Annotated in this window: 67 protein-coding genes and 1 pseudogene (1 of these 68 cut by a window edge); 43 read left to right on the top strand and 25 right to left on the bottom strand. The window is 43.8% G+C overall.

Translation table 11 applies throughout. The annotated features are described in order from the left end of the window. The first annotated feature begins 182 nt into the window (after nucleotides 1-182). Nucleotides 183-728 carry a gamma carbonic anhydrase family protein gene (locus tag EXT47_RS18190; protein WP_039493095.1) on the top strand — a complete coding sequence of 182 codons (546 nt, stop codon included), beginning with the start codon at nucleotides 183-185 and terminating at the stop codon, nucleotides 726-728. Here the strand turns inward: EXT47_RS18190 and EXT47_RS18185 are convergent. Beyond that, the gene (locus tag EXT47_RS18185) at nucleotides 714-947 is read right to left on the bottom strand and encodes a DUF1488 family protein (protein ID WP_010604187.1); all 234 of its coding nucleotides are present in this window, start codon (nucleotides 945-947) and stop codon (nucleotides 714-716) included. The two genes, EXT47_RS18190 and EXT47_RS18185, sit on opposite strands and share 15 nt — an antisense overlap. Before the next feature lie 2 nt (nucleotides 948-949). After that, nucleotides 950-1,762 carry a shikimate dehydrogenase gene (aroE, locus tag EXT47_RS18180; protein ID WP_130127238.1) on the bottom strand — a complete coding sequence of 271 codons (813 nt, stop codon included), beginning with the start codon at nucleotides 1,760-1,762 and terminating at the stop codon, nucleotides 950-952. 29 nt (nucleotides 1,763-1,791) lie between these two features. Between aroE and EXT47_RS18175 the strand changes: the two genes are divergently transcribed. After that, entirely contained in the window at nucleotides 1,792-2,247 is a 456-nt protein-coding gene (locus tag EXT47_RS18175; RefSeq protein ID WP_130127237.1) for a group II truncated hemoglobin, read from the top strand. A gap of 99 nt (nucleotides 2,248-2,346) precedes the next feature. Further along, on the top strand, nucleotides 2,347-3,954 hold the full coding sequence (locus tag EXT47_RS18170) for a methyl-accepting chemotaxis protein (protein WP_039493102.1): 1,608 nt from the start codon (nucleotides 2,347-2,349) through the stop codon (nucleotides 3,952-3,954). Between the two features lie 46 nt (nucleotides 3,955-4,000). Here EXT47_RS18170 and hemF read toward each other — a convergent pair whose 3' ends face one another. The 6 genes from hemF to EXT47_RS18140 form a co-directional block, all read right to left on the bottom strand. Then, nucleotides 4,001-4,912, bottom strand: a complete 912-nt coding sequence (hemF, locus tag EXT47_RS18165) for an oxygen-dependent coproporphyrinogen oxidase (RefSeq protein WP_010604183.1) — start codon at nucleotides 4,910-4,912, stop codon at nucleotides 4,001-4,003. A gap of 8 nt (nucleotides 4,913-4,920) precedes the next feature. Next, nucleotides 4,921-5,499 (bottom strand): L-threonylcarbamoyladenylate synthase, encoded by a 579-nt coding sequence (locus EXT47_RS18160; RefSeq protein ID WP_130127240.1) that lies wholly within the window; start codon nucleotides 5,497-5,499, stop codon nucleotides 4,921-4,923. After that, nucleotides 5,496-6,062, bottom strand: a complete 567-nt coding sequence (locus tag EXT47_RS18155; RefSeq protein WP_130127236.1) for a type I DNA topoisomerase — start codon at nucleotides 6,060-6,062, stop codon at nucleotides 5,496-5,498. Before EXT47_RS18155 ends, EXT47_RS18160 begins: the two co-directional genes overlap by 4 nt. A 197-nt stretch (nucleotides 6,063-6,259) precedes the next feature. Then, the gene (locus EXT47_RS18150; protein ID WP_010376797.1) at nucleotides 6,260-6,733 is read right to left on the bottom strand and encodes a DUF494 family protein; all 474 of its coding nucleotides are present in this window, start codon (nucleotides 6,731-6,733) and stop codon (nucleotides 6,260-6,262) included. 4 nt (nucleotides 6,734-6,737) lie between these two features. Continuing rightward, a complete protein-coding gene (dprA, locus tag EXT47_RS18145; protein ID WP_130127235.1) occupies nucleotides 6,738-7,820 on the bottom strand; it encodes a DNA-processing protein DprA in 1,083 nt (360 codons plus the stop codon). A gap of 47 nt (nucleotides 7,821-7,867) precedes the next feature. After that, on the bottom strand, nucleotides 7,868-9,007 hold the full coding sequence (locus EXT47_RS18140) for a LysM peptidoglycan-binding domain-containing protein (protein WP_130127234.1): 1,140 nt from the start codon (nucleotides 9,005-9,007) through the stop codon (nucleotides 7,868-7,870). A gap of 127 nt (nucleotides 9,008-9,134) precedes the next feature. Between EXT47_RS18140 and def the strand changes: the two genes are divergently transcribed. From def to trkA, 4 genes are read left to right on the top strand one after another with little or no spacing between them, the layout of a single operon-like run. Beyond that, entirely contained in the window at nucleotides 9,135-9,647 is a 513-nt protein-coding gene (def, locus tag EXT47_RS18135) for a peptide deformylase (protein ID WP_130127233.1), read from the top strand. A gap of 33 nt (nucleotides 9,648-9,680) precedes the next feature. Beyond that, nucleotides 9,681-10,628: a methionyl-tRNA formyltransferase gene (fmt, locus tag EXT47_RS18130; protein WP_130127232.1), complete on the top strand. Its 948-nt coding sequence runs from the start codon at nucleotides 9,681-9,683 to the stop codon at nucleotides 10,626-10,628. After that, on the top strand, nucleotides 10,625-11,908 hold the full coding sequence (gene rsmB, locus EXT47_RS18125) for a 16S rRNA (cytosine(967)-C(5))-methyltransferase RsmB (RefSeq protein WP_130127231.1): 1,284 nt from the start codon (nucleotides 10,625-10,627) through the stop codon (nucleotides 11,906-11,908). The genes fmt and rsmB overlap by 4 nt, the downstream gene beginning before the upstream one ends. A gap of 22 nt (nucleotides 11,909-11,930) precedes the next feature. Then, on the top strand, nucleotides 11,931-13,307 hold the full coding sequence (trkA, locus tag EXT47_RS18120) for a Trk system potassium transporter TrkA (protein ID WP_017218519.1): 1,377 nt from the start codon (nucleotides 11,931-11,933) through the stop codon (nucleotides 13,305-13,307). Between the two features lie 6 nt (nucleotides 13,308-13,313). Here trkA and EXT47_RS18115 read toward each other — a convergent pair whose 3' ends face one another. The 6 genes from EXT47_RS18115 to EXT47_RS18090 form a co-directional block, all read right to left on the bottom strand. After that, nucleotides 13,314-13,997, bottom strand: a complete 684-nt coding sequence (locus tag EXT47_RS18115; RefSeq protein WP_039493118.1) for a flagellar brake protein — start codon at nucleotides 13,995-13,997, stop codon at nucleotides 13,314-13,316. Nucleotides 13,998-14,125: 128 nt separating this feature from the next. Further along, nucleotides 14,126-14,659, bottom strand: a complete 534-nt coding sequence (locus EXT47_RS18110; protein ID WP_239360173.1) for a hypothetical protein — start codon at nucleotides 14,657-14,659, stop codon at nucleotides 14,126-14,128. Between the two features lie 158 nt (nucleotides 14,660-14,817). Further along, entirely contained in the window at nucleotides 14,818-16,269 is a 1,452-nt protein-coding gene (locus tag EXT47_RS18105; protein ID WP_010376815.1) for a TrkH family potassium uptake protein, read from the bottom strand. 63 nt (nucleotides 16,270-16,332) lie between these two features. Then, nucleotides 16,333-16,950, bottom strand: a complete 618-nt coding sequence (locus tag EXT47_RS18100; RefSeq protein WP_130127230.1) for a YigZ family protein — start codon at nucleotides 16,948-16,950, stop codon at nucleotides 16,333-16,335. A 67-nt stretch (nucleotides 16,951-17,017) separates the two neighbouring features. Next, nucleotides 17,018-18,340, bottom strand: coding sequence for a Xaa-Pro dipeptidase (gene pepQ / locus EXT47_RS18095; protein ID WP_130127229.1), 1,323 nt, complete (start codon nucleotides 18,338-18,340; stop codon nucleotides 17,018-17,020). 94 nt (nucleotides 18,341-18,434) lie between these two features. Then, on the bottom strand, nucleotides 18,435-20,324 hold the full coding sequence (locus tag EXT47_RS18090; protein WP_130127228.1) for a transglycosylase SLT domain-containing protein: 1,890 nt from the start codon (nucleotides 20,322-20,324) through the stop codon (nucleotides 18,435-18,437). Nucleotides 20,325-20,604: 280 nt separating this feature from the next. Between EXT47_RS18090 and fadB the strand changes: the two genes are divergently transcribed. The 3 genes from fadB to tusA all read left to right on the top strand — a co-directional run bounded on the left by fadB (nucleotide 20,605) and on the right by tusA (nucleotide 24,399). After that, nucleotides 20,605-22,767, top strand: coding sequence for a fatty acid oxidation complex subunit alpha FadB (gene fadB, locus EXT47_RS18085; protein ID WP_069021929.1), 2,163 nt, complete (start codon nucleotides 20,605-20,607; stop codon nucleotides 22,765-22,767). A gap of 1 nt (nucleotide 22,768) precedes the next feature. After that, a complete protein-coding gene (gene fadA, locus EXT47_RS18080) occupies nucleotides 22,769-23,938 on the top strand; it encodes an acetyl-CoA C-acyltransferase FadA (protein ID WP_010604167.1) in 1,170 nt (389 codons plus the stop codon). 221 nt (nucleotides 23,939-24,159) lie between these two features. After that, on the top strand, nucleotides 24,160-24,399 hold the full coding sequence (gene tusA / locus EXT47_RS18075; protein WP_010604166.1) for a sulfurtransferase TusA: 240 nt from the start codon (nucleotides 24,160-24,162) through the stop codon (nucleotides 24,397-24,399). A gap of 33 nt (nucleotides 24,400-24,432) precedes the next feature. On the opposite strand, the gene EXT47_RS18070 is transcribed toward tusA, so the two are convergent. The 7 genes from EXT47_RS18070 to dnaA all read right to left on the bottom strand — a co-directional run bounded on the left by EXT47_RS18070 (nucleotide 24,433) and on the right by dnaA (nucleotide 34,136). Beyond that, nucleotides 24,433-24,879 (bottom strand): hypothetical protein, encoded by a 447-nt coding sequence (locus tag EXT47_RS18070; protein ID WP_010376831.1) that lies wholly within the window; start codon nucleotides 24,877-24,879, stop codon nucleotides 24,433-24,435. Nucleotides 24,880-24,950: 71 nt separating this feature from the next. Continuing rightward, nucleotides 24,951-27,020 (bottom strand): glycine--tRNA ligase subunit beta, encoded by a 2,070-nt coding sequence (gene glyS, locus EXT47_RS18065; RefSeq protein WP_039493135.1) that lies wholly within the window; start codon nucleotides 27,018-27,020, stop codon nucleotides 24,951-24,953. Then, on the bottom strand, nucleotides 27,020-27,922 hold the full coding sequence (gene glyQ / locus EXT47_RS18060; protein WP_010376835.1) for a glycine--tRNA ligase subunit alpha: 903 nt from the start codon (nucleotides 27,920-27,922) through the stop codon (nucleotides 27,020-27,022). The genes glyS and glyQ overlap by 1 nt, the downstream gene beginning before the upstream one ends. A 176-nt stretch (nucleotides 27,923-28,098) precedes the next feature. After that, the gene (gene gyrB / locus EXT47_RS18055; protein ID WP_039493137.1) at nucleotides 28,099-30,516 is read right to left on the bottom strand and encodes a DNA topoisomerase (ATP-hydrolyzing) subunit B; all 2,418 of its coding nucleotides are present in this window, start codon (nucleotides 30,514-30,516) and stop codon (nucleotides 28,099-28,101) included. A gap of 12 nt (nucleotides 30,517-30,528) precedes the next feature. Beyond that, nucleotides 30,529-31,617 (bottom strand): DNA replication/repair protein RecF, encoded by a 1,089-nt coding sequence (recF, locus tag EXT47_RS18050; RefSeq protein WP_039493139.1) that lies wholly within the window; start codon nucleotides 31,615-31,617, stop codon nucleotides 30,529-30,531. Nucleotides 31,618-31,621: 4 nt separating this feature from the next. Then, entirely contained in the window at nucleotides 31,622-32,725 is a 1,104-nt protein-coding gene (gene dnaN / locus EXT47_RS18045) for a DNA polymerase III subunit beta (protein ID WP_017218529.1), read from the bottom strand. Nucleotides 32,726-32,735: 10 nt separating this feature from the next. Continuing rightward, the gene (gene dnaA, locus EXT47_RS18040) at nucleotides 32,736-34,136 is read right to left on the bottom strand and encodes a chromosomal replication initiator protein DnaA (protein ID WP_039493141.1); all 1,401 of its coding nucleotides are present in this window, start codon (nucleotides 34,134-34,136) and stop codon (nucleotides 32,736-32,738) included. A 608-nt stretch (nucleotides 34,137-34,744) separates the two neighbouring features. Here dnaA and rpmH point away from each other — a divergent pair. The 7 genes from rpmH to EXT47_RS18005 all read left to right on the top strand — a co-directional run bounded on the left by rpmH (nucleotide 34,745) and on the right by EXT47_RS18005 (nucleotide 39,488). Next, nucleotides 34,745-34,879, top strand: coding sequence for a 50S ribosomal protein L34 (gene rpmH, locus EXT47_RS18035; protein ID WP_010376846.1), 135 nt, complete (start codon nucleotides 34,745-34,747; stop codon nucleotides 34,877-34,879). 6 nt (nucleotides 34,880-34,885) lie between these two features. Continuing rightward, the gene (rnpA, locus tag EXT47_RS18030) at nucleotides 34,886-35,320 is read left to right on the top strand and encodes a ribonuclease P protein component (protein WP_010376847.1); all 435 of its coding nucleotides are present in this window, start codon (nucleotides 34,886-34,888) and stop codon (nucleotides 35,318-35,320) included. A gap of 173 nt (nucleotides 35,321-35,493) precedes the next feature. Continuing rightward, the gene (gene yidD / locus EXT47_RS18025; protein ID WP_010604158.1) at nucleotides 35,494-35,796 is read left to right on the top strand and encodes a membrane protein insertion efficiency factor YidD; all 303 of its coding nucleotides are present in this window, start codon (nucleotides 35,494-35,496) and stop codon (nucleotides 35,794-35,796) included. Between the two features lie 8 nt (nucleotides 35,797-35,804). Next, nucleotides 35,805-37,439: a membrane protein insertase YidC gene (gene yidC, locus EXT47_RS18020; RefSeq protein WP_039493144.1), complete on the top strand. Its 1,635-nt coding sequence runs from the start codon at nucleotides 35,805-35,807 to the stop codon at nucleotides 37,437-37,439. 164 nt (nucleotides 37,440-37,603) lie between these two features. After that, nucleotides 37,604-38,275 carry a cytochrome c biogenesis protein CcdA gene (locus tag EXT47_RS18015; protein WP_039493146.1) on the top strand — a complete coding sequence of 224 codons (672 nt, stop codon included), beginning with the start codon at nucleotides 37,604-37,606 and terminating at the stop codon, nucleotides 38,273-38,275. 17 nt (nucleotides 38,276-38,292) lie between these two features. After that, nucleotides 38,293-38,751: a TlpA disulfide reductase family protein gene (locus EXT47_RS18010; protein WP_130127227.1), complete on the top strand. Its 459-nt coding sequence runs from the start codon at nucleotides 38,293-38,295 to the stop codon at nucleotides 38,749-38,751. Then, the gene (locus tag EXT47_RS18005) at nucleotides 38,751-39,488 is read left to right on the top strand and encodes a hypothetical protein (protein WP_130127226.1); all 738 of its coding nucleotides are present in this window, start codon (nucleotides 38,751-38,753) and stop codon (nucleotides 39,486-39,488) included. Before EXT47_RS18010 ends, EXT47_RS18005 begins: the two co-directional genes overlap by 1 nt. Nucleotides 39,489-39,491: 3 nt before the next feature. Here EXT47_RS18005 and EXT47_RS18000 read toward each other — a convergent pair whose 3' ends face one another. Further along, nucleotides 39,492-41,672 (bottom strand): winged helix-turn-helix domain-containing protein, encoded by a 2,181-nt coding sequence (locus tag EXT47_RS18000; RefSeq protein WP_240701629.1) that lies wholly within the window; start codon nucleotides 41,670-41,672, stop codon nucleotides 39,492-39,494. A 211-nt stretch (nucleotides 41,673-41,883) separates the two neighbouring features. Here EXT47_RS18000 and mnmE point away from each other — a divergent pair, with 211 nt between their 5' ends. After that, nucleotides 41,884-43,248 (top strand): tRNA uridine-5-carboxymethylaminomethyl(34) synthesis GTPase MnmE, encoded by a 1,365-nt coding sequence (mnmE, locus tag EXT47_RS17995; protein ID WP_130127224.1) that lies wholly within the window; start codon nucleotides 41,884-41,886, stop codon nucleotides 43,246-43,248. Nucleotides 43,249-43,298: 50 nt separating this feature from the next. On the opposite strand, the gene EXT47_RS17990 is transcribed toward mnmE, so the two are convergent. Together EXT47_RS17990 and EXT47_RS17985 are read right to left on the bottom strand one after the other, a co-directional pair. Continuing rightward, nucleotides 43,299-46,886, bottom strand: coding sequence for a hypothetical protein (locus EXT47_RS17990; RefSeq protein WP_130127223.1), 3,588 nt, complete (start codon nucleotides 46,884-46,886; stop codon nucleotides 43,299-43,301). A 127-nt stretch (nucleotides 46,887-47,013) separates the two neighbouring features. Continuing rightward, entirely contained in the window at nucleotides 47,014-47,319 is a 306-nt protein-coding gene (locus EXT47_RS17985) for a hypothetical protein (protein WP_039493155.1), read from the bottom strand. Nucleotides 47,320-47,558: 239 nt separating this feature from the next. On the opposite strand from EXT47_RS17985, the gene EXT47_RS17980 reads away from it, so the two are divergent. The 19 genes and pseudogenes from EXT47_RS17980 to EXT47_RS17890 all read left to right on the top strand — a co-directional run bounded on the left by EXT47_RS17980 (nucleotide 47,559) and on the right by EXT47_RS17890 (nucleotide 67,247). Further along, nucleotides 47,559-47,714 carry an isocitrate lyase/phosphoenolpyruvate mutase family protein gene (locus EXT47_RS17980; protein ID WP_084204195.1) on the top strand — a complete coding sequence of 52 codons (156 nt, stop codon included), beginning with the start codon at nucleotides 47,559-47,561 and terminating at the stop codon, nucleotides 47,712-47,714. Between the two features lie 211 nt (nucleotides 47,715-47,925). Further along, a pseudogene (locus EXT47_RS17975) lies at nucleotides 47,926-48,555 on the top strand (isocitrate lyase/phosphoenolpyruvate mutase family protein); the annotation flags it as partial. A 409-nt stretch (nucleotides 48,556-48,964) separates the two neighbouring features. Next, nucleotides 48,965-49,402, top strand: a complete 438-nt coding sequence (gene mioC, locus EXT47_RS17970; RefSeq protein ID WP_010604148.1) for an FMN-binding protein MioC — start codon at nucleotides 48,965-48,967, stop codon at nucleotides 49,400-49,402. 422 nt (nucleotides 49,403-49,824) lie between these two features. Further along, the gene (gene mnmG / locus EXT47_RS17965; protein ID WP_010604147.1) at nucleotides 49,825-51,714 is read left to right on the top strand and encodes a tRNA uridine-5-carboxymethylaminomethyl(34) synthesis enzyme MnmG; all 1,890 of its coding nucleotides are present in this window, start codon (nucleotides 49,825-49,827) and stop codon (nucleotides 51,712-51,714) included. Between the two features lie 15 nt (nucleotides 51,715-51,729). Next, a complete protein-coding gene (gene rsmG / locus EXT47_RS17960; RefSeq protein ID WP_010376874.1) occupies nucleotides 51,730-52,350 on the top strand; it encodes a 16S rRNA (guanine(527)-N(7))-methyltransferase RsmG in 621 nt (206 codons plus the stop codon). Between the two features lie 14 nt (nucleotides 52,351-52,364). Further along, nucleotides 52,365-53,150 carry a ParA family protein gene (locus tag EXT47_RS17955; RefSeq protein WP_010376876.1) on the top strand — a complete coding sequence of 262 codons (786 nt, stop codon included), beginning with the start codon at nucleotides 52,365-52,367 and terminating at the stop codon, nucleotides 53,148-53,150. 15 nt (nucleotides 53,151-53,165) lie between these two features. Continuing rightward, nucleotides 53,166-54,104: a ParB/RepB/Spo0J family partition protein gene (locus tag EXT47_RS17950; RefSeq protein WP_017218543.1), complete on the top strand. Its 939-nt coding sequence runs from the start codon at nucleotides 53,166-53,168 to the stop codon at nucleotides 54,102-54,104. A gap of 289 nt (nucleotides 54,105-54,393) precedes the next feature. Further along, a complete protein-coding gene (locus EXT47_RS17945) occupies nucleotides 54,394-54,774 on the top strand; it encodes an ATP synthase subunit I (RefSeq protein ID WP_010604145.1) in 381 nt (126 codons plus the stop codon). Nucleotides 54,775-54,789: 15 nt separating this feature from the next. Then, nucleotides 54,790-55,647 (top strand): F0F1 ATP synthase subunit A, encoded by an 858-nt coding sequence (atpB, locus tag EXT47_RS17940; protein ID WP_069021955.1) that lies wholly within the window; start codon nucleotides 54,790-54,792, stop codon nucleotides 55,645-55,647. Between the two features lie 78 nt (nucleotides 55,648-55,725). After that, entirely contained in the window at nucleotides 55,726-55,959 is a 234-nt protein-coding gene (gene atpE, locus EXT47_RS17935) for a F0F1 ATP synthase subunit C (protein ID WP_010376881.1), read from the top strand. 49 nt (nucleotides 55,960-56,008) lie between these two features. Further along, nucleotides 56,009-56,479, top strand: coding sequence for a F0F1 ATP synthase subunit B (gene atpF, locus EXT47_RS17930; protein ID WP_010376882.1), 471 nt, complete (start codon nucleotides 56,009-56,011; stop codon nucleotides 56,477-56,479). Nucleotides 56,480-56,495: 16 nt separating this feature from the next. Continuing rightward, nucleotides 56,496-57,029, top strand: a complete 534-nt coding sequence (gene atpH, locus EXT47_RS17925) for a F0F1 ATP synthase subunit delta (protein WP_010604141.1) — start codon at nucleotides 56,496-56,498, stop codon at nucleotides 57,027-57,029. A 14-nt stretch (nucleotides 57,030-57,043) separates the two neighbouring features. Next, the gene (atpA, locus tag EXT47_RS17920; RefSeq protein ID WP_010376884.1) at nucleotides 57,044-58,585 is read left to right on the top strand and encodes a F0F1 ATP synthase subunit alpha; all 1,542 of its coding nucleotides are present in this window, start codon (nucleotides 57,044-57,046) and stop codon (nucleotides 58,583-58,585) included. 52 nt (nucleotides 58,586-58,637) lie between these two features. Next, nucleotides 58,638-59,498: a F0F1 ATP synthase subunit gamma gene (gene atpG / locus EXT47_RS17915; RefSeq protein WP_010604140.1), complete on the top strand. Its 861-nt coding sequence runs from the start codon at nucleotides 58,638-58,640 to the stop codon at nucleotides 59,496-59,498. Between the two features lie 32 nt (nucleotides 59,499-59,530). Continuing rightward, complete coding sequence (gene atpD / locus EXT47_RS17910; RefSeq protein WP_017218546.1) at nucleotides 59,531-60,916, top strand: F0F1 ATP synthase subunit beta; 1,386 nt, start codon at nucleotides 59,531-59,533, stop codon at nucleotides 60,914-60,916. A 13-nt stretch (nucleotides 60,917-60,929) separates the two neighbouring features. Further along, nucleotides 60,930-61,346, top strand: a complete 417-nt coding sequence (locus EXT47_RS17905; protein WP_010376888.1) for a F0F1 ATP synthase subunit epsilon — start codon at nucleotides 60,930-60,932, stop codon at nucleotides 61,344-61,346. Nucleotides 61,347-61,839: 493 nt separating this feature from the next. Then, the gene (locus tag EXT47_RS17900; protein WP_039493158.1) at nucleotides 61,840-62,901 is read left to right on the top strand and encodes an efflux RND transporter periplasmic adaptor subunit; all 1,062 of its coding nucleotides are present in this window, start codon (nucleotides 61,840-61,842) and stop codon (nucleotides 62,899-62,901) included. Further along, nucleotides 62,898-65,987: an efflux RND transporter permease subunit gene (locus EXT47_RS17895; protein ID WP_130127222.1), complete on the top strand. Its 3,090-nt coding sequence runs from the start codon at nucleotides 62,898-62,900 to the stop codon at nucleotides 65,985-65,987. The genes EXT47_RS17900 and EXT47_RS17895 overlap by 4 nt, the downstream gene beginning before the upstream one ends. A gap of 1,053 nt (nucleotides 65,988-67,040) precedes the next feature. Further along, a complete protein-coding gene (locus tag EXT47_RS17890) occupies nucleotides 67,041-67,247 on the top strand; it encodes a hypothetical protein (RefSeq protein WP_017218550.1) in 207 nt (68 codons plus the stop codon). Nucleotides 67,248-67,409: 162 nt separating this feature from the next. Here the strand turns inward: EXT47_RS17890 and EXT47_RS17885 are convergent, their stop codons facing one another. Next, a complete protein-coding gene (locus tag EXT47_RS17885) occupies nucleotides 67,410-69,551 on the bottom strand; it encodes a winged helix-turn-helix domain-containing protein (protein ID WP_130127221.1) in 2,142 nt (713 codons plus the stop codon). Between the two features lie 162 nt (nucleotides 69,552-69,713). Here EXT47_RS17885 and EXT47_RS17880 point away from each other — a divergent pair, with 162 nt between their 5' ends. The 6 genes in view from EXT47_RS17880 to EXT47_RS17855 are tightly spaced (at most 48 nt apart) and all read left to right on the top strand, a layout consistent with a single transcriptional unit that may run on beyond the window. Further along, nucleotides 69,714-72,137, top strand: a complete 2,424-nt coding sequence (locus EXT47_RS17880) for a penicillin acylase family protein (RefSeq protein ID WP_130127220.1) — start codon at nucleotides 69,714-69,716, stop codon at nucleotides 72,135-72,137. Nucleotides 72,138-72,140: 3 nt separating this feature from the next. Further along, nucleotides 72,141-77,912 (top strand): non-ribosomal peptide synthetase, encoded by a 5,772-nt coding sequence (locus tag EXT47_RS17875; RefSeq protein WP_130127219.1) that lies wholly within the window; start codon nucleotides 72,141-72,143, stop codon nucleotides 77,910-77,912. Nucleotides 77,913-77,914: 2 nt separating this feature from the next. After that, nucleotides 77,915-81,292, top strand: coding sequence for a non-ribosomal peptide synthetase (locus EXT47_RS17870; RefSeq protein WP_130127218.1), 3,378 nt, complete (start codon nucleotides 77,915-77,917; stop codon nucleotides 81,290-81,292). Beyond that, the gene (locus EXT47_RS17865; RefSeq protein ID WP_130127217.1) at nucleotides 81,289-88,587 is read left to right on the top strand and encodes a non-ribosomal peptide synthetase; all 7,299 of its coding nucleotides are present in this window, start codon (nucleotides 81,289-81,291) and stop codon (nucleotides 88,585-88,587) included. The genes EXT47_RS17870 and EXT47_RS17865 overlap by 4 nt, the downstream gene beginning before the upstream one ends. A gap of 19 nt (nucleotides 88,588-88,606) precedes the next feature. Further along, a complete protein-coding gene (locus EXT47_RS17860; RefSeq protein WP_017218556.1) occupies nucleotides 88,607-89,617 on the top strand; it encodes a TauD/TfdA family dioxygenase in 1,011 nt (336 codons plus the stop codon). Nucleotides 89,618-89,665: 48 nt separating this feature from the next. Further along, on the top strand, nucleotides 89,666-90,783 hold the 5' portion of the coding sequence (locus tag EXT47_RS17855) for a cyclic peptide export ABC transporter (RefSeq protein WP_039493173.1). Its footprint extends 502 nt past the window's final position; the window shows 1,118 of its 1,620 coding nt (coding positions 1-1,118); the start codon lies at nucleotides 89,666-89,668; its stop codon lies beyond the right edge, outside the window.

Genomic DNA, 90,783 nt, shown 5'->3' with positions numbered 1-90,783 from the left:
CATTATAGGGCGATCCGATTTTAGTGCAACCCTTTTTTTAAAGAAAATTGCGAAAAAACGTTTGTTCGAGCAAAAATGAAGCGAAACGCTTGTTTTTGACACTTTTTCTTATCTTTTTGCAGTTTTTTCGTACTAGAGTTTTACAATTCAACACTCTACACTAGTGACACAAGACACGAGAGATGAGTAATCTAGACATGCTTAGAAGTTATAAAGGTAAATCCCCGCGCTTGGCACAAGGCGTTTATATTGATGAATCATCCGTTTTGGTCGGTGATATTGAAATTGGCGAAGACAGCAGCGTTTGGCCATTGGTTGCAGCCAGAGGCGATGTGAACTACATCAAGATAGGGAAACGAACCAATGTTCAAGACGGCAGCGTACTGCATTTAACAAGAAAGAGCGCTTCAGTACCTGACGGTTACCCGCTTATTATTGGTGATGATGTGACTGTTGGTCATAAAGTCATGTTGCATGGTTGCAAACTTGGTAATCGTATTCTCGTGGGTATGGGTGCAATTATTATGGACAACGTCACCGTAGGTGATGACGTTATTATTGGTGGTGGTGCACTTGTCCCGCCTAATAAAAATCTTGAGTCCGGTTTTTTATATGTCGGTAGTCCGGTAAAACAAGCCAGACCCCTCACCGAACAAGAGCTACAATTTTTAAAAGTGTCCGCCCAAAATTACGTGGAACTGAAAGATGAATATTTAGAGGAAAGCTAAGCTTATCTCTCCCGCCTCATTAAACGCTTCATCTTCTATTAATTGCTCAGCCTGCATTTCATAATCGAATTGGTGCTGAGCAAAGTGCGCTATTGCGGCTTCCTGCTCAAGCTTAGTTGCAATTTTACAGCGGATCAGCTGACCACTGGCCATCGCCGTAAACGTTAATTCTCCCTGCTGATAACTGATGTCATCATTAAACAGTATTGCTTGGTTCATATTTACCCTCTAATAAGTCTAAATGTTTCGGACGTATCAGGTCTCACCCCTCGCCATTGGTAAAACGCTTCAGCGGCCTGCTCAACTAACATACCTATGCCATCAATCAATTGCGTTTGTTGATTATGTTGCGCCACCCAGTCTAAGAAACTTGTTTGCTGGTCGCTGTAGAACATATCGTAGGCAACTAAGCAGGATGTAATAACAGTAGGGCTAACATCTGGCACCTCCCCTGTGATGCTCGATGAGGTGGAGTTAATCACAATATCGAAACCAATGTCGGGGGTATTGTTTAAGCCACACCCTGTAACCTCTCCATACGAGGCAAATTGCTCTGCTAGTTGCAATGCCTTTGACTCAGTACGGTTGGTCACGACGATCCGTTTTGCTCCGGCCAGGAGGAGCGGATAGATACAGCCTTTGGCGGCGCCACCTGCACCAATCAATAGTACGTTAGCCCCCTCAAGTTTAGTTTGGTGTTTCATGAGATCTCGCACCAGACCTGCACCATCAGTATTATCGCCTGTAATACTGCCATCTTGCTGTTTGATTAGGGTATTGACAGCACCAGCGAGCTTAGCTCGTTCGGTGAGGGTATCCGCAAAGGCAAATGCCAGCTCTTTAAAAGGTAAAGTCACATTCGCACCACAACCACCTTGGGCAAAAAATGTCGATGCAGTTTGAATAAAGGCATCTTCTGGTGCCAAAATAGCCTCGTATTCTAATTGCTGCTGGCATTGCTGTGCGAATTGCGCATGGATTGCTGGCGATTTAGAATGTTTTATCGGATTACCGAATACCGCGTATTTGTCCATCGTTATAAGAGCGCCTTGAAAGAGTCATTATGAAGCAGTTAATTAAACGTATCTTTAATAAAGATGCAACCGTAGAACAAACAAATAGTGCCCCCACGCCAGAAAAAACACCTTATGAAATCATTGGTGGAGAACAAGGCGCCCGCGATCTTGCCAACCGCTTTTACGATATTATGGCAACCGACCCCTATGCAAAGCCGCTTTACGATATGCATCCACAACCATTAGATAGGATCAGACAGGTATTTTTTGAATTTCTTTCTGGTTGGTTAGGCGGGCCCGATTTATTTGCAGAGAAATATGGTCACCCACGCCTAAGAATGCGCCATATGCCCTTCCCTATCGACCAAGATTTACGGGACCAATGGATGCACTGCATGAATACAGCATTAGACTTAGAGGTAGGAAACCCATTATTAAGAGAAGGATTAAGGCAGTCCCTCGCTCAGCTTGCGACACATATGATTAATCAAGAACAAAACTAAAGTATTAGTTAATTAAAATTACACGGCTATTTTGCGCTAGGTCAAATCCCGCTCTTGAGTAGAGATGCATAATCACTGTTCTAATTGTGTACAGGTGCGATGCGTGTGAAATCTATTCAACATAAAATTTATGCGTTACTGGCAGTGACGGGCGTGCTCGTCTTGATTGCCAGTATCCTTAGTAGCAGCAGTCAACAAAAGACGCTCGCTGAAGAAACCGTCGAAAGTAATATTAAGCTACTGGCAGATAATTACTTTGACTCTATCAATACTATGATGCTGACCGGCACCATGGCAAACCGTGAAATTCTGAGTGATAAAATTCGCAATCATCCAAATATCGAAGATGCGCATATTATTCGCTCCGAGCAAGTTAATAAGCTTTACGGTTCAGGTAATGCAAATCAAGCACCTAACTCTGAGGCTGAATTTGATGCGTTGAACGGGAAAGAAACCTTAGTTATTGAACAACGCGACGGTAGTCGCATCATGACTTATTTAAAGCCGATGGTGGCCAAAGAAAGCTATAAAGGAACAAATTGCTTGGGTTGTCATCAGGCAAAGGAAGGCGATGTGCTCGGTGTTGTGCGGATCAGTTACTCTTTGGATGATATTGATAATACGGTACACACTAATACATGGTTTAGCACTGCGCTTCTCTCTGCTATCTTTATTACCACCTTTGTGATTTTAGGCGTACTTTTTAGGAAGCTCTTTATAGTACGACTAAAAACGCTAGGCCGGACCATGCGCCTCGCAACGACGAACAAAGACTTATCATTACGAATAGACGACCAAGTCGATGACGAGCTTGGACGTTTGGCGATTAACTTCAATAAAATGATGGATAGCTTTAAAGACAATATTGCGCAGTTATCCAACTCTTCAAAAATACTTATTCACTCAGCAGAATCTATATATGCTTCAGCGGAAACTACCGAGCAGGCCATTCAAGAGCAAAAACAAGGGACGGACTCTGTTGCAGCCGCAATTAACGAGCTTGAAAGCTCTTCAAGTGAAGTAAAAAATACCACCCACTTTGCATCAGAAAAGTCTGATAGCAGCAATCACCTCGCAGAGGAAAGCATGGCTGTTGCTAATCATACTGAGCAAAGTATCAACCAATTAGCACAAGATGTAAGGCAAGCTGCAGAACAAGTTTCTCAGCTTCAAGCACAAACACTAGAAGTGGGTAAAGTACTCGAAGTGATCAGTAGTATCGCGGAGCAAACCAACCTCTTAGCGCTCAATGCAGCAATAGAGGCCGCGCGCGCCGGGGAAGCAGGAAGAGGGTTTGCGGTTGTTGCGGACGAAGTCAGAACACTTGCGACACGAACACATGACTCAACCGATGAAATCAAACGTACTATCGATAAGCTACAGTCCGAGGCACAGCAAACCGTAGCAGCAATGAGTGCTTCTTGCGAAGAAGCAGATGACCGCGCACATCAGGTCAAGAAAGTGGCACAAGCGCTCAAAGACATCTCGACACAGATGCACGAAATTAATGCCTTAAACCTGCAAATTGCCGATGCCACTGAACAGCAAAACTTGGCCGCTGAAGAAATCAATCGTAGCGTAGTGGCGATTAGCGATAATGCTGAGCGCTCGCTAGTTGATGCCCATGGCTCAAAACAGATCAGTGAAGAGTTGCTCACCCTTGCGCGCGATTTAGATGAGCAAGTGCGCGGATTTAAATTAAACTAAGTGAACCGCTAAAAGTAAAAAAGGAGCCGAGGCTCCTTTTACTCTATTACATCGCCAACCAATTCTTTGGCGTAAGATAATTATACAGCTCAGCTTCTTTCGATCCTGGCTCTGGCTGGAAGTCATACTCCCAACGTGCCAATGGTGGCATCGACATTAAAATAGACTCGGTACGTCCACCTGTTTGTAGACCAAACAATGTGCCTCGATCCCATACCAGATTAAATTCAACGTAACGGCCTCGGCGATATAGCTGGAATTGACGCTCTTGTTCGCTATACGGTGTATCTTTGCGTTTTTCAATAATAGGCAGATAAGCATCAAGGAAGCCATTACCAACAGCTTGCATAAATGCAAAGCTCTTTTCAAAGCCCCATTGGTTTAAGTCATCAAAGAATAGACCACCCACACCTCGAGTCTCATCTCGATGTTTTAAGTAGAAATATTCATCACACCACTTTTTGTAGTCACCGTATACCGCGTCACCAAATGGTGCGCACAAATCCTTTGCAACTTGGTGCCAGTGCTTCACATCATCAAGAACTGGATAAAATGGGGTTAAATCAAAACCACCACCAAACCACCAAATCGGCTCTTCACCTTCTTTTTCAGCAATAAAAAAACGCACATTGGCGTGGCTAGTTGGAATATTGGGATTCTTCGGGTGGATCACTAAAGATACCCCGCAGGCATGGAAGCTTCTGCCTGCTAACTCTGGACGGTGTGCCGTCGCTGAGGCTGGCATGGAAGCGCCAAAAACATGTGAATAGTTTACCCCGCCTTGCTCAATAACATCGCCATTACGGATCACGCGAGTGCGACCGCCACCACCTTCAGCACGCTCCCAGGCATCTTCAACAAACTGAGCGTTACCATCGGCAGCCTCTAAGCCTTGGCAGATATTATCTTGTAGTTGTAATAAAAAGGCTTTTACGGTCTCTAGGTTTATTTTACTCATGGTACTTTTTATCCTCGGATCACTTGGCCAGTCATTGCATTTTTAATGACGCTTGGGGTCGTATTACCGCCTAACTCACCTTCAACATAATAGCCAACTTGCGAGCCAAACTGGCTACGAGCTTCCGACAACGAAACAACTGGAGTTTGACCCGTTACATTGGCACTGGTAGATACAATCGGCTTACCAAAGCGTTGACATAACTGCTTTACAATGGGGTGGCTAGTAACACGAATAGCGATAGTGTCGTGTCCCCCAGTTAACCAATGCGGCGTACTGGCTTTCGCTGGCAATAACCAAGTAATGGCGCCAGGCCATGACGAAAAAATATCAGCGCGCTTATCCATCGGGATTTTATTGTCATCCACGTAGGACAAACATTGACCATAATTGTCGGCGATTAAGATTAACCCTTTTTCTATGGGTCGAGATTTGATTGTTAGTAACTTAGTGACCGCATCTTGGTTATCAGGATCACAACCTAAACCATAAATGGCTTCCGTTGGATAACAGATCACTTCGCCAGCTTGAAGTGCCGACTCAGGCGTTGTTATTGTCGCAGCATCCGCTTTATTGTCATTACTCACGGTATTTCCACTATCTTTTGACATGATTTCTGTGGGCATTGTAGCACAGCTTTACCCGCTCGGGTTTTCTCCACCAGCACGGGCCAATGACACTCAGGGCAAGCCTGCTCTACAGGCTTGGCGTTCAAGGTATACTTACAACTTGGATAAGTGTCACAACTATAAAAGTGTTTACCAAACTTATTTTTACGCTGAATTAGGTTGCCTTTTTGGCATTTTGGACACGCTGGTAACGCCGCTGTGGGTGGCGCATCTTCATGACCAATATAGTGGCAATCAGGATACCCAGTACAGCCAATAAACATGCCATAGCGGCCATTTTTTATCACTAAATCTTTGCCGCACTCAGGACAAGCCACATCTTCTAGTACTTTAATTACATGACTATCATGATGTGCGAGTGGGCGAATATAAGCACAAGTAGGGTAGCTAGCGCAGCCAATAAATGGACCATTTTTACTGTTTTTGATTATCAGCTCAGAGCCACATTCTGGGCATACTTCATACTCTTTTTCTAATGCATGTTTGTCTGCATTAAATAATGCATGGTCTATTTTACTCATCGCTTTACCACCGCCCCCTTGTGCAAGTATGCGCCTAATATAATAGCCTCGTTTTTAGGGTCAAGGAAATGATGGAAATTCCCCCTTGCAAGTATTTGATATCAGTGTTTTCAACTAAGCAGGAACATTATTTGAAAGGCGGTAAGCTGAGGTCAGAACCTCAACTTACCGAAGGAAACTTGTCATGCTAGGGCGAGTTAATGAACTACAGATGCAGGCTCGGTAAAAATCAGATCTTCCATCTGCGCATAAGCATGTTCTTTACCCGGCACATTAAATAGCACCATTAGTATCACCCATTTTAAATCATCTAGGCTGATATAGGTTTTATCCAACGCGAATAAACGATCCATCACCATTTCTCTGGTGGTACTGTCAATCACTCCGACTTGTTCCACAAACATTAAAAAACCACGGCTCTCAACGTCTAGCATATTGCATTCGCTATCGGTGTAGATCCGTGTCGCATGATCCGGTTTAGCATTTAAATAGGGGTTTTCGTCACTGTGTTGTAAATCTGCAAGTTGCTCAAGCCAATCAAGCGCTTTATATATTTCGCCTTGATTAAAGCCGGCGCGAAGGAGTTCATCGGTGAGTTCATTTTGTTCGACAAAGATTTCTGCCTCACTGTGAATATAGTTCTCAAATAAATACATTAAAATATCAAACATCTTCTTAACCCCTCGCGAGTTTTATGTAGCCGTCGAGTACACGCTCTACTTTATCTTCGAGTTCTAGGTCCAATAGTCTGGCAATCACCTGCTCTACTGGCCACTGGGTCCTTTGCGTTAAAGTGTCGACTGACGTCACCTCAAAGCCAAGGTTTTCTAATACGGGACATTGCTCCTCTTTTTGCTCCCCTATTTCTATACTATATAGACTGTTTTCACAAAAAAAGCTCACTTCTTCCAAAATATCCTCAATATTTTCGGTGAGTTTTGCCCCTTGCTTAATCAAGTAATGACAACCGCTACTTAATCGATTTTTAATTGAGCCTGGGATCGCAAACACTTCTTTGTTTTGCTCCAGTGCATAGCGTGCAGTAATCAGCGAGCCACTTTTTACTTCGGCTTCAACCAACAAAACACCCAAAGATAAACCTGAGATTATGCGATTACGCCGCGGAAAGTGATTACTATTTGCTTGAGTGTTTGGTAAGAACTCACTCACCACCAAACCATGCTGTACGATGTCTTCATAAAGTCGTTGATGGCGTTTGGGGTAAACAACATCAACACCAGTCCCTAGCACAGCAATGGTTCCTCCTTGAACATCAAGTGCTCCTTGGTGCGCTGCGCCATCAATCCCTCTTGCCATACCCGACGTCACCACCAATCCAGAGCGACTTAAGCCCTGTGCAAATTCATGTGCAAGCCCAAGCCCAGTTCTTGTTGAACTGCGACTACCGACAACCGCAATTTGTGGTTGTTTTAATAACGCAATATTCCCTCTGCAAAATAGCACTAAGGGAGGATTACAGATCTCTTTTAGTTGCTCGGGGTATTCAGGAGAAAACAAAGATACAACATCAATTTGCTGACGTTGACAGTAAGCCAGTATGTGCTCGATACGAGACCAATCTGTACTCGCTAAGTTAGCAGCAACATTTTCTTGCAGCCCAAGTTGACAAAGCTCATCTTGGTTTAATGTGAATAATTGCGCAAGGGGGACTTGATTAAGTAATGCGGTGATGGTTTTGATACCCAGCCCTTGGCACAGGGCTAATGCCAAAGCTTGAGCTAGTTTAGCTTGTTTCATACTCTCTCCTTGAGTTTACTGACTCACTCAAGGAGAAATTCTACCACTTAATTACTGGCAGTTTCCTTGAATGCTTGTACATGATCACCAACGCGGATCGGCTCCGAAGTTTCAACAACCATAGCGTAGCTTAAGTCTTCATACACTTTAAAGACCATCAGCTCACCGACTTTTTCCTTTGGCATATGCCATACTACGCTGTCGTCATCGTTTTCCTCACCAAACCAAGACCCCATTTCGGTGATCAGTTTGTCGAGTCGTGATGCATCTTCAATATAGCGCGGACCGTGTTGGCTTTCTATAACTGTAGGCGATTGCCTTACGATATCAAGGACATGTCCCTCTTTTAGCTGCGCTTTACTCCCCACATCCAACACCACTACACTCATGGTGCTAAACTCTCTGAGCTTATTATCGCTCGCAATAATACGGCCCAAAGTTTGTTGCTCAGGGCGAGACATAGAAAACTGTGCCGGAAAACTTTGCCCCGTAGATATGGGTAGTACAATATCCCCGGCCCTAACTTCTTGTTTGGCAACTTCTAACTGTAGCTTTGCTGGACGCCCCGCCACGATATCTCCCTGCTCAACCACATGGCCAGAACCAACTAACACGGCTTCCAAGCCAAGCAGTTGTTGGCTGTCTAAGGTACGGTAGCTTTCACCACGACGATAGATGGCATAGTGCCCGCCTTTTACTAAATCAGCTTTAATGTACAAAAGATGACCCGGAGTCGCATTTTTAATATTACGGTTAGCCCCGAGAACAATTGGACTATCAGAAAATTCCGACTCAGAAAGCGCTTGCTCGAACCGCAAAAAAGGTTCCATGATAGGAAGTGGTAAGGTAGGAATGGCAGCCGCTTTTTGGTTAACAATACGCGTATGCGGCGACAGTTTCTTCACACCTTTGTCTAACACCAACATAGGATTACCATTTTCATCGTAGAGTAGCTTAAGACTATCTCCTGGATAAATCAGATCTGGGTTTTGAATACTAGGGTTCCACTGCCACAATTGCTTCCACTTCCATGGAGAACGTAAGTACATTTTTGAAATATCCCACAAGGTATCGCCTTTTTTCACCACATAACGCTGCGGCGCATCTGCTTTTACAGACAAAGTGTCCGCCTTCACAGAGAAAACTGAGCAGCCAGCGAGTATTAATGCAGCAATCGGATATTTCATGATGGCTTCCTTGTGGTTATTTTTGGTTATTATCCACCAAAACCTGTTAAAGGGGAACTTGAATGGCTAAAATAAGACCATACACTAGCTTACAACAGCTTACACGATAAATTGATTTAGGGTAATCATGGCCATATTAGAAGTTTTAAAGTTCCCAGATGAGCGTTTACGCACTGTTGCACAGCCTGTAGCAGAGGTGAATGACGAGGTACGTCAAATAGTTAAAGACATGCTGGAAACGATGTACGATGAAAATGGTATCGGCCTTGCGGCTACGCAAGTGGATATTCATCAGCGAATCGTCGTTATTGACGTTTCTGAAGAGCGCGACGAACCGCGCGTATTAATCAATCCAGAAATAACCAAACGCGATGGTTCTACTGTGAGTGAAGAAGGCTGCTTGTCAGTGCCATATTCATACGCAAAAGTAGATCGCGCTGAAACCGTCACGGTAAAGGCAACAAACGAACATGGTGAAACGTATGAATTAGACGCAGATGGTTTGCTTGCCGTTTGTATTCAACACGAATTAGACCACTTAGTTGGTAAGCTATTTATCGATTACCTATCGCCACTAAAGCGTGATCGTATTCGTAAGAAGCTTGAAAAAGAAGCTAAGTTCGCTGCGAAGCAAGCTTAACCAATCTCCAACTAACTGACTTTAGGGTATTTCGTGAGTAATCCTTTGCGTATCGTTTTCGCAGGCACGCCTGACTTTGCAGCGCGCCACCTTGACGCACTTATTCAATCACAACATGACGTCGTGGCAGTGTACTGCCCACCCGACCGCCCTGCAGGACGCGGGAAAAAGCTCAAAGCATGTGAAGTAAAAGTGCTAGCACAAGAACACAACCTGCCAGTGCTACAACCGCAATCATTAAAAACACCGGAAGCACAGGCAGAACTAGCTGCGCTTGATGCCGATGTCATGATTGTTGTCGCCTACGGAGTATTATTACCAAAAGCCATTTTAGATACTCCTCGACTTGGTTGCCTGAATGTTCATGGCTCAATTTTACCGCGATGGCGAGGCGCTGCGCCTATTCAGCGTGCTATTTGGGCTGGCGACAATGAAACTGGCGTGACCATCATGCAAATGGACGAGGGCCTAGATACCGGTGGTATGTTGCACATCGCCCGCTGCCCTATTACAGCAACTGATACCAGTGCAGATCTCTACAACAAGCTTGCTGAACTTGGGCCTGATGCGCTTATTGATACGCTAGCACGCTTATCTGCGGGCGAGATCACGCCAGAAAAGCAAGACGATACGCTAGCGAATTATGCTAAGAAACTAAGCAAAGAAGAAGCCGAGATTGACTGGCAGATGGAAGCTGCGCAAATTGAACGTAACATCCGCGCATTTAATCCATGGCCGGTTTGCTTTACCAATATGGCAGGTAACAGCGTCAAGATTTGGCAGGCGAAGGTAGTTGACGAACAAGGTGATGCAGGACATGTGCTACGTGCGGACAAGCACGGTATCGTAATTGCCTGTGGCACACAGGCATTGGAAATTCACACCTTGCAACCACAAGGTAAAAAGCCCATGTCTGCACAAGACTTTTTGAATGGTCGAGCCGACTGGGTAGCAATTGGTGCTAAGGTTGGTGACGCGTGAGTAATGTACGCGCACTCGCTGCCCAAACCCTATTTCAAGTCGTCGATAAAGGCGCGTCGTTAAGTGCTCAATTACCACTTGCCACCAGCCAGTTAGACGGTAAAGACAAAGCCTTGCTACAGCAAATTTGCTACGGCGTATTAAGATATTTGCCTTCGCTTGAACACTATTGCCAGCAGTTACTTGAGCAACCGCTTAAAGGTAAACGCCGTGTTTTCCAGTTTTTGTTGTATGTGGGTATTTACCAACTACAACATATGCGCGTACCAGCTCATGCTGCAGTAGCCGAAACGGTAAACGCACTTACGCCACTAAGAGCGCCTGGCATGAAAGGCTTAGTTAATGCAATTTTACGCAGCTTCCAACGTCATCAGGTCGAACTAGAAACCAGTGCTGCCGAAATCCCTGCTTGTTTATACAACCACCCGGGCTGGTTTATCAATCAACTAAAAGCGGCTTACCCAACTCAATGGCAAGCTATTTTAGAAGCGAACCAACAACAAGCACCAATGTGGCTGCGTGTTAACCAATCGCAATTCTCTACTGCCGATTATGCAGCTCTGCTAGACCAAGAAGGGGTAGCCTATCAGCTTCATAGTGAATACCCTGACGGGATCTTGCTTGATAGCCCGATTGACGTTTATGCGCTACCACAATTTGCCGCTGGCGCTTGCTCAGTACAGGACGCCGCCGCCCAAAAAGCCGCGAGATTATTAGCACCACAAGCCGGTGAAAATATCCTTGATGCTTGTGCCGCTCCAGGCGGTAAGACTTGCCATATCTTGGAGTTAGCTGACGCCAAAGTGACTGCAATTGACGCTGATGGTGATCGCTTGCAACGTGTAGAGCAAAACCTTGAACGGATCAGATTGTCGGCCAAATGTCTTGAGGGCGATGCAAGTGACCCTGAAACATGGTGGGATGGTGAGCAATATGATCGCATCTTATTGGATGTACCTTGCTCTGCAACTGGCGTTATTAGAAGACACCCGGACATCAAATGGCTAAGACGCGCTTCTGATATTGATAACTTGGTGACGTTACAGGCACAAATTATTGATAAAATCTGGCCATTGCTTAAGCCCGGTGGCACACTAGTTTATGCTACCTGCTCGGTACTACCACAAGAGAACCAGCAACAGATCGCACGCTTTCTTTCTGTGACCCCTGATGCGACGCTTGTACCTTTGCATGATGCAGACACACAAACACAACCAGGCTTGCAGCTATTACCCGGATTGAGTGATGGGTTTTACTACGCAAAGTTGACAAAACAATAATAGAAAATCGACCGTAACCAATATGAAAATCATCATCTTAGGCGCCGGCCAAGTCGGCGGGACACTGGCAGAAAACCTCGTCGGTGAAGAAAATGAAATTACCGTTGTCGACATCGATGGCGAGCGCTTAAGAGAGCTGCAAGACAAATACGATCTACAGGGGGTCACTGGCCACAGTGCTCACCCTGAGATCTTACGTCAAGCAGGTGCTGAAGACGCCGACATGATAATCGCCGTAACCAGCTCAGATGAAGTCAATATGATTGCGTGTCAGGTTGCATATAGTATTTTCAATACGCCGACCAAAATTGCGCGGATCCGCTCTGAGCAATACTTAAAGTACAAAGAAAAGCTGTTTCACAATGACGACTTACCGGTCGATCATTACATCGCACCGGAGCAGCTAGTAACGCAATATATCCGCAGGCTAATAGATTACCCAGGCGCTTTGCAGGTGCTGCAATTTGCTGAGGGCATGCTGTCACTCGTGGCGGTTAAGGCTTATTACGGCGGTTTACTCGTTGGCTATGCACTTTCTGCATTAAAAGAGCATATTCCAAACGTCGATACCCGTGTTGCCGCTATTTATCGTCAAGGCAAAGCCATCAAGCCACTCGGCACCACCGTAATTGAAGCCGATGATGAAGTCTTCTTTATCGCCGCAACCAAGCATATTCGAGCGGTCATGAACGAGCTACAAAAGCTCGAACGCTCTTACAAGAAAATTATGATTGCCGGTGGCGGTAACATAGGTGCGGGATTGGCCAGCTCATTAGACAAAAACCACAGCGTCAAACTTATTGAGCGCAATCAAGCTCGTGCCACGCAGTTGTCTGAAACGCTCGATAATACGGTGGTTTTTTGTGGCGATGCCTCAGACCAAGAGCTGTTATCAGAAGAACATATAGAGCAAGTAGACGTGTTCATCGCAGTGACGAACGACGACGAAGCCAACATTATGGCTGCGATGCTTGCAAAGCGTATGGGCGTACAAAAGACCATGGCGCTTATTCAACGTGGTGCCTACGTTGACCTCGTGCAAGGTGGCGACATTGATATTGCTATCTCACCACAGCAAGCGACTATCTCAGCGCTACTCACCCATGTTCGCCGTGGTGATATCGTTAACGTGTATTCATTGCGTAAAGGTGCAGCAGAAGCCATTGAAGCCGTCGCACATGGTGATGAGAACACCTCTAAGGTTGTCGGTCGTGCAATTCGAGATATTAAATTGCCACCGGGCGCGACTATCGGTGCCATTGTCCGTGATGAAGATGTACTAATCGCACATGACGATACCATTATTCTCTCAGGCGACCATGTGATTATGTTCCTGATCGATAAAAAGCAAATCGGTGTTGTGGAAAAACTCTTCCAAGTAAGCGCTTTATTCGTTTAAAGCGCCCTAGGTATCTTGTTGATCTTGAAAAATAGACAAATCGATTAGGTAATCTTTTAATACACTACGGATTATGTCCGGAGCTGAGGTTAAGTGAATACCTAAAGAGACGATTTTATCATGACTCTTTATGCGCCGAATATCGCCCTCTAGCGTGATCTGATTCCCTTCTTTTCCTTCAATGAACACCTCACATTTCAGCCCCTCTTCCATATGCTCGGCATCAATCGACGTTAAGTCTAGCTGTAAACCAGCAAGTGAAATGTCTTTTATCACCCCAACATCTTTACTGCCATGGCAGTGAAATTTTGCGGGAATTAAGGTTGGCACACGGTTTTGCGAGCGGAGTTTGTAGGTTTGTACTTTTTCGGGTAAATAAAGAAAAATAAGCCGCGCGGGATGGACTGAAACCGCTTTTATTTGCGATTTGAATGCAATGACTTGGCCATCGCCATTCTCGAGCAAAGCTCGGACGATAACCGAAGTCCCTTCCATCACAAAGTCCAGCGCCGCGCCTAATCGCTTAGGGTTGGGATGGTTAAGAATTAAAAATGCCCCTTGGAGCATACCGACGTATTCTGTTTTTACTCTTTTGCTATTTGCCGGTAAACAAATTTCTAAGTCAACAATACTTCCAGCGCTGATAGCGGTGAGCAAAGTATCCTGCCCAACCTCCTGAGTTTTTAACATGGATCCAACCCTTCCTGAGTTTACTCTACTACTTTTTTATTGTAGCAGTTTTAGCGGAAGGCTATTTAAAACTGAATTCAGATTAATTACAACTCTTCGACTACCAACAATACCTAAAAAGGGGTCAATCACTTTACTAAAAAATGGCTTTTTAGCATTAATGCGCCATCTCTTAGGGTCATCATTCTGCTTTGTACTTCAAGTGAGCTTTGTGGCAATGCAAGCTCTTCTGCTTCAATAAATAACATCATAGGTTCGCTATTGCGCTTAGCAACAAATAATATACCCGAGACATCACGCTTGAATAAACAGCCCACTCCCTCAGTCTCAAAATCATCGATAATTGCTGGTATCTGGCGCTTTTGCCAGAGCTCATTTTCTGAGATCACTTGAACAACGAAACGCGCACCGCTCTCACAGCCAACTTGATGAAATAAGTCATAGCTCTGGGCACGACCTAATGTAAGCTGATTAAGCTGCAAGTAACCGACTTCATCGATTAAGCTATTCAACTGTATTACGCTTCGTTCTATAAGCTGCATACCTAAGCCCTGCTCATGGCTAGCAGCAAATCCCTTTATCACTTTAAATCCTTTATCTGAAAAGCGTGTGGCAAGCAATATCGTCGCCTCCAAGTTAAATCGTTGTAAAAATATTGACACTTGAAAACCCCGAAAATCCGAGTTTTTGAAATTTTTATTAACTTTTTCTTTGCGAAGTTCAAAGATAAGATGACAACTTGTCACTAGAGTGGCAGAAACGAGGTAATGACACAGTCAGTTGTAGACTCTCAGCAAAGGAGCCCACAACTTAAGCACAGTTACCCACGCCAGAAGGTAGGAGTAAATAAGACTAACAGCGTGAAGATCTCTAAGCGACCAAAGACCATTGCAAGCGTAAGGATCCACTTTGCGGTATCACTAATATCACCATAATGCGCCGCAACGTCTCCCAACCCAGGCCCCAAGTTGTTTAGACAAGCCGCAGTTGCTGAAAACGCAGTAATGTTATCGAGTCCCGTCCCGAGCAATGCAATCATAATAATCACAAATACCAGAGCATAGGCCGAAAAGAACCCCCACACAGCCTCAACCACTTTATCTGGTAGTGCCTTTCGACCCAATTTTATCGAATATATAGCACGCGGATGCACTAAACGATTAAGCTCACGGATCCCCTGTAAATAGAGCAAGAAGACACGTACAACCTTCATACCACCACCCGTAGAGCCAGCACAGCCTCCAATGAAGCTGGAGAAAATCAAGAGAATAGGTAAAAACAGCGGCCAGGTTGAGAAGCTATCGGTCGCAAAGCCCGCGGTAGTACTAATTGACACAGCCTGAAACATCGCTTGATCTAAGGTCTCATCACCCGTTTCATAGACATTGTTTGACGACAATACCGCAAAACAAATCACCACCAACGCTAACTGGATAAACAGAAAGACTTTAAACTCAGGATCTCGCAAATAGGCTTTAATATTGCGACTCGATACCGCAGCATAATGTAGCGAGAAGTTAATGGCAGCAATCAACAAGAAGACGACACAAATAACATTAATAAATGGATTATCGAAGTAACCCATAGAAGCATCATAGGTTGAGAAGCCGCCGATGGCTATCGTGGCAAACGCATGACAGATAGCATCAAACCAATTCATTCCTGCTATCCAATAAGCCAGCGTACAAGCCGCCGTTAGAGACACATAGATATACCAAAGGTGCTTGGCGGTATCGGCAATACGCGGTGTCATTTTTGAGTCTTTAACTGGACCTGGTGTTTCAGCACGATATAACTGCATGCCACCAACTCCAAGCATAGGAAGAACGGCTACGGCCAATACAATGATCCCCATACCACCAAGCCACTGCAACTGCTGGCGATAGAATAATACCGCTTTAGGTAAATGCTCTATGCCCGTCAAGACCGTAGCCCCTGTCGTTGTCAGCCCAGAAAAAGCTTCAAACACGGCATCTGCTAGAGATAGATTCGGTTTATCTAAGAAAATAAGCGGCAATGATGCAAACGACCCCAGTACCAGCCAGAATAAGACAACGATTAAGAAGCCCTCTCTGGCTTTAAGATCGCCGTTTTCCTTGCGGTTTGGGTAGTACGCAAACAAACCCATTAGCACACTAAAAATGAAAGCTAAAACAAAAGGTACACCACCACCATCTTTGTATATCAAAGATACAATGGCTGGTGGCACCATAGTGATACTAAATAGAGCGACTAACTGCCCGAGTATTTTTATTATGGTACGAAATTGCATTTTGTACGCTGCGCTTTTTGTTATTTAACCAGAGGTTAATGAGTGAATGTAAAGAAGTAGAGCCTACTCCTTGAGTTGCTTAAATAATACAACACCATTGGTTAATTCATAAATAGCATCAATGATTTGTTGTGTTTCACGACTATCTACTGCTATTTGCCAGGTAATATTAGCAGTGTATTCTTTATCTAAATTTAGCACTGTAAACTGACTTTGTAATAGCTGCTCTATCACACCTTGAAGATGGTAATCACTGTGGCCCACAATAATAGAAGCCGGTACCTTTTTAGTCGTGCTTAGCTGTGCTAGCGCGTTATTAAGCGTACCACCATAGGCTCTGACCAATCCCCCGGTGCCGAGCTTAATACCACCGAAATAACGCGTCGTCACCGCAGTGATCTCACCAATCCCTGATCCCATCAGCACATTTAGCATTGGCTTACCAGCCGTCCCGTTAGGCTCGCCATCATCAGAAAACCCTAAAACATGGCTACCACCTGGGGGGCCGGCAATATGGGCCCAACAATTGTGTCTTGCATCAGGATACGCATCATTAATCTGTTTAATAAACGCTTTAGCATCTTCGATGGTTGGCGTGTGGGCCAAATGCACGATAAACGTGCTCTTCTTAATTTCCTCATGATGACTCAATGATCCACTCGGAATGAAATATTCAGACATAATGTTCCAAACTAAAAGGGAGCCAATCGGCCCCCAAATATACTTACTTTTAGCGCTAGAAGTCAGCTTACTCGAGACCGAAATCTCGCGTCATATTTTCTAGTCTATCTTCATGCACAATGATGTTATCTTCAATACGGATACCACCGTAAGGCTTCAGTGCATCAACCTTATCCCAATTGATATACTGTTTGTTTTCTGTTTGCGCCAAGTCTTCCAACAATGAATCGATGAAGTATAACCCAGGCTCAATAGTGAACACCTGATTAGCCTCTATCTTACGAGTACAACGCAAGAACGGGTGACCTTCAGGTGGTGCTTGGTGCGTACCGGCTTCATCAGCCATGAATCCGCCCATATCGTGTACCTGTAGACCAATATGGTGACCGAGACCATGAGGGAAGAAAGTGGAAGAAATCCCCTTCTCGACGATGGCCTGAGCATCGAGTTTAACAATACCAAAGTCACTCAGCACTTGCGCCACGCGATTATGACAATCGATATGCAGCTCACCGTATAGTTTGCCCGGTTGCAATGCTTTGCCCAACTCAACTTGGTGATCGTTCATGACTTTCACCAACTCGGCAAACTCGCCTTGTTTAGCAAAATCATAAGTACGGGTAATATCTGACGCATAACCATTAAAGTTTGCACCAGCATCAATCAAAAATGATAAGTGCTTACTCGGCGCTTTACGCTCAAAATGGGTATAGTGCAAAATCGCACAATTTTCATTCAAGGCGACAATATTGCCATATGGCGTATCGTTTTCCATATGCTGAGTTGCATTAAGATAAGCTTGTTGAATTTCAAATTCGGAGCCACCAGCAAAGAAGGCATCGCGCGCCGCCATGTGGCCAAGCACACCAAGACGGCTTGCTTCACGTAAACATGCAATTTCATACTGAGTTTTATATGCACGATGATAATGCAAGAAGTTCATCACCGGCTCTGGATTCACTTGAGTAAAGCCAAGCGCTTGTGCAACCTCTAAATATTCACCGATATAGGCATAGTTTGCTTTGTCGTATGGCAGTAACTGTTCAACCTGATCTGGCTTAACCAGCAGTTGAATATCAAAATACTCTGCCCAAAAATCTCTCGGCTCGTCAGGCACTTTATGCCAAAAATCAACCGGACGATAAAAAATGAGTTTCGGCTTGTCACTGCCATTGACCACAATCCAGCAATGCGGATTATCGATAACAGGCAACCAAGCTTTAAATTGCGGGTTAACTTTAAACGGATAGTACATATCATCAAGGAATTGACGCTTTGCTTGCCCCGAATGGATCACAAGTCCATCCAGTCCTTCTCTTTCTACTATCGTTCTTGTACGCTGTTGCAACGTGGCAATATGCTCTGCGTATAAATTTGCTAACTTATCCATGGTGTACCCATTTTCAAAAATTCACATACTATCGAGTCTATCATAGCTGCTACCTAAAAACGACGAACTGAGTCTAAGCACCAGCCATGTGCGGTTATTTCACAATTTTCATATCCAAGATACTTGCCAATATGTTGCCATCACGACCAAGACGGGTGTGGTAAACCTGTCGATATGCCATCACATTTTTCACGTAGTCACGTGTTTCTCGGTACGGGATCAGCTCAATCCAAAGTTCAGCAGGCATGGCCTCTGACGGCAGCCAACGCTTAATTCTATGATAACCCGCGTTGTACGATGCTGTCGCCAAAATCTCATTTCCAGCATTTTTACGCTTCAAATACTCTAAATAACTGGTCCCCAAACGAATGTTTGTGGCCGGATGATAGAGGCGGTTTTTTGCCACGCGCTTGCGGTTATTAACGTATTTGGCGGTGCTTGGCAGCAGCTGCATTAAACCGTGAGCATCCGCACTCGAGCGTGCATCCGGTGCGAAAGAGCTTTCCCGGCGAGCAATCGCAATGCTCCATGCGATATCGACTCGATTACGCTCACTATATTTAGTGAACAGATCTTTAAATGCCATCGGAAAACGTAAATCAACGTAATCCCAAGCTTTGATCTGTGCAAGAGTAAAAATAGTGCTGTCGTACCAATCAAACTCAGCAGCCAATATGGATGCAGCAAGCTTTTCCTCTTTGCTTGAGGTATTAGTAAGGTAGTTCCACTCTCGGCGTGCTTGAGTATACCTTCCCAGTTCGTATAAAGCCTTCGCTCGCTTAAAACCAGGCGCATGAGATACTCGTTCTACAATGCTGGGGTCAACATTTAACGGCTCTTCATTTAGTGAGACTGGTAATCCTAAGCGCGCAGCGGCCAAAAAGCCGTAGTAATCACGCTCTTGTGCTAATTGCTGCCAAATCTCGTTAGCCTTAGCCAACTCGCCACGCTTCGCGAGGCTATATGCTAGCCAGTATTGTTGACCATTGCTAAGCTGCTCGTGACCCACGAATAAGGCCGAGATCCCTTCCCAATCTTGCTCTTTCAGCATGTTACTCATCAGCCACTGGAGTAGCTTTTTGTCCTGCAGCGATTTAGGCACTTTATTTAGCCAAAACCGTGCGTCTTCATGGCCTTTAGACGCAAGTGCCAGAGCAAAACGATAAGCAACGCTATCCTTTTGCTGCTGGGTAAAGGTAAACATATCCTGCATCTTCTGCCAGGCACGCAGCGCTAAATCAGGCTCACGCCAAACTAGGCGTCTTACACCATATACCGCAATTTCGGCTTCTTTTTCAGTGCGTTTACTAAACCGATAAAGCCCGGCAGCCGCACTCGGATCTTGGCGAACCTTTTTATAAAGCTCGGCAAGATACGCCTCATTTTTTGGTAACAGCTTCTCAAGATAATCTAGCAGTGACGTTTGACCGGATTGCGCAGCACTGGAAATACGCTGCCAGACACGCTCAGGCGTTCTATACCCCGCCTTTTGCCATTGGCTAAAAAGGCTATCACAGGCTTTAGGCTGAGACTTTCCCACCGTCCAAATATCGGCTACCTGATCAAGAATGGCTTTTTTTGGCGCACCTAAGTCCGACTGATACGCCAAATACGTACACTTGAGTTCAGTATCGCTGGTCTCACGATAAAATTCGATGAATCGTGCTTTCTTTTTATGACGCTTTAAATAATCGAGCCAAGCAGAGCGTACAGGCCATTCTAATGGGGTGTGTTCGTATACCGTTAAAAAGTGCTGAATTTCTTGCTGGTACTTGAGCTTAGGATGACGTTCATAAAACGCCTTTTCAACGTACGGCTTAAGTGGGTGATCGAGCTGCGCTGTTGCAGCTTTAAAATTACTATAATTACCAGACCAAGCGACACGCTCAGCCTCTTTAAATTCGTCGTGAGTGCTATCGGCTGCACAGAGCCAGCTCACCATACATAAGCTGCCTGCAGCTAAGCGGGGTAACCAATATGTCATGCAAACCCTTTTTTATCTGCCAAAAGAATACACACCTAAATTGAAATACAGCCAAATTATGCTTATCTAAAGATGGCGCTGAAGACCAAAACTCGGCTTGTCACTTGCGAGCATGCTCATAAATGACACTAAATGCGAGGTACGTTAAGCCACCATAGCAAACCGACTCAGGTATTTCAGTAAATGTGCGGTAAATTTTTCATTGCAATTTGCCGCCAAAGGATCCACACTGATTGAAATTACAACTCATCGTACCAGTGTAAAGCACGGGAGAACATGTATGTTAATCAAACGCGAGTCCTTTGTAGTTGATTTTTGCAAAGGCAATATCGCTGAGTTTAAGTTTTGCCTACCAGGCTCAGTAAACAAACTATCTCAGCAAGTACTAAAGGAAAGCCACGAAGCGCTTATCGAATTGAGCCAGCGCGACGACATCGACGGCTTAATTTTTACCAGCGACAAAGACCACTTTATTGTTGGCGCTGATATTTTTGAATTCCTTCCGACTTTCCAACGCCCAGAAGAAGAACTTGTTGGTTGGATTAAAACCGCAACCGATGTCTTCGACGCAATAGAAGATTTACCTTTCCCTACACTATCGGCAGTAAATGGCCTTGCGCTTGGCGGTGGTTGCGAGTGGTTACTCGCCACGGATTACCGTATTGCAACTGACAACGCAAAAATTGGCCTACCAGAAGTTAAGCTTGGCATTATGCCGGGCTTTGGTGGTACCGTAAGACTTCCTCGCTTAATCGGCGCTGACAACGCAATGACGTGGATCACCACAGGCCAAGAAAACCGAGCGAATGACGCACTAAAAGTGGGTGCGGTTGACGGTGTAGTAGCTGCTGACAAACTTATGGCTGCCGCTATTCGTACCTTGGAGCAAGCCATTGCAGGTAAATTGGATTGGCGCGCGAAACGCCAAATCAAGCTTGACCCATTGAAGATGAATCGTGTTGAACAAGGTATGAGCTTTGGTATGGCCGAAGGCTTAGTCATGGCAAAAACCAAAGGTCATTACCCTGCACCGATGATGGCGGTACAAACGCTTAAAGCAGCAGCTAACCTTAGCCGCAGCGAAGCGATGGCACTCGAAAACCAAAACTTTGCTAAGCTTGCCAAAACGGCAGAAGCCGCAGCACAGACCGGTATTTTCTTAGCGGATCAATACATCAAAACGGTTGCCAAGAAACAAGCAAAACAAAGTAAAACCGAGATCAAACAAGCTGCGGTACTTGGTGCTGGTATTATGGGTGGCGGTATCGCTTACCAATCAGCCTACAAAGGTACGCCAATTGTCATGAAAGACATCCAGCAAGGTGCCTTAGACCTTGGTATGGGTGAGGCTGCAAAACTACTTGGTAAAAAAGTACAGCGCGGCCACATGTCGATGGACAAGATGATTGCCACTTTAGGTAAAATCAAAGCAACGCTCAACGATCACGATCTACAAGGCTCAGACATCATCGTAGAAGCCGTTGTTGAAAACCCTAAAATCAAGAAAACGGTATTGGCGAGTTTAGAGTCGCAATTACCAGAAGGTACCATCCTGACTTCAAATACATCGACTATTCGTATTGATGAGTTAGCCACCGCACTTGAGAAGCCAGAAAACTTCTGTGGCATGCACTTCTTTAACCCAGTGCCAAAAATGCCATTGGTAGAAATCATTCGTGGCGAACAGACATCGGATGAAACCGTTGCCGCAGTGGTAGATTATGCCTTAAAGCTTGGCAAGTCTCCTATCGTTGTTAATGATTGCCCGGGTTTCTTCGTGAACCGTGTTCTATTCCCTTACTTTGCAGGCTTCAGCCAACTTGTTGTAGAAGGTGCTGACTTTGCAAAAGTAGATAAGGTTATGGAAAATGTCTTCGGCTGGCCAATGGGTCCCGCGTATCTACTAGACGTAGTGGGTATCGATACGGCAAACCATTGTACTGGTGTAATGGCTGATGGCTTCCCTACTCGCATGGCACGTAAAGACAAAGATCCTGTCGCAGTACTTGCGGGTGCCGAACGCTTTGGTCAGAAAAACCAAAAAGGCTTCTACCAATACGCACCAGATCGCAAAGGTCGTCTGAAGAAGAGTAAAGACGACAGCGCGCTTGAGCTGCTGAGCGGTATTTGTGACGCCCCAACTGAATTTGATAAACAGACGATTATTGAGCGTTGTATGGTGCCAATGATCAATGAAGTGTTACTGTGTCTGCAAGAAAACATAGTTGCTTCACCGCAAGAAGCAGACATGGCACTGATCTACGGTATCGGCTTCCCTCCATTCAGAGGTGGTGCATTCCGCTATCTAGACCAAATCGGCCTCGCAAACTTTGTAGCTATGGCTGATAAGTACGCTCACCTTGGTGAAATTTATCAAGTTTCTGAGCAAACTAGACAGTGGGCAGATGAAGGTAAAGTGTTCTATCAAGTGGAGGGCCAGTAACATGGAAAACGCGGTAATCGTAGATTGTATTCGTACCCCAATGGGCCGTTCAAAAGGCGGTGTATTTAAGCATAAACGTGCCGAAGACCTCAGCGCACACTTGATGAAAGGCCTACTTGAGCGTAACCCTCAAGTAGCACCAGACTCAATTGATGACATCTACTGGGGCTGTGTACAGCAAACGTTAGAGCAAGGCTTTAACGTTGGTCGTAACGCTGCCCTCTTAGCTGGCATTCCTCACACCGTACCGGCGGTAACCGTAAACCGCCTATGCGGTTCGTCAATGCAGGCATTGCATGACGCAGCTCGCGCTATCATGACCGGTGCTGGTGACACTTACCTTATCGGTGGTGTTGAGCACATGGGTCACGTACCAATGACACATGGTAATGACTTTCACCCAGGCCTTGCGACATCAGTTGCACAAGCTGCTGGCGTGATGGGGTTAACAGCTGAGTACTTAGCGCTAATGCACGGTATCAGTCGTGAGCAGCAAGATGAATTTGCCGTACGTTCACACCAGCGTGCACATGCCGCAACCCTTGAAGGGCGTTTTGCAAAAGAAATCCTACCAATGGAAGGTCATGATGCCGATGGTACACCAGTACTTGTCGAGCATGACGAAGTTATCCGTCCAGAGACAAGCCTAGAAGGTCTAGGACAGCTACGTCCTGTATTTAACCCAGCATCGGGTACGGTAACTGCAGGTACCTCTTCAGCGCTGTCTGACGGTGCTTCAGCTATGTTGGTCATGAGCGAGTCTAAAGCAAGAGAACTCGGTCTTCCAATTCGTGCTCGTGTTAAGTCAATGGCAGTCGCAGGTTGCGATCCTTCCATCATGGGTTACGGTCCAGTTCCGGCATCACAAAAAGCCTTAAAGCAGGCGGGCATTACTATCGATGATATTGATGTTGCAGAACTAAACGAAGCCTTTGCAGCGCAATCACTACCAGTGCTAAAAGACCTTGGTCTACTAGACAAGGTAGATGAGAAAGTGAACCTCAACGGTGGTGCAATTGCACTCGGTCACCCACTTGGTTGCTCAGGCTCACGTATTAGCACAACACTTATCAATCTAATGGAAGAGAAAGACGCGAAGTATGGTCTTGCAACTATGTGTATTGGTTTAGGCCAAGGCATTGCTACCGTATTCGAGCGCGTAGATAACTAATTCCAACCAGCTGGTACTGGGCTCTTTAAGACAATACCAGCGCACAACTTCAACTTGGTGACCAAGGCAAAACGGCACAGCTGTTTTGCCTTTTTTATTACCTGCATTTACCTCACCTCGGTTGGCTAAGACATGAGTTATCCAAACTTGAGCTTACTTACAACATGCGGTTAAAATAGCAGTTTTCCTAACTAACAACGTAACTAACAAGGCCACCCACAATGAGTTTTGATAATACCGACCATACCTTAGATGCAGTAGGCTTACGTTGTCCGGAGCCGGTAATGATGATTAGAGGCATGGTGAGACGGATGAACTTAGGTGAGACGTTGTTAGTTATCGCAGATGATCCATCAACGACAAGAGACATTCCGAGCTTCTGTGAATTCATGGATCACACTTTGGTTGCCAAAGCAGTGGCTGAATCACCGTATAGATATGTGATTAGAAAAGGTCTGTAACAGCGTAATAAAAAAGCGGCATCTGCCGCTTTTTTAAGATTTTACAATCACCACCTTTGGTGAGCGAGGATTACGATAATCTAAGCGGATTTCGTACCAACCTTTTTTACTTGGCTTGAAACTAAAGTAGTTATACACCGTGTTACAATCCGCGACCAGCGGTTGTCCTAGCGTTAACTGCCCTTCACTCTTATAGCCACAGTTGTAGCCTTCACTCCACTGCTCATCAGCAATTTTAAATTCATACACTTTACCTGGGCTCATAAATCTTGCTTTTGTTGCGTAGATCCCCGGTTGTGTTTCTTCAAGGCGATACTGAGGTTCGGCATCCCACAGAGTGAAGTCACCGCGTAAATACATTGTCTTATCCAACTCACCAGCAACAACCGGTGAAGTTGACGTTGTTGGCAATTGAAAGTTACTACTACAAGCGGTAAGTGCTAATAGCGCAATCGCCATTGCCCCTTGTTTTTTAATCATAGCTAGACAGCCTTTTACTTGCTTTTACCAATCAGCAAAAAGCCAGCAGTTGCTGGCTTTTGTATCAGCAATTAATTTTGTAACACTGAAATATCTGCAGTATTAAGGAATAACTTACTTAACTGACCAAGTAGTGCTAAACGATTGGCTTTAACCGCTTCATCGTCCGCCATTACCATAACATTATCAAAGAAGTTATCTACTGCTTCACGTAAACTCGCTAAACGCGTCAGTGCAGTTTGATAATCACCTTCAGCGTAAACAGGTGCAAGCTCAGCAGTTAACGCAGCAACTTGTGCAGCCAATGTTTGCTCAGCTTCTTCTTGCAGGAGTGCGCTCTCCACCGCAGCTTCTGACGCGACGTTATTCTTCGCTAAAATGTTGTTTACACGCTTATTGGCAGCAGCTAACGCTTCGGCTTCCGCCAACGTTCTAAAGTGACTAACCGCTTTTACTCGGCGATCAAAATCAACTGGGCTCGTTGGACGTCTTGCAAGTACTGCTTGGATCACATCCACGCTGATACCTTCATCTTGGTACCAGGCACGAAAACGACCTAACATAAACTCAACCACTTCATCGGCAACATTTGCATTGCTTAGCTTATCACCGAATAACGTCATTGCTTCGGCAACGATATCCTGAATGTCTAATGGTAGTTCTTTTTCTACCATAATACGCAATGCGCCGATGGCAGCACGGCGAAGTGCAAACGGGTCTTTATCGCCTTTTGGTGTCTGGCCGATACCAAAAATGCCAACCAGAGTATCAAACTTATCCGCAAGCGCCACAGCAAAACTGATTGGGTTAGACGGTAGATTATCACCAGCAAAACGCGGCATATATTGCTCATTTTGTGCTAGTGCGACTTCTTCCGCTTCACCATCAATGCGCGCGTAATGCATACCCATCACGCCCTGAACGTCAGTAAATTCCATGACCATTTCAGTCATTAAATCCGTTTTACTTAGTAAACCTGCACGCTCTGCCAATGCCTTATCAGCACCAAGCTGCTCCGCAATAAAACCAGCGAGCGCAGAGATACGCGCTGACTTGTCTTTTAGTGTGCCAAGCTGCTTCTGAAATAACACTGAACCAAGTGACTCAAGACGACTTTCCAGTGTTTTCTTCTTATCCGTTTCAAAGAAGAACTGAGCATCTGCCAGACGTGGGCGAACCACTTTCTCGTTACCCGAGATCACCACGCTCGGATCTTTACTTTCAATGTTAGAAACAAACAAGAACTTGTTGATCAAGTTGCCTTGCTTATCTAACAGTGGAAAGTATTTTTGGTCGTCTTTCATGGTGTAGATAAGTGCTTCATCAGGCACTTGCAAGAAGGCTTCTTCAAAAGATGCAACCAAAGTTACTGGCCACTCGACTAGTGATGTAACTTCTTCAAGAAGATCTTCATCCATCGCCACTTGCGCGCCGAGCTTTTCAGCTTCAGCTTCAATTTGGCCACGAATTAACGCTTTACGTGCTTCATAATCCGCAATAACGTATGCGCCTTTTAGCACTGCATGGCTATCATCAGCATGTTCAACACGAACACGCTCAGGGTGATGGAATCGATGTCCTTGCAGCTCATTGCTGATAGCTTTACCTAGCACTTCACCTTCAACTTGTTGACTACCAAGTAGTGCAGCCACAGTATGCACAGGACGGATAAATTGCGTCTTGTTCGCACCCCAGCGCATCGGCTTTGGAATAGGTAACTTAGCCAATGCTTTGTTGATCACATCGCTTAGTAACGCTAAGGTCTGTTGCCCCTCTACTTTCGCTTTGTGTAGCAGCCAAGTGCCTTTATCAGTTTCTAAACGCTCAGCATCATTAATATCAATACCACAACCACGAGCCCAACCTAGCGCCGCTTTAGTCGCGTTACCATCGGCGTCAAATGCCGCCTGAATAGCGGGACCACGCTTTTCAACCACTTTGTCGGCTTGTTGCGTTTGCAATGCTTTAACTTGAATACCTAAGCGACGAGGTGATGCATACCAGCTCACGCCTTCATGGCTAAGCTCTAATGCTTCAAGTTCTTGCCTAGTATTTTCTGCGAATGACTCAGCAAGGTTGCGTAGCGCCTTTGGTGGTAGCTCTTCGGTACCAATTTCTACGAGTAAGTTTTCAATCGACATTATTTATCCTTACAAAGCGGGAAGCCAAGTGCTTCACGTGCGTCATAGTAAGCCTGTGCACAGGCTTTTGATAAAGCACGAACTCTTAATATATAGCGCTGACGCTCAGTTACTGAGATAGCATGACGTGCGTCTAACAGGTTAAATGCATGAGATGCCTTCATTACCTGCTCGTAAGCTGGTAAAGGAAGCCCTGCTTCGATTAGCTTTTCGCTTTCTTTTTCACACTGATCAAACTGCTTGAATAATGCCTCTACATCCGCATATTCAAAGTTATATGTCGACTGTTCGATCTCGTTTTGCATGAACACGTCACCATAAGTTACGCGCCCCATTGGACCATCTGTCCAAACGAGATCATAAATGCTATCTACACCTTGTATATACATCGCAAGGCGCTCTAAACCATACGTAATTTCACCCGTTACCGGTGAGCATTCAATACCGCCAACTTGCTGGAAGTAAGTAAACTGAGTCACTTCCATGCCATTCAACCATACTTCCCAACCTAATCCCCAAGCACCTAGCGTTGGTGACTCCCAGTTGTCTTCAACAAAGCGCACTTCGTGCGTTAATGTATCAATGCCCAATGCTTCTAAAGAGCCTAGGTAGAGCTCCTGAATATTCTCAGGCGATGGCTTCAATACAACTTGGAATTGGTAGTAATGCTGAAGACGGTTAGGGTTTTCACCATAGCGACCATCCGTCGGGCGGCGACAAGGTTGTACGTATGCGCTCGACATTGGCTCAGGACCAATGGACTTAAGGAAGGTCATCGGGTGGAATGTACCCGCACCAACTTCCATATCTAAAGGTTGAGCTACAACACAGCCTTGCTGCGCCCAGTAATCCTGTAAAGCCAGGATCAAACCTTGGAAGGTTTTGATATCGTATTTTTGCATAGTTGGCTTATTTTTATCTGGTACTTATCGTATGTAAACGCCTGCAGTAATTTGGCGCTTACGCTAGATTCAATGATTGAAAATTATGCTCAGTATACCGCGAGCGCAGGAGGGTTTTAAGCTTTAAAGCATAAAAAAAGGAGGGAAAATCCCTCCTTTTTACTAGATGTTTGAGTTTACACGTCTAAGTTAACAACTCTCAGTGCATTTGTTTCGATAAACTCTCGACGAGGTTCAACTTGGTCACCCATCAAGGTTGCAAACAATTGGTCTGCAGCAATGGCATCTTCAATGGTCACACGTAGCATACGGCGAGCACCTGGATCCATCGTTGTTTCCCAAAGTTGGTCAGGGTTCATCTCACCCAATCCTTTATAGCGTTGTGTATACAAGCCACGCTTAGACTCTGAGATAAGCCATTCAAGACCAGCCTCAAAATATTCGATTGCTTGAGTCTTCTCACCACGCTGTACATAACCGCCTTCGCTGATCAAACTACCAATCTGACGACCCGTGTTCGCAATGCGAACATAATCTTTAGATGTAATAAAGTCGAAGTTCAAAGTATGCGCTTTATCAACACCGTGCTGACGAATATTGATCACCGGATAATACATGTGGCGCTCTTCATCAAATGCGACTTCTGCGTTGAAGATAGTAGCGTCTTCGTCTTTCTTCACAAGATCAGTAACCAAGTTTTCAGTCCACGCCGTTACTTTTGCTTCATCAGATAAGTCTGACTCGGTTAGCTCTGGGTGATAAAGCAAACGGTTCATGATTGAAGACGGATACTTACGCTTTAAACGCTCAATGATATCTATCGTATTCTGATAATCATGTACTAGGTTTTCTAGTCTGTTACCAGTAATTGGCTCTGCACCTTCCGACGGATATAGTGATGCTTCGTTTAGCGCTAATGTTGTTAGGTATGAAGTTAGCGCATTATCATCTTTAATATAACGCTCTTGCTTACCCTTCTTCACTTTATATAGTGGTGGTTGAGCAATATAGACATAACCGCGCTCGATGATCTCTGGCATTTGACGATAGAAGAAAGTCAGTAGCAGCGTACGGATGTGTGAACCATCCACGTCCGCATCGGTCATGATGATGATGCGGTGATATCTTAGCTTTTCAGGGTTATATTCATCACGGCCAATACCACAGCCTAATGCAGTAATTAGTGTTGCCACTTCCTGAGAAGAAAGCATCTTATCAAAGCGTGCTTTTTCTACGTTCAGGATTTTACCTTTGAGCGGCAGGATTGCTTGGTTCTTACGATTACGACCTTGCTTAGCAGAACCACCCGCCGAGTCACCCTCCACTATATATAGTTCAGAAAGTGCAGGATCTCGTTCTTGGCAGTCAGCGAGTTTACCCGGTAGACCAGCTAAATCCATAACGCCCTTACGACGAGTCATTTCACGAGCCTTACGTGCAGCTTCACGTGCGCGCGCAGCATCAACGATTTTGTTTACAACGGTTTTTGCATCGCCTGGGTTTTCTAGCAAGAATTCAGTTAGCTTTTCAGCCATCATTTGCTCAACAGCCCCTTTCACTTCACTAGAAACGAGCTTATCTTTTGTCTGTGAAGAGAACTTAGGATCAGGAACTTTAACACTAACAACAGCAGTCAAACCTTCACGGGCATCGTCACCCGTAGCACTGGTTTTATACTTTTTATTAAAGCCTTCTTTTTCCATGTAGGTGTTAAGCGTACGCGTAAGTGCTGCACGGAAACCCGCTAAGTGAGTACCACCATCGCGTTGAGGAATGTTATTGGTAAAACAGTAGATGTTTTCTTGGAAACCATCATTCCATTGCATAGAGACTTCTACGCTAATGCCATCATCACGCTCAGTCGAAAAGTGGAAAACACTTTGATGAACTGGTGTCTTCTTACGATTTAGATACGCAACGAATGCTTGAATACCGCCTTCGTACTTGAAGTGATCTTGTTTATTCTCTTCGCGCTCATCATTCAAAATGATGCTTACACCAGAGTTAAGGAAAGATAATTCACGTAGGCGCTTAGCTAGAATATCGTAATGGAAATTTGTATCTGAGAACGTTTCAGCACTTGGCCAGAATCTCAATTCTGTACCAGTAGATTCCGCTTCACCGATAACACCTAACGGCGCATCTGGAACACCCATAGTGTATTTTTGCTGATGCACTTTGCCATCACGGCGGATTGTTAATTGTAGTTTTTCAGAAAGTGCATTTACAACAGAAACACCTACACCGTGCAAACCGCCAGATACTTTATATGAGTTATCATCAAATTTACCACCGGCATGTAGTACTGTCATGATAACTTCTGCTGCAGAAACCCCTTCTTCTTCGTGAATTGAAGTTGGGATACCACGACCATTATCTCGAACAGATACAGAGCCATCGGTATGAATTGTTACGAAAATATCGTCACAATATCCTGCTAGTGCTTCGTCGATTGAGTTATCAACGACCTCAAACACCATGTGATGTAAACCAGTACCATCGTCTGTGTCACCGATATACATTCCCGGACGCTTTCTTACAGCATCCAATCCTTTAAGTACTTTAATACTCGACGAATCGTAATTTTCCGACATGGTTTCTTCCAATTATTTTGTTATTAAGCTGCCATGTTCCACGTGGAACATTTTAATTTCACGTTCCATTGGTTCAATAACGGCGGCAATACTTTCTGGAGTAATAGCAGTAATAAACAGCTGTGACTGACATTGCGCCAATAGACGCGATACCGCCACTTTAGTATCTTCACTAAGCTCCGAAGGTAAATCATCAATAAGCAGAATTGACTGCTTATTACTCTCTTGGTCAATCAAACTGTTTTGCATTACTTTAAGTGCATACAGTAATAGCTTGAGTTGACCACGAGAAAAAATATGTTCTACGCTGTTTCCTTGAGTATAAAAGTTAAAGTCAGCCTTATGCGGCCCTTTACTTGTATAGCCAAGTTTTACATCTCGCTCTAACTGATTTACTAATACCTCAGCTAGTTCTCCCTTCCAGCCCGCTTGAAAGCGAATTTCAAGGCCTTTAAAGATAGGGCTTATATCCCCTATCTTATCAAAAAAATGCGTCTGAAACCTACCTATATAAGCCTCTCTAAACATATTTATTTGCTCAGCAAGGCGCACAAACTCCTTATCCCAATAACTTAGCTGGGATTGGAGATCTCTCGGTTTAGATTTCAATAAAGCGTTACGTTGCTTGAGCACCTGATTAAACATTTTCCATGTGGAATAGAACTGATGTTCCACGTGGAACACACCTAAATCAAGAAACTTACGACGCTCTTTTGGACCACCAAAAAACAGTTCATAACTTTCTGGTGTAATAACTTGAACAGGTAAAACCTGTGCTAATTCTGCCACTTTCCGGCTTGCCTGCCCCTGAATTCGAAGCTTAGTTTCACCACTGGTATATTTACTAATACCAAGCGGTATAGACAAGTTATGTAGTTGTTTTTTAGCATGAACAACGCAATGAGAAGCCTCATGCTTGATCATTAATTTTTGCAGATTGGTACGGAAAGATTTACCACTGGAGAGAAAGTAAATGGCTTCGAGCAGACTGGTTTTACCGCTACCATTTTCACCGAGAATGACATTAACGGCATTGCTAGGTGAAAGCGCCATCGCCTCAATGTTTCGAAACGCATTGAGGCTAAGGTGAGTTAAACTCATAACTCTATAAACGCATCGGCATAACTACGTACATTGCATGTTCGTCACCAGCGGCTTCAATAAGCGCACTGCTGTTCGCATCAGAAAGCGTAAATTGTACATCTTCAGACTTTATTGTATTTAACACGTCTAATAAGTAAGAAACGTTAAAACCAACTTCAAGATCATCGCCTTGGTAACCTACCTCAACAATTTCTTCAGCTTGCTCCTGCTCTGGGTTATTGGCACTAATTTTTAATTGTCCATTACTCAGATTCAATCGCACGCCACGAAACTTCTCGTTAGAAAGAATAGACACACGCTGAAATGCACTACGTAGCCAATCGCGATTTGCGGTAACCAACTTGTCCCCGCCACGAGGTAATACGCGACGATAATCAGGGAATCGCCCATCCACCAGCTTACTCGTAAAAGTAAATTCGCTGTCAATGATACGCACATGATTAGCGCCAAATTGAATGGTGATAGTTTCATCATCCGCAGGCAGTAAGCGCATGATCTCTTGCACGCCCTTACGAGGAATGATCAATTGACGTTGTGTTTGCAATGACTCAGGTAATTTTTGCTGCGCAATTGCCAAACGGTGACCATCAGTGGCTACCGTTTTAATTTCATTATTATCTACTTCGAACGACATACCATTTAAATAGTAACGTACGTCTTGGTTAGCCATAGAGAAATGCGTTGCTTCTAGCAATTTTCTCAGCTCTAAACGCGTTATGGCAAACTCAACCTCACCGTCCCACTCTTCAAGATTAGGGAAGTCTTCAGCAGCTAAGGTTGTCAAAGAAAAGCGACTTTGGCCGCTAGTCAGTAGCAGTTGATGCTCTTGGCTACTTAGCACTAAATCAGAGTTATCAGGCAAGCTCTTACAAATATCTAGGAGTTTTTTTGCAGGCAAAGTGATCTTGGCGTCTGGCACATTGGTTTCAAGGGCAACAGATGCAACAAGCTCTATCTCTAAATCTGTACCTGTCATATGTAACGCGCCATTTTTCACTTCTAGCAATACATTAGACAAAATAGGCAGTGTATGTTTGCGCTCAATGGCACCCGACACCTGTACCAGTGGCTTTAAAAATAGTTCTCTTGGAATCGTTATTTGCATCATTTAACCCTTAAGAAGACAGCGTTCTAATTAAGTTTTGATAATCTTCTTTTACCTCATGACTTTCATCACGAAGTGCTTTTACTTTTCTACACGCGTGTAACACGGTGGTATGGTCGCGGCCACCAAATGCATCACCTATTTCTGGTAAGCTGTGGTTTGTCAGTTCTTTAGACAATGCCATGGCAACTTGTCTTGGTCTTGCAACTGAACGGCTACGACGTTTTGACAATAAGTCAGAAACACGTATTCGATAATATTCCGCCACGGTGCGCTGGATATTATCGATGGTAACGAGTTTGTCTTGTAGCGCTAATAAGTCACGTAGCGCTTCTTTAACAAAATCGATAGAAATTGGGCGACCAGTGAAGTTGGCATTAGCTATCACGCGGTTTAACGCACCTTCTAACTCTCGCACATTAGAGCGTAATTTCTTAGCAATAAAAAAGGCAACTTCGTGTGGCAAGTTAATATTACTTTGCTGCGCTTTCTTCATTAAGATAGCAACGCGAGTCTCTAATTCTGGTGGCTCAATAGCAATAGTTAACCCCCAACCAAAACGCGACTTCAGTCGGTCCTCAACCCCTTCTATTTCTTTAGGGTAACGGTCAGAAGTTAGAATGATTTGTTGGTTGCCTTCAAGCAGCGCATTAAAAGTATGGAAGAACTCTTCTTGCGAACGCTCTTTGTTTGCAAAGAATTGAATATCATCAATCATCAATGCATCAACGCTGCGGTAGTAACGCTTGAATTCTTCAATGGCATTATTCTGTAGTGCTTTAACCATGTCCTGAACAAAACGCTCTGAATGCATATAAACAATTTTTGCATCCGGTTTTTGTTCAATGATGCCATTACCTACAGCGTGTAACAGGTGCGTCTTACCCAGACCTGTACCACCATAAATAAATACCGGGTTGAATGCAGAACCTGGATTATCTGCAACTTGCGTTGCAGCGGCTTTTGCCAGCTGGTTAGATTTACCTTCCACAAAGTTATCAAAGGTGTAATTCTCTTTAATATTAGACTTATGCGAAGATTTAGGAGCAGGCTCAACTTTTTCTGCCATTTTTGGCTGAGTGCCTTGCAGCATTGACATGTTATCAGCTGCATGACCTACACTTGCGGCTTTTTCGTTAGATAAACTTGGTTGTGCAGCTAACACAGGTTTGCTACCCACATCAAAGCGCAGCTCTGGTGCTTCATCACCACAGATCTCAATCAGCAGTTCATTGATGCGGTGGAGATACTTTTCTCGTACCCAATCCAATACAAAACGATTCGGCGCATAGATAGTTAGCGTATCATCAGTACTTTCTGCCTGTAGTGGTCTTACCCACATGCTAAATTGCTGAGATGGCAATTCATCTTGCAAAACATATAAACAACTTTGCCAAACCGACAGATACACTCTGAACTCCAATAGGTTTTGATTCCCGGGAATAAAAAATAGAGCATTCAGATCTAAAAAATCAGATCTAAATGAAAGGATCGCCGGAAATACTTAGTTTTTATTACAAAATCACTGGTGGAAGCGGGGTATTATGAAGTGATCTTATCCACAAGTTCAATATTGACATTTAGAAAAAGCAAGATCTCACCCTAGCAAAAAAATAAACACATGAAATTTAAAGGTTTTTATTTTTTACCCACAAGTAAGATCATAGCAAAAAACTCTCCCGATCTCACCCCAAAATTAAGATCAAATTTAGTTTTCCAGAGCTTTTCCTATTCTTACTAAATGCTATAATGCCGCCCATCGGATCAGATCTATGCAGATCGATTTCGTATTGATCCTACTTTATGTAGATCGTCTATGTTTGCTCGATAGCTTTGCCAAGTTTTGTCTATATAAAGGATAGAGAAACCTCTCACTGTGGATTATTTAGCCACAGAGAGCAGATTTTGATTGACTTTAGACGCGCTCAGCTTTAATATCTCGCGCTCGCAATGGCACCTGTGCCAGGATCGCGACCTGCATAGGATGTTTTAACTTTTAACCGATCGGATGGAATTGTTATGAAAAGAACTTTTCAACCTAGCGTACTTAAGCGCAAGCGCACTCACGGTTTCCGTGCTCGCATGGCGACTAAGAACGGTCGTAAAGTATTAGCACGTCGTCGTGCTAAAGGCCGTAAAGTACTTTCTGCTTAATATTTAGTGGAAGACTTTAGCTTTAGCAGGGAGTTACGTCTGTTAACTCCCTCGCATTACTCCCGCATATTTCAAGAGCCAGCTCGCGCTGCTACGCCTTACTTTACTCTACTTGCAAAACCAAATGATGTTGGTCATCCAAGACTCGGTTTAACTGTAGCAAAAAAACGCTGCAAAAAAGCATGTCAACGAAACCGTATCAAACGACTTGCCAGAGAAAGCTTTCGATTAAATCGTCATAAACTTGATAATATCGATATTGTGTTGATGGTCAAAACCGGTGTTGACGAGCAATCTAATGAAGAGCTAACTAAACAGCTCACTAAGATGTGGCGCAAAATAAATGAACGTTGTAAGCCAGGTGCACCTAAACCACCTTTTAAGCCAAAGCCTCAACACAAGCGTTCAAAAAATCCTCAAGCTAACGCGAAAAAGCAATAATCTGCTTCAGCCTTTCCTTTTTACGGCGCATTTACCCTTGCTAGCATAGTAATTTTACGCCAATTAAGGTAAGGTTAGCTCACCTTTTAATCAGCTATATCAATGGAAAAATTGTCTGTTTTTGCTCACTTGGGTTGAAGCAGTAAATTGAGGAAATTGATATCTACAAAGCCATGAATTCAACTTCAGGGCGTAGCAAGATCAGAAATCAGTTCAAAGCAGTTTGTTCGCTTCCCAAGCACCTGCTTATATTGCTGATCCGCGGTTATCAACAATGGATTAGCCCCCTACTCGGGCCTCATTGTCGTTTTAACCCGACCTGTTCTAGTTATGCAATTCAAGCAATTAATTTACATGGAATTGCAAAAGGGAGTTGGTTAGCGGTTAAACGCATATTAAAATGTCACCCTTTGAGCGCAGGTGGAGATGATCCTGTACCTGTGAAGTCGACTAAAGTTAAACAACACGAGAAATAAGAGCTGTTATGGAATCGCAACGCACGTTTTTATTTATCGGTTTGTTGCTGGTTTCGTTCCTACTGTTCCAAGAGTGGACACAAGAACAAAACCCGCCACAAGCTGATACCAGTGCCGTCACACAACAAGTGGCGAACTCAACCCCAACAGAAGAGCAAGCTGATGTTCCAGCATCAAGCCAATCCGATGTCCCAGTTGTAGCAACTCAGGCAACACGTTCTGTCATTAGTATCACTACCGATGTACTTTCGGTAAAAATTGATACTAAAGGCGGTGACATCGTTGAAGCCAACTTACTACAACACGCAGAAACCCATGGCAGCGACACGCCTTTCATGTTACTTGGTGAATTTGAAGGCAAACAGTATGTTTCACAGAGTGGTTTAATTGGTTTAAACGGCCCTGATGCAAACAAAGCTGGTCGCCCAGTCTATGAGTCTGCACAACAGCAATATGAGCTTAATGGCGATACATTACGTGTACCACTGACTTTTACTGATGAGAAAGGCGTACAGTACACAAAAACTTATGTATTTAAAGCAGGTAAATATGATGTTGACTTAGAATACCAAGTTAACAACACCACCTCATCACCTGTTCAAGTACAACTATACACACAAATCAAACGTACACGCCAAGATAAAGGCAGCATGGTTGATCAGACCTACTTAGGCGCAGCCTATGGTACCGCTGAAGAGCCTTATGAGAAATACAGCTTCTCTGATATGGCGGATGCGAACCTGAATAAAAATACCCAAGGCGGCTACGTTGCTTTCCTACAGCACTACTTCGTCAGTGCATGGGTGCCAGATCAGCAAACCAATAATACAATTTATACCGCGCTTAGAAATGGCAATGGTATTGTTGGTATGAAGAGCGAGCCAACCAATGTTCAAGCAAACAGCACGGCAACTATCCATGCGGTGTACTACATGGGTCCTAAAGACACAGAAGCGCTTGAAGCAATTCAAGAAGACCTAGATCTCACAGTAGACTACGGCTGGTTATGGTTTATTTCACAACCGTTACTGACGCTGCTTAAGTTCCTTTACGGTATTTTAGGTAACTGGGGTTTGGCGATTATTGCTATCACTTTGATTGTGAAAACGGCGTTATATCCTCTAACTAAAGCGCAATACACCTCAATGGCTAAAATGCGCATGCTACAGCCTAAGATGCAGGCACTAAAAGAGCGTTATGGCGATGACCGCCAGAAGTTCGGCCAAGCGATGATGGAAATGTACCGTAAGGAAAAAGTGAACCCAATGGGTGGCTGTTTCCCACTATTACTACAAATGCCAATCTTCCTAGCCTTGTTCTACGTATTCCTTGAATCAACAGAACTACGTCATGCTGAGTTTATGTTGTGGCTAACGGATCTATCATCAATGGACCCGTACTACGTACTACCTGTGCTATTTGGCGCAAGTATGTTCCTAACACAAAAACTACAGCCGATGACAGTTACAGACCCAATGCAACAAAAGATGATGACTTACATGCCAGTCGTGTTCTCAATCTTCTTTATTTGGTTCCCATCAGGTCTGGTACTTTACTGGTTGGTTTCAAACCTTATCTCTATCGCTCAGATGCTTATCATCTACCGTGGCATGGAGAAAAAAGGCATGAAAGTACGCGGTTAATTCTGACGTAATACACTAAAAAGCGGCTCTCCTTTGAGCCGTTTTTTTATGCATTTTAAACAAGCACTTGATAAAATTTGATAGCGATTTTATGACGATTTGATAGGTCAAACCTGGGCTATCCGTCATGCTCTTTTGCAGTTAAAAAATGCAAAGAGAAGACGATGCTTGAATCTACGTTACTACAGGCACTCTCCAGTGCCGAAACTGATTGGTGGTTAGTGCCTATTGCACTCTTAGTCGGTGTACTCACCAGCTTTACGCCCTGCGTATATCCCATACTTCCCATAACTGTTGCGACTCTTAGCCAACAACGCCATATTCGCCTTGCCCCAATCTGGTATGCACTAGGCTTTGCAGCTGTGTACGCCGCGCTTGGATTTATTGCAGCATTAACCGGTAGCTTCTTTGGCCAGGTAGCAACAAACCCTTGGGTGCTGCTTATTTTTGCCAATCTATTACTCTACTTTGCTGCGGTATCAAAAGGCTTAATCTCGCTGCCACGCTTGCCAAATGCGATTGCAACAGGCTCGCCAGCACCTCTTCTAATGGGCATGGCCAGCGCTCTTGTTGCGGCTCCCTGTACGTCTCCAATTCTAGGTGGCTTATTGCTCTTCGTTGCTAATGCCCAGCAACCTCTATTAGGAGGCGCACTGCTGTTTAGTTTTGCGCTCGGTATGAGCACCTTATTACTGCTAGCAGGGCTAAGCACACGCTTTTTGCATACATTACCAAGATCTGGAGCTTGGTTAAATCACATCACTACAGCAACCGCACTTATCTTAGCCGCAATGGCGCAATATTTTCTTATTCAAGCTGGCAAAAGTTGGCTATAAAACGCAAAGGAACCACCATGAAAAAAATCATTTTTTATTCACTCTTTATGTTACTCAGCACAATGTCTGCAGCAAAGGACTATCCCGTACTTACCGCCAATACGCTTGCAAACAATACCGTAACCAGTCAAGGCAAAGTCACTTACTTGAAGTTTTGGGCAACGTGGTGCTCCTACTGTGTGGAAGAAATGCCACTGCTTGAGCAAAGCTTTCAGCAAGCCAATAACCACTATCAGGTTATCGCAGTCAATATCGGCTTCAATCAGTCAAAAAAAGGCGTGCAAGCTTTCCTTGATAAACATGATTACCAATTTCCAACGGTATTTGATGGTAGTGGCAAGATAACTCAGCAGTTTCAAGTGTTAGGCACGCCACAACATATCCTCATTGATGAAAACGGCAAAGAAATCTATCGCAGCGCATTGTTTACAGATGAGCTGCAACAACATCTGAGCACACTCCAAGGAGCAAACTAATGTCATCAATTAAAGCCCTACTTATGTTCGCCGCTTTGTGCCTCAGCGTGTTTGCGCACGCTAACACGCAAGAGTATGTGTTTATTAATATTTGGGATGAGTATGTACAGCCCACGACTCTACCAACGCCACTAGCACCAAGGAGATTGCTACAGCCCGATATTAATATTGATGAGGCAAGCTTAGCGCAGTTTAAAACGGCCTACCCAAGCTATGCTGAGTTAACCATTGATAAGCAAAACCAGTTGCTGCAACGCTTTGCAATAAGGCAAACACCTGTTCGTGTTATCGTTAAAGACGACAAAGTTATCAAACGAGAGTTGTTGACGACTAACAGTGCACCAAGCACAGAGAAAGAAACACGGATCCCATTGCAAACACTCACAGGTATGCCATTTTCGATAGCGACTATAAACAGTCAATACAGAGTGTTATTTTTCAGTGATAGTTTGTGTCCGTTTCAACATATTCCTGCCTGTGAAATGAGGATAAAGCAAAACAATCAACTCGCTGACTCGAGTGCGTATCCAGTCGTTACTGTGATTAAGCCCTTTTATGTGGAAGAACAAAGTGCTCGAGACTACCAACAACGCTTTGAGGTCAAACACGATATTGTGTTCGATCACCACAACGAAGTATTTAGCCAGTTTGAGATTAGAGAGCTACCTTACTGGGTGGTACAAGACAAACAAGGTGAAGTCGTTTATCGCGGCAACCAGCCACCCAACATAGACTAGAGCCTAATTTATCGTCCATTTACTCTGACAATAGACGCTGTAAGGGGCATCGATGAGCTCAGTAATAAAGTGCTTATCAATGCTGCTTTGCTGGCGTATTTGCAGCAGCTGTTGCTGTAATAATTGGCTGTTTTCGAGTCCGGCCAATTTATCTGAAAAGCGCTTTTGCAGCGCTTCTTCTTTTAACATATCAGCCGCAACAACACCGTAAAGCAACAAAAGATGTGAATTGGTATGTTGATGTTCAGTAATGATCTCAAGCGCTTGTTGAGGCTCATTTCTCAAAAGGTGGATATACATTTTCGTATAGAGCGCATAGGTCTCAACTTCTTGTAGCTGTAACGTTTGATAGTCTTGCATTGCTTCAATCGTCAACGGCTCTGCTAATTCGAGCTTGCCCGCTTTGATCCAGGTCCAACCCAGTAACAATTTAACGTTGGCACGCGTAACTGAAGAAATATAATCGCTTTCTAACAGCATTTGATATTGCGTAATTGCACTTTGCATTGCATCCGTATCACCCGTTTGCAATGCGATATCCATATGCGCCATGCCAATCAGTAATTGCTGTTGCTCATAGCTTGGAATAAAACGCGGCTCGCCGTTAATCTCTTTTAAATAACGTAGCGCTTTCTCCCCCTTATGTAGCTGAATATAGTAGAACCCTAGGTAAGTGAGTATTTGCTTTTCTAAATAGTGATAACCATTTTTCTGAGCTAAAGCGAGGGCTTTTAATAAACTAGGCTCACTTTCAACCACTGGCACTAAGTAATTTTGACCATAAGCAAACAAAGCTTTTATTAGATTCATGGTCTGCTCTGTTTGCTCATAATAGGCAATGGCTTGCGCGAGTACAGGTTTACTCTTCTCTAAGTTCAGTAACGTTTTTTCAGCGGGACCAGCCGCTGGTGGATTGGCAAGATAGAAACTCCGCTGTGCTTCGCTATAGGCAAACGATCGACTACCTATCAAAACATGCGCTGAACTCATCGCTTGCTGGTATTCATCCCAACGTTGTAACACCCAAAAAGCATCCGCTTTGAGTTGATATGCCATCGCTATCAATTCAACTTGCTGGCTTTGCTCAGCAGCATCGAGAGCAAGCTGAGCTTGCTGCAACGCTTGCTGATGTAAGCCTTGTGCCTTGAAAAACTCTCCGTAATAGAGGTGGTAGCGAGCACGAGTCGCGATTGAAGCTGAACTTAGTGAAACCTGTTCGAATCGACGTGTGGCAGAATCAATATCACCGAGCTGCCAACAAATTTGCGCAAGCTCCAACTGGCTTTCTAGATGTTCCGGCATTTGTGCCACAGCCGCCTCAAAATATGCCTTTGCCAGTTGAGGTCCCTGTTCATTTAATGCTTGTACACCGCGGTAATAGTCATTCATTGCTAGATTTAAGGATGATTTTTTGGCGGATTTAGTGTCAACACCTAGCGCTAACTGCGCAATAACCTCTGTTGCAATCGCTTCAAAGCTCTCATCTAACTGTTCAACAATTATCTCGCTTTGCTTATCTCCATAAGTAACACTGAGTAAAAAACGCTGTTGTATCGGCTTTAGTGAAAGCGTGAGCTTGTTAATCGCACTATTCTCTGCAAGCTCAGGATATTGGCTTCGCGGTACTAATTGATAATGAGACTGTAAATGTTGTCTCAATGCTGCTTCAAGCGCATAACCCCACCACGCATTGGCTTGCACACCCGTCTCATTCACCATAGGCACAATGATTAACGAGTCTTGCTCAGCTTGTACACGAGTGACAACGGGTGCTGAACTATAAACGAGGTAAACACTCGCCGCGACTCCACTTAACGCAACAGCGCCAACAAAAAGCATCGCCTTCATTGTTGTAGTGAGTTTGAATGTGCTAAATGTGCGGCTCTCAACAGGACAAATCCACTGATAACCTTGCTGTGGTATGGTTTTAATAAAGGTGGGTTGCTGGGCGTTATCTTTGAGGGCTTGTCTTAGCTCAGTGATACTTTGTGTTAGTGCAGCTTCTCTAAATTCACCGTGTTGCCACAATGTGCTGAGCAATGTTTCACGTGTAACAATTTGATTTGGATGAGCTAAAAAATAAGCCAACAGCTGCACAACTCTCGGCCTCAGTGGCACTTGCTCAGCATCACGATATAAACACGAGACATTTGGATCGAAGCGGTATTGAAGAAAGTGCAGCACAGCGTTAGTTTCCCTTATACAACCTTTGCTAATAAGAACAGTAAAAACTGTGACCATAATTATACCTGACAAAAGCGCATAACCGTATCATTAAGGTCATCAACCACCCAAAACGCAACGAGCAGGCTTAGATATTACCCACCAGCTATACCTGAGATATATCAATTGCTGTACAATTATGGCTATTAACCAGACAGTCTAAAGAGTCATCATGATCGCACAAGACACCATAGCAGCACAGGCTACCGCACCGGGTCGCGGTGGCGTTGGTATTATTCGAGTTTCAGGCAGTAAAGCCCGAGAGGTCGCAGAGCTAATCTTAGGTAAATGCCCAAAAACTCGCTATGCCGAATACCTGCCATTCAATACCCTAGTAGGTGAACAACTAGACCAAGGTATTGCATTGTTCTTCCAAGGGCCGAACTCATTCACCGGTGAAGATGTCCTTGAGTTACAAGGCCACGGTGGCCCCGTGGTACTTGATATGCTGTTAAAGGAAATCAGCAAAATTGAGCAAGTGCGCTTGGCAAAGCCTGGTGAGTTCTCAGAACGTGCTTTTATGAACGACAAGCTAGACTTAACGCAAGCAGAAGCTATCGCAGACTTGATCAACGCCACCAGCGAGCAAGCTGCAAAAAGCGCGCTACATTCACTACAAGGTGACTTTTCTAAACATATCAATACGTTGGTTGAGAAAGTAATTCATCTGCGCATGTACGTAGAAGCCGCAATTGACTTCCCCGACGAAGAAATCGACTTTCTTTCCGATGGTAAAGTCTCGGGTGACCTAGAAGCCATTATTCAGCAACTCGCAGAAGTACGTAAACAAGCCAAGCAAGGCAGCATCATGCGTGAAGGCATGCGCGTGGTGATTGCAGGGCGCCCTAACGCCGGAAAATCTTCACTACTCAATGCCTTAGCAGGCCGTGAAGCCGCGATTGTTACAGACATCGCAGGTACCACACGAGACGTACTACGTGAACATATTCATATTGATGGCATGCCGCTTCATATTATCGACACAGCAGGACTTCGTGATAGTCCAGACAAAGTAGAACAAATAGGTATTGAGCGTGCTTGGGAAGAGATCCGCGGCGCCGATCACGTACTATTTATGGTGGATGGCACCGAAACCCACGAAACCGATCCTGCGAAGATCTGGCCTGATTTTATCGAGCAATTACCACAAGGTATGGAAATTACCGTGATCCGCAATAAAATCGATTTAAGCGGTGAAGCCGTTGGCGCAACAACGAGTGATGGCCATACCCTTATCCGTCTAAGTGCTAAAGACATTCAAGGCATTGATTTATTGAGGGAACACCTAAAAGCCTGTATTGGATTTACTGGTGCAACTGAAGGTGGCTTTATGGCTCGCCGTCGTCACTTAGACGCCCTAGAACGCGCTGCTGAGCACCTAGAAATAGGTCAAACTCAGCTAGAAATGCATATTGCCGGTGAAATTTTGGCAGAAGAGCTACGCCTTACCCAGCAATACCTCAATGAGATCACCGGTGAATTCACCTCCGACGACTTGCTGGGAAAAATCTTTAGCTCGTTTTGTATCGGTAAATAACCCAAATATCTGAGTAGTCATACGCCCTTTTTTGGGCGTATGACTACACACTAACTAGCGTATTGGTTTACCGCTTCTTTTACCTTGCGAGATTTGTCTTTTCTTAATGGAGCTAGCAATGCTTCAGCGTCTGCTGCTTGGCTGAATATTTCAGGAAGTTCAGCGCGGCGATCAGCATATAAATAGCTCAAACTCTGTTTAAAACTGCCATATTGGCCACGAGCATGTGCCACGATAAATTCACGACATACGTCAAAGTGACTGCGCTTAATACAAAACAGCACCAAATGTTCGGGTTTAACGCCGATATCAAATAACCAGGTGAGCAAAAATGCCATGCCGGTTTCGGACGCTTCGCCTTCATATTCACCGCTTTTCGATAGGTAAGTTTCAAAATCTATCTCATTGTGTGCCAGTTGATGTAATAGCCAAGGTTGTTCCATTTGCGCTTCAATTAATTTAAAGCCCCGATAATCATGATTAAGAAGCAGACGTACCAGTTTGTTGCGACGCTTAGCATCTAACATCCACACAAACTGACGAAGACTATACATTTGATATTCATCGGCATCGATACGCATAAACTCGGTGGAGATTTGCCCTTTAAACAGCGCAGCCATGACATCAAACTCGACTTCGTCATGTAGATAAGCCATCGTATGCTCAACAATGGCTTTAATGCGATTGGACTGCACTTGCAGCTCAGCCACGCGTTTTATAATAGCCGCACGCTCAAGCTGCTCTGAAAATATCAGTAACGGCCCAGATGGCAGCCTTTCTTCATACCAAGCAAGCGGCACCTCATGATCGGCCATCACAATAACGTAATTGTCTCCTTGCTGTTGTAACACAGTGCACGCTTCCCAACTTCGACCATCAACATGGCAAGGTTTATCGTGTATTGAGAGGCTATCCGCTACAATGGCTTTATGCAGCTTCTTTGGTAACTTTTCACCTTCACCGAAATATAGACAATCCCGACCTAATTCCTGTGCTAACGCATGCTCCCAAGAGTGCAGGTTTAATTGCACAAAAATATCAATCGCGCGTTGTAAATCATGACTGAAATCAAGCTCAACTTCCGGGTGTTTAAGCGACACATGATGTAAAAACTCAACTTTCGTGCGCTCATTGATATATGCGAGTCCCTGCTCCATAGCTTTGGCTTTGTTACGTCCCATGCAGCCAAACATGCTGGTATCATTACTGGCTATTTCGCTGTAAATCTCTATCCAATTCAAGTAGCGTTCGGAGTTATAACGTTGGTTGCTCATTTCATAGGCATTCAGTATACCGCCATCTATTCCAGCTTTACTTAACTGTTCGTAGACCTCGATTTCATCGAGTATAGTGTCAAACTCTATGCTCCAATGATCATCCGAATAAGCACGAAGTACATTGCGTGCAACCCTAACTGGCGCTAGTGCAATAATAAATTGCCATAAACGATCTGCTTTATATTGCAGGGGTAAAGGTAGCTGTCGCAACCAAAATGCCGTTAAGGTAAAGCGTTGGAAATCATCATCAAAATCTTTAAAGATCTGATAGCTTGACTGCTTTTCACTAAACTTGTTTAGGTAAAGATCGCCGCGACAACACTCATCTCGATACAACTGCGGCTGCACTAATGCCAATAAACTGCTTAAATCATCTTGCGGCGTGTCTGCAGTAAAGTAATCACAGATCCGCGTTATTTGTGCCTCAGACAATCCTAAGTTATCAGGGTTATAATGATCGGACTTTTTATAACATTTCTGAATTATGTGCTGGGCAGCGAGTTGCCAAATATGGTTGTCGTTAAGATAATTTGCTAGTGCCTCAGTAATATCATCGCCAATATGCTGATTATAATCACTGTGCAGGTGATAGCTGGCCAGTGTAATTAATCCCATATCCAATTGCGGCCATTGCTTTGGGTGGCACAGCGCACGCGATGAGCGGAAATGCTCATTGACCAACTTAAGATGCTTGCGACACAGTAATTCATCTTGGTTGATGAAGTGACGAAATATCGACTGGATATTTTTGGCTTTAGCATTTTCAGCCGCGCTCTTGATATCAGACACGGAGAGTTGAGTATAACGCTGATAATAGGCTTCTCTGGAGAGTAGAGCTTCATCACCTTCGGTAAGTGATGCCATCATATATTTGCAAAACTCACGCTTGCCTAGGGCATGGTAAAATACATCAATCACGCGAAGGTACTGCTCAGCACGAGCTTGTAGTAAGTTATTTTCTGCATCATTGCGTACCGCAAGCGTCAACACCATGCCATTTGGTTGTGTATATTCAGCTTCTTCACTGAAGTGATCTGTAAGTAGATCGCCTCGCACAAGGCTGAGCACCGACTTCAGCTCCTCGACTATACCTTGATTATTGCGCTCAAAACTACTCAATTGATCAATAAGATGCTCAGCCATGTCACTGGCATGCACTTTCGCTAATTCAAGCACATCTACTTCACAGATTGTTTCCAATACTGTTTGTGGTTCCCCAGTTTCAATGTAGCGCCACAATACTTCGCCTTGGGGCATAGCCAGCACTAAAGGTTTCAGCAAATTAGTACCATAGTTAAGCTCATATTTACGCTCACCTCTGGCTAGATAAGCACGATAATTTGCGCGAGCAGCAATGACACTCTGTGCAATTTTAACTAATGGGCCTGCAACCTGTGATTGGACTTTTTGCTGTAAATCATACGCTTCATTTTCGAGGGTACTGCCAAAAAATGGCATTGCCATAAAGCTGTCTTTAGCCTCTTCATCGTCATAAAAACAGCTATGGGGGAATAGCGATTGATACAAAGAGATCACAGGCTGATGACTACTCAGATCTTCTTCTTCATCCTCATCACACATGGTATCGACATGGGCAAGTAATACGGGCTCAGCTTGAAAACGTGCAATGACTAATGCTTTAAATTGCTCATAACTCTCAGGATTTTCGCGTAAATATTCCCCAAGCGGCCGGTAGTCACATTCTTCACTGTATTGATCATTTTTGAACATGCCAGATCTAAAGTTATCGTTGTCACACCAAATAAATGCTTTGATCATTTCACGATGCCAACCGTGCTCGTGTAGCAATACACTTAAATAGCTTTCATAACCGCATGCATGTTCATCATCCCAATAAGGCACAAAGTATTGTGCTAGCAAATAGGCGTACTGTATATCCGTCTTTGCAAGCATATACAAAGCTTCAACGCCAAATACCCGCATATCATCAAGCCACATTTCATCAGTGTCATTTTGGCGGCGACTATAGGCCACTATTGCCTTGGCGGCTTCTACAACGGCTTGTTTGATCTCAGGGTATTGCAGCGCTGCTGCAAATAAAATGACCTCAGAAATATAGTTTTCGGTATCATCAAGTATGGTGTGGTCATAGTGGTGCGCACCGCCTTCTTGACCTAAATCTAATGCAGATTGAAGCAACTTTAGGTTGTTACCACTATCTTGCGGTTGCAAACGGCGCACCCCCGCTTCATCAAGTTGCTTAAACTCAATATCAAACAGACTATTAAAAAAGGCCTTATCGCTGTCCAGCAAAGCCTTATACTGAGCTAATGCTAATTTGATTTGTTGCGGGTTTTGGATATCCAGCGTGATTATCTGGTTTTTATCGAATTGGTTCATGTCGTTATTTCTAATTGAATTTGACGTATAGCCGTACTAATCGGACTATAGAGAAGAAAAAGAGAATGAAGCGCAGCTTTGTGAACTGCGGCAATTTCAAGTAAATGCTAAACACAGCGAGTGGCAGCTACGCGTTAGCATCCTCAGCTTGCAGCTCCTTTAACCTGTCGATATCTATTTGACAGTCCTGCTTTGCTTTTTTCTGTTGATCGGGTGTCATATCATCCCAATGAATATAACCACCGTGTGCGTATGGCGCATTGTATAAATAGTTGGCGAATTTTTTGTTGGCTGTACCAGAGACTAACCCTCTGACAGAGCCCTGTTTATCAGCAGCCCACAGTGCAACGCGTTTAAATTCCAACTCTCCAGATACATTAATACGAAATGAGTACCAATTTTCAGCAGCACTAATGTGCAGATCCTTATCCATGTTTTACCTTTTGTAGTTCCTTAATATCAACACTATTATTTCGAATCCATATAACTAGGTCAACATCAAATTTATCGTTAAGTTTTTGATAAATATTAATAAAAAGTAAAGAGCAGCACACTTATAATAAGGTTCTGAGCGATAACCGCAAATCTACCCAATCACGTTAAGTGCTCAATCTGGCCAGTCCAATACCCGTACACTAGGTATCCTAAGCGCTGCAACTTAGGAGAAATAAAATGGCTCTATCTACAACTTTCAATGCACTACACCAACAATCAGCCCCGCTTTTTCTAGCTAACTGCTGGGATCCATCATCAGCGCTTATCATCGAACAGGCTGGTGGTCAGGCCGTTGCGACAACAAGCTGGGGTATGTCTAATCATCAGGGCTAGAAACCTGAGCTTCGGATAATTAATGCCTTTCTAGCAGCCAGTTTTAGCGCTACCTGCGTTGAATTCACTTCCAATAGCCAGCTATTGGTGCATAAATTCGCCTAGCTATCCCCAAAACTCTCTGGCTAGACAAGGAAATAATTTAATATGATTTTAAAAATAATGAGTTAGCTCATTTCTTATCCAAACCTCAGGTTAAAAAGATGGAGAACAACTCACATTTGGCCGTGTACTACAAACAGTAAGTGCCATTCTTAAGGTGATCACTATTCCATTAAGTGTTGATATTGAGGCAGGCTACAGCGCGGATCAAAATCAGATCATCAAACATATTATCCAATTGGCCGACCTTGGCGTTGCCGGTATCAATATTGAAGACAAACCCAGTCACCAGAACAGCTTACGCGATATAAAGGCACACCAAGCGTTATTGCAGGCAATCAAACAAGCTTTACGTCATGGCGGTTTCGATCATTTTTTTATTAATGCCCGTTGCGATCTTTGCTTACAACCACAGTGGACTGAAGCGACGCTGCATGAACGTGCACTCGCCTATCAAGCAGCGGGTTGCGATGGCTTTTTTATTCCCGGTTTAACCAACACCACAATGATAAAACGCCTAACAACCCTGCTTTCAATTCCAGTCAATGTGATGCTGTTGCCCGGATTTAGTGATAAACAGGCGTTAGCAGAGTTAGGAGTCAAACGTATCTCATCGGGTAATGCCCTCAGCGATCATCTGATAGCACTACAAGAATCAGCCACCAGAAGGCTGCTCGAAGAACATGCTGTAGACTTCTTATTTGAGCAATCAGTCCGCACAACTTGGCTGTCAAACTAAATAACCCCCAAGATCTGACCGTTTTTTTAGATTCTTTTATTATATGGATCTAACTATATAGATCTAAAAGTCTGGATCGACTTCCAGCTTTTAGATCGTTATCCACAACACCTCATCCACAACCTTAAAATTTGTTCAAAAACAGCGGAGTTCTTACCGCTTCAAGCATGAGCCTTAGCTTATAAAAGTATTTTTAGGCTCAGCTATCCCATAGATTATCCACAAATAAATCACTGAGTTAAGCTTGGGAATATTTTATTTTTTTCTTTTATTTCATATAGATAAGTAAAAACACTGAAAATTACACACTATTTGTGCAAATATTTTTATCCAATAACCTTAAAGCCCTCTTTACATATTCACGTTAAACGCTAAGATGGCGCGCAATACGACTTAGGTGAGGGTAACAATGCAAACTTTAGATCTTATTGTAGGCAGCCAAATGGGATCAGCAGAATACGTTGCTGAACAGCTAATGGAATCGCTTGAATCTCAAGGTTATACCGTGAATTTGCATGAAAAACCCGAGCTTGAAGCTTGTCAGCAAGCACTTTGGCTGGTGGTGACATCAACCTATGGGGCCGGTGACTATCCAGAAAACTTATTACCTTTTATATCAGCGTTAAAAGCGAGCTCGGATCTAAGCCAGTTACGCTTTGCGGTAGTGGGAATTGGTGATTCAAGTTACGACACCTTTAATCATGCAGCTATTAATCTTGCTGATCTACTTAAAGAAAAAGGTGCAACACAGCTGTTAGACATAGAAAAGATCGATGTTTTACACCCAGATCTACCAGAAGATACCGCTATTGCTTGGTTACCTAAGTTTGTTGAATGTGTCGCTTAACGCTGCAACATTGAAATACACAGAAGTTATTCACAAATTCAGTCTATTTTAGATCGTATTGTGGATAACCTATGATCTAACTGCTGTTCTACGCTTACTTATCCATGGGATAAAATAATTCAGATCTAGCCCTGTGAATAAAGTGGCAAGTTGATCAAAGGTTTTAAGCCCATTGATCCGATCTAATTCACACCAATTGATCTTAGTTAAGCAGTTGGATCTAAACAGGAATACAAAACTATTCACAGATCAAAGGATCAGTAGTAGTAAGATCAATAAAGATCTTTAAAAAGATCCTTATATATTTTAAGTGATCTCTTTTTTGCGTTGTGCAAAGTTTAACCATTTCACTTCTGGTTAATTCTAGGTAGAATACGCATCCTTTCTAAATTTGCTCGGTTGTTTTAAGTAGGATCCCGTAAATGATTTATCATGAACATTTTGATGTCATCGTTGTTGGTGGTGGACACGCAGGCACTGAAGCTGCACTTGCAGCTGCACGTATGGGTATGAATACCTTATTGTTAACACACAATATGGATACCTTAGGCCAAATGTCGTGTAACCCAGCTATTGGTGGGATTGGTAAAGGTCATTTGGTTAAAGAGATCGATGCGCTTGGTGGTGCAATGGCCAAAGCAATCGACAAAGGTGGGATCCAATTTCGAACGCTTAATTCATCGAAAGGCCCTGCGGTACGAGCGACTCGTGCTCAGGCAGATCGCGCATTGTATAAAGCGGCGATCCAAGATATTTTGCAACACCAAGAAAACTTAAAGATCTTTCAACAATCTTGTGATGATCTGATTGTTGAAGGCGATCAGGTCAAAGGTGTCGTAACTCAAATGGGTTTACGCTTTAGCGCTTCTTCAGTAGTGCTAACGGTTGGTACTTTCTTGGGTGGCCAGATCCATATTGGTTTAGAAAACTTCAAAGGCGGCCGTGCTGGCGATCCTCCTTCTATCGCTTTGGCTGAGCGTTTACGTGAAATGCCTTTTAGAGTTGATCGTCTAAAAACAGGTACCCCACCACGTATCGATGCAAGAACAGTTGATTTTTCAGTGATGCAAGAGCAACCAGGCGATACCCCTACTCCGGTTTTCTCGTTTATGGGCAAAGTGTCTGATCATCCAAAACAGATCCCTTGTTATATCACCTATACCAATGAAAAAACCCACGATGTGATCCGCAATAACTTACATCGTTCGCCGATGTATGCTGGCGTGATTGAGGGGATTGGTCCGCGTTACTGTCCTTCCATCGAAGATAAGATTGTGCGTTTTGCTGATAAAGAAAAACATCAGATCTTCGTAGAGCCTGAAGGCTTAACGTCATACGAGCTGTATCCAAATGGTATCTCCACCAGCTTACCATTTGATATCCAACTGGAGATCGTGCGTTCTATTAAAGGCTTTGAGAATGCGCATATTTGTCGTCCAGGTTATGCAATTGAGTACGACTTCTTCGATCCTCGAGACCTAAAGCAATCATTAGAAACTAAGTTTATCAATGGCTTATTCTTCGCTGGTCAAATAAATGGTACAACCGGTTATGAAGAAGCTGGCGCACAAGGGTTGATTGCGGGTATGAACGCAGCCCTTCAAGTTCAAGGCCGTGAAGCATGGACACCGCGCCGTGATGAAGCTTATGCCGGTGTGTTAATTGACGACTTAGCAACGCTTGGTACAAAAGAACCTTATCGTATGTTTACCTCGCGTGCTGAATACCGTTTGTTACTGCGTGAAGACAATGCGGATTTACGTCTAACGGAAAAAGGTCGCGAATTAGGTTTAGTTGACGATGAACGCTGGGCTGCATACAACGACAAGCTTGAAGTTATGGAACAAGAAGCACAGCGTCTACGCAATACTTGGATCCATAAAGATCACCCTGCACTTGAAGCGGTAAATGGATTATTGAAAAAACCACTGGTACGCGAAGCCAGTCTTGAAGATCTGATCCGCCGTCCTGAGGTTAATTATCACGACCTGATGGCAATCGAAGGATTAGGATCTGAGTTTGATAATATTCCAGCCCTTGAACAGGTTGAGATCCAAACTAAGTACGCCGGTTACATTGCGCGCCAACAAGATGAGATTAATAAACAGCTTCGTCATGAAGAGACATTACTGCCTGCTGAGTTTGATTATGCTCAGGTAAGCGGCTTGTCAAATGAGGTTGTGGCAAAGCTAAGTGATGCTCGTCCACAAACGATTGGCCAAGCTTCACGTATTTCTGGTATCACCCCTGCTGCTATTTCGCTATTATTAGTGTATCTGAAAAAGCAAGGGCTATTACGTAAGTCGGCGTAATAGCAGTGGAACACTGTGTTACTAGAACAATTGAATGAATTACTCGCTGATACCTCTATCGAGCTCAGCGAACAACAAAAGCAGCAGTTGGTCGAATATGTCCAGCTGCTGGATAAATGGAACAAAGCCTACAACCTCACTTCCGTTCGTGACCCAAAAGAAATGATGGTAAAACACATCATGGATTCTTTGGTTGTTGCGCCACACTTAACAGGCAGTAACTATATTGATGTTGGCACCGGACCGGGTTTACCGGGTATGGTTTTAGCGATAGCTAGACCGGACATCAATTTTGTTCTTCTTGATAGCCTTGGTAAAAGAGTTCGATTTTTAATGCAGGTAAAACATGGGCTTGGCATTGAGAATGTTACCCCAGTGCAGTCTCGAGTTGAAGAATATCAGCCAAGTGTTAAATTAGACGGTGTACTCAGCCGTGCTTTTGCATCACTACAAGATATGATCCAGTGGTGTTCACATTTAATCGATAACCAAGGTGTATTCTTAGCACTAAAGGGTCAATACCCTGCGGATGAGCTAGAACAATTACCAAACGGCGTGAGTTTATCGCAAGATATTAGTTTAGTGGTGCCCAAGCTTGAAGGTGAGCGCCATTTAATCATTCTTTCTAAAGATTAATTGTCGAGGACAATGTGGCAAGAGTCATTGCAATAGCAAACCAAAAAGGTGGTGTTGGTAAAACAACCACTGCGGTGAATTTAGCCGCGTCCATGGCGGCGACTAAACGTAAAGTTCTGTTGATCGATCTCGATCCCCAAGGTAATGCAACCATGGGCAGTGGCGTTGATAAATACGCCGATGTTGCAACGGTTTATGATCTGTTGATCGAAGAAGCGCCTATGGATCAAGTGATCACCACAGAAACCAGTGGTGAGTATCATCTGATCGCAGCGAATGGGGATGTAACCGCGGCAGAAGTCAAACTGATGGAGTTGTTTGCGCGCGAAGTGAGACTACGCAACGCCCTTGAGACGATAAAAGATAAATATGAGTATATATTCATCGACTGTCCACCTTCATTAAATATGCTAACGGTAAATGCCATGGCTGCCGCCGATGCGGTTTTAGTTCCGATGCAGTGTGAATATTATGCACTGGAGGGATTAACAGCTTTAATGGACACCATTACCCAACTCGGTAAGTTGGTGAATCCAGGATTGCAAATTGAAGGCATTTTGCGCACTATGTACGACCCGCGTAATCGTCTAGCTAACGACGTATCTGAGCAGTTAAAACAACACTTTGGCGATAAAGTGTACCGGACTGTGATCCCTCGTAATGTGCGATTAGCGGAGGCGCCAAGTTTTGGAGCGCCTGCGATGTATTATGATAGAGCATCAAGCGGTGCGAAAGCTTATCTAGCGCTAGCGGGTGAAATGCTAAGACGCAAAGAAAAGCAAGCGGCTGCGGTTGCCTAAGAGGATAAAAAGAACATGTCGGTTAAAAAACGTGGTTTAGGCCGAGGGTTGGATGCCCTACTCAGCTCAGCTAAACCTAATCCAAGTGCTGCGGCACCTGTGCCTAATCAACAAGAAGCGGTTGCAACAGTCAGTGAAGCACCTGCCGAATCGGCGGTTGAACAAGAGTTACAACGATTACCTATTGAGTGGCTAAAGCCGGGTAAATATCAGCCGCGTAAAGATATGTCTGAACAGGCACTTGAGGAACTGGCGAGTTCGATCCGTTCACAGGGGATTTTACAGCCTATTGTGGTGCGTAAAGTTACCACGCAAAGCTTTGAAATTATTGCCGGTGAGAGACGCTGGCGTGCGGCACAACTGGCAAAGCAAGATACCGTGCCTTGTTTAATCAAAGATGTGCCGGATGAAGCGGCTGTTGCAATTGCGCTTATTGAAAACATTCAGCGTGAAGACCTCAATGCAATGGAAGAAGCAATTGCTCTAGATAGATTGCTAAATGAATTTGAACTCACGCATCAGCAAGTTGCCGATGCGGTGGGTAAATCGCGTACAACGGTCACCAATTTACTTCGTCTCAACAATCTCAACGATGATGTAAAAATCTTGTTGGAACATGGCGACATAGAAATGGGCCATGCTCGTTGTTTACTTGCCCTAACTGGTGAGGCGCAATCTGAAGCGGCAAGAACTGCTGTGGCCAAGGGATTAACCGTAAGAGAAACCGAAAAACTGGTTCGCACCATTTTAGAGCCTGTTGAGAAAAAAGAAGCGAAGCAAAAAGATCCTGATGTGAAGCTGCTTGAACAGCAATTACAGGAAAACTTAGGCGCAAAAGTTGAGATCAACTACAACCAAAAAGGCAAAGGTAAACTGGTTATTTCCTATGCTAGTTTGGATGAGCTTGATGGTATTTTGGGGCGTATTAACCCTGAAATGAATGAAGCTGACTAACGGTAAACTTAACTAATTGACTAATCCGTGAATGCGGTGCTTTATTTTGCGCCGCTATTTCTTCACCGATATGCTGCGAAATAGCGAGAATACGAAGAACTTTGATGGAAAAATAGCCACTCTTGTACAGGCTTTAATTTAAGCCTTCCTCCCTAACAAATTTTGACCTATTTGGCGTCCAAAAAACGTCACATTTCGCCTCGTCAAGTTGCAAATTAAGCAGAAACAAGTATAATTTCGCCAGTTTTCATACCCTGATAAAATTTAACGTCATTAAGGTTAATATAAAGTGACTCATTCGTTAGCCCGCCCATACAGGCGAGCCGCATTACAAGGTGTTTTGATTCAGGGTATCGTAGCATTAGTCGCTGCAGTAATCGTTTTTATAGGTTGGGGAGTACAAGCCGGAGTTTCAGCATTAGCTGGCGGCGCTGTGTTGGTACTCCCTAATTTTGTATTTGCTGCTTACGCCTTTCGATTTATGGGTGCAAGCAAAGCAAATCAAGTATATTCCTCGATAAAACGAGGAAATGGATTAAAATTTTTGCTAACTGTTGTGCTCTTTGCACTGATTTTTAAGCATTTTTCAGTAATGATGCTGCCTTTCTTTGGCGCGTATATGCTCGTGATGCTGACACAATGGTTGGTCCTGATTTTTTTTAATCATTAACTTTTGGGATAAAACATGGCTGCAGAAGAAGTTACTCTATCAAGCCATATTCAGCACCACTTGACCAATGCCAAGATGTGCTCGACCGATGCCGGTCTTGCCTTCAACAAAGCATGTGCGGATAGTGGTTTCTGGACATGGCATGTAGATACCCTCGCATGGTCAATCGGTTTAGGTCTGATATTTTTATGGATCTTCCGAAGTGCCGCTAAAAAATCCACTATAGGTGTTCCTGGTAAATTCCAGTGCTTTATCGAGATGGTTGTTGAGTTCGTTGGTGCCAACGTACGTGACACTTATCATGGTAATAGCAAGTTAGTTGCACCTTTAGCCCTAACGGTCTTCGTTTGGGTATTCCTAATGAACTTGATGGATTTGATTCCAGTTGACTTCCTACCTGCATTCGCTGGCTTTGTTGGTGAACAAGCATTTGGTATGGATTCACACGATGTGTACATGAAGATTGTACCTACAACAGACTTAAACATGACAGCAGCACTGGCGCTAGGCGTGTTTATTCTGATGATCGGTTATTCAATTAAAATCAAAGGTATCGGTGGCTTTATTGCAGAATTAACATTGCACCCATTTAGCTCTAAAAACAAACTAATGATGGCAGTGTTGATCCCGTTTAACTTACTACTTGAAACAATCGCATTGGTTGCTAAGCCGTTCTCGCTAGCACTACGTTTGTTCGGTAACTTATACGCAGGTGAGATGATCTTCATCCTTATCGGTGCAATTGGTTTGATGCAGTTACCACTGCACTTCGTGTGGGCAGTATTCCACATTATGGTAATCGTACTTCAGGCATTTGTATTTATGATGCTGACTATCGTTTACCTCAGCATGGCTAGTACAAAAAGTCACTAATCTGCTGAATAATAAAGATTTTTACAACTTAAATTTAAACTTAAACTTTAATTTACTATTAAAACTTTGGAGATAAAAATGGAAATCGCAGTTGCTATTAAACTTATCGCTGTTGCACTACTAATCGGTTTTGGTGCTATCGGTACTGCACTAGGCTTCGGTAACATGGGTGGTAAGTTCCTAGAAGCATGTGCTCGTCAACCTGAGCTTGCGCCTTCACTACAAGTTAAAATGTTCATCCTAGCTGGTCTTATCGATGCCGTTGCAATGATCGGTGTAGGTATCGCTATGTACATGTTGTTCGCTCTTTAATATTGCAAAATACCTGAAACGAACAACTGTCAAGTAAGGAGGAGCGGTCGTGAACTTAAACGCCACTCTAATAGGTGAATTAATCGCATTTGTGGTCTTCGTATGGTTCTGTATGAAGTTCGTATGGCCACCACTAAATGGTGCGATTGAAGCTCGCCAGAAGAAAATTGAAGATGGTTTAGCGGCATCTGATGAAGCTGAGAAAGAACTTGAGCGCGTACGTGCACAAGGTGCTGAACAGCTGAAAGAAGCGAAAGCACAAGCGGCTGAAATCATCGAACAAGCTAAGAAGCGTGCTGCGCTGATTGTTGACGAAGAGACTACTCGTGGTCAGCAAGAGCGTGAAAAAATCATTGCTCAGGGACACTCTGAAATTGAGTCTGAGCGCAACCGTGTGAAAGAAGAGCTGCGTTCACAAGTCGCTGCACTTTCTATCGCAGGCGCTGAGAAGATTTTAGAGCGTGAAATCAATCAAGCCACACACAGTGACATCGTTGAAAAACTTGTCGCTGAGCTTTAAGTAGGAGGGTATGAGCATGTCTGAATTGACTACTATCGCTCGCCCATACGCTAAAGCGGCTTTTGAACTTGCCGTTGAAAAAGGCACAGTTGAAGCTTGGAATGAAATGCTGTTCTTCGCTGGTCAAGTTACCAGCGACGAACAGGTTCAGGCGCTACTTGGTAGCATCGCTACTGAATCACAGCAGTCTGAAATCATTATCAAGTTATGTGCTGAGCAACTCAACGAACAAGGTCAAAATCTTATCAAGCTGATGGCCGAAAATGAGCGTTTAGCCGCCATTCCAGCTGTTGCAGAATTGTTTGCTGAATTAAAAGCAGACTATGACAAAGAAATCGAAGTAGATGTGGTTTCAGCAACAGTGCTTGCAGATGATACGCAAGCAAAATTGGTCGCGGCACTTGAGAAACGTTTCGCACGCAAAGTTAAGCTGAATTGTAGCATCGACGAAGCCATTGTAAGTGGCCTAGTGATTAAAGCCGGTGACACCGTAATCGACGGTTCTGTTCGCGGCAAGTTAGATCGTCTTGCGACGTCGCTACAATCGTAATTGGGAAAAAGAGCATGCAACTTAATTCCACAGAAATTTCTGCACTGATCAAGCAACGCATTGAGCAGTTTGAAGTTGTAAGTGAAGCGCGTAACGAAGGTACTATCGTATCTGTTACCGACGGTATCATCCGCATCCACGGTCTTGCTGACTGTATGCAGGGTGAGATGATCGAGCTTCCTGGCAACCGTTATGCTATCGCACTAAACCTTGAGCGTGACTCAGTAGGTGCTGTAGTAATGGGTCCATACGCTGACCTTAAAGAAGGCGTAAAAGTTAAATCAACTGGTCGTATCCTTGAAGTACCAGTAGGCCGTGGTCTACTAGGTCGTGTTGTTAACACGCTAGGTGAGCCAATCGACGGTAAAGGCGCTGTTGATAACGATGGTTTTGAACCAGTTGAAAAAATCGCACCTGGCGTAATCGAGCGTCAATCAGTAGATGAGCCAGTACAAACTGGTTATAAGTCTATCGATGCGATGATCCCAGTTGGTCGTGGTCAGCGTGAGCTTGTGATCGGTGACCGTCAGACTGGTAAAACAGCACTAGCAATCGATGCTATCATCAACCAAAAAGACACAGGCGTTAAGTGTGTGTACGTAGCGGTTGGTCAAAAAGCGTCAACAATTGCTAACGTAGTACGTAAACTAGAAGAGCACGGTGCACTTGCAAACACTATCGTAGTAGTTGCTTCTGCATCAGAATCTGCAGCGCTACAATTCCTAGCGCCGTTCTCTGGTTGTACTATGGGTGAATACTTCCGTGACCGCGGTGAAGATGCACTAATCGTATATGATGATTTGTCTAAGCAAGCTGTTGCTTACCGTCAAATCTCACTACTACTTAAGCGTCCACCAGGTCGTGAAGCATACCCAGGTGACGTTTTCTATCTTCACTCACGTCTTCTAGAGCGTGCGTCTCGTGTAAACGCTGACTACGTTGAGAAGTTCACTAATGGTGAAGTGAAAGGTAAAACAGGTTCATTGACGGCATTGCCAATCATTGAAACTCAAGGTGGTGACGTTTCTGCATTCGTACCTACCAACGTTATCTCAATCACTGACGGTCAGATCTTCTTAGAAACTGACTTGTTCAACGCAGGTATCCGTCCAGCGGTTAACGCTGGTATCTCGGTATCTCGTGTAGGTGGTGCAGCTCAAACTAAGATTGTTAAGAAACTAGGTGGTGGTATCCGTCTAGCGCTAGCTCAGTACCGTGAACTAGCGGCGTTCTCTCAGTTCGCTTCTGACCTTGATGATGCAACACGTGCACAGCTTGAACACGGTGAGCGTGTAACAGAGCTAATGAAGCAGAAACAGTACGCACCGATGTCTGTTGCTGATATGTCATTATCGCTATTTGCAGTAGAGAAAGGCTTCCTAAAAGATATCGAAATCAACAAGATCCTTGATTTCGAAGCAAGCCTAATCGCATTTGCTAAGAGCGAGTACGCAGAGCTAATGGCTCAAATCAATGAAACTGGTAACTACAACGCCGAGATCGAAGCGCAGCTTAAAGAGCTTCTTGAGAAGTTCAAGTCTACGCAAACTTGGTAATGTGTTATTAAGGTGAGTAGGTAACTACTCACCGAGATTCGGAGAGAGAGTCATGGCCAGCGGAAAAGAGATAAAAAGCAAGATCGGGAGTATCAAGAATACTCAAAAGATCACCAGCGCAATGGAGATGGTTGCCGCTTCTAAAATGAAGAAGGCACAAGAACGCGTAGCGTCTAGTCGTCCATACGCTGAAAACTTACGCAAAGTGATCGGTCGTGTTGCTCAGGCTAATCTTGATTTCCATCACCCGTTCCTTGAAGAACGTGATGTGAAACGAGTTGGTTATATTGTTATCTCTACAGACCGTGGTCTTTGTGGTGGCTTAAACTCAAACGAGTTTAAGCGTGTAGCGAAAGACGTGAAAGCGTGGAAAGAAAAAGGTGTTGAGGCGTCGTTCGCAACACTAGGTAGCAAAGCTGCTGGTTTCTTTAGACGTTTTGGTGGTTCGCTTGAAGCCAAAAAGGCAGGGCTGGGAGATGCACCTTCAATTCAGGACGTAATTGGTCCTGTAAAAGTAATGCTAGATGCATACGAAGAAGGCAAAATTGACCGCTTATTCGTTGTGTACAACAAGTTTGTCAACACAATGAAACAAGAGCCTGTTATCGATCAGTTATTACCTTTGCCAAAAGCTGAAGAAGAAGTATCAGCTCACGCTTGGGATTACTTATATGAGCCAAGCCCAGAGGCGATTTTAGAGACACTAATTGTGCGCTTTATTGAGTCTCAGGTTTACCAAGGCGTAGTTGAAAATGCTGCCTCTGAGCAAGCTGCCCGTATGGTTGCGATGAAAGCCGCAACTGATAACGCAGGTGGCCTGATTGATGAGCTACAGCTGGTATACAACAAGGCACGTCAAGCCGCAATCACACAAGAAATCAGTGAGATTGTGAGCGGTTCGGCTGCCGTGTAACGCTTCGGCAAAGTTTAATAAGAGGAATAGACATGAGTTTAGGTAAGGTCGTCCAAATTATCGGCGCCGTTGTGGACATCGAGTTTCCACAAGACAACGTGCCAGCCGTATATGACGCACTAAAAGTTACAGAAGGCGACTTAGCTGGTTTGACACTAGAAGTGCAACAGCAGCTAGGTGGCGGTGTGGTACGTGGTATCGCACTAGGTAGTACTGACGGTCTACGTCGTGGTACTCCAGTACAAGGTACAGCTGAGCCAATTAAGGTTCCAGTTGGTACAGCAACACTAGGTCGTATCATGAACGTACTTGGTGACGCGATTGACGAAGCGGGTCCTATCGGTGAAGAAGAGCGTTGGTCTATTCACCGTGCAGCACCATCATACGAAGATCAAAGCAACTCTGTTGAGCTTCTAGAGACTGGTATCAAGGTTATCGACCTTGTATGTCCATTCGCTAAAGGTGGTAAAGTTGGTCTATTCGGTGGTGCGGGTGTAGGTAAAACCGTAAACATGATGGAACTTATCCGTAACATCGCAATCGAGCACAGCGGTTACTCAGTATTCGCAGGTGTTGGTGAGCGTACTCGTGAGGGTAATGACTTCTACCATGAGATGAACGACTCAAACGTACTAGACAAAGTATCTCTAGTATATGGTCAGATGAACGAGCCACCGGGTAACCGTTTACGTGTTGCACTAACTGGTCTAACAATGGCTGAGAAGTTCCGTGACGAAGGTCGTGACGTACTATTCTTCGTAGATAACATCTACCGTTATACACTAGCAGGTACTGAAGTATCAGCACTTCTAGGTCGTATGCCTTCAGCAGTAGGTTACCAGCCTACACTAGCTGAAGAAATGGGTGTTCTACAGGAGCGTATCGCATCAACTAAGACAGGTTCAATCACTTCAATCCAAGCGGTATACGTACCTGCGGATGACTTGACTGACCCATCTCCAGCAACAACGTTTGCTCACTTAGATGCGACAGTAGTACTTTCTCGTGATATCGCGTCTCTAGGTATCTACCCTGCGGTAGACCCTCTAGATTCAACTTCACGTCAGCTTGACCCACAAGTTATCGGTCAAGAGCACTACGACACAGCACGTGGCGTTCAGACAGTTCTTCAGCGTTATAAAGAGCTGAAAGACATCATCGCAATTCTAGGTATGGACGAGCTATCTGACGAAGATAAGCAAGTTGTATCTCGTGCACGTAAGATCCAGCGTTTCCTATCTCAGCCGTTCTTCGTTGCTGAGGTATTTACAGGCGCACCTGGTAAATACGTATCTCTTAAAGACACAATCTCTGGCTTTAAGGGCATCCTAAACGGTGATTACGATGATATGCCTGAGCAGGCATTCTACATGGTTGGCTCAATCGACGAAGCGATCGATAAAGCTAAAAACATGTAATTAGGAGGTTGTTATGGCAATGACAGTACACCTTGATGTAGTAAGTGCAGAGCAGAGCTTGTTCTCTGGCGCTGTGACTACTATCCAAGTGACAGGTAGTGAAGGTGAGCTTGGTATTCATCCAGGTCACGCGCCACTACTGACTGGCCTAAAACCTGGTATGGTACGTTTGGTTAAAGCAGATAGCTCAGAAGAAGTTATCTACGTTGCAGGCGGTACGCTTGAAGTTCAACCACAAACAGTAACTGTTCTAGCGGACGTTGCTATTCGTGCGGAAGAGCTTGACGAGCAAGCTGCTGAAGAAGCTAAACGTGAAGCGCAAGCGCAAATGGCTTCTGGTACTACCGGTGAGTTGGATTATCAACAAGCTGCGGTACAACTAGAAGAAGCCCTTGCTCAACTACGCGTTATTCGCCAGCTGCGCAAATAAGCAACCACCTATCTGGTTATTAAAAACCCACGCATCGCGTGGGTTTTTTTATGAACGATGTATACCACCCAATCAATTTGAAAGTATCAAGCCGACCGACCCAAACGAAGTTCAAGATTTCTCACCGAGGTTGCCTCCTTGGGTTTATTCCAATTCACTTAATTAAGCGAATTGGTATTACTTAGTACATTTAACCTTTCCTACTCTTAGGAGAGCTACAAAATGGCCACCAACCTATTGTGACAGTGTTAATTCTTTATGTTGAAGTTCTTTTTTAGGAATGCTGACGTATCAAATATGCAGGCTTAAGCTGTTTGTCACGATTCATTACTTTTTGTATTTATTGTTATAACTATATGTTTATTAAGCTAATAATTGCTTGGTCACACGTTGTGGCGTGAGGTAACAACACTTCACTTCTCGTATCCGCTTTCTACTCTCTAAACTCAACCAAACAAACACAGAGAAAAGTGAAATCAACGGGGATCAAGTTATGAAAATTTTTACGCATCAAGTCGGTGTGTTGTTGCTACTCCTTGTGTCTCAGCACAGCTTGGCGCAGCGTATCGTGACTACCGCTCCGGTTGTCGAAAACAGCCGAGGGATCACGAGTAAGTTGGTTGCAGAGGTTGTTGATTCAGATGCTATCGTACTATCTAGTTACAGCAGCGCGCACGTTCTTAGGATTAAAAAGATTGGAGAGCGAGTAAATGCTGGCGATGTGATTGCACAATTGGATACTCAATTTCTATCGTTGTCGGAGCAAAAAAAGCGCTTTGAGATTCACCAAGCTGAGGCTCAGGTGCAGCATCTTAATGTTGAGTTAAAGCGACTCGAAACCTTATCAAAAACTAAAAGTGTTAATCAATCGGAGTTAGATCAGCTTACTTATGAGCTTGCGAGCGCCAAAAATAAAGTATCTGAGCTTGAAGTCAGTCTGACAGAAATCCAAAGACATATTTCGCTTAGCACAATTCGTGCTTCTGAAAGTGGCTTTGTTGCAGAAACCTTCGTACGTAAAGGCGAATTTGTCCAAGAAGGGGATGCGATTGCAAGAGTCAATAATTTTGCTGCGATTGAGCTATCTAGTCAGCTTCCCATTGAACTACTTGATTATATTGATGAGCATGCTGAACTAATCATCGAAAGTGAGCTACAGGTACCGAAGCGCATAGGCACAGCCAAGGTCGCGAGAGTTGTACCTGAAGTAAGTGTAGGGACTGGCGCTGTAAAGCTATTTGTTGAACCGGAACCTGAATTGAAAGATAAACTAGTATTAGGCTCTAACCTGTCCATACAACTCACAATCACGATACCAAATAGTTTGCTTATCCCCGGTGATGCGCTGATCCCAAGAGGAAAGGATAGTTTTGTTTACAAGTTAAAAGCTGATAGTTCAGTAGAAAAAGCCAATGTAAAGGTGCTTGCTGGCATTAATGGTGATTATGTCGTGAGCGGTGCACTATCTGCCGGGGAGATTGTTGTCACTCGAGGTGGGCTTGGTTTGAAATCCGGTGATGTGGTAAAAGTGGATGAAAGGGTAGCTCAATTATGAATAGTAGAATACTGAAAAATCCTCACTACGTGGTGAGTTTTTTTCTCATCATAATCATCTTGGGTATTGCCGCTATACCCAAACTCCCTGTTCAATTACTTCCAGATATTGGTGAAGACCGAATTGTTGTAGGAAATTTCTGGCCGGGTGCATCGCCCATGGAAATGGAACGTCAGATTGTTGAACCAGTAGAGGAGCTGCTAAGTAAAGTACCCGGAGTGTTGCGCTATGAAACCGATACTGGGACGGGATTTGCTTGGGTAAATATGACCTTTCAGCCAGGCACTGATATGCAGGAGGCTTATATTGAAGTTATCGATAAGATGAATCAATTTAATACACGGCCAAAAACAGCACTAGAACCAATCATTCAAAACAAGTCAAAAGATAATAAAGGAAGCATTGCCGGCCTAGTACTTTTCCCAAATAGTGCAGGGGTTCCGGCTGATCGAGCAAGATATACAGAGGTATTTGAGAAATATGTCAGACCTAGAATCCTAGCGATTCCGGGAATTAACAGCCTCTCACCTTTAGCGTCTACTGAACAGCGCATAGATATTATTTTTGACCCTGAAAAGTTGACTAAATACACGTTGACGATAGATCAAATGCTAAATATTTTGCGCAATTCTCTAGATCAAAGTGTTGGTATCGTTGAACAAGGTACACGCAACTTTGCGGTACGCTTTGAGGGTCGTCGTGATATCTCAGATCTCAATGGGCTAGTTATCGCTAAGAATGAACAAAAGGTGGTTACACTCGGTGATGTTGCCTACATCGAAAATGCCTTTGTTACTGATTCATCGCCAGTTTACTGGAAGCGACAGCAAGCTTTTTATGTCAGCGTTAATGCTGCAACAGGCTCAAATGCTTTGGCATCTTTGGCACAGCTAAGAAAAGTGATGACTGAACTTAATACTACAGTACTGCCTGAGCTAGGTGTACAAATGGAATTGACCAAGGATGACTCTAAAACCATCAATAGTGCAGTAAGTATGGTGCAAAATAACCTGATCCTTGGGGTTGTATTATCTACTTTAATTCTATTTTTGTTTGTTAGAAAGCTCCCGGTTATCGCGATGATATTCATCAGTTTGCCAATTTCCATTTTGGCCACATTTTTGGCTATGCAAGTTTTGGGTAGAACATTTAATGTGATATCGCTTGCTGGTATTGCTCTGTCGACAGGCATGATATTGGATGCTGCAATCGTCGTGGTTGAAACTGCAGTGCGATATCGAGAGCAGGGGGAGCATGTTGTAGATGCGATAAATAAAACGATGGCTGAGGTATCGGGAGCGCTGGTAAATTCAGTGGTATCTAGCATCATCGTATTTGCTCCAATACTTTTGATGCAAAGTGCAGAGGGCAAGTTATTCCACGATTTGGCCATCACTATTTCATCGGCTCTAGGCGCTTCTTTGTTTGTTGCTTTACTGCTGTTACCACTGCTTTTACGCTATATTTTGCCTAGCATCAAAGCTCTGGATACGACAGGAGACTTTGTCGATAGAATTTCTGCACGCCTTGCACGTATGGTAGTAAGTTCACGAAACCGAAGTGCGATGCTCCTGTTATTAGTGGTAGTACCAATCGCCGGACTGATATTACTCGCGCCTAAGTTGAACATTCTACCGCAAGTGGAAGGAACGCGCGTTAACGTGTCTGTTAATGTCAACCAAAGTATGAATCATGAAGCGTTAACCGGTGAGTTGTTGATGCCCATAAATCAACTGATTGAAGCTGAGCAGGAACAGCAACAAGGCCCGCTTATTGATAAATTTTTGTCATTTGTTTCGGGAAGTTCGTCGGTCCAGTTGGTGCTATATCCCAAAGAACCTGAGCAGGCTGAGCAATTAAAGTCTTGGGCAAAAAACACACTAGAAGCGGCTTTTCCACATGCGAATGTGTATGCCAACTTTAACTCTTTACTTGGTTTTGGTTTGTCTACCAATCGTCGGGTTACTATCGATTTTACCGGTACGTCGCTGGATGATTTGCAATTAATTGGGCGAGAAGTGTATGAGCATCTAAACACCAATATGGGTTATGCCAACCCGTGGAGCAACACACCGCTTTATAATGATGACCCACAAATTATCTTTACTCCAAAAGACAATCAGCTGCTTGAGTTGGGAGAATCCCAGTATAATTTGTCACAGAAGTTACGTGCTCTGACCGACGGTGTCTATATTGGGGAATATTCTAATGGCACAAAAAACTTACCAATCTATATCAAAGGGGAAGATTGGGATGCCATCAATAATGTAATGGATACACCGTTGTATTTTCCACTTGAAAACAAAGTTACCCTGTTAAGGACCTTAGTTGATTATGAGTTGGATGTCGGGCCAAGTTCTTTATATCGTCTAAATGGCTTTCGTACATTATCAATTAATGTAACGCCACCGCCTAGCGTTCCCTTATCTACTTTTATAGACGATCTCAAAGTTCAAGTGACCCCAATTATTGGGCAACATATGCCACAGTCCGTTTCGGTGTCCTATCGTGGTAGCGCGAGTAAATTAAATGAGCTTATTTCGGATATGCTGCAACAGTTTAGCTTTGCAATGCTAATTCTATTTTTACTTGTATCCGGGTGGTTTAAGTCTTTCCGCAATGGTTTGGCTATTATGCTATCGTTACCTATTGCACTGATTGGCGGGATGTTAGCACTCAATACCGTTAATCTTTTTACCTATCAACCTTTAGATGTTATCTCAATGATGGGGTTCATCATTCTAATAGGACTCGTTATTAATAATGCAATTCTGTTTGTAGGTCATTTTAATGAACTTGATAGTTTGCGCTATACCATAGGCGACAAAATTCAGTTAGCGATTAAATCACGAGCGCGGCCTATATATATGAGTACACTGACGAGTATTTTTGGAATGTTGCCTCTGGCCATTATTCCTGGCGTGGGTTCGGAGATTTATCGTGGCTTGGCCATTGTGATCGTTGGTGGTATGACATTCAGTGCTATATTTTCTCTTTCTGTTATGGCTGCCTTGTTAAGTTTACCCGTTTTCGCCAAATACAAAGAGCGAGAAGCCCACTTCCCACACGCTGAAACGGTTTCATAATATTTATTTACCTAGTTGAACCCCATCAAGGCCACACTTAGTTGTGGCCTTTTATGTATTGCACATTGTATCTTTTATGAGTTGAAGAGATCTGGTTTTGCTATGAAACGTGTAAAGTTGGAAACCTCATCAAGGCTACACGATGTGTCATATTATGCCCTGATGTATAAGAGCATTTGAGTCTGAGCTGAGCGCTATGACATGAAGTATTAATCGAATATTACACCCAACAATACTCCGCTTATTTAACATTACGATCTGATTTCCGTAAGCTTGGGAGTCATTATTGTGAGTTAACTGGCATTGAAGTATTGTGACATATTTATTTCATGACAGCAGCTTACACACTAAAACTTAGTTAGCAATGTTAACTTATCCTCATATTACAACTATTCAGGTCCCATTTCATCTTCACACTCCTGTGACTATCCGCTATGAATGGCCTAATAAAACAAAAGAGTACTTAGTAATAGATAAAAGATAGCAATATTGATTTTTTACAGACTATTGTTTTTGTTGGTTTTATTTATATTTTTGGTATGTAATCAATTGAAATAATGCGTAGTCATGAATGGTGGGGTGGTAAATAGGCTTTTTACGCTTAAAGTAGATTCATCAAATCGAAGCACGATAATAAAGTAAATGAATGCTCGATATAAATTAAACTCAAAAATTGGAAATAAATATGTTCTCTACATTAAAAAAACTAGCGCTAACAACTCTACTTACTTTAACTACAGTATCTGTAAATGCTTATGAGCAAGATACTAACAGTCAAGATAGTGCAACAGTAACGGATGATTTTGTAGTAACACCTGCATGCCCTAGTTTTCCTAAATGCTGGCCGGCTCTACCTCCAACATCAACGTCACAACACAGCACAAATAAAGAATAAAACGATAGCATCGAAGAGATTGCTTACATCCTATTTCCAATGCTGAAAAAGTGGTAATAGGTGATGCACTCAGTAGTGATAATGTTACTGAATAAGCACTACTAAAAAAAAAATATAATTAAAATCAATTAAAAACAAAAATTACACAAGGATATAATATGTTTTCTAAAATAAACTCAACAACAATGAAATCACTTTTTATCGGCACCGTGTTTTTTATTCTGTGGGCGCCAGCAAAGGCTTCTGAGCAACCTTATTACTCGAATGGTGCCAACACCACGGGTACCCCAAATGGTGAGATTATTACCCCAAGTTGCCCAAACTTCCCTAAGTGTTGGCCGGAAGATAACTCAACGGAAGAGTAATAATGACACTCTACCGCCAAGTGGATACTTACATGCGGTAGTTGGATTATTTAAAGTCTCATAGTAAAAGGTTAAGAAAGGCGTTTTAACACCTATGATCGTTCTAGCCCGTTGTCCTCTGCAAAATGATATGTGATGCAGAGGACACTTTATCGTATCGAGTTAAAAATAGACGTTGTAAAGGTCTGTACTCGGTGCTGCTCGTTGCAGTAGCAATAGCTTTTGTTCGCTCGGATGGAGTTGAAATTTTGCGTAGAATGCGTATTTCAGTAGAGAAGCTCGCTCAGACTTGCCTGAATTCAAATCTGTACGAACCAAATCATACTTATAACCATTTGAAACAGAATAATAGACGTATTGAGATGTAAGGTGCCAAGAAATATTAGACGCTAACTCTAGCTTTGCTATCGGTTTACTTTCTTTCATCGTGTCTAATGGTGCTCGATACAATTGGCCATCAGTACGCTGATAATATAGATACTGGCCTTTGGGATCCTCTTTTGCACTGACTACATTAGAAAGCAGTGGTTCTGATTTACCGCTGTTGACATCTTGGCGTATAAGCCAAAACTGATTGCCTTCCTTTCGTGAGAAGTAGATTGAACGTCCATCATTGCTCCAGCTCGGATTTTGAATATTTTCTAACTGAGTGGTTAGATAGTGTATTTGTTTGCTATTGATATCTAAGGTAAATAGTTGGCGGTCTAAAATACCGAGTATGGAGTGATGCTTTGGGTGATACTCCAGGTCGCTTATATTGTGATGCTGAGTAAACTCGGTTAATAACTCCATTTTTCCTGATGTTGAATAAGTCACGATTTGTGGAATATTGTCATATTCATAGCGGAACACTATGCTATTTGAGTCTGCCAGATAATCGGGATGTCCCTCTTTACCCGCAAGTGAAAACTCAAATAAGTTGTTGATACTATTTTTAAAAAATGGATTCTTAACTTCAATAATATCACGCACATTTTCTTCTTCCTTACCTACTAACAAGCAATGTTGTCCGCAGGTACTGTAAATTGAAGATAGCCCAAAATCGGTTTGCACTTGAGGGGTGAGCTCATTTTTCTGAGCGTTAAAAAAGAAGATTTCATTATTATTTGAAAGATAAAGGCCTGAACCGCTTTCATCCCAAACGATATTTTGCGGTATAAAGTCAAGTACGGTATTGCTCTGCACTTTTCCAGAGGCCAATTCTAAAATGATCAAGTGTGTCCGTTGATAATTTGAGTATCTTAAAACGCCAAGGCGTGATCCATCCCCTGAAATTGCTGAAAAGTAATCTCCATAAGGATTAAAGTCTGGGTAAGTTACCTGAGTTAGGCGTTTACTGTTAATATCGATCTTAAAGATGGTATTTGGATAATCCGATTGCTTTTTCAGGGAAAAGTACAGCGCACTATCGTCTGGAGCCCAGGATAAATTTGGCTGAGATGTATCATACTTGTAGATCACCTCTTCCTTAGAAACATCCATTGCATCATTTAGCGATAAGATGACTAATTCTGCATGATTGCCTTTTTGTTTTTGTGCAGCGATTTTCTTTCCATTTTTAGAGAATTTAGCGGAATAATAGTTAGCCTCGCCTGAGCTTAACCTTTTAGTAACGTTGGTTGACAAAGATTTAATGTATAAGTTAAAAGAACCCGACACGTCTTTGCGATGAGAATAGACGACCATATCCGACTCTTTGTGGTAATCCGCCCAATCCTCTTCACCTGACATACTGGTGACTGCTTTTATTTGTTGTATTTCCTTTTTAGTAGGTTTCAAAATATAAGCGTAAGCCACATAGCAAGAAATCAATGTTACTATAAGTAATATAAACAAATACTTAGATTGATTCTGGAGAGTTCTTTTAATGTTCTTATTATCAGGGGATTGGATATTTCCAGCGATGTGATCAGCGTCGTTACCTTGTGTGACCGTCTCGATATTTACTTCGGCAATAAGCAGGTAGCCTTTGCTAGGCACGGTTTTTATATAAGTAGGAGACTTTACATCGTCACCTAGCGCATCTCTGAGCTTTTTAACGACTCGGCGAATAGCATTGTCTGAAACGATGCGCCCATCCCAAACATGATCAAGCAGCTCTTTTTGGCTTACATAGTCACCTTGGCGCTTAACTAGGTAGCATAAAAGCTCCATGGTTAAGGGTTCTAGCTTAATTACTCGTTCGGCTTCATCCACGGCATTGTTGTCATACAAGCGTGTTTTTTTGAAATCGATCTGAAATTGACCAACTGTAATCTGTTTATCTTCTAACCAAATTGCCCTGTTAACACTATTACCATTCATGATTATATTGTGTTTATTTAATGTGTTTTTTTGTTACCAACCAATGTAACACATTATAATGGGAAGTGTTTTGTCTTTCTGTGCTGATTATTCAATTATCTTGGCTAGTTTAGTTTTGTTCACCGTGTGTCGTGCACAAGGAACAGGTATTGGAAAGCGAAGATGAGCATAGAAAGAAAACATAGCACTATAAAAAAGGCACTTTTATTTAGTGGCCTATCAACTATGGTAGTAACCAGTTGCGCTAGTTATTGGTTATGGGATCGACTGAATTCTGCTCTGCCTTTATTAAATGGTGAAGTTAATCTTCCACATATTGAAAATGAAGTTGTTATAGACAGAGACAGAAGCGGTATGCCATCCATTATTGCACAGACAAGAATGGATGTATCTCGAGCTATGGGCTTCTTACATGCTCAAGAGCGCTTTTTTCAAATGGATTACCTGCGTCGAAAGGCAGCTGGTGAACTTAGTGCACTTTTTGGTGAGTCTTTTGTTAGTGCTGACAAGGAAGCTCGGCTACATCAATTCAGAAAGTCTGCGCGACAAGCTTATGAAAGTTTAGATGTTAGACACAAGGCACTACTTGATGCCTATGTTGAAGGCGTAAATTCCGGGCTTGAAAAGCTAGACAATACCCCATTTGAATATACTTTGTTACAGGCATCACCAAATCTTTGGCAAGCGGAGGATTCATTCTTAGTTTCTTTTGCCATGTTTATGGAAATGCAAGGCCATGATTACCGTAATACACTTTATCTAAATAAGTTACGACAAAACTTACCACAGGCACTGGTTGACTTTCTGGTGCCGCTGGGTACTTCTTGGGATCAGCCATTAGATACACAACATCTTGCCGCAATATCTATCCCTAGTGCTGAAGTTTACTCACTAAAAAGTGCTACTGACACTAATCAAGACATTCTGGCGTTGCATGAGCAAGCTGATTCTTTATATACAATGGCGTTACAAGATAGCCCTTCAGTTGCTGGCAGTAATAACTGGGCTGTGTCGGGTGCAAATACAAAATCCGGCAAGGCTTTAGTTGCCAATGATATGCACTTAAACCTCAATGTTCCCAATATTTGGTATCGAGTTGGCTTTTCTTGGCACGAAGCGAATGAAGACCGCAAATTAACCGGTGTTTCGTTACCCGGTCTACCGCTGATGATTGCGGGCAGTAATACACATATAGCCTGGGGTTTCACTAACTCTATGGGGGATTGGTCTGATTTGCTGCGGATCCCTGCAGATAAAGGTCAAGAACTAGTCACACATGTTACACAGCGCATTGATGTCAAGGACGCTGAGCCTGTGGAATATGTCGTTGATGTCACTCCTTACGGACCTGTCGTTGAACGTGAACAGAATGGCGATTTATTGGTTTTACGTTGGGTCGCCCATTCATCCTCTGCAGTCAACTTAGGGTTATTGGAAGTTGAGCGTGCATCTAGCGTTGATACCGCGCTGCCTTTATTCAATAACACGCATATGACGCATCTCAATGTAGTGGTGGGTGATGAGCAAGGGAATATTGGCTGGACGATGTTGGGGGCATTACCAAAGAGAGCCCATTCAGTATGGGCTCCCATCGACTATGACAATAAAGAATATGACTGGTCAGGGTACTTAACGACAGATAAATATCCGAAACGTGTTAATCCTAAATCGGGTTTTATTTTTACTGCTAATGCACGAGTCGTTTCAGGTGATGAACTAGATATTATTGGTCGCGAAAACTACGCCCTTGGCGCGAGAGCGCAGCAAATTCATAACGGTCTCAGAGTGATGCATGAGCCTAGTGAAGCCCAGATGTTGCGTACACAGCTCGATAGTCGCGCAATATTTCTCCAGCGTTGGCAGTATCTGCTGCTGTCTATTATGAATGAAGAGTTCATGGCCAAATATCCTGAATTGGCCGAATACCGAAAAATTGTCAATAACTGGAATGGTAAAGCACTTAAAGACTCCACCGGTTATTTGTTGGTGAGAGCATTCAGAACTCAGGTCGCACGCAGAGTTTTTAGCGGCATTCTGAGTGGAGTTAATGAAAGTAATCCCGACCTAAATGTTTTTGACTACTTCAGCTTAACCAGCCAGTGGGAAGGGCCACTATGGAAGTTAGTCAATGAGCACCCTGACCATCTCTTAAATACACATTTTGAGTCTTGGCAAGCTTTGTATGCCGATGCTCTGACTTTTTTGAATGACCACTTTAATAACACTCATGGTTCGATTGCGAATGCCAAATGGGGTGACTACAACAAAGTTGCTATTTCTCACCCTGTCGCTGGTGCTCTGCCACTCATTGGGAGGTTCTTTAATATCCCAGAATACGGTGCTGACGGAGATATCAACATGCCCCTAGTACAGGAGCAAAGCTTCGGTGCCTCGATGAGAATGGGGGTGACACCAGGTGAAGAGCAAAGTGGATTCTTTCATATGCCTGTAGGCCAAGCGTCCAATCCAATGTCGCCATACTGGATGGCGGGGCATGACGACTGGCAAAAAGGGGTATTCTCGCCATTTTTGCCGCAGGAAACCGTTTACTCGCTCAAGCTACTCCCCGCTGAGTCTAAGGAATAAACCATGAAAAACAATAATAAACTCACAGAGGATAAGGGTATGATGCTGACATCTGCACAACTCGATATTTATCTGGATCAAAAACGATATCCAAGCTCACCAAACTATAACATTGGTGGAGTGATAACAATTAAAGAGCCTATTTGTGTGGCCTCCTTTCAACAGGCTATGGCGCAACTAGTGGCTGAAAACGATGTTTTTCACCTCTATTTCCAAGAGCAGATGGGTCAACCAGTTCAGTGTCGCGCTGAAGTTGCGTGTAAGTTCGAATATCTTGACTTTAGTGCCGCTTCTGATGCGAAAGAGCAAGCGAAGCAGTTTGTAAAAACACAGCTAACGCAGCCTTTTGATTTATCTGAACCTGGTTTATATCAAACCTTCTTGCTCAAACTAACGAGCGACGAGTATTGGTATGTACCGATTGCGCATCACTTGGTTACTGATGGATTTGGTTACAGCAACTGGTTTGATACGTTATTTAGATATTATTTGGCACATAAAGATGGAAACGGCATTGTTGAGCCTATCCAGCTGACGCAGTTTGAACACGTTGTCGATTATATGCATCACAATGTGGATATTAGTGCTGCAACAGCAGACTTCTGGCAGCAAAAGTTCAGCAGCCAATTGCCAGATAGAATGTTTGTTCCCAAGCAGCTAAATACCCCCCTGATGCATGAGAGCTTTTTGAGCCAGTATGCGATTGCTCAGGCAGACTATACTAGCCTATCTGAGCTGGCAAAAAACATGGGAGTCCGTATACATCATCTGTTTATGGCAGCTATCTCATGTTATTTAAACCTTCAATATCATACATCTGACATTATTTTGGCTTTGCCGTTTCACAATCGTGATAAAGCCACCGTGCGAGCAATTGGCGGCATAGTCTCTGTTTTACCAATGCGTTTTGGCATTGATCAACAGTGGACCATGGCTGACCTTGCGAGTGAGATCCGCACGCAAATGCGAGATGTCTCAAAGTTTAAGAAATATCCGGTAAGTAAAATTGTTGAGCACGCTCGTCAGTTGAAGCCAGACCTTGAGCGCTTATTCGATGTCCAGTTCAATTATCAAAAGCTAGATTATAAATATGCAGACGGACAGATAGACGCCGAATCAGAGTTTATTCCTCCTGGGGTGGAAACCACACCTTTGTTATTCAATCTTTGTGAATATGGCGACCATCAAGATGTGATTTTACAGATTGAAGCAAATCGCGCATTTTTTGATGAATCTGATGTGGCAGTCATATTCGAACGTCTGTTTGCTATTTTGGAAGCTATACGTCACAACCCAGAGCAGCAGATCTCAGGCTTTAACTTTTTCAATGAGCAGGACTTTCAGGCTTATCAAACGCTAAACGGCAGCTCGGAAGCGTGTGACAGTAGTAGCCTAGTGCAACGTTTTAATCAGCAAGTAACAGACCGCCCAAATAGTATTGCGCTAGTTGTTGGTGAATCTACTTGGACTTATCGCGAATTAAGCGAAAAAGCGGTGCAAATAGCTGAAATTTTAACGTCACAAGGGCTCCAATCCGGCGATTGTGTAGGGTTATGCCTCGATCGCAATGAGAATATGGTTGCCACGTTATTAGCTTGCTTATCTATAGGCGTAACCTATGTACCGCTAGACCCTTCTTATCCGCTTGATCGTCTGACCTTTATGTTTACTGATAGTCAGGCTGCGCTGTTGGTGACTGATACGCAGGTATCGAAAACGACTCCGATTGATGCTAAACGTACATTACTTATTGACCAATTAACCGCCGATATAGAGGCGCCAAGGCAGCATAGCCTTAGCTTTTTGACAGAACGTGAAGCTGTGGGTGCTTATATTTTATACACTTCAGGGTCTACGGGTCGTCCTAAAGGCGCATTGATTGCTCAACGTAGTTTAGACAACCTCATTGGTGGCATGGTCGCGCGCCTTGAACTTACAGAAGCATGTCATTGTTTAGCAACAACAACGATAGGGTTTGATATTTCGACTTTGGAAATATTTGCCCCTTTGGTTGTTGGTGGCAAAGTCACGTTGGTTGGACATCAGATAGGTAAGGATGCACTTAAACTCGCAGCGTTTGCAAATACATCTGAGTACAACTTATTCCAGTGTACTCCAACGATGTGGCAAGCCTTAGTTGAGGCTGGTTGGCAAGGAAATGCTCAAGCGACATTGGTCACTGGTGGTGAGCCGCTTTATCCAGCACTTGCAGAGCAAATGCTGTTGCGATCGAAACGAGTTATTAACGGTTATGGGCCAACGGAAGCAACCGTGTACTCCTTGGTTGAAGAGGTGCATAGAGACAAAGATGGTATACCAAGTTGCCGGTTATCAAGATCACTTCCTAATTACCGTCATTTTGTTGTTGATACTCGAGGGCAGCTAGCTCCGGTTGGTGTGAGTGGTGAGCTATGTATTGCGGGCGATGGTCTTGCGCTTGAATACATAGGTCGACCTGATATTACTGCTACTCAGTTTGTGCACTTGCCTGCAGTTGCCAACGAGCGACTTTATCGAACAGGGGACTTAGTCACTTTACACCGCTCCGGTGAGATTGAGTATTTAGGTCGTATCGATCATCAGGTAAAAATCCGTGGTTATCGTATTGAATTGGGGGAAATCGAAGAAAAGCTATCGCAACTGACCGGCATTAAGCAGGCGGTGGTGACCACGCATGGTGAGCGAGGTAGTGATGTAAAGCTGGCTGCGTATGTCATCATGGAGTCTAGTGCTGCACTTGATGTTGAGGCCATACGTACTGCGCTTGCAGCTGAGTTACCTAACTTTATGGTGCCTCACTTTTACACCGAAATGAATGCATTTCCATTGACTTCTAGCGGCAAGGTAGACCGCAAAGCGCTGCCTGAACCCGCACATCGAGAAGTTGAGTTTCTCGCAGCAACAACTGACACCGAGCATTTGTTAAGCACGATTTGGCAGTCGCTATTTGAGCGAGATGCAATTAGCGTGACACATAACTTCTTTGAGCTGGGTGGTCACTCTTTATTAGCCATGAAGATGTTTGGTCAGATAAGACAAAGATTACAAGTGGATCTGCCACTTGCTTGCATCTTTGAACAGCCAACGATTAGGCAGTTGGCGAGCAAAGTCGATGCGATGTTGGAAGATCAATCGTATAGTCCGGCGACTCGCAATCTGACTAAGTCGGACATCGAACGTGGACATCCTTTATCGCGCTCTCAACTGTCAATGTGGGTGATTGATAAGCTCAGTTATGGCACGGCGCAATACAATATGCCCGGAGTATTTTCCATCACTGGGGCATTGCAGGTTAGTGCATTACAGAATGCGTTAGCGCAGCTAGTTAGCCGCCATGAAGTGTTACGCACAGTGTTAATCGATGACGATTATACGGCTAAGCAATACGTACTCGAAGACTATAGCTTTGATGTGCCAATGATAGACCTCTCGGGTAAACAAGATGTGATGTCCAGTGTTGAACATTTTGTTGAAGCCGAAGCGAATATGCCTTTTCAACTAGATGTGGGTTTAAAAATTCGCGCCAAAATTATTAAAACTGCGCCGGAACATCACTTTTTGCTACTGACTTTGCACCATATTGCCGCTGATGGATGGTCTATCAACATCTTAACCGAAGAGCTGAAGATGCTTTATCGCAGTGTGTTGAGAAATGAAGCTGCTGAACTGCCGACTCTGGATATTCAATACAAAGATTATGCGCATTGGCAACATCAAAACATTCAGGACGGTTTACTGGATGCGCAATTAGAGCATTGGCTTGACTTTTTGGCGGATCATCCACAAGTGCATGGTTTGCCGTTGGATTATCCTCGACCAGCACAACCTTCATTTGAAGGGCGTAGCTACAAGTTGACTATTGATAGCCAAATGCGCTCGCAGTTACAGGCTTTTTGTCAGCGTAAAGACATGACGCCGTTTATGGTACTACAGCTCGTGTATGCCCTTTTAATCGCAGAGCAAAGTGGCGAAAGCGATATCCTAGTTGGCACACCTGTAGCGGGTAGAAATCATCCTGATATCGAAGGATTAATAGGGTGTTTCACTAATTCAATAGTACTTCGCAATAGGATTGATTTTGGTCGACCCCTTGAAGACTTATTGGCCGAGTCCAAACAGTCTGTGATGTCTGCTTTTGATAATCAGGATGTTCCCTTTGAACTATTGGTAGAGCGATTAAATCCCGAACGCAACCAAAGTTACAACCCGATCTTTCAGCTTTGGTTTGTTTACCACAGCCAACAATTCAACCCGATGACGTTGGATAATTTAAAAGTTGAGCTGGTGGAGCCTCATACTCCAAGCGTTAACTTCGATCTTTCATTGTCGGTATACGAACAGGAAAGCACATTAACACTGGATTGGGAGTACCGCCCTGAGTTGTTTAACGTCGATACGGTAGCGCAATACGCCGCGCGCTTTAAGGCTATTTTGCAATGGTTCCTTGAAGGGTCTGACACGTTAATTCCTTTGACACAAATGTCCTCACAAAATATTGAAGTGCCAATCGTTGAGCAAGGAGTGTTTGCTGCACGAGTGGTCGCAAATGCTACCGCCAGTCCTCAGTCAACGGCAGTGGTAAACGAAGGACAAACAGTTGCTCAGCAAGCCCTGTTTGCCAAAGTTAGACGCATGCGCGCTTATTTAGATGCTCAAGGCGTAAAACCAGGTTATTCGGTAGGGGTTTGTTTAGAACATGGTTTGGCTTTATTAGTCACTCAAATGGCCTGCTTATTCAGTGGTATCACCTTTATCGTATTAGACCCAGATAGTGATACACAGACGATAGATGAAGCAATCAAGCGTTTTAACCTGGAATTCGCGGTTACGCAGCGTCATTTAGGATCATTCTTAGCTGATACACCGGTAAAAGTGTTGGATACAACAGAAGCGCTGGCTTTTAAGGTACCGACAGGGTTTCTTGAGCCAGAAGCAAAGTTATCGATTCAGCCTATTTGTATTCTGTATCCGGGATCCGATAACGAAATAGCACTAACACAACACGATCTCGTCATGCTATCGGGCAAGCTCACCAATGAGCTTCAACCACAGCAGAGTCACAGTAATAAGTTTATTTGGAATGCATCCGTGTCCTTCGATTGCTCTGTCATGGCGCTATGTCTAATGAGTATTGGCTTCGAATTACATATCGTTGACACCAAGACTCGATACTCAATTACTGAATTGAATGATTACTTAGCATCTCAACAAGTAAACCTGATTGAGCTGACGCCTGGGTACTTAAATTTAATGCACAGCCAAACTGGGCTTACGTTTAGTCACACAACGGATCTGCTTATCAATGGTACAGAGGTGGATACACACCTGACTGAAATCCTAGCGCAATATCAAGCAACATCAGATGCCAAAGTGATAGCAGTCAACGCACTTTTTGAAGAGTTCCGCTTAATCAAACTTAACCAGCTATCAGCGTCAACTCAGCATGTTGGCAGTCTTGCACAGACTCAAAGCAAAGCCATACAACTGCGCGAACGCATTATAGATATTTTGCATGATATTTATGCATCGTTACTAAAAAAAGACCAAGTCAAAGTCGATGCAGGGTTCTACGAATTAGGAGGTAATCCATTACAAGTACAGGGTTTATGTTCATCTTGTGAACAGCATTTTAACTTGGGACTAAATGTGTCGACATTTGCCAGTGGTCCCTCTGTTAGCCAATTGGCAGAACTAATCTCATCCATTTTTAACAATCAAAGTATGGCCAGTCCAACGATGACAGCTACTACTTCGCCGCAAACTTTAAGGAAATAACCATGAACACACAAACAATAATAAATCAATGTCTTGAGCAAGGAGTTCGACTCTCTGTAGAGAACGGCAACTTGCAAATCGATGCGCCAAAAGGCGGATTGAGCAATGAAATGATCACTATTTTACGAGAAAATAAAGCGCAGCTTATTGAGTTCATTAATAAATTTTCAGCACAGAAAAGTGCTGTTGAAAAACAAAAACTCAAGCGTGCGGTGATTGATGGACCTATTCCGCTATCTTTTGCTCAACAGCGCCTTTGGATTATTGACCGTATTGAGCAAGGCTCTGCACAGTACAATATGTCTGCGGCATTTAAGTTAGATGGCAGCCTTAACCAAGCGGCTTTCATTGCAACGATCGATGCCGTGATTGAGCGCCATGAGATTTTACGTACTGTATACAAAGAAACGAACGATAAATGTGAACAGGTGATCCGAGATCAGGTCGATAGTGCGGTGACCATTATTGATTTCACTCACTTGCAAGGAGATGACCTGTACGACGAGATCCGTTCGTTGGCAGAGCAAGATGCGCTAAAGCCATTCGATCTGCAAAACGACACTATGCTGCGAGTTCAGTTAATTAAAGCGTCAGGGTCTGAGCACTATGTGTTGTTTAACATGCATCACATTGCTTCAGATGGTTGGTCTCTTGGTGTGTTAGTCAAAGAGTTCTTAGAAGTATATACCGCGTACAGTCAAGGCAAACCGAATCCGTTAGTTGAGTTGGAAGTACAATATAAGGACTATGCACACTGGCAACGTCAATGGCTACAAGGTGAAGTATTTGAAAATGAAGTGGGTTACTGGCGCGAACAGTTAAAAGACCTACCAGCAACACACAGCCTACCACTAGACCGTAGTCGCCCAGCACAGCAAGGCTTTTTAGGTAATTCATTGCGCCGTGAATTGAGTGTCGCGCTAACGAAAAAACTAGATGCATACTGCCAACAACAGGGCGTAACACAGTTTATGGCGCTGCAAACGATTTATGCTTTATTGGTTGGTCAGTGGAGCGCCGAAGAAGATGTCGTTATGGGGACGCCAGTCGCAGGTCGTATTCACCAAAACGTTGAACCACTCATTGGCTTCTTCCTAAACAACCTAGTACTACGTACCGACTTGTCAGGTAATCCAAGTTTCAATGAACTTATCGCCAGCAATAGAACTACGCTATTAGAGGCATTTGAACATCAGCACCTGCCGTTTGATGCACTTGTTGAAGACCTGAATCCTGAGCGTAGTAGCAGTCATCAACCTATGTTCCAGCTGTGGTTTGTACTACAAAACCATGATAGCGGTACGTTCCAGCTCCCTGGTTTAGAAATGTCGGATCCGGAAGAAATCCTCTCAGGTGTTGACGTAGTCAACTTTGATATCTCGCTAAGTGCCGCGGTGGAAGAAGGAAAGCTAGTACTGGTTTGGCAATATAAATCAGAGCTGTTCGACGCACATACCATGGAGAACTTTGCTCAATCATTTGAAGCGTTGCTAGCAAATGCTATCGCTAATGGAGACGAGAAAATCTCGACAATTTCTGGTGTGACAGAAGGTACTCTACAGCCTTGGCAAAATGCGAATGAACATACCTTTGAAAACAAAACCAATCTGATTAAGTCGATTTTTGAATTCGCACAACAAAATCCAGATGCAATCGCGTTACGAGTTGAAGATGAAGCTATTAGTTATGGTGAGCTTGCAGCGAAAGTCAGTGAGTTTTCTCAGCAGTTAACAGCGCTAGGCGTGGTAACTGAGTCTCCTGTCGGTATTTGTGTTGACCGTAGTATCGAACAGCTAATTGCCCAACTAGCGGTGATGCACGCGGGTGGCGCATATGTTCCACTAGATGCTGGAGCACCTAATGATCGCATCGAATACATCATCGCTGACACTGGACTACATATCGTTGTTGCTCAGTCTCATTACAACGATAAATTCAAAGACATTAATTGTCAGACTCTGACTATCGATCACACACAGTTGGTGGCAACTGGTGAGATCAATGTCGACGATATCAACTTGTCAGCTGAGCAATTGGCTTACGTGTTATATACATCAGGCTCAACTGGTAAGCCAAAGGGCGTGGCAGTTCAACACGGTAACTTGGTGAATCTTGCAAACAGCATGAAGCTGCTGTTGTCTGAGCGTGGGGTTTCAGGTCAATATCGCTGGGCATGGAACGCGCCGATGATTTTCGATGCTTCTGTTCAGGCTCTGACTCAGTTGGCTTTTGGTGTGGAGCTTAATCTACTAAAAGATGAATTGCGAAAGGATCCAAGCAAGTTACTTAGTTACCTTACCGAAAATAAAATCGACGTACTCGATACCACCCCTGCATTAGTTGATTTAGTGCTTCGTGAAGCCAATGAGCAGGGAATTGCATTGCCGAATTTATTAATCGGTGGTGAGGCTATCAGCTCTGAATTATGGCAAAAAGTGGCATCACATGCTTCTGAACATCAACGTTTTGCGCTCAACGTCTATGGGCCTACAGAATGTACTGTTAACGCGACTTTCTCTGATATTACCGCTGAGTCTGTACCAAATATTGGGCGTCCATTGCCGAATTGCCAGACTTATATTTTGAATGATGCACTAGCACCGTTAGCGGCTGGCGCAAAAGGTGAAATATACATTGGTGGTGAAGGGGTTGCTCGTGGCTACTTTAACAATGATGTGTTAACTGAAGAGCGTTTCATCGAGTCTGCTACTTTTGGTCGTATCTACAAAACCGGTGACTTAGGGCGTTGGCTGGCAGATGGCACTATTGAATACCTAGGACGTAGTGACTTCCAAGTTAAGTTACGTGGTTATCGTATCGAACTAAACGAAATTGAGTCTGTTATTTTGGAAGATGCGGGTGTAACTGATGCCGCAGTACTCGTCAAGGATGAACAGCTAGTCGCTTACGTGGCAGGTGCAGATGTAAACCAAAATAGACTCAGTGATTGGATGAAAGCAAAACTTCCTGCTTACATGGTTGCTGCCGTCATCATTGAAGTTGAAGAAATCCCGTTAACGAAAAATGGTAAGCAGGATCGTAAAGCGCTACTTAGCATTGAGCTTGAAGAAGTGATTGATGACTACATTGCGCCAAGATCAGAGATGGAAGCGCGTTTACAAACCATTTGGCAGGATTTATTGGGCAAAGAGTCTATCAGCATGGACGACAACTTCTTCGCTATCGGCGGTCACTCTCTATTGGGGATCCGAGTTGCGAGTGCCTGCCGTGAGCAACTTAGTATTGAAATACCATTAAAAGTGCTAATGGAAAACCCAACTATTCAAGCACTTGCTGAACAGTGTGAGCTCTATGAGAAACAAAAGTTGGTAATGTCTAGCAGCGTCGCGCGTGATGATGACGAAAGGATGGTGATATGAGTGTAGAGCACATCATTGAACAGTGCTCTACTTTGGGCCTCAGGCTGTCTACGGACGGCCAGAGCCTGAATATCACTGGCGAAAAGAGTAACCTGATCCCTGAACTCATAGCGATGCTTAAGGAAAATAAAACAGCTCTGATTACATATATTCAGCGGTTTGCTGCGCTAGAAGGTGAACGGCAGCGTTACCGTATTACGCCAGTAGATAGAAATGGGCTTCTGCCCGTTTCTTCTGCACAACGCCGAATTTGGTTATCACAGCAGATGTCAGATGCTACGGCGACTTACAATATGCCAAATGGTGTGCACGTAGTTGGAGAGTTTGACGAGCTTATGGCTCGTCAGACAATGCAAATGATAGTTGCTCGTCATGAAGCATTGCGTACTGTTGTACATTACCAAGGTGAACAGCTGGTGCAAACGGTACGTGAAGCGGGCGATGTTGACTTTATTATTGAAGATTATAGTCATTTATCAGCTGCAGAAAGCGAGGCGCTTGCACTTGAGTTTGTACGTAAGGATGCTGACAGGCCTTTTAATCTTGAACATGACCTCATGCTTCGAGGTGGTTTTTTAAGGCAATCTCCAGAGCGGGGTATTTTGTTCTTCAATGTCCATCACATTGCTGCTGATGGCTGGTCAATGGCATTGTTACTTGACGAATTCAAGCATATTTATAACGCTTTATTTCATGGTATTGCGCCACAGCTTCCCGACGTTGCAGTGCAATATGCCGATTATGCAAATTGGCAATCAGAGATGCTACGTAGTGATAATGTGGAGGGATCAAAGACCTACTGGCTAACTCAATTACAGGATTTGCCAAGCGTTCATAGTATCCCATTGGACTTTTCGCGACCGGCATCTACCGGTGGTAGAAGTGACTTTAGAGTTGCACAGTTATCAGCTTCTTTAAGTCGCAAACTAAAAGCGTTGGCGACAACACGGCAAACATCATTATTTGTGCTGTTTCATGCCGCTATTTCAGTGGTACTGGGGCGCTACGCAGGTAGTGACGACGTTGTCGTGGGCACGCCAGTGGCGGGTAGAAAGCAAAAAGAACTAGAAAAAACGTTTGGCTGCTTTATTAACAACTTAGTGTTGCGCTTACGCCTAGACTCAAAGCAGTCATTTGCCCAGCTGTTGTCGGCAGCCAAACAAGTGAATGAATCTGCGCTTGAGCATCAGGATATTCCATTTGAATATTTAGTTGAGGCGTTAAAACCAGAGCGTAGCAATGGTTATCATCCGCTGTTTCAAATTGCGCTCGTACAGAACAATCTAGATATTAGCACAGAGGCAGAGATCCCATTGGCGGGAGAGGTCGTGTTGCAATCGTTTGACTCAGCAGAGCTAAGCGCAAAATACGATATCCAAATAAACATCGTTGACACAGTTGATGGCATTCAAGTGAGCTTTTCATTTGACACTAACCTGTTTAAGGTCGAAACCGTCGCGAGAATGACCCGCCAGTTACAGATCATTTGCAAGCAAATTGCTGACAATATTGATACTCCTATAGAGAAACTTGTGCTGATTGATGATGCCGAACTTACTCAGATACAAGAATGGGAGCAATCCGTTGCATATCAGGGAAATAATTTACCTATTCATAGCTATGTAGAGCATTGGGCAGGTAGCAACCCAGACAAACCAGCTATTTGTGTCGCCGGTAACACTCTGAGTTATGGAGAAGTAAATACCCGAGCGAATCAATTAGCAAGATACCTACAAAGCCAAGGTATAAGTAAAGGTGCATTCATTGGCGTGACATTCGAACGTTCTACGGAGCTCGTGATTGCCATGCTCGCGATTGTCAAAGCTGGCGCGGTTTACGTCCCTCTAGATCCCGATTATCCAGCGGCTAGGCTGCAATATATGATCGAAGATACGGCGCTAGAGCAAGTATTGACTACGACAGCGTTAGCACCCATTTTTGAGCAGTACGAGATTGCTGTCGTGGCAGTTGATGCGCTAGAGGTTGAAGCTGAAATTGCAACTCACAGTGGTACTAATCTTGATTTAACTACCAGTGGCGATGATCTTGCCTACATTATTTACACCTCTGGATCGACAGGTAAGCCAAAGGGGGTGATGGTTGAACACTTAGGTATTGAGCGATTAGTACACAACCCTAATTATGTCTCATTGAGTTCGGCTGAAAATATCTTATTCATTTCCAATACCGCGTTTGACGCTGCCACATTTGAGATTTGGGGAGCATTGGCAAACGGTGCAACATTATATGGGATGGATAAGGCTTGTTTACTTGATGCCAACCGCTTTGCTGATGAAGTTCGTCGCATGAACATTTCCACAGTGTTCATCACTGTGGCGCTATTTAATCAAATCATTGCTATTCGTCCAGATGCATTTGCCTCACTAAATAATGTCATGGTTGGTGGAGAGAAACTCGATAAATATACTATTGATCGCGCGTTAGCTAATGGTAAGCCCATGCGTTTATTGAATATTTATGGACCGACTGAAAATACGACATTTAGTACTTACTATGAAATTGAAGAAGTAGGGAGAGTCCAATATCCAATCGGTAAGGCAATCTCAGGTACGGGTTGTTATATTTTGGATGCTGAGCAGCAACGCAGTGCCGTTGGCGTTGTTGGTGAGCTGTACTTAAGCGGAATAGGACTTGCCAGAGGGTACTTAAACAAACCTGATATGACAGCAGAGCGTTTTGTCCATGTTGATTCAATTACGAGTGAGCGACTTTATCGCACCGGCGACATGGTTAAGTGGGATGAAAATGGCAATGTTTGTTATATCGGCAGAACCGATAATCAGGTAAAGATCCGCGGATTTCGTATCGAGATCGGTGAAATAGAGCAAGCGCTAACAAATCTAACCGATGTCAAAGAGGCCGCAGTACAAGTCGAAACTGAGGGTGGGCAAAAAAGCTTGATTGCTTATGTAACTTGCCATCAGGTACAGAGTGTTGAGGCGATTAAACAGGCACTTACTCCGTGTTTGCCTTTACATATGCTCCCGGCTCAGATTGTACTTTTAGAAGCGATGCCACTTACCGCAAATGGCAAAATAGATCGTGCCCGCCTGGTGCGTGAGCAAAGTAATACGGCTATGAAACTGACACCACCCTCTAGCGCTTTAGCGAGTGTAGTTGCCAATATTTGGGCTGTTGCTCTGCAGCTTGCGCCAGAGCACATTGGCATGGAAAGTAATTTCTTTGAACTCGGCGGCCATTCGCTACTGGCGATGAATGTCGTGCACAAAATTCATCATGCTGCACAATCTGAAGTGCCTGTGCAATGTTTATTTGAAGCGCCTACACTGGCTCAATTTACCGAATTAGTCGCGCAATATCAGCATACCACTAGCTTACTTAGCGTCACCAAAGCGCCAAGTTCGGAGCAGGGGTATCCCTTGTCGGCAGCACAGCGCAGAATGTGGTTTATCGACCAACTTGGTCATGGTAGTACGCAATATAATCTAAATTATCAGTTTGAAGTTCGCGGTGATTTTAACATTGATTCAGCCGAACGCGCGTTTTTAAGCCTGCTTCAGCGTCACGAAGTATTAAGAACGTCTTACCATGAAACCGATGAAGGTGAGATACAGCAGGTTCAGCCAATTTCAGCATTTACTATTGCTCACTACCATACTAGTGCAGAACACTATGCTGATGAGTTAATGAGAGTGCAAAGTGAGTTGAATGAATCATTTGATCTCACCAGTTCTCCGCTGATACGCGTGGCTTACATTGATGGTGCTGCGCAAAATTCGGGTACCTTACTATTGTGCTTGCATCATATTGCTACCGATGGTTGGTCGATGAACATCTTGTTTAACGAGTTCGCCGAACTCTACCGTGGTGAGCAAGAAGGTAAGAAGCCAAACTTGCCGCATAATGCGCTTAATTACACGGATTATGCTGTGTGGCAGCAAACATACTTGACCAGTGAGAGCTGCTTAGCATCGCTTGAACACTGGCAGGAGTGCCTTAAGGATGCACCAGCAGAGCATGGTATTACCTTGGATTTTCCTCGGCCGAAAATTAAACAGCAAGCTGGAGCCGTTGTAATCCAGGTTCTTGCAAAGGCTGAAGCGTTGGCGTTAAAGGATTTTATCGGCACGCATAATCTAACCCCATTTATGTTGGCACATGCAGCGTTGTCGCTTGTTGTTGCACAACATGGCCGTGAATCTCAGTGTGTAATTGGCGCGCCAGTGGCAGGTAGACATGATCAAAAGCTAGCTGATTTAATTGGACTATTTGTAAATACCATTGCACTAACGGCGCACACCGACTTTGCGACTCTGGGAGAGTATTTAGCTCACATACGTGACGTCAATATTGCCGCACAATCACATAATTTGGTGCCTTTCGATTTAGTAGTTGATGCGCTTAATGTGAATCGCTCCGCAGCGATAAGCCCTGTATTTCAGATAATGTTGACTACGGATGGAGAAGATAGCTTCCGGTTTGATAAAGCAGACTCGATAGAGGCTTTATCAGGTGTTGAGTTTACCTCGCTAACGGATGGAAAGATCACAACCAAGTTTGATTTAGATATTCATTTTGAGCTGTCTGACCACCAGTTAACCGTTAATTGGGTATACGACACTAGCCTATTTAAAGCATCGAGCATTGAGCGATTATCCGAGCAGATGATGCAGTTGTTACGCGCGTTGGTAAAAGGTAATTCGCAGCGCGATATCATGACTTTACCAATGAGCGCGTTGACGCTTTGTAACGAAGCTCAAACCACAGCACTACTCGCTAAGTTGAATCCGCTAGACTCAACGCAGCCTGTTGTTGCCGAGAGTTTGGTCACATGTTGGTCAGATACTGTAGCAAAGCACGCTACTAACATCGCGCTTCACTGGCAGGATCAAAATTGGACCTTTCAAGCGTTGGCATCGCGTGTAGCAAAGTGTGCGCAAGTGCTCCAGACAGTTCATGGTATTGAGCGTGGACAGGTTATCGCTGTGCAGATGGACAAAAGTGATGAGATGGTCGTTGCTTTGTTAGCCATTATGACTGCTGGCGCAGCTTACTTGCCGCTAGACCCAAGCGCGCCGCAAGAACGAGTTGATTTTGTGCTAGCTGATGCTAAAGCCAGTCTGTTGATTTCACAGCCAGCTTATCAGACGCGCTTTGATAGCGCTCAGTGCCCAAGCACTACCGTCAATATGTTAGAAGTCGCACAAGTCGCTGGGGAAGTTACCCCTGTTATCGTCTCGGCAGAGGATCTTGCCTATGTGATATACACCTCAGGTACTACAGGGCAGCCGAAAGGTGTCATGGTATCGCACCGCAATGCAGTTTCATTGATGGAAGAGATGCAACGTTGGCCAATATGCCAAGGTGAACAAAACTGGGGATGGAATGCTAACTATGTTTTTGATGCGTCATTGCAGGGGTTATTGCAGCTGATAGCTGGAATGGCGTTAACACCGATACCAGAAACCCTTAAGTTACAACCACAACAACTGGGCGAATACCTTAGCGACAATAACGTGACGGTATTGGATTGTACGCCAAGCTTAGTCGAAATGTGGCTGGACGAAGACCTAGATGCGCAATTACCAAACCTTATCATAGGCGGTGAAGCCATCTCTGAGTCACTTTGGCAGCGTTTGGTTAAGTGGCAGCACCAGTATGATCGGAAGGCTTTGAACGTTTATGGTCCAACAGAATGTACCGTCAATGCAACGGTTGCTGAAATCTCAGGCTCCTGTCCACATTTAGGTGTGCCGTTATCTAATACTCGTTTGTATGTGTTTGATGATCATCAGAGATTAGTCGCAGAAGGAATGAGTGGGGAGTTATATATCAGTGGTGAAGGCGTTGCAGAAGGGTATTTAGGTAAACCTGAGCTAACTGCCAGCTGCTTTATTGATAACCCGTTTGGTTACCACCAATCATGCCATGCTCGGTTATACAAAACAGGCGATATCGTGCGTTTTTCAGATGGTATTTTGCACTACGTAGGTCGTGCTGACTCTCAAGTGAAACTAAACGGATATCGTATTGAATTGGCTGAAATAGAGCAGCATCTTTTCGCTTTGCCTGATGTTGTAAGGGCACATGTGATGATTAGTTATTTAGCAAGTGGTACTCCTATGCTTGTGGCATATGTACAAGGTGTATCTGAAGTGCTTGATAGTACTGGGTTGAGCGCTACATTAAGTGCGAAATTACCAAGCTACATGATACCTCAACAATATATTGCCATGACACACTGGCCAGTTACTCGCAACGGCAAACTGGATATTTCTGCATTACCACAAGTCGAGGTTGAGCCATCCGGGGACAGTTTAAGCACTGAGACGGAGTGCAAGTTAGCAGAGGTATGGCAAGCAGTATTAAGGCTACCGACGGATACGCTGCTGTTTAAGGGATCGTCGTTTTTTGAGCTAGGTGGCAACTCATTACAAGCGGTCGCGCTAGTCCGAGCAATTAAAAAGACGTTCAATGTGCAGCTCAATGCACTAGATGTTTTCCAGCAGCAAACGTTGAGTTCACTGGCAGCAAAAGTGGATGCAATGGATAGTTATGGTGACCTTAAACAACTTGTGTGTTTGCGTGAAGGCGATGACCAACAACCCCCGATTGTGTTTATTCACCCTGTGGGTGGTCAGTTGACTTGCTATGCACAATTGGTTTCTGAATTGGAAACGAATGCACCTATTTACGGGCTGCAATCCACTACCTTGCAATTTAGATCGATCACTGCGCTGGCCACACATTATCTGTCTTTGCTTGAGGTTGATATCGAGCACCCGAATTATCATCTGATCGGTTGGTCGATGGGTGGAGTAATTGGTCACACCATGCAAAGGTTGGCACAAGAAAAAGTACTTAGTCTGACCATGATTGATTCATATGTTCCTGAGCTACATAGAAATATTGAACAAAGTGAATTACAGCGGTTAGGCGCTTTTGCCGAAGAACTTGGGGTGTCGCTGGATGGCATTGCCGTTGAAGATGTACAGCATTTGGATCACGAGCAACGTCTGGCGATGCTTCATCAGTTGTGTGTGACACAGCACCTAGTCTCTAAAGCGTTTACCTTAATGGATTTACAGATGCAGTGGCAGATATTGAGCCATAACCATGCATTATTTTCAGCCCATACCTGCATTCCTTCTGCATCCAGTGCTCGACTAATTTACGCCAGCGATTTTACGGCTGTAGAGGGATGGTCAACACGTTTATCACATTGTGAAGCATTTGGCATTGAGGACACAGATCATCATGCCATCATGAAAGAAAACGAACTTAAAACACTGATTAATAAATATTTAAACTAAAATATAAAAGGAAATATCCATGTTAAAAGATACTGTAATTTTCAAAGAGCAATACAACGGTCAAATGCCAGCTGCACTTCAGGAGCGTTTTTTACCTGAAGGTCCAGATTTCCCGCTTGTAATTGAAGATACTAGCGGAACACACAGTGCTGCGCAGTGGGTTGCTGACAATGCAGCAAAAATAGATCAGCAGCTGAAACAATACGGTGCAATTCTATTACGTGGTTTTAATCTACAGAATGAAGACGACTTCCGTGACGTCGCAAATGAGTTTATTCCGACGCTCGCAAAATATATGGAAGGCGCGACACCTCGTACCAATCTCGGCAAAGGTGCTTACACCTCAACTGAGTTTCCTAATGAATTGAGCATCGCACAGCACAACGAGTTGTCATACGTTAAACAATGGCCAATGAAGATTGCATTTAGCTGCATGATCCCAGCAGAGGAGCGCGGTGCGACACCTATCGCAGACGTTAGAAAAGTGCATGACTATATTGACGCTGATATTAAAGCCAAGTTTGAACAGCATGGTTGGATGTTAGTACGCAACTATGGCAATGGCTTAGGCCCAACTTGGCAAAAAGCATTCAACACTGATGATATTGAAGAAGTTAAAGCATACTGTCAGAAAGCGGATGTTGAGTTGGAAATTATCAGTGCCGATCAAATCCGTACTCGCCAAGTGCGTCCTGCTATTCGCGATCACATTCATACCGGTGAAAAGGTGTGGTTTAACCATGCTGCATTCTGGCATCCGTCAAGCTTGTGTCCAGTGATTAGAAAAGAGTTGGTGTCTCAATTTGGCGAAGAAGCGTTAACTTATAACACAATGTATGGCGACGGCTCTGTGATCCCTGACGACGTGATTGAGCATATTAACGAAGCCTATAAAAAGGCGACCGTGACTTTCTTGTGGGAAAAAGGCGATGTGTTACTGATGGACAACATGTTGGTATCACACGGCCGTGATCCATTCAAAGGCGAGCGTCGGATTGTTGTTTCAATGGGCGAGCCAGTGGAACTATAAGTTAGTCATGTGGCTCGTGACTGCGAGCCCCAAAATAGCAGGTTTATTATGTTGCTTTACTATATTAAAAAATTCAAAAAGATCATGTTCTTATCGGGGCTCGCTAGTTTGTTTACTGCGGCTACATCGATAGCTTTGTTTCATATGATAGGGGAAAGTGGGGAAACCGGTTTTCAGCCTCTAGAGGTTGTTGTGTTTGCGGTATTAGTCACGTTTCTATTAGCGGCTTCAATGACGACGAGTTACTTTCTCTCTCAATACAGTGCAGGCACAGTAAACAGTGTGCGCCAAAACCTAGTTAGTCGAATTTTGGGAACCGATTACGACAAACTAGAAAAAGCTGGTAGAGCGCGACTATATAACGTTCTGACCAATGATGTGAATGCTATCTCGGGGGCGCTCGCTGAGATGCCAGCTTTCGTTTATAACAGTTTTCTGTTGTTGGCTTGTTTCGGTTATCTGTTTGTACTGTCTGAAGTCATGTTTGGCATTCTTGTATTAGCTGCGTTAGTGTCATTTTTAATCACAAAAATAGTAATGACAAAAATAACCAAGGCCGCGAACCAAATGCGTGAACATCAAGACCATGTATTTGAGGGCTATAAGGGCATTTTAGATGGCGCGAAACAATTAACAGTCAACAAAGCGAGACGCCAGTACTTTTTTGAGAAGCGCCTACAGCCAGTGATGACTGAGTTACGCAGTAGCGAGCGTGAATATGGCTTTGCCTGGGACATTAACCGCAATATAAGTCAGGTGGTGATTTTCATCACGTTGGGCACCATAGTTGCGGTCAGCCATTATCTACAGCGCACTGAATTAGTAATGAGTTATATCCTTATCGTAACTTACATTGCGGCACCATTTGGGTATGTGATGAATCTATGGCAAAACATCGCTCGGGCACGCGTCTCGATGCAAAAAATCGAATCTTTACAGCTTGGCAGTGAGCAAGGTGGATTAACTACGGATCAGCACACCCCGCTTTCAGACAACTGGAATAAGTTAGTTTTTAAAGATGTCTCTTTCGCTTATGAAGCGAAAGGAGAAGATACCGCTTTTTCTTTGCCGAAACTGAATCTGACGTTTAATAAAGGAGAAATTATTTTTATTACCGGTGGTAACGGCAGTGGTAAGTCAACATTCTTACACTTGCTATTGGGTCT

Source organism: Pseudoalteromonas sp. CO342X (assembly GCF_004208915.1).
Lineage (GTDB): Bacteria > Pseudomonadota > Gammaproteobacteria > Enterobacterales > Alteromonadaceae > Pseudoalteromonas > Pseudoalteromonas maricaloris.
The sequence above is the reverse complement of the archived record's forward strand: the minus strand, read 5'-3'. Positions and strand labels throughout refer to the sequence as shown.

What these genes read in the sequence shown, in the direction of transcription:
- dprA (WP_130127235.1), bottom strand. Translation starts at nt 7,820, where the DNA reads ATGAAACAAGCTAAACTAGCTCAAGCTTTGGCATTAGCCCTGTGCCAA.
- EXT47_RS17875 (WP_130127219.1), top strand. Translation starts at nt 72,141, where the DNA reads ATGAAAAACAATAATAAACTCACAGAGGATAAGGGTATGATGCTGACA.
- tusA (WP_010604166.1), top strand. Translation starts at nt 24,160, where the DNA reads ATGAGTTTTGATAATACCGACCATACCTTAGATGCAGTAGGCTTACGT.
- trkA (WP_017218519.1), top strand. Translation starts at nt 11,931, where the DNA reads ATGAAAATCATCATCTTAGGCGCCGGCCAAGTCGGCGGGACACTGGCA.
- yidD (WP_010604158.1), top strand. Translation starts at nt 35,494, where the DNA reads ATGAATTCAACTTCAGGGCGTAGCAAGATCAGAAATCAGTTCAAAGCA.
- atpB (WP_069021955.1), top strand. Translation starts at nt 54,790, where the DNA reads ATGGCTGCAGAAGAAGTTACTCTATCAAGCCATATTCAGCACCACTTG.
- EXT47_RS18170 (WP_039493102.1), top strand. Translation starts at nt 2,347, where the DNA reads ATGCGTGTGAAATCTATTCAACATAAAATTTATGCGTTACTGGCAGTG.
- def (WP_130127233.1), top strand. Translation starts at nt 9,135, where the DNA reads ATGGCCATATTAGAAGTTTTAAAGTTCCCAGATGAGCGTTTACGCACT.
- EXT47_RS17980 (WP_084204195.1), top strand. Translation starts at nt 47,559, where the DNA reads ATGGCTCTATCTACAACTTTCAATGCACTACACCAACAATCAGCCCCG.
- EXT47_RS18155 (WP_130127236.1), bottom strand. Translation starts at nt 6,062, where the DNA reads ATGAGTAAAATAGACCATGCATTATTTAATGCAGACAAACATGCATTA.
- EXT47_RS17985 (WP_039493155.1), bottom strand. Translation starts at nt 47,319, where the DNA reads ATGGATAAGGATCTGCACATTAGTGCTGCTGAAAATTGGTACTCATTT.
- EXT47_RS18100 (WP_130127230.1), bottom strand. Translation starts at nt 16,950, where the DNA reads ATGTCTGAATATTTCATTCCGAGTGGATCATTGAGTCATCATGAGGAA.
- EXT47_RS17870 (WP_130127218.1), top strand. Translation starts at nt 77,915, where the DNA reads ATGAACACACAAACAATAATAAATCAATGTCTTGAGCAAGGAGTTCGA.
- atpE (WP_010376881.1), top strand. Translation starts at nt 55,726, where the DNA reads ATGGAAATCGCAGTTGCTATTAAACTTATCGCTGTTGCACTACTAATC.
- EXT47_RS18175 (WP_130127237.1), top strand. Translation starts at nt 1,792, where the DNA reads ATGAAGCAGTTAATTAAACGTATCTTTAATAAAGATGCAACCGTAGAA.
- glyQ (WP_010376835.1), bottom strand. Translation starts at nt 27,922, where the DNA reads ATGCAAAAATACGATATCAAAACCTTCCAAGGTTTGATCCTGGCTTTA.
- EXT47_RS17900 (WP_039493158.1), top strand. Translation starts at nt 61,840, where the DNA reads ATGAAAATTTTTACGCATCAAGTCGGTGTGTTGTTGCTACTCCTTGTG.
- glyS (WP_039493135.1), bottom strand. Translation starts at nt 27,020, where the DNA reads ATGTCGATTGAAAACTTACTCGTAGAAATTGGTACCGAAGAGCTACCA.
- EXT47_RS17860 (WP_017218556.1), top strand. Translation starts at nt 88,607, where the DNA reads ATGTTAAAAGATACTGTAATTTTCAAAGAGCAATACAACGGTCAAATG.
- EXT47_RS18070 (WP_010376831.1), bottom strand. Translation starts at nt 24,879, where the DNA reads ATGATTAAAAAACAAGGGGCAATGGCGATTGCGCTATTAGCACTTACC.
- fadA (WP_010604167.1), top strand. Translation starts at nt 22,769, where the DNA reads ATGGAAAACGCGGTAATCGTAGATTGTATTCGTACCCCAATGGGCCGT.
- mnmE (WP_130127224.1), top strand. Translation starts at nt 41,884, where the DNA reads ATGATCGCACAAGACACCATAGCAGCACAGGCTACCGCACCGGGTCGC.
- atpD (WP_017218546.1), top strand. Translation starts at nt 59,531, where the DNA reads ATGAGTTTAGGTAAGGTCGTCCAAATTATCGGCGCCGTTGTGGACATC.
- hemF (WP_010604183.1), bottom strand. Translation starts at nt 4,912, where the DNA reads ATGAGTAAAATAAACCTAGAGACCGTAAAAGCCTTTTTATTACAACTA.
- EXT47_RS17895 (WP_130127222.1), top strand. Translation starts at nt 62,898, where the DNA reads ATGAATAGTAGAATACTGAAAAATCCTCACTACGTGGTGAGTTTTTTT.
- EXT47_RS18115 (WP_039493118.1), bottom strand. Translation starts at nt 13,997, where the DNA reads ATGTTAAAAACTCAGGAGGTTGGGCAGGATACTTTGCTCACCGCTATC.
- EXT47_RS17905 (WP_010376888.1), top strand. Translation starts at nt 60,930, where the DNA reads ATGGCAATGACAGTACACCTTGATGTAGTAAGTGCAGAGCAGAGCTTG.
- atpG (WP_010604140.1), top strand. Translation starts at nt 58,638, where the DNA reads ATGGCCAGCGGAAAAGAGATAAAAAGCAAGATCGGGAGTATCAAGAAT.
- atpH (WP_010604141.1), top strand. Translation starts at nt 56,496, where the DNA reads ATGTCTGAATTGACTACTATCGCTCGCCCATACGCTAAAGCGGCTTTT.
- EXT47_RS17950 (WP_017218543.1), top strand. Translation starts at nt 53,166, where the DNA reads ATGTCGGTTAAAAAACGTGGTTTAGGCCGAGGGTTGGATGCCCTACTC.
- EXT47_RS18015 (WP_039493146.1), top strand. Translation starts at nt 37,604, where the DNA reads ATGCTTGAATCTACGTTACTACAGGCACTCTCCAGTGCCGAAACTGAT.
- EXT47_RS18150 (WP_010376797.1), bottom strand. Translation starts at nt 6,733, where the DNA reads ATGTTTGATATTTTAATGTATTTATTTGAGAACTATATTCACAGTGAG.
- EXT47_RS18010 (WP_130127227.1), top strand. Translation starts at nt 38,293, where the DNA reads ATGAAAAAAATCATTTTTTATTCACTCTTTATGTTACTCAGCACAATG.
- EXT47_RS18185 (WP_010604187.1), bottom strand. Translation starts at nt 947, where the DNA reads ATGAACCAAGCAATACTGTTTAATGATGACATCAGTTATCAGCAGGGA.
- EXT47_RS17890 (WP_017218550.1), top strand. Translation starts at nt 67,041, where the DNA reads ATGTTTTCTAAAATAAACTCAACAACAATGAAATCACTTTTTATCGGC.
- atpA (WP_010376884.1), top strand. Translation starts at nt 57,044, where the DNA reads ATGCAACTTAATTCCACAGAAATTTCTGCACTGATCAAGCAACGCATT.
- EXT47_RS18090 (WP_130127228.1), bottom strand. Translation starts at nt 20,324, where the DNA reads ATGACATATTGGTTACCCCGCTTAGCTGCAGGCAGCTTATGTATGGTG.
- recF (WP_039493139.1), bottom strand. Translation starts at nt 31,617, where the DNA reads ATGAGTTTAACTCACCTTAGCCTCAATGCGTTTCGAAACATTGAGGCG.
- aroE (WP_130127238.1), bottom strand. Translation starts at nt 1,762, where the DNA reads ATGGACAAATACGCGGTATTCGGTAATCCGATAAAACATTCTAAATCG.
- EXT47_RS18190 (WP_039493095.1), top strand. Translation starts at nt 183, where the DNA reads ATGAGTAATCTAGACATGCTTAGAAGTTATAAAGGTAAATCCCCGCGC.
- EXT47_RS17880 (WP_130127220.1), top strand. Translation starts at nt 69,714, where the DNA reads ATGAGCATAGAAAGAAAACATAGCACTATAAAAAAGGCACTTTTATTT.
- yidC (WP_039493144.1), top strand. Translation starts at nt 35,805, where the DNA reads ATGGAATCGCAACGCACGTTTTTATTTATCGGTTTGTTGCTGGTTTCG.
- EXT47_RS18005 (WP_130127226.1), top strand. Translation starts at nt 38,751, where the DNA reads ATGTCATCAATTAAAGCCCTACTTATGTTCGCCGCTTTGTGCCTCAGC.
- mioC (WP_010604148.1), top strand. Translation starts at nt 48,965, where the DNA reads ATGCAAACTTTAGATCTTATTGTAGGCAGCCAAATGGGATCAGCAGAA.
- fadB (WP_069021929.1), top strand. Translation starts at nt 20,605, where the DNA reads ATGTTAATCAAACGCGAGTCCTTTGTAGTTGATTTTTGCAAAGGCAAT.
- mnmG (WP_010604147.1), top strand. Translation starts at nt 49,825, where the DNA reads ATGATTTATCATGAACATTTTGATGTCATCGTTGTTGGTGGTGGACAC.
- EXT47_RS17990 (WP_130127223.1), bottom strand. Translation starts at nt 46,886, where the DNA reads ATGAACCAATTCGATAAAAACCAGATAATCACGCTGGATATCCAAAAC.
- EXT47_RS17865 (WP_130127217.1), top strand. Translation starts at nt 81,289, where the DNA reads ATGAGTGTAGAGCACATCATTGAACAGTGCTCTACTTTGGGCCTCAGG.
- EXT47_RS18105 (WP_010376815.1), bottom strand. Translation starts at nt 16,269, where the DNA reads ATGCAATTTCGTACCATAATAAAAATACTCGGGCAGTTAGTCGCTCTA.
- gyrB (WP_039493137.1), bottom strand. Translation starts at nt 30,516, where the DNA reads ATGTCGGAAAATTACGATTCGTCGAGTATTAAAGTACTTAAAGGATTG.
- dnaN (WP_017218529.1), bottom strand. Translation starts at nt 32,725, where the DNA reads ATGCAAATAACGATTCCAAGAGAACTATTTTTAAAGCCACTGGTACAG.
- EXT47_RS18140 (WP_130127234.1), bottom strand. Translation starts at nt 9,007, where the DNA reads ATGAAATATCCGATTGCTGCATTAATACTCGCTGGCTGCTCAGTTTTC.
- rpmH (WP_010376846.1), top strand. Translation starts at nt 34,745, where the DNA reads ATGAAAAGAACTTTTCAACCTAGCGTACTTAAGCGCAAGCGCACTCAC.
- pepQ (WP_130127229.1), bottom strand. Translation starts at nt 18,340, where the DNA reads ATGGATAAGTTAGCAAATTTATACGCAGAGCATATTGCCACGTTGCAA.
- EXT47_RS17885 (WP_130127221.1), bottom strand. Translation starts at nt 69,551, where the DNA reads ATGAATGGTAATAGTGTTAACAGGGCAATTTGGTTAGAAGATAAACAG.